This window comes from Rhodoferax sp. SPJ4, from assembly GCF_058216275.1.
The window spans coordinates 1,162,262-1,274,437 of sequence record NZ_JBYZMN010000001.1 but is presented as its reverse complement, the minus strand read 5'-3'; the positions used below and the strand labels follow the sequence as shown (position 1 = coordinate 1,274,437).

The 112,176-nt window shown below is 67.5% G+C and carries 105 protein-coding genes and 1 tRNA gene (2 of these 106 only partly in view); 59 read left to right on the top strand and 47 right to left on the bottom strand.

Annotation, left to right across the window (positions count from 1 at the left end; translation table 11 throughout):
- The 10 genes from AC4BAR_RS06265 to bioF all read left to right on the top strand — a co-directional run.
- Positions 1-487, top strand: the 3' portion of a protein-coding gene (locus tag AC4BAR_RS06265; RefSeq protein WP_490626945.1) for an FMN-binding negative transcriptional regulator. It extends 158 nt beyond the left edge of the window; 487 of the gene's 645 nt are visible here — the last part of the coding sequence; the start codon falls outside the window, past its left edge; its stop codon occupies positions 485-487.
- Positions 488-490: 3 nt separating this feature from the next.
- Positions 491-733, top strand: a complete 243-nt coding sequence (locus tag AC4BAR_RS06260) for a hypothetical protein (protein WP_490626944.1) — start codon at positions 491-493, stop codon at positions 731-733.
- Between the two features lie 13 nt (positions 734-746).
- Positions 747-2,141, top strand: a complete 1,395-nt coding sequence (gene tadA / locus AC4BAR_RS06255) for a tRNA adenosine(34) deaminase TadA (RefSeq protein ID WP_490626943.1) — start codon at positions 747-749, stop codon at positions 2,139-2,141.
- 47 nt (positions 2,142-2,188) lie between these two features.
- On the top strand, positions 2,189-3,121 hold the full coding sequence (locus AC4BAR_RS06250; RefSeq protein WP_490626942.1) for an LD-carboxypeptidase: 933 nt from the start codon (positions 2,189-2,191) through the stop codon (positions 3,119-3,121).
- Positions 3,122-3,178: 57 nt separating this feature from the next.
- Positions 3,179-4,615: an aldehyde dehydrogenase family protein gene (locus tag AC4BAR_RS06245; RefSeq protein ID WP_490626941.1), complete on the top strand. Its 1,437-nt coding sequence runs from the start codon at positions 3,179-3,181 to the stop codon at positions 4,613-4,615.
- A 120-nt stretch (positions 4,616-4,735) separates the two neighbouring features.
- Entirely contained in the window at positions 4,736-5,641 is a 906-nt protein-coding gene (locus tag AC4BAR_RS06240) for an adenylate/guanylate cyclase domain-containing protein (RefSeq protein WP_490626940.1), read from the top strand.
- Positions 5,642-5,808: 167 nt separating this feature from the next.
- Positions 5,809-6,348 (top strand): chorismate--pyruvate lyase family protein, encoded by a 540-nt coding sequence (locus AC4BAR_RS06235; RefSeq protein ID WP_490626939.1) that lies wholly within the window; start codon positions 5,809-5,811, stop codon positions 6,346-6,348.
- On the top strand, positions 6,345-7,694 hold the full coding sequence (gene bioA / locus AC4BAR_RS06230) for an adenosylmethionine--8-amino-7-oxononanoate transaminase (protein ID WP_490626938.1): 1,350 nt from the start codon (positions 6,345-6,347) through the stop codon (positions 7,692-7,694). Before AC4BAR_RS06235 ends, bioA begins: the two co-directional genes overlap by 4 nt.
- Positions 7,695-7,697: 3 nt before the next feature.
- Positions 7,698-8,360: a dethiobiotin synthase gene (gene bioD / locus AC4BAR_RS06225; protein ID WP_490626937.1), complete on the top strand. Its 663-nt coding sequence runs from the start codon at positions 7,698-7,700 to the stop codon at positions 8,358-8,360.
- A 13-nt stretch (positions 8,361-8,373) separates the two neighbouring features.
- On the top strand, positions 8,374-9,552 hold the full coding sequence (gene bioF / locus AC4BAR_RS06220; RefSeq protein WP_490626936.1) for an 8-amino-7-oxononanoate synthase: 1,179 nt from the start codon (positions 8,374-8,376) through the stop codon (positions 9,550-9,552).
- Between the two features lie 4 nt (positions 9,553-9,556).
- On the opposite strand, the gene AC4BAR_RS06215 is transcribed toward bioF, so the two are convergent.
- Positions 9,557-10,000: a universal stress protein gene (locus tag AC4BAR_RS06215; RefSeq protein WP_490626935.1), complete on the bottom strand. Its 444-nt coding sequence runs from the start codon at positions 9,998-10,000 to the stop codon at positions 9,557-9,559.
- A 114-nt stretch (positions 10,001-10,114) separates the two neighbouring features.
- Between AC4BAR_RS06215 and AC4BAR_RS06210 the strand changes: the two genes are divergently transcribed.
- From AC4BAR_RS06210 to AC4BAR_RS06140, 15 genes are all read left to right on the top strand, one after another.
- On the top strand, positions 10,115-12,385 hold the full coding sequence (locus AC4BAR_RS06210; protein ID WP_490626934.1) for a heavy metal translocating P-type ATPase: 2,271 nt from the start codon (positions 10,115-10,117) through the stop codon (positions 12,383-12,385).
- Positions 12,386-12,394: 9 nt separating this feature from the next.
- Positions 12,395-12,532 (top strand): cbb3-type cytochrome oxidase assembly protein CcoS, encoded by a 138-nt coding sequence (gene ccoS, locus AC4BAR_RS06205; protein ID WP_490626933.1) that lies wholly within the window; start codon positions 12,395-12,397, stop codon positions 12,530-12,532.
- A 66-nt stretch (positions 12,533-12,598) separates the two neighbouring features.
- Positions 12,599-14,038, top strand: a complete 1,440-nt coding sequence (ccoN, locus tag AC4BAR_RS06200; protein WP_490626932.1) for a cytochrome-c oxidase, cbb3-type subunit I — start codon at positions 12,599-12,601, stop codon at positions 14,036-14,038.
- 13 nt (positions 14,039-14,051) lie between these two features.
- Positions 14,052-14,687: a cytochrome-c oxidase, cbb3-type subunit II gene (ccoO, locus tag AC4BAR_RS06195; protein WP_490626931.1), complete on the top strand. Its 636-nt coding sequence runs from the start codon at positions 14,052-14,054 to the stop codon at positions 14,685-14,687.
- Positions 14,688-14,702: 15 nt separating this feature from the next.
- On the top strand, positions 14,703-14,840 hold the full coding sequence (locus AC4BAR_RS06190; RefSeq protein ID WP_490626930.1) for a cbb3-type cytochrome oxidase subunit 3: 138 nt from the start codon (positions 14,703-14,705) through the stop codon (positions 14,838-14,840).
- A 15-nt stretch (positions 14,841-14,855) separates the two neighbouring features.
- Positions 14,856-15,773: a cytochrome-c oxidase, cbb3-type subunit III gene (ccoP, locus tag AC4BAR_RS06185; RefSeq protein WP_490626929.1), complete on the top strand. Its 918-nt coding sequence runs from the start codon at positions 14,856-14,858 to the stop codon at positions 15,771-15,773.
- Entirely contained in the window at positions 15,730-17,214 is a 1,485-nt protein-coding gene (gene ccoG / locus AC4BAR_RS06180; protein WP_490626928.1) for a cytochrome c oxidase accessory protein CcoG, read from the top strand. Before ccoP ends, ccoG begins: the two co-directional genes overlap by 44 nt.
- A gap of 9 nt (positions 17,215-17,223) precedes the next feature.
- A complete protein-coding gene (locus AC4BAR_RS06175) occupies positions 17,224-17,493 on the top strand; it encodes a nitrogen fixation protein FixH (RefSeq protein ID WP_490626927.1) in 270 nt (89 codons plus the stop codon).
- 27 nt (positions 17,494-17,520) lie between these two features.
- Positions 17,521-17,796 carry a hypothetical protein gene (locus AC4BAR_RS06170; protein ID WP_490626926.1) on the top strand — a complete coding sequence of 92 codons (276 nt, stop codon included), beginning with the start codon at positions 17,521-17,523 and terminating at the stop codon, positions 17,794-17,796.
- Between the two features lie 93 nt (positions 17,797-17,889).
- On the top strand, positions 17,890-18,975 hold the full coding sequence (locus tag AC4BAR_RS06165; RefSeq protein WP_490626925.1) for a PAS domain-containing sensor histidine kinase: 1,086 nt from the start codon (positions 17,890-17,892) through the stop codon (positions 18,973-18,975).
- Positions 18,972-19,619, top strand: a complete 648-nt coding sequence (locus AC4BAR_RS06160) for a response regulator (RefSeq protein WP_490626924.1) — start codon at positions 18,972-18,974, stop codon at positions 19,617-19,619. The genes AC4BAR_RS06165 and AC4BAR_RS06160 overlap by 4 nt, the downstream gene beginning before the upstream one ends.
- Positions 19,620-19,771: 152 nt before the next feature.
- Positions 19,772-20,179: a response regulator gene (locus AC4BAR_RS06155; protein WP_490626923.1), complete on the top strand. Its 408-nt coding sequence runs from the start codon at positions 19,772-19,774 to the stop codon at positions 20,177-20,179.
- 41 nt (positions 20,180-20,220) lie between these two features.
- On the top strand, positions 20,221-21,009 hold the full coding sequence (locus AC4BAR_RS06150; RefSeq protein WP_490626922.1) for a helix-turn-helix domain-containing protein: 789 nt from the start codon (positions 20,221-20,223) through the stop codon (positions 21,007-21,009).
- 89 nt (positions 21,010-21,098) lie between these two features.
- On the top strand, positions 21,099-22,484 hold the full coding sequence (gene hemN / locus AC4BAR_RS06145; protein WP_490626921.1) for an oxygen-independent coproporphyrinogen III oxidase: 1,386 nt from the start codon (positions 21,099-21,101) through the stop codon (positions 22,482-22,484).
- Positions 22,485-22,490: 6 nt separating this feature from the next.
- The gene (locus AC4BAR_RS06140; RefSeq protein WP_490626920.1) at positions 22,491-23,171 is read left to right on the top strand and encodes a sulfite exporter TauE/SafE family protein; all 681 of its coding nucleotides are present in this window, start codon (positions 22,491-22,493) and stop codon (positions 23,169-23,171) included.
- A 6-nt stretch (positions 23,172-23,177) separates the two neighbouring features.
- Here the strand turns inward: AC4BAR_RS06140 and AC4BAR_RS06135 are convergent, their stop codons facing one another.
- Positions 23,178-23,525, bottom strand: a complete 348-nt coding sequence (locus tag AC4BAR_RS06135) for a hypothetical protein (protein ID WP_490626919.1) — start codon at positions 23,523-23,525, stop codon at positions 23,178-23,180.
- Between the two features lie 231 nt (positions 23,526-23,756).
- Here AC4BAR_RS06135 and AC4BAR_RS06130 point away from each other — a divergent pair, with 231 nt between their 5' ends.
- The gene (locus AC4BAR_RS06130) at positions 23,757-24,203 is read left to right on the top strand and encodes a hypothetical protein (RefSeq protein WP_490626918.1); all 447 of its coding nucleotides are present in this window, start codon (positions 23,757-23,759) and stop codon (positions 24,201-24,203) included.
- Positions 24,204-24,227: 24 nt separating this feature from the next.
- On the opposite strand, the gene AC4BAR_RS06125 is transcribed toward AC4BAR_RS06130, so the two are convergent.
- The 6 genes from AC4BAR_RS06125 to mltG are packed head-to-tail and all read right to left on the bottom strand — an operon-like array spanning position 24,228 to position 28,787.
- On the bottom strand, positions 24,228-24,887 hold the full coding sequence (locus AC4BAR_RS06125; RefSeq protein WP_490627204.1) for an ankyrin repeat domain-containing protein: 660 nt from the start codon (positions 24,885-24,887) through the stop codon (positions 24,228-24,230).
- A gap of 10 nt (positions 24,888-24,897) precedes the next feature.
- On the bottom strand, positions 24,898-25,701 hold the full coding sequence (locus tag AC4BAR_RS06120) for a TatD family hydrolase (RefSeq protein ID WP_490626917.1): 804 nt from the start codon (positions 25,699-25,701) through the stop codon (positions 24,898-24,900).
- Positions 25,702-25,746: 45 nt separating this feature from the next.
- Positions 25,747-26,100: a PilZ domain-containing protein gene (locus AC4BAR_RS06115; protein ID WP_490626916.1), complete on the bottom strand. Its 354-nt coding sequence runs from the start codon at positions 26,098-26,100 to the stop codon at positions 25,747-25,749.
- Positions 26,101-26,137: 37 nt separating this feature from the next.
- Entirely contained in the window at positions 26,138-27,151 is a 1,014-nt protein-coding gene (locus AC4BAR_RS06110) for a DNA polymerase III delta subunit-related protein (RefSeq protein ID WP_490626915.1), read from the bottom strand.
- A complete protein-coding gene (gene tmk / locus AC4BAR_RS06105; RefSeq protein WP_490626914.1) occupies positions 27,148-27,789 on the bottom strand; it encodes a dTMP kinase in 642 nt (213 codons plus the stop codon). Before tmk ends, AC4BAR_RS06110 begins: the two co-directional genes overlap by 4 nt.
- A 14-nt stretch (positions 27,790-27,803) precedes the next feature.
- On the bottom strand, positions 27,804-28,787 hold the full coding sequence (mltG, locus tag AC4BAR_RS06100) for an endolytic transglycosylase MltG (RefSeq protein WP_490627203.1): 984 nt from the start codon (positions 28,785-28,787) through the stop codon (positions 27,804-27,806).
- A 58-nt stretch (positions 28,788-28,845) separates the two neighbouring features.
- On the opposite strand from mltG, the gene ygfZ reads away from it, so the two are divergent.
- On the top strand, positions 28,846-29,787 hold the full coding sequence (gene ygfZ / locus AC4BAR_RS06095; RefSeq protein WP_490626913.1) for a CAF17-like 4Fe-4S cluster assembly/insertion protein YgfZ: 942 nt from the start codon (positions 28,846-28,848) through the stop codon (positions 29,785-29,787).
- A 16-nt stretch (positions 29,788-29,803) separates the two neighbouring features.
- Positions 29,804-30,586, top strand: coding sequence for an NRDE family protein (locus AC4BAR_RS06090; protein WP_490626912.1), 783 nt, complete (start codon positions 29,804-29,806; stop codon positions 30,584-30,586).
- A gap of 10 nt (positions 30,587-30,596) precedes the next feature.
- Here AC4BAR_RS06090 and AC4BAR_RS06085 read toward each other — a convergent pair whose 3' ends face one another.
- From AC4BAR_RS06085 to AC4BAR_RS06055, 7 genes are all read right to left on the bottom strand, one after another.
- Positions 30,597-31,463, bottom strand: a complete 867-nt coding sequence (locus AC4BAR_RS06085; protein WP_490626911.1) for a YbgC/FadM family acyl-CoA thioesterase — start codon at positions 31,461-31,463, stop codon at positions 30,597-30,599.
- Between the two features lie 37 nt (positions 31,464-31,500).
- The gene (locus tag AC4BAR_RS06080) at positions 31,501-32,472 is read right to left on the bottom strand and encodes an alpha/beta hydrolase (RefSeq protein WP_490626910.1); all 972 of its coding nucleotides are present in this window, start codon (positions 32,470-32,472) and stop codon (positions 31,501-31,503) included.
- 44 nt (positions 32,473-32,516) lie between these two features.
- The gene (locus tag AC4BAR_RS06075; RefSeq protein WP_490626909.1) at positions 32,517-33,161 is read right to left on the bottom strand and encodes a TetR/AcrR family transcriptional regulator; all 645 of its coding nucleotides are present in this window, start codon (positions 33,159-33,161) and stop codon (positions 32,517-32,519) included.
- Between the two features lie 58 nt (positions 33,162-33,219).
- Positions 33,220-35,406 (bottom strand): TRAP transporter large permease subunit, encoded by a 2,187-nt coding sequence (locus AC4BAR_RS06070; RefSeq protein WP_490626908.1) that lies wholly within the window; start codon positions 35,404-35,406, stop codon positions 33,220-33,222.
- A complete protein-coding gene (locus AC4BAR_RS06065; RefSeq protein WP_490626907.1) occupies positions 35,407-36,456 on the bottom strand; it encodes a putative solute-binding protein in 1,050 nt (349 codons plus the stop codon).
- An 84-nt stretch (positions 36,457-36,540) separates the two neighbouring features.
- On the bottom strand, positions 36,541-37,626 hold the full coding sequence (locus AC4BAR_RS06060; RefSeq protein WP_490626906.1) for a hypothetical protein: 1,086 nt from the start codon (positions 37,624-37,626) through the stop codon (positions 36,541-36,543).
- A gap of 420 nt (positions 37,627-38,046) precedes the next feature.
- Positions 38,047-38,913 carry a 2-keto-4-pentenoate hydratase gene (locus AC4BAR_RS06055; RefSeq protein ID WP_490626905.1) on the bottom strand — a complete coding sequence of 289 codons (867 nt, stop codon included), beginning with the start codon at positions 38,911-38,913 and terminating at the stop codon, positions 38,047-38,049.
- 52 nt (positions 38,914-38,965) lie between these two features.
- Between AC4BAR_RS06055 and AC4BAR_RS06050 the strand changes: the two genes are divergently transcribed.
- The 4 genes from AC4BAR_RS06050 to AC4BAR_RS06035 all read left to right on the top strand — a co-directional run bounded on the left by AC4BAR_RS06050 (position 38,966) and on the right by AC4BAR_RS06035 (position 42,411).
- Positions 38,966-40,102 (top strand): iron-containing alcohol dehydrogenase, encoded by a 1,137-nt coding sequence (locus AC4BAR_RS06050; RefSeq protein ID WP_490626904.1) that lies wholly within the window; start codon positions 38,966-38,968, stop codon positions 40,100-40,102.
- Between the two features lie 90 nt (positions 40,103-40,192).
- Positions 40,193-41,263 carry a J domain-containing protein gene (locus AC4BAR_RS06045; protein WP_490626903.1) on the top strand — a complete coding sequence of 357 codons (1,071 nt, stop codon included), beginning with the start codon at positions 40,193-40,195 and terminating at the stop codon, positions 41,261-41,263.
- Positions 41,264-41,489: 226 nt separating this feature from the next.
- Complete coding sequence (locus tag AC4BAR_RS06040; RefSeq protein WP_490626902.1) at positions 41,490-41,837, top strand: HNH endonuclease; 348 nt, start codon at positions 41,490-41,492, stop codon at positions 41,835-41,837.
- Between the two features lie 13 nt (positions 41,838-41,850).
- Positions 41,851-42,411: a pyridoxamine 5'-phosphate oxidase family protein gene (locus tag AC4BAR_RS06035; protein WP_490626901.1), complete on the top strand. Its 561-nt coding sequence runs from the start codon at positions 41,851-41,853 to the stop codon at positions 42,409-42,411.
- A 10-nt stretch (positions 42,412-42,421) separates the two neighbouring features.
- Here AC4BAR_RS06035 and AC4BAR_RS06030 read toward each other — a convergent pair whose 3' ends face one another.
- From AC4BAR_RS06030 to AC4BAR_RS06015, 4 genes are all read right to left on the bottom strand, one after another.
- Entirely contained in the window at positions 42,422-43,498 is a 1,077-nt protein-coding gene (locus tag AC4BAR_RS06030; RefSeq protein ID WP_490626900.1) for a patatin-like phospholipase family protein, read from the bottom strand.
- 5 nt (positions 43,499-43,503) lie between these two features.
- Positions 43,504-45,867 (bottom strand): Tex family protein, encoded by a 2,364-nt coding sequence (locus AC4BAR_RS06025; RefSeq protein WP_490626899.1) that lies wholly within the window; start codon positions 45,865-45,867, stop codon positions 43,504-43,506.
- An 80-nt stretch (positions 45,868-45,947) separates the two neighbouring features.
- The gene (locus AC4BAR_RS06020) at positions 45,948-46,193 is read right to left on the bottom strand and encodes a hypothetical protein (RefSeq protein WP_490626898.1); all 246 of its coding nucleotides are present in this window, start codon (positions 46,191-46,193) and stop codon (positions 45,948-45,950) included.
- A gap of 4 nt (positions 46,194-46,197) precedes the next feature.
- Positions 46,198-48,036: an ExeA family protein gene (locus AC4BAR_RS06015; RefSeq protein WP_490626897.1), complete on the bottom strand. Its 1,839-nt coding sequence runs from the start codon at positions 48,034-48,036 to the stop codon at positions 46,198-46,200.
- A 223-nt stretch (positions 48,037-48,259) separates the two neighbouring features.
- Between AC4BAR_RS06015 and AC4BAR_RS06010 the strand changes: the two genes are divergently transcribed.
- Positions 48,260-49,018, top strand: a complete 759-nt coding sequence (locus AC4BAR_RS06010; protein ID WP_490626896.1) for a DUF1223 domain-containing protein — start codon at positions 48,260-48,262, stop codon at positions 49,016-49,018.
- Positions 49,019-49,025: 7 nt separating this feature from the next.
- Here AC4BAR_RS06010 and AC4BAR_RS06005 read toward each other — a convergent pair whose 3' ends face one another.
- A complete protein-coding gene (locus tag AC4BAR_RS06005) occupies positions 49,026-50,045 on the bottom strand; it encodes an AraC family transcriptional regulator (protein ID WP_490626895.1) in 1,020 nt (339 codons plus the stop codon).
- Positions 50,046-50,310: 265 nt separating this feature from the next.
- Between AC4BAR_RS06005 and AC4BAR_RS06000 the strand changes: the two genes are divergently transcribed.
- The 4 genes from AC4BAR_RS06000 (at position 50,311) to AC4BAR_RS05985 (ending at position 54,288) form a co-directional block, all read left to right on the top strand.
- Positions 50,311-52,035 carry an LVIVD repeat-containing protein gene (locus tag AC4BAR_RS06000; protein ID WP_490626894.1) on the top strand — a complete coding sequence of 575 codons (1,725 nt, stop codon included), beginning with the start codon at positions 50,311-50,313 and terminating at the stop codon, positions 52,033-52,035.
- A 7-nt stretch (positions 52,036-52,042) separates the two neighbouring features.
- Entirely contained in the window at positions 52,043-52,714 is a 672-nt protein-coding gene (locus tag AC4BAR_RS05995) for a DUF305 domain-containing protein (protein ID WP_490626893.1), read from the top strand.
- Positions 52,715-52,792: 78 nt separating this feature from the next.
- Positions 52,793-54,001 (top strand): MFS transporter, encoded by a 1,209-nt coding sequence (locus AC4BAR_RS05990; RefSeq protein WP_490626892.1) that lies wholly within the window; start codon positions 52,793-52,795, stop codon positions 53,999-54,001.
- 47 nt (positions 54,002-54,048) lie between these two features.
- Complete coding sequence (locus AC4BAR_RS05985) at positions 54,049-54,288, top strand: DUF2789 family protein (protein WP_490626891.1); 240 nt, start codon at positions 54,049-54,051, stop codon at positions 54,286-54,288.
- Positions 54,289-54,295: 7 nt separating this feature from the next.
- Here the strand turns inward: AC4BAR_RS05985 and AC4BAR_RS05980 are convergent, their stop codons facing one another.
- The 12 genes from AC4BAR_RS05980 to AC4BAR_RS05925 form a co-directional block, all read right to left on the bottom strand.
- The gene (locus AC4BAR_RS05980) at positions 54,296-54,922 is read right to left on the bottom strand and encodes a flavin reductase family protein (RefSeq protein ID WP_490626890.1); all 627 of its coding nucleotides are present in this window, start codon (positions 54,920-54,922) and stop codon (positions 54,296-54,298) included.
- A gap of 9 nt (positions 54,923-54,931) precedes the next feature.
- A complete protein-coding gene (locus AC4BAR_RS05975) occupies positions 54,932-55,837 on the bottom strand; it encodes an SDR family oxidoreductase (RefSeq protein ID WP_490626889.1) in 906 nt (301 codons plus the stop codon).
- Positions 55,834-56,772, bottom strand: a complete 939-nt coding sequence (locus AC4BAR_RS05970; RefSeq protein WP_490626888.1) for a glutathione S-transferase family protein — start codon at positions 56,770-56,772, stop codon at positions 55,834-55,836. Before AC4BAR_RS05970 ends, AC4BAR_RS05975 begins: the two co-directional genes overlap by 4 nt.
- Positions 56,765-57,847, bottom strand: a complete 1,083-nt coding sequence (locus tag AC4BAR_RS05965) for a fatty acid desaturase family protein (RefSeq protein ID WP_490626887.1) — start codon at positions 57,845-57,847, stop codon at positions 56,765-56,767. Before AC4BAR_RS05965 ends, AC4BAR_RS05970 begins: the two co-directional genes overlap by 8 nt.
- A 111-nt stretch (positions 57,848-57,958) precedes the next feature.
- A complete protein-coding gene (locus AC4BAR_RS05960) occupies positions 57,959-58,390 on the bottom strand; it encodes a PaaI family thioesterase (RefSeq protein WP_490626886.1) in 432 nt (143 codons plus the stop codon).
- 137 nt (positions 58,391-58,527) lie between these two features.
- Complete coding sequence (locus AC4BAR_RS05955) at positions 58,528-59,319, bottom strand: SDR family oxidoreductase (protein ID WP_490626885.1); 792 nt, start codon at positions 59,317-59,319, stop codon at positions 58,528-58,530.
- 96 nt (positions 59,320-59,415) lie between these two features.
- Positions 59,416-59,619, bottom strand: coding sequence for a hypothetical protein (locus AC4BAR_RS05950; RefSeq protein ID WP_490626884.1), 204 nt, complete (start codon positions 59,617-59,619; stop codon positions 59,416-59,418).
- Entirely contained in the window at positions 59,619-61,454 is a 1,836-nt protein-coding gene (locus AC4BAR_RS05945; RefSeq protein WP_490626883.1) for an acyl-CoA dehydrogenase, read from the bottom strand. Before AC4BAR_RS05945 ends, AC4BAR_RS05950 begins: the two co-directional genes overlap by 1 nt.
- Before the next feature lie 39 nt (positions 61,455-61,493).
- Positions 61,494-61,934 (bottom strand): PaaI family thioesterase, encoded by a 441-nt coding sequence (locus AC4BAR_RS05940; protein WP_490626882.1) that lies wholly within the window; start codon positions 61,932-61,934, stop codon positions 61,494-61,496.
- Between the two features lie 10 nt (positions 61,935-61,944).
- Entirely contained in the window at positions 61,945-63,120 is a 1,176-nt protein-coding gene (locus tag AC4BAR_RS05935; protein WP_490626881.1) for an acetyl-CoA C-acyltransferase, read from the bottom strand.
- A 9-nt stretch (positions 63,121-63,129) separates the two neighbouring features.
- On the bottom strand, positions 63,130-65,223 hold the full coding sequence (locus AC4BAR_RS05930; protein WP_490626880.1) for a 3-hydroxyacyl-CoA dehydrogenase NAD-binding domain-containing protein: 2,094 nt from the start codon (positions 65,221-65,223) through the stop codon (positions 63,130-63,132).
- Positions 65,224-65,398: 175 nt separating this feature from the next.
- Positions 65,399-67,042 carry a 3-(methylthio)propionyl-CoA ligase gene (locus tag AC4BAR_RS05925; RefSeq protein WP_490626879.1) on the bottom strand — a complete coding sequence of 548 codons (1,644 nt, stop codon included), beginning with the start codon at positions 67,040-67,042 and terminating at the stop codon, positions 65,399-65,401.
- 174 nt (positions 67,043-67,216) lie between these two features.
- Here AC4BAR_RS05925 and AC4BAR_RS05920 point away from each other — a divergent pair, with 174 nt between their 5' ends.
- From AC4BAR_RS05920 to AC4BAR_RS05900, 5 genes are all read left to right on the top strand, one after another.
- Entirely contained in the window at positions 67,217-68,716 is a 1,500-nt protein-coding gene (locus tag AC4BAR_RS05920) for a protein adenylyltransferase SelO (RefSeq protein WP_490626878.1), read from the top strand.
- Between the two features lie 15 nt (positions 68,717-68,731).
- Positions 68,732-69,139 (top strand): peptide-methionine (R)-S-oxide reductase MsrB, encoded by a 408-nt coding sequence (gene msrB, locus AC4BAR_RS05915; RefSeq protein WP_490626877.1) that lies wholly within the window; start codon positions 68,732-68,734, stop codon positions 69,137-69,139.
- A 36-nt stretch (positions 69,140-69,175) separates the two neighbouring features.
- Positions 69,176-69,721 (top strand): septation protein A, encoded by a 546-nt coding sequence (locus tag AC4BAR_RS05910; RefSeq protein ID WP_490626876.1) that lies wholly within the window; start codon positions 69,176-69,178, stop codon positions 69,719-69,721.
- 6 nt (positions 69,722-69,727) lie between these two features.
- Positions 69,728-69,988: a BolA family protein gene (locus AC4BAR_RS05905; RefSeq protein WP_490626875.1), complete on the top strand. Its 261-nt coding sequence runs from the start codon at positions 69,728-69,730 to the stop codon at positions 69,986-69,988.
- Positions 69,989-70,057: 69 nt separating this feature from the next.
- Entirely contained in the window at positions 70,058-70,843 is a 786-nt protein-coding gene (locus AC4BAR_RS05900; RefSeq protein WP_490626874.1) for a peptidylprolyl isomerase, read from the top strand.
- A gap of 59 nt (positions 70,844-70,902) precedes the next feature.
- On the opposite strand, the gene AC4BAR_RS05895 is transcribed toward AC4BAR_RS05900, so the two are convergent.
- Positions 70,903-71,634: a heparan-alpha-glucosaminide N-acetyltransferase gene (locus AC4BAR_RS05895; RefSeq protein ID WP_490626873.1), complete on the bottom strand. Its 732-nt coding sequence runs from the start codon at positions 71,632-71,634 to the stop codon at positions 70,903-70,905.
- A gap of 17 nt (positions 71,635-71,651) precedes the next feature.
- Positions 71,652-72,698, bottom strand: a complete 1,047-nt coding sequence (locus AC4BAR_RS05890; RefSeq protein WP_490626872.1) for an AraC family transcriptional regulator — start codon at positions 72,696-72,698, stop codon at positions 71,652-71,654.
- Between the two features lie 128 nt (positions 72,699-72,826).
- Between AC4BAR_RS05890 and AC4BAR_RS05885 the strand changes: the two genes are divergently transcribed.
- Both AC4BAR_RS05885 and AC4BAR_RS05880 read left to right on the top strand, forming a co-directional pair.
- Positions 72,827-73,996, top strand: a complete 1,170-nt coding sequence (locus AC4BAR_RS05885) for an alkane 1-monooxygenase (protein WP_490626871.1) — start codon at positions 72,827-72,829, stop codon at positions 73,994-73,996.
- Positions 73,997-74,072: 76 nt separating this feature from the next.
- Positions 74,073-74,891, top strand: a complete 819-nt coding sequence (locus tag AC4BAR_RS05880) for a class I SAM-dependent methyltransferase (RefSeq protein ID WP_490626870.1) — start codon at positions 74,073-74,075, stop codon at positions 74,889-74,891.
- A gap of 28 nt (positions 74,892-74,919) precedes the next feature.
- Here AC4BAR_RS05880 and lpdA read toward each other — a convergent pair whose 3' ends face one another.
- Genes lpdA through aceE form a run of 4 tightly spaced genes read right to left on the bottom strand, consistent with a single transcriptional unit; the run spans position 74,920 to position 81,690 of the window.
- The gene (gene lpdA / locus AC4BAR_RS05875) at positions 74,920-76,737 is read right to left on the bottom strand and encodes a dihydrolipoyl dehydrogenase (protein ID WP_490626869.1); all 1,818 of its coding nucleotides are present in this window, start codon (positions 76,735-76,737) and stop codon (positions 74,920-74,922) included.
- Positions 76,734-77,324: an MFS transporter gene (locus AC4BAR_RS05870; RefSeq protein ID WP_490626868.1), complete on the bottom strand. Its 591-nt coding sequence runs from the start codon at positions 77,322-77,324 to the stop codon at positions 76,734-76,736. Before AC4BAR_RS05870 ends, lpdA begins: the two co-directional genes overlap by 4 nt.
- Positions 77,321-78,964 (bottom strand): dihydrolipoyllysine-residue acetyltransferase, encoded by a 1,644-nt coding sequence (aceF, locus tag AC4BAR_RS05865; protein WP_490626867.1) that lies wholly within the window; start codon positions 78,962-78,964, stop codon positions 77,321-77,323. The genes AC4BAR_RS05870 and aceF overlap by 4 nt, the downstream gene beginning before the upstream one ends.
- 14 nt (positions 78,965-78,978) lie before the next feature.
- A complete protein-coding gene (aceE, locus tag AC4BAR_RS05860; protein WP_490626866.1) occupies positions 78,979-81,690 on the bottom strand; it encodes a pyruvate dehydrogenase (acetyl-transferring), homodimeric type in 2,712 nt (903 codons plus the stop codon).
- 177 nt (positions 81,691-81,867) lie between these two features.
- Here aceE and AC4BAR_RS05855 point away from each other — a divergent pair, with 177 nt between their 5' ends.
- The 7 genes from AC4BAR_RS05855 to AC4BAR_RS05825 all read left to right on the top strand — a co-directional run bounded on the left by AC4BAR_RS05855 (position 81,868) and on the right by AC4BAR_RS05825 (position 91,860).
- Complete coding sequence (locus AC4BAR_RS05855; RefSeq protein ID WP_490626865.1) at positions 81,868-84,423, top strand: PAS domain S-box protein; 2,556 nt, start codon at positions 81,868-81,870, stop codon at positions 84,421-84,423.
- Positions 84,420-85,046 (top strand): response regulator transcription factor, encoded by a 627-nt coding sequence (locus AC4BAR_RS05850; protein ID WP_490626864.1) that lies wholly within the window; start codon positions 84,420-84,422, stop codon positions 85,044-85,046. Before AC4BAR_RS05855 ends, AC4BAR_RS05850 begins: the two co-directional genes overlap by 4 nt.
- A 73-nt stretch (positions 85,047-85,119) precedes the next feature.
- Complete coding sequence (gene folD, locus AC4BAR_RS05845) at positions 85,120-85,974, top strand: bifunctional methylenetetrahydrofolate dehydrogenase/methenyltetrahydrofolate cyclohydrolase FolD (protein WP_490626863.1); 855 nt, start codon at positions 85,120-85,122, stop codon at positions 85,972-85,974.
- Positions 85,975-86,055: 81 nt separating this feature from the next.
- On the top strand, positions 86,056-88,077 hold the full coding sequence (locus AC4BAR_RS05840; protein ID WP_490626862.1) for a M3 family metallopeptidase: 2,022 nt from the start codon (positions 86,056-86,058) through the stop codon (positions 88,075-88,077).
- 31 nt (positions 88,078-88,108) lie between these two features.
- Positions 88,109-88,723: a glutaredoxin family protein gene (locus tag AC4BAR_RS05835; RefSeq protein ID WP_490626861.1), complete on the top strand. Its 615-nt coding sequence runs from the start codon at positions 88,109-88,111 to the stop codon at positions 88,721-88,723.
- Between the two features lie 96 nt (positions 88,724-88,819).
- Positions 88,820-90,499: a phosphoethanolamine transferase gene (locus AC4BAR_RS05830; protein WP_490626860.1), complete on the top strand. Its 1,680-nt coding sequence runs from the start codon at positions 88,820-88,822 to the stop codon at positions 90,497-90,499.
- A 239-nt stretch (positions 90,500-90,738) separates the two neighbouring features.
- Positions 90,739-91,860 (top strand): choice-of-anchor P family protein, encoded by a 1,122-nt coding sequence (locus AC4BAR_RS05825; RefSeq protein WP_490626859.1) that lies wholly within the window; start codon positions 90,739-90,741, stop codon positions 91,858-91,860.
- A gap of 68 nt (positions 91,861-91,928) precedes the next feature.
- Here AC4BAR_RS05825 and AC4BAR_RS05820 read toward each other — a convergent pair whose 3' ends face one another.
- The 8 genes from AC4BAR_RS05820 to AC4BAR_RS05785 form a co-directional block, all read right to left on the bottom strand.
- Positions 91,929-93,011 (bottom strand): PA0069 family radical SAM protein, encoded by a 1,083-nt coding sequence (locus AC4BAR_RS05820; protein WP_490626858.1) that lies wholly within the window; start codon positions 93,009-93,011, stop codon positions 91,929-91,931.
- Positions 93,012-93,122: 111 nt separating this feature from the next.
- A complete protein-coding gene (locus AC4BAR_RS05815; protein ID WP_490626857.1) occupies positions 93,123-94,088 on the bottom strand; it encodes an NAD(P)H-dependent flavin oxidoreductase in 966 nt (321 codons plus the stop codon).
- 136 nt (positions 94,089-94,224) lie between these two features.
- Positions 94,225-96,015, bottom strand: coding sequence for an acyl-CoA dehydrogenase (locus AC4BAR_RS05810; protein WP_490626856.1), 1,791 nt, complete (start codon positions 96,013-96,015; stop codon positions 94,225-94,227).
- 60 nt (positions 96,016-96,075) lie between these two features.
- A complete protein-coding gene (locus AC4BAR_RS05805) occupies positions 96,076-97,008 on the bottom strand; it encodes an electron transfer flavoprotein subunit alpha/FixB family protein (RefSeq protein WP_490626855.1) in 933 nt (310 codons plus the stop codon).
- Positions 97,009-97,020: 12 nt separating this feature from the next.
- Positions 97,021-97,770, bottom strand: a complete 750-nt coding sequence (locus tag AC4BAR_RS05800; RefSeq protein WP_490626854.1) for an electron transfer flavoprotein subunit beta/FixA family protein — start codon at positions 97,768-97,770, stop codon at positions 97,021-97,023.
- 188 nt (positions 97,771-97,958) lie between these two features.
- The gene (locus AC4BAR_RS05795) at positions 97,959-99,257 is read right to left on the bottom strand and encodes a mechanosensitive ion channel family protein (RefSeq protein WP_490626853.1); all 1,299 of its coding nucleotides are present in this window, start codon (positions 99,255-99,257) and stop codon (positions 97,959-97,961) included.
- Positions 99,250-100,062 (bottom strand): enoyl-CoA hydratase, encoded by an 813-nt coding sequence (locus AC4BAR_RS05790; RefSeq protein WP_490626852.1) that lies wholly within the window; start codon positions 100,060-100,062, stop codon positions 99,250-99,252. The genes AC4BAR_RS05795 and AC4BAR_RS05790 overlap by 8 nt, the downstream gene beginning before the upstream one ends.
- An 18-nt stretch (positions 100,063-100,080) precedes the next feature.
- Positions 100,081-101,034: a histone deacetylase family protein gene (locus tag AC4BAR_RS05785; RefSeq protein ID WP_490626851.1), complete on the bottom strand. Its 954-nt coding sequence runs from the start codon at positions 101,032-101,034 to the stop codon at positions 100,081-100,083.
- A gap of 30 nt (positions 101,035-101,064) precedes the next feature.
- Here AC4BAR_RS05785 and AC4BAR_RS05780 point away from each other — a divergent pair, with 30 nt between their 5' ends.
- The 5 genes from AC4BAR_RS05780 to AC4BAR_RS05760 all read left to right on the top strand — a co-directional run bounded on the left by AC4BAR_RS05780 (position 101,065) and on the right by AC4BAR_RS05760 (position 107,111).
- Positions 101,065-102,009, top strand: a complete 945-nt coding sequence (locus AC4BAR_RS05780) for an AAA family ATPase (protein ID WP_490626850.1) — start codon at positions 101,065-101,067, stop codon at positions 102,007-102,009.
- A 3-nt stretch (positions 102,010-102,012) separates the two neighbouring features.
- Positions 102,013-103,056, top strand: a complete 1,044-nt coding sequence (locus AC4BAR_RS05775) for a DUF58 domain-containing protein (RefSeq protein WP_490626849.1) — start codon at positions 102,013-102,015, stop codon at positions 103,054-103,056.
- Between the two features lie 3 nt (positions 103,057-103,059).
- Positions 103,060-105,093 (top strand): transglutaminase TgpA family protein, encoded by a 2,034-nt coding sequence (locus AC4BAR_RS05770; protein WP_490626848.1) that lies wholly within the window; start codon positions 103,060-103,062, stop codon positions 105,091-105,093.
- Positions 105,093-106,337, top strand: a complete 1,245-nt coding sequence (mltB, locus tag AC4BAR_RS05765) for a lytic murein transglycosylase B (protein ID WP_490626847.1) — start codon at positions 105,093-105,095, stop codon at positions 106,335-106,337. Before AC4BAR_RS05770 ends, mltB begins: the two co-directional genes overlap by 1 nt.
- Before the next feature lie 99 nt (positions 106,338-106,436).
- Positions 106,437-107,111, top strand: coding sequence for a C40 family peptidase (locus tag AC4BAR_RS05760; RefSeq protein ID WP_490626846.1), 675 nt, complete (start codon positions 106,437-106,439; stop codon positions 107,109-107,111).
- A gap of 15 nt (positions 107,112-107,126) precedes the next feature.
- Here AC4BAR_RS05760 and alaS read toward each other — a convergent pair whose 3' ends face one another.
- Entirely contained in the window at positions 107,127-109,751 is a 2,625-nt protein-coding gene (gene alaS / locus AC4BAR_RS05755; protein ID WP_490626845.1) for an alanine--tRNA ligase, read from the bottom strand.
- A gap of 215 nt (positions 109,752-109,966) precedes the next feature.
- On the opposite strand from alaS, the gene AC4BAR_RS05750 reads away from it, so the two are divergent.
- The 3 genes from AC4BAR_RS05750 to AC4BAR_RS05740 form a co-directional block, all read left to right on the top strand.
- The gene (locus AC4BAR_RS05750) at positions 109,967-111,445 is read left to right on the top strand and encodes an NAD-dependent succinate-semialdehyde dehydrogenase (protein WP_490626844.1); all 1,479 of its coding nucleotides are present in this window, start codon (positions 109,967-109,969) and stop codon (positions 111,443-111,445) included.
- Between the two features lie 35 nt (positions 111,446-111,480).
- Positions 111,481-111,554: transfer RNA gene (locus tag AC4BAR_RS05745), tRNA-Gly, on the top strand.
- Positions 111,555-112,026: 472 nt separating this feature from the next.
- Positions 112,027-112,176, top strand: the 5' end (the start) of a protein-coding gene (locus tag AC4BAR_RS05740) for a type IV pilus assembly protein FimV (RefSeq protein WP_490626843.1). 1,641 nt of this gene lie beyond the right edge of the window; the window shows 150 of its 1,791 coding nt (coding positions 1-150); its start codon is at positions 112,027-112,029; the stop codon falls past the right edge of the window.

The window sequence follows — 112,176 nt, the reverse complement described above, 5'->3', positions numbered from 1 at the left end:
CGCGCCGCGGGTGTTGCTGGGCCATGTGGCCCGGCCCAATCCACACTGGCGCATGCTGCAGGCCCGGCCCCGCGCGCTGGTGACTTTCCTCGGCCCCCACGCCTACATGTCGCCCTCGGTCTACCCCGACCTGGCCCGGGTGCCGACCTGGAACTATGTGGCCGTGCATTGCGAGGTGGAGGCGCGGCTGGTCGACGCGCCCCTGGACAAGGACGCCCTGCTCAAGCATTTGATAGCCGACCACGAACCCGCCTACGCCGCCCAGTGGCGGGCCCTGGGTGAAGACTATGCGCACAAGATGCTGGCCGGCATCGTGGCCTTCGAGCTGCAGGTGCTGAAGCTGCAGTGCAAGGTCAAGCTCAACCAGCACCGGCCCGAGGCCCATGCGGCCATGCACGCCGCTTATGCCGCCGGCACGCCCGACGAGCAGGCGCTGGCCGGCTGGATGGCGCGGCTGGGTCTGCCAGCCCACAAAGTGGAGAACTGAACCATGCGGCTGATTTTGGGGGTGCTGAGTTTGTTGCTGGTGGTGGCCGTGATCGGCCTGCTGGCCAAGAAGCAGCTGGCCAGCCTGGGCCAGACCACCGAGGCCGCCGGTACCGCGGCCGGTGTGGTGTTGCCCGGCAGCCCGGCCAGCGCCACCCCACGCCAACGCAGCGAGCAGCTGCAACAACAGATGAAACAGGCGGTGGAGCAGGCGCAGCAGCCCCGCCCGCTGCCCGACGACCGCTGAGCCCCACCCCGGCATGAACGACGCCCATTTCATGCAGCTCGCGCTGGACCAGGCGCGCCAGGCCGAGGCCCATGGCGAGGTGCCGGTGGGCGCGGTCATCGTTCACAACGGCGAGGTGATCGCCACTGGCGGCAACGCGCCCATCGGCGCCATCGACCCCACCGCCCATGCCGAGATGACGGCCATGCACGCCGCGGCCTGGCGGCTGGGCAACTACCGGCTCAGCGACTGCGAGCTGTATGTGACGCTGGAGCCCTGCCCGATGTGCGCCGGCGCCATGCTGCACGCCCGGCTCAAGCGGGTGGTGTTTGGGGCACGCGATCCCAAGACCGGCGCGGCCGGCTCGGTGGTCAACCTGTTCCAGCAGCCGCTGCTCAACCACCACACCGAACTGGCCGGCGGGGTGATGGCTGAGGAATGTGGCAGCCTGTTGCAGAACTTCTTCCGCGCCCGCCGGGCGGCACAGCGCCAGGCCCGGCTGGCCAACCACCCGCTGCGCGACGACGCGCTGCGCACACCCGAGGCCCGCTTCCAGGATCTGCCCGACTACCCCTGGGCGCCGCATTACATCAGCGACCTGCCATCGCTGAACGGCCTGCGCATGCACTACCTGGACGAAGGCCCGCTGGACGCACCGCTGACCTGGCTGTGCCTGCATGGCAACCCCTCGTGGAGCTATGTCTACCGCAAGATGATCCCGGCCTTTCTGGCCGCCGGTGACCGGGTCATTGCGCCCGACATGCCGGGCTTTGGCAAAAGCGACAAACCCAAGAAGGACGCGGTCCACAGCTTTGGCTGGCACCGCCAGGTGCTGCTGGAGCTTGTGGAGCGGCTGAACCTGGGCCGGGTGGTGCTGGTGGTGCAGGACTGGGGCGGCATTCTGGGCCTGACCCTGCCCATGGCCGCGCCTGGCCGCTACCACGGCCTGCTGGCCATGAACACCTTGCTGGCCACCGGCGACGCGCCGCTGAGCGCGGGCTTCCACGCCTGGCGCCAGATGAACGCCGACAACCCCGAGTACGACGTGGCCCGGCTGTTCGCCCGCGGCAACCCGCAGATGACGCCGGCCGAATGCGCGGCCTACAACGCGCCTTTTCCCGACAAGGGGCACCGCGCCGCGCTGCGGGCCTTTCCCCGGCTGGTGCCCGATGGCCCGGACGCCGATGGCGCCGCCACCTCACGCGAGGCCCGCGATTTCTGGAAGCACCGCTGGAACGGCCTGAGCATGCTGGCGGTGGGCCAGCAGGATCCGGTGCTGGGCACCGAGGTCATGCGCGAGCTGCAGCGCACGCTGGAATTCAGCGGCGCGGCCGGTCGGCCCCCGCTGGTGGTGGTGGCCGAGGGCGGGCATTTCGTGCAGGAGCGCGGCGGGCCGGTGGCCGAGCGGGCGGTGGCTTTTTTCCGCTGAAGCCCTGGCCGCACCGGCCGCGGGTGGCGATGGGATACTTGCCGCCCATGAGCCACATCTACATTTACTCGCCCTCGGGCGCGGTGCGCGACAAGGCCGCCTTCAAACGCGGCGTCGCCCGCCTGACCGCCCTGGGCCATGCGGTGGAAATCGACCCCGACGCCTTGGCCAGCCACCAGCGTTTTGCCGGCGACGACGCGACCCGGCTGGCGGCCATTGGCCGGGCCGCGGCCAGCGGCGCCGACGTGGCCTTGATCACCCGCGGCGGCTACGGCCTGACCCGGTTGCTGCCGGCCTTGCCCTACAAGGCCCTGGCCAAGGCGGTGGACAAGGGCACCCACTTCGTCGGCCTGAGCGACTTCACCGCCTTCCAGCTGGCGCTGCTGGCCCAAACCGGCGCCATCAGCTGGGCTGGCCCGGCGCTGGGCGAGGACTTTGGCCGCGCCGAAGGCGCTGACGACATCATGGAAGCCTGCTTTGACGATTTGGTGGGCGGGCATGGCGAGGGCGCCGGCTGGCAGCTGCCCAAGGCCGACGCCACGCTGCTGGCCGCCAGCTCAGGGGGCAAGGTGGTCAGCGCCAAGAACGCCCTGTTGTGGGGCGGCAACCTGTCCATCGTGGCCAGCCTGGTCGGCACGCCCTATTTGCCACAGGCCAAGGGCGGTGTGCTGTTTCTCGAAGACGTCAACGAACACCCCTACCGGGTCGAGCGCATGCTGACCCAGCTGCTGCTGGCCGGCGTGCTGGCCAAGCAAAAGGCCATCGTGCTGGGCCAGTTCACCGGTGCCAAGGCCGTGCCACACGACCGTGGCTTCAAGCTGGCCACGGTGGTCGACTGGCTGCGCAGCCAGCTCAAGGTGCCGGTGCTGACCGGTTTGCCCTTCGGCCATGTGGCGACCAAGGTGCTGTTGCCGGTGGGCAAGAAGGTGACGCTGGCGGTCGACGGCCGGGACGCCTTTTTGCTCTGGGGCCACGATTGAAAGTCATTGCAAATCAATGCACTTTCTTGTTTTTCTAAAGCTGTTTGCGAGACACAAATGACCCACTACGACTCCCACTACATCAACGGCCAATGGGTCAAGGCCAGCTCTGGGCAAACCCTGCCGGTGCACGACGCCAGCACCGAGGAGGTCATGGCCACGGTGCCGGAAGGCACGGCCGCCGAGGCCGAGGCCGCGGTGCGGGCCGCCCGCGCCGCCCAGCAGGCCTGGGCCGATCTGCCGGTGGAAACCCGGGCCGCCTACATCGACAAGATTGTGGAGGGCCTGAAAGCCCGCACCGACGAGCTGGCCACGGCGATCGCCCGCGAGGTGGGCATGCCTTTCAAGATGGCCAAGATGGTGCAGGTGGGTGCACCGGTTTGGAACTGGGGCAATTTCGCCAAGGTGGCGCGTGGCTTTGTCTGGGAAGAAAAAGTGGGCAACTCGCTGGTGCTGCGCGAGCCCATCGGTGTGGTGGGCTGCATCACGCCCTGGAATTTCCCGCTGAACCAGATCACGCTGAAGGTCGCGCCGGCGCTGGCTGCCGGCTGCACCGTGGTGCTCAAGCCCAGCGAGATCGCACCGGTCAACGCGATGATTCTGGCCGAGATCATCCACGCCGCTGGGCTGCCGCCCGGCGTGTTCAACCTGGTCAACGGCCTGGGCCCGGTGGTGGGTGAGGTGCTGGCCACCCACCCCGAGGTGGACATGGTGAGCTTCACCGGCTCCACTCGGGCCGGCAAACGCGTCGGTGAGCTGGCCAGTCAGACCGTCAAGCGGGTGGCGCTGGAACTCGGTGGCAAGTCGGCCAGCGTGATCCTGCCCGACGCCGACTTCGAGGCGGCCGTGAAGGGCACGCTCAGCGCCTGTCTGCTCAACAGCGGCCAGGCCTGCATTGCCCACACCCGCATGTTGGTGCCGGCCGAGCGGCTGGACGAGGTCAAGGCGCTGGTGAAAACCGCCATCGCCCGCTTCGCCATCGGCCCGGCGCTGGACGAGGGCAGCAAGCTGGGCCCGCTGGTCAGCGCCGCCCAACGCGACCGGGTGCTGGCCTTCATTGCCCAGGGCATCGCCGAAGGCGGCGAACTGCTGGCCGGCGGGCCGGACAAGCCGGCTTTTGACAAGGGCTATTTCGTCCATCCCACCGCGCTGGTGGTCCAACCCAGCCACACCCTGGCCCATGAGGAGATCTTCGGCCCGGTGCTGGTGATCCTGCCCTATGCCGATGAGGACGAGGCGGTGCGGCTGGCCAACGACAGCATCTACGGTCTGGGCGGCGGGGTCTGGGGCCGTGACGAGGCCCATGCGATTGCGGTGGCGCGCCGCATCAAGACCGGCCAGGTCGACATCAATGGCGGGCCCTTCAACGCCCGCGCGCCGTTTGGCGGTTACAAGCAGTCGGGCAATGGGCGCGAGAACGGCAAATACGGGTTTGAGGAATTCCTCGAATTCAAGTCGCTGCAGCTCAAGCCGGCCGTGGCCCCCGCAGCCTGACCGCGGCGCCGGAGGTCGCTCGGCCGCGTGGGCCATTTTTGTGGCGTATTTCCGGGGTTCAAGGCATTTACAGCACGTTACAGTTTCGGCCATCGCACAACTTTTTCACACTGGGCAGGCATGGGGGTCGATCGCACCGTTGTCTTCATTGACCTGACTGGCAGCACCGGCGTGTTCGAGACGCTGGGCAACGCCAAGGCCACCGAAGCCGTGACCACGCTGACCCACTGGATCGGCCAGATTTGCACGGCCCACCAAGGCCGGGTGGTCAAGACCCTGGGCGACGGTGTGCTGGCCACCTTTGCCAGCGCCCAGCAGGCGGTGCTGGCCATGGTCCACATCCAGCGCAGCCACCAGACCCGCATCCTCACCTGGCCCACCAAGCTGCGCATGCGCATCAAGGTGGGCATGGCGCGCGGCGACGTTGAAGAAGTGGGCACCGATTTGTTTGGCGACGCGGTCAATGTCGCCTCCCGCCTCAGCGACCTGTCGGGTCCCGACCAGATCTGGGCCACCGACGCGGTGCTGCGCCAGCTGCACGAGCCGCCCGGCACCCAGTTCCGCAGCCTGGGCGCCATCACCATGCGTGGCAAGGCCGAGGCCAGCCGGGTCTACCAGGTCGAGTGGCAGGATGACGGCGTGAACTCCATGACCGTGCCCGGGGCGCTGCCCTCGTCGCTGGGCACGCTGAAGGAGGCCGGCCACCGCATCGAGCTGCGCTGGCTGGACGTGGCGGCCCAGTTCGGCACCGACCAGATGCCGGTGCGCCTGGGCCGGCTGGCCGAGCTGGAGTTTGTGGTCAACGACCCCCGGGTCTCGCGCCTGCACGCCCGCATCGAGGCCAGGCACAACAGCCTGGTGCTGGTGGACGCCAGCAGCTTCGGCACCTGGGTGCGTTTTGCCGGCAGCGACACCGACCAGGCCTTGCGCCGCAGCGAATGCGTGCTCACCGGCAAAGGCGAGATCGCGCTGGGCGCCCCCTTCAGCGACTTCAGCGTGCCCACCATCGCCTTCAGCCTGCTGTGAGGCCGGGCAGGGCGCAGGCCCATGCCAAATCGAATCCTTTCCATTGCCCCATATGGATTCATTGCTCCTGAATTAAGAGCGTTTCGCGGGTCTACAATGGGGGCCTGAACTTTGTGCCGCGGCCGTCTGGGCCGCCGATGGCGTGCCCCGCGCCCACCCCCGCCACGATGACCACCACCCCATCCCTTTCCCTGCAACGCGCACTGTTTCCCGGCGATGCCCGCCATGCCGCCTTGCTGCGTTTGCTGCTGGCACAGGACGGCTCGGCCACCCGGCTGTGCGAGGCGCTGACCGGCCAGGCCGTGGGCGTGTGCCTGCAGTTCCAGCGTCGCAGCACCGACGTGCCGGCAGTGGTTCATGCCGAGTTGGGTGGCCAGGCCTGGCTGGAACGCGGCACCACGCTGCACGTGGGCGGCGAGGTGCTGATGGACAACCTCTCCTACACCCGGCTGGACGCCGTGCCGGCCGATTTTCTGGCCGCGCTGGACGCCGGCCAGGCGCCCATCGGCCACCTGCTCGACCCGCTGTGCATCCGCCGCAACGACCTGCCGTTCTCCGCCGAACTCGCCGCCCGGCTGTGGGACGTGGTGGGCTTGCCCGACCCGCACGCCGCCAAGCTCTACCGCATCGCCCAGCCCAGCGGGCCGCTGATGCTGGTGTTCGAGACCTTCCGCGCCGCCTGGGCGCGCTGGAGCGAGGCCACATGAGCGCACCCTTCAGCCCACGCTGGGACGCCTCGTCGGCCGCGCTGCTGCAGCGCAGCCGCGACGCGGTCTGGCACCCCTGCAGCCAGATGAAGCTGCACGAGTCGCAGCCCTTGCTGGCCATCGCCCGCGGCGAAGGCCCCTGGCTGTTCGACCCCGAGGGTCGGCGCTACCTGGACGCGGTCAGCTCCTGGTGGGTCAACCTGTTTGGCCATGGCCACCCGCAGATCAAGGCCGCCTTGGTAGACCAGTTGGACCGCATCGAGCACGTGATGCTGGCCGGCTGCACCCATGCGCCGGTGGTTGAGCTGTCGGAGCGGCTGGCCCAGCTCACCGGCCTGGGCCATGCCTTCTACGGCGCAGACGGCGCCTCGGCCACCGAAATCGCGCTGAAGATGAGCGCGCATTACTGGCGCAACCACGGCCACCCGGAAAAAAACGGCTTCATCGGCCTGGCCCATGGCTACCACGGCGAAACCGCCGGCGCCTTGTCGGTCACCGACATCCCGCTGTTCCGCGAGGCCTACAGCCCGCTGGTGCGGGTCAGCGCGGTCGTGCCCAGCCCCGACAGCCGGCTGGCCCCGCCCGGTGTGTCGGCGCGCGACCATGCGATTGCCTGTGCTGATGCGCTGGAGGCCTTTCTGGCTCAGCACCATGGCCAGGTGGCGGCCTTCATTCTGGAACCGCTGGTGCAATGCGCGGCCGGCCTGGGCATGCACGACCCCGAGTACCTGCGTCGGGCCCGGACCCTTTGTTCCCAATACAACGTGCACCTGGTGGTGGACGAGATCGCCGTGGGTTTTGGCCGCACCGGCACGCTGTTTGCGCACCACCAGGCCGGCATTCGGCCCGATTTCATCTGTCTGTCCAAGGGCCTGACCGGCGGCTACCTGGCGCTGTCGGCGGTGCTCACCACCGACGAGGTGTTTGCCGCCTTCTACGACGACAGCGCCGCCCGCGGCTTTCTGCACTCGCATTCCTACACCGGCAACCCGCTGGCCTGCCGGGCCGCGCTGGCCACGCTGGACCTGTTCGACCAGACCGACTGGATGGCGCACAACCGCACCACCGCCGACAAGCTCACCGCGCTGTGCGCGCCGCTGGCCGCCCACCCGGCGGTGCAGCGGGTGCGCCAGCGGGGCATGTTGTGGGCCTTTGACGTCGCCACCGACAACCCGCTGTTCTCCCGCCACTACCACGCGGCTGCGCTGCGCCAGGGCCTGCTGCTGCGGCCCATATCCAACGAGCTGGGCCACACGCTGTACTTCATGCCGCCTTATGTGGTGGATGACGAGGCCTGCCAGGCCCTGGCCAGCGGCGCGCTGGCCGCCTTGAACGAGGTGCTCTGAGCCATGGCTGTGTCTTATTTCGTCACCGGCACCGACACCGAGGTCGGCAAGACCCTGGTCAGCTGCGCGCTGCTGCGCGCGCTGGCCGGCCGTCACACCCGGGTGGTGGGCATGAAGCCGGTGGCCGCCGGCACCGAGGCCACGCCGCAAGGCCCGCAGAACGAGGACGTGCTGGCGCTGCGCGCCGCCGGCACGCTGGCCGTGGCGCCCGAACTCGACAACCCCTATTGTTTCGACGACCCGGTGTCGCCCCACATCGCCGCCCGCAAGGCTGGCCAGACCATCTCGGTCGAGCTGCTGGCCGAGCGCTACCGGCGCCTGGCCGCCCAGGCCGACGCGGTGGTGGTGGAGGGCGCCGGCGGCTTTCTGGTGCCGCTGAACGACCAGCAGACCAGCGCCGACCTGGCGCTGGCCCTGGGCTTGCCGGTGGTGCTGGTGGTGGGCCTGCGGCTGGGCTGTTTGAACCACGCGCTGCTCACGCAGGAAGCCATCCTGGCCCGCGGCCTGACGCTGGCCGGCTGGGTGGCCAACCGCATCGACCCGGCCATGCGTTCGGCCGACGACAACCTGGCCACATTGCGTGCCCGCCTGAAGGCGCCGCTGCTGGCCGACATTCCCTGGCTGGCCCAGCCGCACGGCGCGGCCGTGACGTTGGCCTTGCCCTGAAGAGACCAATCCCATGTGGAACGACCCCCTGGCCGATTTCGAGGCCCAACTCGCCGAACTCGATGCGGCCGGCCTGCGCCGGGTGCGCCGGGTGGTGCAGGCCGTCGACGGCCCGCGGCTCCAAATCGACGGCCGCTGGCTGCTGTCCTTTTGCAGCAACGACTACCTGGGCCTGTCCCAGCACCCTGACCTGATCGCCGCCGCCCAGCAGGCGGCCAACCGCTGGGGCGTGGGGTCGGGGGCATCGCCGCTGGTCAGCGGCCACACCGGCGCCCATGAGGCGCTGGAAGAGGCGCTGGCGGCCTTTGTGGGCCGCGAGCGGGCGCTGTACTTTTACGCCGGCTACCCGGCCAACGTGGGCATCGTGCCGGCGCTGGTGGGGCGGGGCGACGCGGTGTTTTCCGACGCGCTCAACCACGCCTGCTTGATCGACGGCGCGCGGTTGTCGCGGGCCGAGATCGTGCCCTACCCGCATGGCGACCTGGCCACGCTGGACCGGCAGCTGGCCGACAGCCAGGCCCAGCGCAAACTGGTCATCACCGACGCGGTGTTCAGCATGGACGGCGACCTCGCGCCGGTGCCCGAGCTGCTGGCCTTGTGCGAGCGGCACGACGCGCTGCTGATGATCGACGACGCCCATGGCTTTGGCGTGCTGGGCCCGGACGGCCGCGGCACGGCCGCGCATTTCGGCCTGCAGTCGCCCCGCCTGGTCTACATGGCCACGCTGGGCAAGGCGGCCGGTGTGGCCGGCGCCTTTGTGGCCGGCGACGCCACTGTGATCGAATGGATTTTGCAGCGCGCCCGCACCTACATCTTTGCCACCGCCGCGCCGGCGCTGATCGCCGAGGCGCTGCAGGCCAGCGTGCGGGTGATTCAACAAGAGGGCTGGCGGCGCAGCCACCTGGCGGCCTTGATCGCCCAGCTGCGCGCCGGGCTGGCCACGCTGCCCTGGACCACGCTGCCGTCCGACACCGCCATCCAGCCGCTGATCATCGGCAGCAACCACGACGCGCTGGCGGTGATGCAAGACCTGCGTGAGCATGGCCTGTGGGTGCCGGCCATCCGCCCGCCCACCGTGCCGGCCGGCACGGCCCGGCTGCGCATCACCTTGTCGGCGGCCCACACCGAGGCCGACGTGGCCCAGCTGGTGGCGGCGCTGCAGGCCGCCAGCCAGCGCCTGGCGCCGGCCTGAGCGCTCAGCGCAGCACCAGCACCGGCACGCTGCTGTGGGTCAGCACATGCTGGGTTTCGCTGCCCAGCAGCACCCGCTTCAGGCCCCGGCGGCCGTGCGAGGCCATCACCACCAGGTCGCAGCGGTGCTTTTTCGCGGCGGCCACCACCGAGTCGGACACCCGGTCGGACTTCATCAGCACGCCCTTGGCCTTGACGCCGGCGGCCAGCGCGTTCTTGTTCACCCCGTCGACCAGCGCCTGACCCTTGTCGGCCCATTGCTTTTCGATGCGGGCGATGTCCTGGGTGGCGATGGAAATGCCGCCCTCGAAAGCGGCCATTGGGTAGCGCGGCACCACGTGCAGCACCACCAGGTCGGCCCCCACCGCCGCCGCCAGCGCCACCGCGTGGCGCTCGGCCTTTTTCGACAGGGTGGACCCGTCGGTCGACACAAGAATGCGTTGGTACATGGTCAAAGCTCCTGCAGTGGCTGGGTGGCTCCAGCTTAACGCCCGGGATTCGGTGCCCGCTTGAGCTGGGTCAAGCGGTGCCGACAGGGGCCGTTTTACCCTGTGGGCATGTCCATGGTTTGGCCCGCAATGAGTGACGACGGCGAGCGCGCGCTGCGCGAGGCGCGCTGGCGGGTGCTGGACGACGCCAGCGTCTGGCAGGACTTCAGCCGGCCCGACACCAGCACGCCCGGCGTTTGGGTGACTTTTCTGTCCATCGGCGGCATGCACTGCGCCGGCTGCGCGGAGATGGTGGCGCAGGCGCTGAAGGCGCTGCCCGGCGTGCTGTCGGTGCAAGTCAACGGGGCCAGCGCCATCGCCCAGCTGCGCTGGCAACCGGCCCAGAGCCAGCCCTCGCAGTGGCTGGCGGCGCTGGACCGCGCTGGCTACACCGCCGTGCCGGCCGGTGACCAATGGGGCGCCGAGCAGCGCCGCAAGGCCCGGCGCCTGATGCTGTGGCGCTGGCTGGTGGCCGGCTTTTGCATGATGCAGGTGATGATGTACGCCACCCCGGCCTACCTGGCCGAGGCCGGTGAGATCACCCCCGACATCGAGGGCCTGCTGCGCTGGGCCTCGTGGATGATGACGCTGCCGGTGCTGGTGTTTTCATGCCGGCCTTTTTTTGCCGCCGCCTGGCGCGACCTGCGGCAGCAACGGGTGGGCATGGACGTCACGGTGGCGCTGGGCATTGGCGTGGCCTTTGTCGCCAGCACCGCCGCCACCTTCGACCCCACCGGCCCCTGGGGCAGCGAGGTCTGGTACGACTCGGTCACCATGTTTGTGTTTTTCCTGCTGTCGGGTCGGCTGCTGGAGCACTGGCTGCGCGACCGCACCGCCGGCGCGCTGGAGGCACTGGTGCGCCGCCTGCCCGACAGCGTGGAGCGCCAGACCGCCGACGGCGCCTGGGCGCGGGTCGCCACCCATCGGCTGGCGGTGGGCGATGTGGTGCGGGTGCTGCCCGGCGAGGTGGTGCCGGCCGACGGCCAGGTGCTGGCTGGCGAGAGCCAGGTCGACGAGGCCTTGCTCACCGGCGAGTCCACCCCGCTGCGCCGCCAACCCGGCCAGGCGGTGGTGGCCGGCAGCCACAACCTGAGCGGCGCCCTGCAGCTGCGGGTGCAGCAGGTCGGGCCCGACACCCGCTATGCCGGCATCGTGGCGCTGATGGAGCAGGCCGCGGTCGACAGGCCCCGGCTGGCCCAGCTGGCCGACCAAGTGGCTGGACCTTTTCTGGCCGTGGTGCTGCTGGCGGCACTGGGCGCCGGCTGGTGGTGGTGGTCCGAAGGGCCCAGTCGGGCGATTGGCGTGGCGGTGGCGGTGCTCATCGTCACCTGCCCCTGTGCGCTGTCGCTGGCCACACCGGCCGCCACCCTGGCCGCCGCCGGTGCGCTGGCCCGGCGGGGTGTGCTGGTGCGCCGGCTGCAGGCGCTGGAGCAGGGCGCGGCACTCGACCAGGTGGTGTTTGACAAAACCGGCACGCTGACGCTGGACCGCCTGCGGGTCGTGGCTGTCACCGTGCGGCCAGGCCAAGACGGGGTGGCACTGCACCAGCAGGCCGCGGCGCTGGCCGCCGGCTCGCTGCACCCGGTGTCCCGGGCCCTGGCCCAGCACTGCGATGCCGGCGCCTGGGTGGCCGAGGCGGTGGAGGAGATCTCTGGCATGGGGGTGCAAGGCCGGGTGGGCCGGCCAGGGCAGGGCGATGCCGGCCTGCTGCGGCTGGGCTCGGCCCGGTTTTGTGACGCGCCCAACGCGGCCCAGATGGGCCCGGCGGTTCACCTGGCCGACAGCCAGGGCTGGCTGGCCAGTTTCTCGCTGGCGGAAGACCTGCGGGCCGATGCCCCCGACACGGTGACCGCGCTGCAGGCCATGGGCCTGGCGGTGGCGGTGCTGTCCGGCGACCAGCCGGCGGCGGTGCAGCGGGTGGCCCAGCAGGCCGGTGTGGCCGATTGGCAGGGCGGCTGCACCCCGGAAGACAAGCTGGCCGAGGTGCGCCAGCGCCAGCAGCAGGGGCATCGGGTGGCGATGGTGGGCGACGGCCTGAACGACGGCCCGGTGCTGGCGCGGGCCGACCTGTCGGTGGCGCTGGGCGAGGCGGTGCCGCTGGCCCAGGCCCGCGCCGACGTGGTGATTCCTGGCGGCCAGCTGGCCTCGGTGGCGCTGCTGCTGCGCCATGCGCGGCGCACCCAGGCCGTGGTGCGGCAAAACCTGGCCTGGGCGGTGGCCTACAACGCGCTGGCCGTGCCGCTGGCGGTGGGGGGCTGGATGCCGCCCTGGCTGGCCGGCCTGGGCATGGCGGCGAGTTCGCTGCTGGTGGTGCTGAATGCCGCCCGCCTGGCGCGGCTGGACTGAGGGCGGGCGATGGACATCCTGTTTGTGCTGATCCCGCTGTCGGTGCTGCTGGGCCTGCTGATCCTGGCCGGTCTGGCCTGGGCGGTATGGCGGGGCCAGTTCGACGCGCTGGAAGGCGAGGGTGCGCGGATTCTTCGCGACGATTGACTTGCGTCAACACCCGCCGGGCAGGGGCACGGGACACTGGATGGACAACCACAGCAGCATCTGCCCATGACATCCACAACACCCTCTCCACCGACCCATTTCCACGACGGGGTGGTGCGCCAGTTTTCCATCATGGCCGTGGTCTGGGGCGTGGTGGGCATGCTGGTCGGCCTGTTCATCGCCGCCCAGCTGGCCTGGCCGGAGCTGAACTTCGGCATCCCCTGGCTCAGTTATGGCCGGCTGCGGCCCTTGCACACCAACGCGGTGATTTTTGCCTTTGGCGGTTGTGCGCTGATGGGCACCAGCTACTACGTGGTGCAGCGCACCTGCCAGGTGCCGTTGTTCGCACCCAAGTTGGCCGCCTTCCATTTCTGGAGCTGGCAGGCGGTGATCGTGGCCGCTGCCATCAGCCTGCCGCTGGGCTACACCCAGGGCAAGGAATACGCCGAACTGGAATGGCCCATCGACATCGTGATCGCCGTGTCCTGGGTGGCCTACGCCATCGTGTTCTTTGGCACCATCGGCCTGCGCAAGGTGCGTCACATCTACGTGGCCAACTGGTTCTACGGCGCCTTCATCCTGGCGGTGGCGGTGCTGCACATCGTCAACAGCGCCGCCGTGCCCGGCGGCTGGATGAAGAGCTACTCGGCCTACGCCGGTGTGCAGGACGCGATGATCCAGTGGTGGTACGGCCACAACGCGGTGGGCTTCTTCCTGACCGCCGGCTTTCTCGGGATGATGTACTACTTCATCCCCAAGCAGGCCGAGCGGCCGGTGTACAGCTACCGCTTGTCCATCGTCCACTTCTGGGCGCTGATCTTCACCTACATGTGGGCCGGCCCGCACCACCTGCACTACACCGCGCTGCCCGACTGGACCCAGTCCATCGGCATGGTGTTCTCGCTGATCCTGCTGGCGCCCAGCTGGGGCGGCATGATCAACGGCGTGATGACGCTCTCCGGTGCTTGGCACAAGCTGCGTGACGACCCCATCCTGCGCTTTCTGATCGTCTCGCTGTCGTTCTACGGCATGAGCACCTTCGAGGGTCCGATGATGTCCATCAAGACCGTCAACGCCCTGAGCCACTACACCGACTGGACCATTGGCCATGTGCACTCTGGCGCGCTGGGCTGGGTGGGCCTGATCTCCATGGGCGCGCTGTACTACCTGGTGCCCCGGCTCTATGGCCAGAAGAAGATGTACTCCATCCCCGCCATCGAGCTGCATTTCTGGATCGCCACCATCGGCATCGTGCTCTACATCGCCGCGATGTGGATCGCCGGGGTGATGCAGGGCCTGATGTGGGGCGGTGTCAATGCCGACGGCACGCTGACCTACACCTTTGTCGAAAGCGTCAAGGCCACCTTCCCCTTCTACGTGGTGCGGGTGCTGGGCGGCCTGCTGTACTTCACCGGCATGGTGGTCATGGCCTGGAACGTCTGGATGACGGTGGTCTCGGGCCGCTCGGTCAAGGTCGCTGTGCCCACCACCCTGGCCCGTGCCTGAACAGGAATTCACCATGTCTGACCACAACACCTCTGGCGCCGCCACCGGCTTTTCGCACGAGAAGATCGAAACCAACAACCTGCTGATGATCGTGCTCATCCTGCTGGTGGTCGCCGTTGGCGGCCTGGTGGAAATCGTGCCGCTGTTTTTCCAGAAATCCACCACCGAGGCCGTCAAGGGCGTGCTGCCTTTGACGCCGCTGCAGCTGGCCGGCCGCGACATCTACATCCGCGAGGGCTGCTACAACTGCCATTCGCAGATGATCCGGCCCTTCCGCGCCGAAACCCTGCGCTACGGCCATTACTCGGTGGCCGGCGAGTTCGTCTACGACCACCCCTTCCAATGGGGCAGCAAACGCACCGGGCCTGACCTGCACCGGGTGGGTGGCAAGTACAGCGACGAGTGGCACCGCCTGCACCTGGACAACCCGCGCGACCTGGTGCCCGAATCCAACATGCCGTCCTACCCCTGGCTGGCCAAGGCCCAGGTCAATCCCGACGAGATTGGCCCCCACATGAAGGCCTTGCGCACCGTGGGTGTGCCCTACACCGACGCCCAGATCGCCGCCGGTGCCGCCGAGGTGAAGGGCAAGACCGAAGCCGACGCCCTGGTGGCCTACCTGCAGTCGCTGGGCCGGGCCCTGAAATAAGCAGAAAGCACCGCCATGGACATCAACACCCTTCGCATCGTCACCACGCTGGTTTGCTTCGCCGTCTTCATCGGCATCGTTGTCTGGGCTTGCTCGGGCCGGAACCGGGCGAACTTCGAGCAGGCGGCCCGCATCCCCTTTGAACAAGACTGAGCCCCGGAGCCCCCCATGAGCGATTTCAACGCCAACCTCTGGTCGGTCTATGTGGCCACCGCCACCTTGCTGGGCATCGTCGCCTGCCTGGTGCTGCTGGCCGTCACCGCCCGCAAAAAGATCGTGTCCCAGGCCGACAACAGCACCGGCCATGTCTGGGACGAAGACCTGCGCGAGATGAACAACCCCATGCCGCGCTGGTGGATGTGGCTGTTCGTGCTGACCAGCGTCTACGGCCTGGGCTACCTGGTGGCCTACCCCGGGCTGGGCGCCTATGCCGGTAAGCTGGGCTGGAGCACCGGTGGCGAGTACGCGGCCGAGGTCAAGGCGGCCAACGATCGCCTGGCCCCGCTGTACGCCCAGTTCACCGCCCAGCCGCCGGAGGCCCTGGCCGCCGACGCCAACGCCATGGCGGTGGGCGAGCGGCTGTTCATGAACAACTGTTCCCAATGCCATGGTTCGGACGGCCGCGGCAGCAAGGGCTTCCCCAACCTGACCGACAGCGACTGGCTGCATGGCGGCAGCCCGGACAAGATCCGCGAAACCCTGACCAAGGGTCGGGTCGGCCAGATGCCGCCGATGGCGGCCGCGGTGGGCAGCGCCGACGACGTGAAAAACGTCGCCCACTATGTGCTGAGCCTGTCCAACAGCCCGCACGATTCGCTGCGTGCCCAGCTGGGCAAGGCCAAGTTCGGCGCCTGCATGGGCTGCCATGGCGCCGACGGCAAGGGCAACCCGGCACTCGGTGCGCCCAACCTGACCGACGACACCTGGCTGCACGGCTGGGGCGAACAGGCCATCGTCAACATGGTCACCCAGGGCAAGGTCAACGAGATGCCGGCCCAGGCCGACAAGCTCACCGAGGCCCAGATCCATGTGCTGACGGCCTATGTGTGGGGCCTGTCCAACCGCGCCGCACCTACCAAGCACTGAGCCTTTTCCATCGCTGCCTGTGGCTGTTTCACCCAAGGTCATCCCCATCGTGCCGGCCCCCGCCGACGACGGTGGCTCGCTGTACGCGTCGGAAGACAAGATCTACCCGCGCACCGTGCAGGGCCTGTTCGCCCGCTGGCGCTGGGGCTGTGTCTGGCTGACCCAGTTGGTGTTTTATGGCCTGCCCTGGCTGGACTGGGGTCAGCGCCAGGCCTTGCTGTTTGACCTGGAGGCCCGGCGTTTTTACCTCTTCGGCCTGGTGCTGTACCCGCAGGACTTCATCTACCTGACCGCCTTGCTGGTGGTCAGTGCCTTGTCGCTGTTTCTGTTCACCGCCATGGCCGGTCGGCTGTGGTGTGGCTTTGCCTGCCCGCAGACGGTGTACACCGAGATGTTTCTGTGGATAGAGCGCCGGGTGGAAGGCGACCGCTCGGCCCGGATGCGGCTGGACGCGGCCGGCTGGACGGCCCCCAAGCTGGCCAAGAAGGCGCTCAAGCACGGCCTGTGGCTGGCGCTGGCGCTGTGGACTGGCTTCACCTTTGTCGGCTATTTCACGCCCATCCACAAGCTGTGGGCCGAGTCCTTCACGCTGGCCTTCGGGCCCTGGGAGTGGTTCTGGGTGCTGTTCTACGGTTTTGCCACCTATGGCAACGCCGGCTTCATGCGCGAGCAGGTGTGCAAATACATGTGCCCGTACGCCCGCTTCCAGAGCGCGATGTTCGACGCCGACACGCTGATCGTCAGCTACGACCGTGGCCGCGGCGAGCCCCGCGGCAAACGTTCGCGTCAGGCCGACCTGTCGACCCTGGCGCTGGGTTCCTGCATCGATTGCACGCTGTGTGTGCAGGTCTGCCCCACCGGCATCGACATCCGCGAGGGCCTGCAGTACGAATGCATCGGCTGCGCCGCCTGTGTGGACGTGTGTGACACGGTGATGGACAAGATGGCCTACCCGCGCGGGCTGATCCGCTTCAGCACCGCCAACGCCATGGCCCAGGGTTGGACCCGCCGCCAGACCTGGCGCCGGGTGCTGCGGCCCCGAGTGCTGGTGTACGGCGCGGTGCTGCTGGTGCTGTGCACGGGGCTGTCCTTCAGCCTGTGGCAACGCTCACCGCTGAAGGTGGACGTGGTGCGTGACCGTGCGGCCTTGTCCCGGCTGGTGGCCGGCGGCAAGCTGGAAAACGTCTACCGGCTGCAGGTGATGAACGCCACCGAACAGACCCAGACCTACCGGCTGGCGGTCGATGGCCTGGACGCGCTGGCGCTGGCCTCGGACACCACCGTCACCGTGGGCCCGGCCGAGTCGCGCTGGGTCGCCGCCCGGGTGCAAATCCCGGACGGCAGCGCCAGCGCCGGTTCCCACCCCATCCATTTCACCGTCACCGCGGAGTCCGATCGCACCCAGGTGCGTGAAAAATCCGCTTTTCTCGTGACCCGTTAGGAGCTTCCAATGGCCATCCCGTCCGTCGTCTTGGTTCCGGTGTCCCGTCCCTGGTGGCGCTATGCCCATGTCTGGCTGGTGGTGGCTGGCCCGGTGGCGGTGGTGGTGGCCGGCCTGGTGACGGCCTGGATCGCGGTGCGCCACACCGACCCGGTGCTGCCCCTGGACAGCCCAGCCAGCCGCACGGTGAACCTGCGCGACGGGGCGGTGGACAAAGCCCAACTGCCGGCCATGCAGGGCCGCAACCACGCCGCCACGCCCCTCGATGGCCGCCGTTGAAGCCGGCAGAGTGAAAGGAGTCGAACGATGAACCAGGTCATGCGGGTGCTGTGGCCGGCCTTTCTGATGGCCTGCGCGATGGAACTGGTGGTGTTTGCGCTGGTTGATCCGCAAGACATGCACTGGCTGGGTCAGCCGCTGGCCCTGCCACGCCAGGCGGTCTACACCAGCGCCTTTTTCGTGTTCTGGCTGGCCGGCGCCGGCGCCTGCGCGCTCACCGCCTTGCTGGGCCAGCCGGCGGCGGCGGTGAACGCCTGCCCGGCCGCCCACGGCGAACGCCCGGACGGCTGTCCCCAGCGCTGACCGGCTGGCGCCTGTTCCTCAGGCGCTGCAGGGCGGCCCGCCGAAAAGCGGTCGTTCCTGTTGTAAATTCGGGCATGGATTTTCAGACACCCCATGCCGCTGTCCTACCTTGAGACCGTTCACCCCCAGGTGCTGGGCAGCAAGCAGACCAATGCGGCGGCGCTGCTGGCCGGTGTGCTCGATTCGGCCATGGACGCCATCATCACCGTGGACGAGCAGCAGCGCATCGTGTTGTACAACCGCGCGGCCGAGAAGATTTTTGGCTGGGCCCGCGCCGACGTGCTGGGCCACCCGCTGGCCCAACTGATTCCCGAGCGTTTCCGCGCGGCCCACCCGGACCACATGGACCGCTTTGGCCACACCGGTGTCAGTTCCCGGCGCATGGCGTCCCGCAGCGTGATCCACGGCCTGCGCGCCAATGGCGAGGAGTTTCCGCTCGACGCGGCCATCTCTCACCTCGACACGCCCGACGGCAAGCTCTACACGGTGATCCTGCGCGACGTGACCGAGCGGGTCCGGGCGCAGGCCGAGCGCACCGCCTTTGCCGCTGCCGCCCATGCCATCCGCGAGGAAGAGAAAACCCGGGTGGCCCGCGAACTGCACGACGAACTGGCCCAGTCGCTCACGGCGTTGAAGATGGACACCCTCTGGGTTCGCGACCACCCCGCCGAGCCCCAGGCCGCCCACGCCAAGCTGACCGAGATGCTGGGCCTGCTGGACCAGACCGTGGCCGCCACCCGGCGCATCGCCGCCGACCTGCGGCCGCTGCTGCTGGACGACCTGGGCCTGGTGCCGGCCATCGAGTGGCTGGTGAGCAATTTCACCCAGCGCTGCGGCGTGGCCTGCAGCCTCTCGGCCGACGAGTCGCTGGAACTGCAGGAGCCGCACGCCAGCGCGGTGTTCCGCATCGTCCAGGAGTCGCTGGCCAATGTGGCCAAACACGCCGGCGCCAGCCAGGTGGCCGTGACGCTGCTGCGCGAGGGCGAGCGGCTGCGGCTGGTGGTGTTGGACAACGGCCGTGGCTTCAGCCCCGACCAGCCACGCCGGCCGCAGTCGCTGGGCCTGCTGGGTCTGCACGAGCGCGCCCACCTGCTGCATGGCGAGGTGACCATCACCAGCGGTGCAGGGCAGGGCACCCGGGTCGAAGTGAGCATCCCGGTGCCGGAGGGCCAGCCATGACCCGCATCGTGATTGCCGACGACCACGCCATCGTGCGGGAGGGCCTGAAGCGCATCGTCGCCGAGGCCGACGATCTGGTGGTGGTCAACGAGGCCGCCGACGGCACCGAGGTGATGGCCAGGGTGCGTGAGCAAGACTTCGATGTGCTGGTGCTGGATTTGTCCATGCCCGGGCGCAGCGGCATGGAGCTGATCAAACTGGTCAAGACCGAAAAACCCAAGCTGCGCATTCTGGTGCTGAGCATGCATCAGGAGTTGCAGTACGCGGTGCGGGCCATCAAGTCGGGCGCCAGCGGCTACCTCACCAAGGAAAGCGCGCCCGGCCAGCTGGTGCAGGCACTGCGCAAGATCGCCGCCGGCGGCGCCTACGTCAGCGCCGAGGTGGCCGAGCAGCTGGCGCTGGGGGCCATGCCTGGCGCCACCAACGCCTTGCCCCACGAGGCCTTGTCCGACCGCGAGTTCGAGGTCTTTCAGTGGATCGCCGCCGGGCTGTCGGTGACCGACATCGCCCACCGGCTGCACCTGTCGGTGAAAACCGTCAGCACCCACAAAGCCCATGTGATGCAGAAGATGGGCTGGCAGAACCAGAACGATCTGATCCGCTACGCCATCCGCCACGGCGTGGCCGACTCGCTGGAACCCTGAGCCGGGGCCTTCGCGCCCCCAATCCCCCAGACGCATCAGACAATTCTGAGGCCGGCTCAGCGCCCGCCGCGGAGCCGCTTCGGACTTGTCCGACCCGCCATATCAGCCGCCGACCGATGGCGCCCGCCGGCCGTCACGGCGACAGTAGAGGCATGCACAGCGGTCGCCATTCCATCTCTTCGGCACACCCGGTGAAGGTCTTCCTCGCCGACGACTCCTCGGCCATCCGCACCCGGGTGGCCGGCCTGCTGGCCGGTGACGCGGTGACGGTGGTGGGCGAAGCCGCCACCCCGCAAAGCTCCATCGCCGCCATCCTGGCCAGCCACCCCGATGTGGTGGTGCTGGACGTCCAGCTCGACGGCGGCACCGGTCTGCAGGTGTTGCAGGCGGTGCGCCGGGCGGCCCCCGAGATCGCCTTTGTGGTCTTCAGCAACAACGCCGGGCCGGCCTACCGCAAGCGCTACCTGGGCGCCGGCGCGCTGGAGTTTCTCGACAAAAGCAGCGAATTCGACCGCCTGGCCGGCGCGGTGCAAGCCGCCTTCCACGCCGTCGCCCATTGACATCCCCATTGATTTCAGACCCTCGCAGCCAAGGAGCCTCTATGTTCGACACCCTGTCCCCCAGCACCGTGGCACCGATCCACTTCCAGCCCTCGGCCACCACGCTGCGCATGGCCGCCCCGCCGACGCTGGCCACCAAATGCTCGACCTGCCATTTGCGCGAACTGTGTTTGCCCGATGGCATGAGCGACCCCGATGTGAGCCGTCTCGATGCGCTGCGGTTCGCGCGGCGCAAGGTCAAGGCCGGCCAGACGCTGTACCGCGAGGGCGACCGCTTCCAGTTCATCTACGCGGTGCGCAGCGGGATGTTCAAGGTCAGCCTGTTGGCCGGTGACGGCCGCGAACAGGTCAGCAGCTTCTACATGGCCGGCGAGCTGATGGGTCTGGACGGCCTGGCCCATGGTGTGCACGCCAGCGTGGCCACCGCGCTGGAAGACACCGAGGTCTGCGCCATTCCCTATGCCCACCTGATGGAGTTGTCGGCCGGCAACAGCGGCCTGCAAAACCTGGTGTGCCGGATGATGAGCCGTGAAATCGTCCGCGAGCAAAGCCTGATGCTGCTGCTGGGCAGCATGAACGCCGACGAGCGGCTGGCGGCCTTTTTGCTGAACCTGGCGCAGCGTTACAAGGCGCGCGGCTACTCGGCCACCGACTTCCATCTGCGCATGTCGCGGGCCGAGATCGGCAGCTACCTGGGCATGACGCTGGAAACCGTGAGCCGCACCTTCTCGTCTTTCCAGCAGCAGGGTTTGCTGGAGGTCAACAAGCGCCACATCCGGGTGGTGAACCCCGAGCGCCTGACCCATGTGCTTGAAACCCGTTTGCACTGATGGGCCCTGCATCCGCCGCGCGGCTTGACCCAGCGCAAGCCCGGCGAGGCCGGCAGGGCGCACCATGTAGGCAGCCACCCACCGCGCCCATGAGCACGCCCATTTCCACTGAACTGATCCGCCGCTTCGATGTGGCCGGGCCCCGTTACACCTCTTACCCCACGGCCGACCGATTTGTCGAGGCCTTCACCGAACACGACACCCAGCAGGCCCTGGCCCAGCGCCGCGCCCACCCGCTGGGCCAGGCCCAGCCGCTGTCGCTGTATGTGCACATCCCGTTCTGTGAATCGCTGTGCTACTACTGCGCCTGCAACAAGATCATCACCAAGCAGCACAGCAGGGGCGCGGCCTACCTGGGCTACCTGGAAAAGGAAATCCGGCTGCTCACCGCCGCCATCGGCAGTGGCCAGCCGGTGTCGCAGCTGCACCTGGGTGGCGGCTCACCGACCTTTTTGTCCGACGCCGAGCTGGCCGAGCTGATGGCCATGCTGGGCCGGCACTTCAAACTGCTGGCCCAGGGCGAGTACGCCATCGAGGTCGACCCGCGCACCGTGGACGACCAGCGGCTGGCCCACCTGGCCGCGCTGGGCTTCAACCGGCTGAGCTTCGGCGTGCAGGATTTCGACGCCCAGGTGCAGAAGGCGGTGCACCGCGTCCAGCCCTTTGCCCTGGTCAAGGGTCTGGTGGATGAGGCCCGGAGGCTGGGTTTCCAGTCGGTCAATGTGGACCTGATCTACGGCCTGCCGCGCCAAACCCCCGAGTCTTTTTCACGCACGCTGGCCCTGGTGACCGACTTGCGGCCGGACCGGATTGCGCTGTACGGCTATGCCCACCTGCCCGAACGCTTCAAGCCGCAGCGCCGCATCCTGCAGACCGAACTGCCCGCGGCGGCACAGAAAATCAGCATGCTGGCGCAGTCGCTGGCGGTGCTGCAAGAGGCCGGTTATGTGTCGGTGGGCATGGACCATTTCGCCTTGCCGGGTGATGCGCTGGCCGTGGCCAAGCGCCAGGGCCGGCTGCACCGCAATTTCCAGGGTTACACCACCCAGCCCGACGGCGATGTGCTGGGCCTGGGTGTGTCGGCCATCGGCCGGATCGGCGCGGCCTACAGCCAGAACGTCAAAACCCTGGAGGCCTACTGCGACCTGCTGGACCAGGGCCGGCTGCCGGTGGAACGTGGCCTGTCGCTGTCGCGTGACGACCTGGTGCGGCGGGCAGTGATTTCGGCGCTGATGTGCCAGGGCAGGGTGGTGTTTGAGTCGATGGAGCTGGCCTGGCTGGTCGATTTCAGGCGTTACTTCGAGGCCGAGATGGCCCAGTTGCAGCGCCTGCAGGACGACGGCCTGGTGGAACTCAGCGAGGAGGCCATCCAGGTCACGCCTCTGGGCTGGTCTTTTGTGCGCGCGGTGGCCATGGTGTTTGACCGCTACCTGCAGGCCGACCGCCAGCGGGCGCAGTTTTCCCGCATCCTCTGAGGCCCCATGTTCACCACGCTGGCGCTCACCGCCTTGCTGATGGGCCTGGCCGGCGGGCCGCATTGCGCGGTGATGTGTGGCGCGGCCTGTGCCGGTGTGGGCCGGATGGGCCGCGGCTCGCCAGCGCGCAACGCCTGGGTTTTCCAGGCGGGCAGGGTGGTGGGCTATGCCACTGCCGGCGCGGTGGCGGCCGCCGCGGTTGAGGGCGTTGCCTGGCTGGGCAGCCACAGTGCGGCACTCAAACCGGTCTGGACCCTGGCCCATCTGGCCGTGCTGGTCTGGGGCCTGACACTGCTGGCGCTGGCCCGCCAACCGGCCTGGGTGGACCACACCGGCCGTTCGCTGTGGCAGCGGGTGCGGCCGTTGGCCCAAGCCAGGGGCGGGGTGTTTTTCACCGGCACGCTGTGGGCCCTGGTGCCTTGCGGCCTGCTGTATTCGGCGCTGCTGGTGGCCTCCATGGCCGGCAGTGTGGCTGCTGGCGCGGCCTGCATGGCCTTGTTTGCGCTGGGCAGCGGCCTGTCGCTGGCGCTGGCGCCGGCCCTGGTGCTGCGCTTGCAGGGCCTGGGCAACCGCTGGCGTCAGGACTGGGGCACCCGGCTGGCTGGTCTGCTGCTGGTGCTGGCCTCGACCTGGGCGCTGTGGATGGACATGGCGCAGCGTGTCAGCGCCTGGTGCGCGACCTGGTGAGTCGCTTCAGCGGGACGGGCCGGTCTGGCAACTGGCACACAGCACCCGCTCCGATGGGCCGGCAAATGGCCCCAGATTCACCGGCTTGCCGCAGGTCTGGCAGACGCCCAACAGGCTGTCAGCTGGCCGACGCTGGGCCGCCAGTGTTTGGGCCAGCTCGGCCGCGGCACGGTCTTTGGCGGCACCCGCATCCGGGGTGCCCAGCTCGGCGGCGATCTGCTTGAAGTCCTGCGCCCCTGGATCGCTGGCCACACTTTCCAGAGCCGTTTTCTGGGCTTTGGCCTGCAACTCCGCCACCCGCTTGGCGAGCTGGGCCGCGGTAGATGGAATGGACGGTGAATCAAAGGGCGTCATGGCAGGCTCAGCGTGCTTTCCAACATTGTGAACCCAGGATGGCAGGCCAGTGCTTGAGCCAACACAAGCGCCACGACCGACGTCGGTTTCGTTTCCCCTTGTCTTTTTATTAACATAATATACATCGTATAAAGTATAAATGGCCCATGAACAGGCTGCGGAATCGCCACGCTCTGTGCTACCGTGCCACCTCATCGCGCCCCGCGCTTTCGCCCGATGGAGATCCTGCCCATGGACAACAGCTTCTGGAAAACCGTGCTGGCCACCACCCTGGGGGTGCTGATCGCCGCCGCCATTGTCTACGGGGTCTGTTTGTTGGTCGCGCCGGCGGGCATGCACCCGCGTGAGCTGATGGGCCAAATGAACCGCAGCATTCCGGCGAAACCGGTGGCCGTCACACCACCCAAGCCACAGGAAAACAAACCACTCGCGGCAGCGGCACCGAGCCAGCCTGTGGTGGTGGTGCTGGCCGCACCAGCCTCTGCCGCGACCGCCACGGCCTCGGGCACCGGTGACGCCGCCTTCACCGATGCGCGCAAGGAAGCGGCCTGGCAGAAATACTACAAGCGGCCGCCGCTGTGCGACAAGCCCGATGGCAGCGGCTTTGTTGAATGCGCCAACCAGCACATCCGGGCGCGGCGCAATTTTGAGGCGCTGTACGCGGCCGGCAAGCTCTGAGCGGCGGCGCAGGCCGCGGCCAGGCTACCAGCTGCCTTTGGGCAAACGGGCGCGCTGGGCGTTCTGCAGCAGCGTGACCAGTTCGGGCCGATTGGCCTGGCCGGCAAAGTCCGCGGCGCTGAGCTTCAACTGGTTGCGCAGCGTGGGGTCGGCACCTTCGGTCAGCAGCAGCCGCACCGCGTCTTCCGTGCCGTACTGGGCGGCCATCATCAGCGGCGTGGTGCCGTTGGGGGATTCGGCGTCGATGTAGGCGCTTTGCTCCAGCAGCAGCCGGATGGTGGCCAGGTTGCCACTGGTGGCGGCGTAATGCAGCGGTGCCCAGCCGGGCTTGTTGACATCGGCACCACGGGCAATCAGGCGCTGGGCCAGCTCGGTCTGGCCTTTCAGCGCCGCCATCATCAGCGGGCTTTCGTCTTTCAGGTTGCGGAACTCCACATTGGTTCGCGGCGACGCCAGCATCACATCGACGATGCGGGTTGCCCCTTCCTGGATGGCCATCACCAGCGGGGCCTGGCCCTTGGCGTCCCGGGTGTTGGGATCAAAGCCCCGCTTCAGCAATTGCGCCATGGCGCTGCTGTCGTTTTGCCGGATGGCATCGAAAAAACCTTCGAATGACCCCGCATCAGCGGAAAAAACAGAAGTTGCAACAACCAGATGGACAAGAAACTTCAGGTAATTTCTCATCATGCTTCCGTCATTGGGCAGGGGCCATCACACCCTTGAACAGCCGCTCGAAATTGCGGCTGGTGGCCTCGGCCACGGCCTCGACCGACAGGCCACGCAGCGCCGCCAGCTGTTTGGCCACCCAGGGCACATAGGCCGGGCTGTTGGTTTTGCCGCGGTAAGGCACGGGAGCCAGATAGGGGCTGTCGGTCTCGATCAGCAGCCGGTCCAGCGGCACCAAGGCCGCGACCTCACGCAGGTCGCTGGCGGTCTTGAAGGTCAGGATGCCGGAAAACGAGATGTAGAAGCCGAGGTCCAGCGCCGCCCTGGCCACAGCCTGGGTTTCGGTGAAGCAATGGAACACCCCGCCGGCCGCACCGGCCCGCCCGTCTTCGCCCAGTTCGCGCAGGATGGCCAGGGTGTCGTCGGAGGCGCTGCGGGTGTGGATGACCAGCGGCTTGGCCACCGCCTGGGCGGCGTGGATGTGGGTGCGGAACCGCTCGCGCTGCCAGGCCATGTCGGCCACGCTGCGCTCACCCAGCCGGTAGTAGTCCAGGCCTGTTTCGCCAATGCCCACCACCCGCGGCCGCCCTGCCCGCTCCACCAGATCGGCCACCGTGGGTTCGGTCACGCCCTCGTTGTCGGGGTGCACGCCGGCTGTGGCCCAGAAGTTGTCATGGGCCAGGGCCAGGCCATGGACCGCGTCGAATTCCTCCAGCGTGGTGCAAATGCACAGCGCCCGGTCGACCTGGGCCTCGGCCATGGCGGCGCGGATGGCCGGCAGGTCGGAAACCAGCTCGGGAAAGTTCAGGTGGCAGTGGGAATCAACAAACATGGGGAAACGTCGCGGGTCTCAAAGCCGCTGCCGCCGGCAACGACCTCAGATGGTCTGGGTGGGGCGGTTGGACGCCATGTGGGCACCGAGGATTTCCTCGATCTTGAACTTCAGCATCCGCGATTTTTCGTCGCTGGGGAAGCGGATGCCCACCCCTTGTGTGCGGCTGTTGGCCGCATGGGGTGGGGTCACCCAGGCCACTTTGCCGGCGATCGGGTAGCGCTGGGCGTCATCGGGCAGCGACAGCAGCACATAGACATCGTCTCCCAGCCGGTAGTCTCGCTGGGTGGGGATGAAGATGCCGCCCTGGGCAAACAACGGGATGTAGGCCGCGTACAGCGCCGCCTTCTCCTTGATGGCGAGCTGGATGACGCTGGGGCGCGGCGTGGACAAACTCATGGCTGCCAGTGTACGGGAAGGCTTGCCACCGTGGGGCTCAGGTGGCAACGGCTGCCAGCACCCGGCGCGCCTCGCTGACCAGGGCTTCCAGCATCAGGCCGGGGTTGAACGGGTGTTCGGCGGTGCGGGCGGCGGCCATCAAGTCCTTGGCCCAGCGGGCCAGCGGCCGCATCGCCGGGGCCGGTGGCAACTGGCTGGCTTCAAAAAAGCGGGGGGCCGCGCCCTGCTGCACCGCCATCAGGTCGTGACAGAGCTTTTGCAATGCGTCCACCACCTGGGCCGGGGCCCAGTCGGCCATGGGGCTGGCGTCACCGCGCGCCACCGCCTTGGGCAGGCTTTGCCACAACGCCAGCGGCAGGCCGGCCTGGGCCATCTGCAGCGCGGCCTCCGGCCGGCCGCCGGAGGCGCGCAGCCAGGCCTGGGCGGTGGGGACGTCCAGGCCCTGCCCGGCCAGCCAGTCGGCAGCGGCCTGGGCCTCGGGCCAGACCATGGCATGGCCCAGGCAGCGGCTGCGGATGGTGGGCAGCAGCTGATGGGCGCTTTCGCTGGCCAGCACAAAACGCATGTCGCCGGGTGGTTCTTCCAGGGTCTTGAGCAAGGCGTTGGCGGTGATGACGTTCATGCGCTCGGCCGGGTAGACCAGCATGGCCTTGCCGCGGCCGCGGGCGCTGGTGCGCTGCGAGAACTCCACCGCCTCCAGCATGGCCTCGACCCGGATCTGCTTGCTGGGCTTGCGCTTTTTGTCGTCGATCTCGCGCTGGGCCTTTTCGCTCAGCGCCCAGCCGCGTGCCAGCATGTCGGTCTCTGGCATCAGCAAAACCAGGTCGGGGTGGGTGTGGGCGCCCATCAGGTGGCAGCTGGCGCACTGGCCGCAGGCGGCCTGGCCGCCGTCGGCGGTGGTTTGCGGCTGGTCACACAGCCAGGTGCTGACCATGGCCAGGCCCAGTTCGTACTGGCCCAGGCCGGATGGCCCTTGCAGCAGCCAGGCGTGGCCGCGCTGTCGGCTCAAGTTGCCCAGCTGGCTCACCAGCCAGGGCGTGGCGGCGCTCATGCCAGCCAGCCCCGCTGGCGCACCGCGGCCAGCACATGGTTGCCCACGCTGTCGCGGGCCTGGTCGGCATGGATGCGGGAAAAACGCTGGGGTGCACCCGCCAGACGCTGGCGGTAGCCCTCGGCCACCCGCTCGAAGAAGGCCTGGGGCTGGCCCTCGAAGCGGTCGGGCAGGCGGGCGTCGGCCAGCCGCACCGCGGCCACGGCCGGGGGCAGGTCAAACCACAGCGTCAGGTCGGGTTGCAGCAGGCCGGCGGCAGCGTCGTCGCCCTGCTGCTGCACCCATTGCTCCAGCGTGGCCAACACGGCCAGGTCAAAGCCACGGCCGCCGCCCTGGTAGGCGAAGCTGGCGTCGGTGAAGCGGTCACACAACACCACCTCGCCGCGGGCCAGCGCCGGCCGGATGACCTGCTCGATGTGGTCGCGGCGGGCGGCAAAAATCAGCAAGGCCTCGGTCAGCGGGTCCATGGCCTCGTGCAGCACCAGGGCGCGCAGCTTTTCGGCCAGCGGCGTGCCACCGGGCTCGCGGGTCAGCGTGATCGCCCTGCCCTGGGCGCGAAACGCCTGGGCCAGGGTGTCGATGTGGCTGGATTTGCCGGCACCGTCGATGCCCTCGAAGCTGATGAAAAGTCCCGCCATTGGCCGATTGTCGGTCACTGGCCGCGCTGGAATTTGTTGACCGCGCGGTTGTGCTCCTGCAGCGTGGCGCTGAACTCGCTGGAGCCGTCGCCGCGGGCCACGAAGTACAGCGCCCGGGTGGCGGCCGGCTGCACCGCGGCGCGCAGCGCGGCTTTTCCGGGCATGGCGATCGGTGTCGGTGGCAGGCCGGCGCGGGTGTAGGTGTTGTAGGGGGTGTCGGTCTGCAGGTCGGCCTTGCGCAGGTTACCGTCAAACTGCGCGCCCAGGCCGTAAATCACCGTCGGGTCGGTCTGCAGCAGCATGCCGTTGCGCAACCGGTTGGTGAACACGCCGGCGATCAGCGGCCGGTCGGCCGGCTGACCAGTTTCCTTTTCCACGATGCTGGCCAGGGTCAGCAGCTCGTCGGGCGAGCGCAGCGGCGTGTCGGCAGCGCGCAGGGCCCAGGCTTCGGCCAGGTGCTTGTCCATGGCCCGCAGCGCGCGTTGCAGCACCGCGATGTCGCTGCTGCCCTTGGCATAGGCGTAGGTGTCGGGGAAAAACCGGCCCTCGGGCATCTGCTCGGGCCGGCCCAGCCGAGCCATCAGTTCGGTGTCGCCCAGCGTGGCGCTGTCGGGTTTCAGGGCTTCGGCCTTGGCGAGCGCGGCGCGCAGCTGGCGGATGTTCCAGCCTTCGACCAGCGTCACCGAACGCATCGAGGCGTCGCCCCGAACCAGCTTTTGCAGCAGGCTGTAGGGCGTGGTGCCGGGGTCCAGCTCGTAGCTGCCGGCCTTGATCTGCCGGTCCTGGCCGGACAGGCGGAACCAGGCGTACAGCAGCAAGGGGTTGGTTTGCACCCCGCTGTCCACCGCCAGCTTGGCCACCGCCCGGGGCGTGGTGCCGGCCTCGATGGCCAGATCGAGCGGCTGGCTGCCAGCCACCACCGGCGTTTGCAGCCACCAGGCCGCACCACCGCCGGCCAGCAAGGCCAGGGCCAGGCCCCAACCCAGCATCCGCACCATCCACCGGGTCACCGGGCCGTCTCCTGCATGTCCATCATCGGGGCATGATAATTCACCGATGAGTGCTTCTCTGAACCCTGCCCTGGCCAGCCACCTGAATGGTGTGGCCCGTTTGACCCACCTGGGCGTGATCGAGGTCAGCGGCGAGGACGCCGCCAAATTCCTGCACGGCCAGCTGACCCAGGACGTGGCCTTGATGGGCCAGGCCGAGGCCAGGCTGGCCGCCTTCTGTTCGGCCAAGGGCCGGATGCTGGCCAGCTTTGTCATGACCCGCCAGGGCCCGCAGGGCGTGCGCCTGGTTTGCCAGCGCGACCTGCTGGCCCCCACGCTGAAGCGGCTGAGCATGTTTGTGCTGCGTGCCAAGGCCCAGCTGCGCGACGCCAGCGACGATCTGGCCGTCTATGGCCTGGCCGGCGACGCGCTGCTGGCGCTGGCCGCCGACTGGCCGGCTGGAACCACCAAGCTCGACCTGGGCGCGGCCACCTTGGCCCGGCTGCCTGCGGCCGGCGATGTGGCCCGGGCGCTGTGGGTGGGCCCGGCCAGCGAGCCGGCGCCCGCTGGCGCCGCGCTGTCGACCGACCTGTGGCAATGGGGCGAGGTGCTGAGCGGCGTGGCGCCGGTGAGCGCGGCCACGGTGGAGGCCTTTGTGCCGCAGATGCTGAACTACGAGTCGGTGGGCGGCGTGAATTTCAAAAAGGGCTGCTACCCCGGGCAGGAGGTGGTGGCCCGCAGCCAGTTCCGTGGCACGCTGAAGCGCCGCGGCTTCATCCTGCATGGCGAGGTGGCCATGGTGGCCGGCCAGGCGGTGTTTGCCGCGGCCGACCCGACCCAGCCGGCCGGAACCATTGCGCTGGCCGCACCCTCCCCGCTGGGCGGCTTTGACGCCATCGCCTCGCTGCAGGTGGCCGCCACCGAGGGCCCGCCGCTGCACCTGGCCGCTGCCGACGGGCCGGCGCTGGCGCTGCGCGCCCTGCCCTACGCCCTGCTCGACGACATCTGAGCACCCAGGCGGCCCCATGTGCCTGAGTGCGCTGGCCATTGGCGTCCACCCCCGCTGGCCGCTGGTGCTGGCCTCCAACCGCGACGAGTACCGCAGCCGGCCGGCCGCAGCGCTGGCCGAATGGGCACTGCCCAACGGCCGGGTGGTGGTGGCCGGTCGCGACCTGCAGGACGGCGGCACCTGGCTGGGCACCACGCCCAGTGGCCGCCTGGCCCTGCTGACCAATGTGCGCCAGGGCCAGCCTGAGCGCGGTGCCCGCAGCCGGGGCGAACTGGTCACCCGCTGGCTGGCCGGTGACGGTGATTCGGCGGCCTTCGCCGCCGCGCTGGAGCACCGTGACTACGCCGGCTTCAACCTGGTGGTGGGCGATGTGCACCGCGGCGACTGGCGCTATGTGTCGAATGGCCTGGCGCCGGCCAGCCGGGCGCTGGCGCCGGGCTTGTACGGCCTGTCGAATGCCGCGCTCGACACCCCCTGGCCCAAAACCCTGAGGCTGAAACAGCGGCTGGCCGAGGCCCTGGCCGAAAGCACCAGCGACAGCGCACTGGCCGATGCGCTGATGGCCGCGTTGCAAGACCCGGCCCGTGCCTCCACCGACGCCCTGCCCCAGACCGGCGTGCCGCTGGCCATGGAGTGGGGCCTGTCCAGCGTCTGGGTTGACCTGCCCGAGGCCGGCTACGGCACCCGCTGCAGCACGGTGCTGGTGGCCACGGCCGAAGGCACCACCACCCGGGTGGCGTTGCGCGAACGCAGCTATGCCTCGGCCTCCACCGAGGCGCACTGCAGCCTGGTCTGGTAGCGGGGCGCGCTCAGGCCAGCGCCAGCCGCATGCCGATGTGGGGAATACCGGCCTCGTCGAAAGGTTCGCCATGGGCGACAAAACCGGCCTGGCGGTAAAAGCCTTCGGCGCTGCGTTGGGCATGGATGGCCACGGCCTGGTCGCCGCGCGCGCGGGCCTGGGCCAACAAGGCTTGCAGCACCTGCTGGCCCAGACCGCTGCCGCGCAGGTCGTGGCGCACCGCCATCCGGCCCAGTCTGGCCACGCCATCCAGCGCCGGCAGCAGCCGGCCGGTGGCCACCGCCATTCCGAGCCGGTTGCGGGCCACCAGGTGCCAGGCGCGGGCGTCGTCCTCGTCCCATTCCATGGCCTCGGGCACGCCCTGCTCGGCCACAAAAACGTCGCGGCGCAGCGGCGCGCCCAAAGCCTGCAGCGCCGTCCAGTCGCCGCCGTCCAGCGTGACCATGGCCTCGCCGGCCTCGAAACCTTGCATGGCCCCTCGCAGCGCATCGGGCACAGCCTGCGAGGTCTGGGTGGCCGGGTCGGCGTACACGTAGACCAGCTCGCCCGACACCAGCTCGGTGGCGCCGCGGAACACGGCGGCCGAAAACACCAGCGACGAGCGGCCGATGCGCGCACAGCGCATGCCGATGTCCAGCTGGTCGTCGTAGCGGGCCGAGGCGTGGTACTCCAGCGTGGCTTTCTTCACGTAGAGGTCACCGCCCAGCTGAACTATCGCGGCCTCGTAAGGCAGGGCCATGGCGCGCCAGTAGTCGCCAACGGCGGTGTCCAAGTACATCAGGTAATGGCCGTTGAAGACGATTTTTTGCATGTCCACCTCGGCCCAGCGCACACGCAGGCGGTGGAAGAAACGGAAGTCGTCGCGGGTCAATGGCATGGCGTTGGCAAGGGTCAGGTTGACAGAATGGTGCCGCTCAGGCGGCGCGGGCAAAAGCCTCGCGCAGCGCCCGCGCGGCGTCGGCATGGGCAGTCAAGGCCTCGGGAATGGCCCGGCCCATCTTGATGAATTCGTGCACCACGCCGCGGTAGATTTCCAGATCGACCGCCACGCCGGCGGCGCGCAGTGCGTCCCCGTACAACACACCTTCGTCGACCAGCGGGTCGCATTCGGCCAGGCCCAGCCAGGCCGGCGCCACACCGGCGTGGTCGGCCGCGTTCAACGGGGCAAAACGCCAGTCGCTGCGCTGTTCGCGCGGGATGTACTGGTCGAAGAAATAGTCCACATGGGCTTTCTCCAGCACAAAGCCGTGGCCGAAGCGGGTGTGGGACGGCGTGTCCTGGTGGGCGCAGGTGCCGGGGTAGAACAGCAGCTGCAGCGCCAGCGGCAGGCCGGCGTCGCGGGCCAGCAGCGCACACACGGCGGCCAGCGTGCCACCGGCGCTGTCGCCGCCCACCGCCAGGCGCTGGCCGTCCAGACCCCAGGCATCGGCCTGCGCAGCCACGCCTTGCAAGGCGGCCCAGGCGTCGTCCACCGCCACCGGAAAACGGTGCTCGGGCGCCAGCCGGTAGTCCACCGACACCACCGCGCAGTGGGCCTGGGTGGCCAGCACCCGGCACAGGGTGTCGTGCGAGGCGATGCTGCCCACGGTGAAGCCGCCGCCGTGGAAATACACCAGCACCGGCAGGCGCTCGGTGCTGGGGGCCAGCAACCGGGCTGGGATGGCGTGCCCGTCCGGTGCGGTCAGCGTCAGGGGCTCGACCCGGGCCATGGCGGGCGCGTTCAGTTCCAGCACGCCGGCGCCGGCCTCGTAGGCGGCGCGGGCCAGGGCCGGTGACAGGCTGTGCAGCGGGGGACGGTTGGCGCGCGCCATGCGGTCCAGCACGCCACGCATGGCGGCAGTCAACAGGCTGGGGCTCGGGCTCGGGCCAGGTGCGGTGGGGGACATGGCGGTATTCGACCACAAGGCCGGGGCCTGGGCGGCCCTGGGCCTCACTCCAGCGCGGGCAAGACGGGCAAATCGGCGGTGCTGATGGTCTGGGCCTGGTCGGCGGCCACACCCACGGCACGCAGCACCAGCTCGGCGGCGTCACTGCCGGCGTCGCGCCAGGTCTTGTGGCCTTCGTGCACCATGCGCATGGCCGACAGCACCGTGCCGCCGATCATGGCCAGCACCGACGGCATCTGCTCGGGTCGCACCTGGAACCGGCCCACCGCCAGACCTTGCTCCACATCGTGCTGCGGCAGGCCGATCAGCAAGGCCTCGAAAGACGGTGTGAACAGGGCGTAGCGCATCATGAAATGGCCCCAGTAGCGCTCCTCATGGGAGCGCCGGATGAAGAGCCGGATGGACAGCGCCAGCCGGCGCTCGGGCGCGGCCACACTGGCCAGCGCCAGGCCCAGCCGCTCGCTCATCTCGGCCACCACATGACTGGACACGTCGGTGAACAAGGTGTCGAGGTCGCCGATGTTGTTGTAGATGGTGCCGCGGGCCACCCCGGCAATCTGCGCCAGCTCGCTGACATTGACCTCGGGGTCGCCGCGCTCGGAAAACAGCTGCATGGCCGCCTTGTAGATGCGGGCCATGCGCGGGTTCAGGGCCGGTGCTTCTTCGGTGCTGGTGGCTGCTTTGTTCATTCAGGGTGCGCAGTGTAGTCGCCGCGGCCAGACCGTTGCCGGTCTGACCGCCAGCGCGTCAATTGCCTGGCAGGAAAATCTGCTTGACCGGCGACAGCCATTCGAACTGTTCCACCGCCAGCGGCAGGAAGGCGACGATGACCAGGCCCACCGTCATCACCACCGAGGGCAGAATCCACCGCTCGTAGCGCTGGTAAAAGCCCAGCGATTTGACCTCGGCATCGGCGGCGTCGATTTCCGCCTCGCCAATGACCTGTCGGGTCAGCAGCTGGTTCAGCGCCACCGGTGGCAGCAAATAGCCCAGCTCAAAGGCCACCAGCACCATCATCCAGAAATGCACCGGGTCGATGCCGTTGTTGTAGGCGATGGGTGCCAGCGTGCTGGACACCAGAATCACCGCGCCAAACGGGTCCATGATCATGCCCAGCAACACCTTGGTCACCAGCAGGAAGGCCATGGCGATCCACACGTTGGCGAAGGTCTGGGGCGCATGGCTCATGATTTCCGAGCGCTCCACCACCCCGCCCACGGCCATCGACAGCGCCATCAGCGTGATCAGCGAGCCGATGTGGCCAATGGTCTCATTGGTGGCAAAACGGATCGCCGGCTCCAGCTTTTCGGCCGGCACATGGGCCTCGTGGGTCGCCGTCTTGGGCGCCACCACCGGCGCCGGGGCCGTCTTGCGCCGGCTGTTGAGCCACTTGTCCAGAATCAGCAACAGCAGCATCAGCACCGGCATGATGGTGGGTGCGCTGATCTCGTTCAGCGAGGTGTCCAGCGCCAGCGCGTAGAACAGGATGATGGCAAAGGTCACCGCCACATAGGGCAGCACATGCACGCTCTCGCGCAGCATGGCGCGGATGGCGACCATGGGCACCTCGACCTGCTCGCGCTGGGTGCGGCGCAGCTGCGACGCCAGGAAGAACAGCGTGGAGGTCAGCAAAAAGACGAACAGGCCCCAGTGGAACAGCTTGGCCGTGGTGACCTGCTTGTTCAGCATCGCAATCAGCACCACCAGCAGGCAGGGCCGCAGCACCACGCCCAGCGAGCCCGACATCGCGGTGGCGGCCAGCGCGAACTGGCGCGTGCCCCCGGCATGCAAGACCTCGCGGTAAATGATGCCGCCGGCGGCGATCACGAAGATGCCCGAGGCGCCGGTGTAGGCGGTGGGTACCGCCGCGGCCAGCAGGATGATGTAGGTCAGCAGCTCGGGCGACAGGCGCCAGGGCCGTAGCAAATTCATGAAGCGGTCGACGATGTCGGTCTGCTTGAGCAGCATGCCGGCCAGGATGAACAGGCCCAGGTTCAGGAAAATCGTCGGCAGCTCCATCAACTGGTTGATGTAGATCGCCAGGCCTGACGGGTGGCCGTGGGTGATGAAGTACAGGCCACACAGAATGCCCATGGAGGCAAACAGCGGCACAGACAACAGGGCCAGGCCCCAGCTGCCGGTGCCCGCCGTGGCCGCCGGCGGTTTGACCAGGCGAACCACCGAAATGCCCAGCATGACGACGAACATCAAACACCACAACAGGTGCAGCAGCGGATGCTCGATCACCAGGCCGGTGTCACGGGTGATCTGGTAGTAACGGATGCTGGAGAACAGCAGCAGCGCGGAGGCGATGGCAATCGACAGGTTCTGCAGCAGGTAGTCGCGGGTGTAGCGCGGCGGCCGGATGCTGATGTGGTGGTGGCCCAGGGTGGTGGTCACCGCAGCCAGCGCCAGAATCAGCAGCAGAATCAGCGGCCGGTTGTCGGTGCCCACCTGAAACAAGGCGAAGAAGCCGGTTTCCAGCGTGCGGAAAACCTTGACCGCCGGCGTGATGTGGTTGACCACCCGTTCGTACAGCCCCTGCTTCAGCCGGCATTCGTCGCGCGCGCCTTCGAGCGCGGCACGCTGGTCGGTGCCAGCGCCGCTGGGGGCGTCGCCAAACAGCGCGTCCACCGCGTCGGCCGGCGCCTTGGCCTTGGGCGCCGTCCCGCCCTGCCCCGAGGCCAGCAAGGCCTCCAGGTCGGGGTTGGGGTCGCAGCTTGGCTTCTGCGGGTCGCCGCGCAGCATGAAGTACTGCACCTGCGCCGCGGGGTCGCCAAACATGGTTTCGCCCAGCTGCAGCATGCGGCCATGCAGCATCTCGCCGGTGCTGATCACCAGCGTCAGCACCAACAGCAGGAAAACTGGCAGGCTGGCCAGCCACTCCAGGCCGCTGCGGTTCAGGAATCGACCGCCTCCGTCAACCGTGCTCATTTAGTTCCACTCTTCCTCGGACTTGGAGGCGCACTCGGAGTCGGCCGCGTTCAGGCTGCAGCGCACGCGCTTGAGCACCTTCAGGCCGGTCTTGTTGTACAGGCCTTGCTTGGCGATGTCGATGCGCGACTCGCGCAGCATCAGCGTGTATTTGCCACCGTCGGCCGAGCCCAGGTCCATCCAGGTCTCGGCGGGAATGCTCAGTTCGGCGGCGTCGATGGACTTCTTCGCACGGTCAAACTGGCTCAGCCAGTACTCGCGCGACTTCTGCCCGTAGCCGGCCGGGAACTTGCTCTGGTTGATGATCATCTGGGCGGTCAGGATCAGGATGGGGAAACGCACCACGGCGCCCTTTTTGCCCACGCCCTTGTGCAGTTCCAGCGGCTTGTAGGCCAGCGCGGGCGCGGCCACAAAGTCCACCGAGCCGTTGTTGAACTTGGTCGAGAAGTTGCTGATGTCGGCCGACACCGGCTGGGCGCCGATCTTCTGGATCATCACCGCCTGGGCCTTGTCGTAGTCGAAGGCGGCCATCTTCTTGCCGGCCAGCGCTTCCACCGAGTTGATCTTGCGGTCGTTGACGATGGGATAGGCCGCGCCCATGGGCAGGATGCCGGCCACCTCGTAGTTGCCTTCCACCATCAGCTTGGCGGCTTCCGGACGGGCAAAGGTCTGGATGGTGCGGCGCACCACCTCGTAGCTGGCCGGCAAATCGATCTTGCCGCCGCGCAGGATGGTCGTGGAGCCCAGGGTGTCGATGGACGCGGCCACCGCATTGAACTGGCGGGTGCGGAAACCCATGGCGATCACACCGTCGCACTGGCCGGTGCGGAAGTCTTCGGTGGCCACACGCTCGTCGGTGTAGGCCTTGAGCTCCAGCTGCACGCCCAGCTTCTGCATTTCCAGGGCGTAGTCCTTGGCCAGGTCAAAGACGTCGCCGCTGTTGCCCAGCAGGTCGTAAACACAGACTTTCTGGCCAGCACTGGCGCTGGCGCCAATGGCCAGGCCCAGGCCAATCAGCGCGGCCGTGCGGAGGGATTTGAATGCGGTCATGAACACTCTCCTTCAAAGGGTTGGGCGCCACCGCTCGGCGGCGCAGAAAACAGGGAAAAGAAAAAACAGGGGGAAATCACCAAATCACTTCAGGAACTCGCTGGCATCGATGTTGTCTTTGCTGGCCGTGGCCTGCTCGTCCCAGAAACTGCCCATGGCGCCGACCGGGGTGCGGGCGCCGGTGCCCAGCGTCCAGTCGCGGTCGGACATGTGGCGCAGCGAGGTGGCGGCGGCTTCATCGATGTAGCGGTATTCGGGGCTGGGCTTGAAGTCGCTGACGGTGGCCGAGCGGCGCAGGATCTCGCGCACCCGGCGCTTGTCGTCGGAGAAGCCGCTGCCGATGGCTGCCAGCACATGGGGCAGTCGCATGCCCTGGCGCTCGCCCAGGGTCATGGCCTGGTTGTAAGTGCCGGGAATGTCCTTGCCGGCCGAGGCGCCAGGCACCACGCTCCACACCGTGGCCTGGATGGCCTGGGGCACCCCCCACCACTTGGTGTTGTCCAGGCAGCCCATCGCGAATTCGGCCTTGGGCGGAATGTCGGTGGGCACGCCCACGGCCTTCTGCGCCGCCACGTCGTTGACCACCGCCTGCAGGCCGGAGATGGTGCCCAGCAGGTAAATCAGCTGGTCAAACTCGGCGTCCTTGCGCTTGAACTTGCCGATCGGGCAGGTCTGGCCGTACTGGAAGCGGTATTTCTTTTCCAGCGCCGCGCGCATCAAATCGAAGGCGGCCAGCTGGCGGCGGGCGGTGCGGTCCAGCAGGCGCTTGTGGTTGGTGCGGGCGTCTAGGGCGTCGCTGGTGCGGCGGTCTTTCTGCGCCCGCAGGTAACGCAGCTCCTCGACATTGGCCTCGTTCTCGGCACACAGGCTGGACGAGGTGGACAAAATGGACTCCAGGCCCGACGGGTCGCCATGGAAGGAGCGGAACGAGGCCACCAGCGGCACCATGGCGGTGGCGTGGGTGCAGCCGGTGTCGAGGTCGGGCACCTGCAGCACCGGCGGCACGGTGTTGCGCTCCATCACCCCCAGGGTCATGTTGGTGGCGCCGCGCTGGATCGATTGGCAACCGGTGAGCAGCGCCAGGCCCATGACCGAGGTGGCCATCAGCAAGCGACGGGACCGCAGCGACAGGCCGCGGGCAGACGGAGAAACTGGAGAGAGACGGGCCATGGTGCAGATTCACAGTAGGTCAAGGAACACCCCATGCGCCGATGGCCTCCTTTGGAGCCCGCCCGGCGCAGGGACACTGGTTCACAACTGTGTCCCTGGCTGCGGCCCCACCGCGCTGAGGCAATGGGTTTTGGCTGTCAGAGTGACATTAGAAACTGATAAATATCAGTGATCTAATTTGAACAGTTATGTTCAATATGATAGCCTTTGACCTAAAGGTGAACCATTCTCGAATACCCTTACACGGCTGTAAGTTTCGAGGTTTTCTGTCAAATATGTGACAGTGTTTGATGGCATTGATGACCTGGGCGAGTAAAAAGCCACAGGTAGGGCCCACCATGGCCCGGAGAAGCCGGCTGACCACGGCGCTGGCCGGGCCGTTCGCCCGTTCATCCCGCCGGTGGCCGAAGCCGATGACGCTCAGCGGAACTGCACCGACACCGGCTGTGCACCGGTCAGGCCGTCGTAGCGCACCACCACCTTCTGCCCCGGTTTGGGCGGCAGCAAGGGGGAGAAAGAGCCCAGACTGATCAACTCGCCGGGCTTCATCGCCAGACCTTCCTTGGCCAGCGCCTGGGCCAGAAACACCACCGCGTTCAGCGGATGGCCCAGCACGTCGCTGCCCTTGCCCTGGCCCAGCGTGGCGCCACTGCCGTCAGACAGTGTCACCACCATGTCGCGCAAGGCGTCGTGCATGGCGTGGCGCTCGCCACGCGTGACCGGCACGGCCACCGGTGTGCCGGTCACGCCCATGCGGGCACCGACGTTGATCGCGCTGATGGACAAGCCGTTCAGTGGCGTGCCTGGCGTGACCACCAGGTCGGGCAGCTCGATGAAGGGGATCACCTGGTCAATCGCCGCCAGCACCTCCATGGGTGTGCTGGCTTGGTTGATGGCCTCGCTTTTCACCCGCACCAGCAGGTCGGATTCGAACAGCGGGCGCGAGCCAAAGCCGGCGTCCACCGTGGCACCATCGGCCAGCAGCATGCCCTGGTAGAGCTTGCCCCAGACCGGCTCACTGGCGTTGAAGCGTTTCTGCACCGCCGGGTTGGTCAGGCCGGCCTTGTAGCCGATTACCGGACCCAGCTTCTGGGCCAGTTGGGCGTTGAACTTGGCACGGGTGCAACTGGCCTCGGCGGCGTTGTCGGGCCCGGCCACGGCGGCCGGCGTGCGGGCCTGCCATTGGGCCACCAGCGCCGTGACCTCGGCGTCGCTGAGGCAGGCGGCGGAACTTGCGGTGCTGGCTATCGCCAACGTGACGCCAATCCACGGGAACAAGGGGCGCATCGCGGTCTCCTGACGTTAAAGTGGTGGTGGCATCCTACAACCGCGAGCGTCCATGGCCTACATCTACTACCTGACCCACATCCAGTTCGACTTTGGCGCGGTCCAGCTGCTGAAACAGGAGTGCGAACGGGTCGGCATCAACCGGCCGCTGGTGGTCACCGACGCCGGGGTGCGGGCCGCCGGCATCCTGCAAAAAGCCCTCGACGCCCTGCCCGGCATGGCGGTGGCGGTGTTCGACCAGACCCCCAGTAACCCCACCGAGGCGGCGGTGCGTGCCGCGGTGGCGCAGTACAAGGCGGCGGGCTGTGATGGCCTGATTGCCGTGGGCGGTGGCTCGGCCATCGACTGTGCCAAGGGCGTGGCGATTGCCGCTACCCACGACGGCCCGCTGACCCATTACGCCACCATCGAAGGCGGCTCGCCCCGCATCACCGACCGCGCCGCGCCGCTGATCGCCGTGCCCACCACCAGCGGCACCGGCAGCGAGGTGGCGCGCGGCGCCATCCTCATCGTCGACGACCACCGCAAGCTGGGTTTCCACTCGTGGAACCTGCTGCCCAAGGCCGCCATCTGCGACCCCGAGCTGACGCTGGGCCTGCCCCCCAAGCTCACCGCCGCCACCGGCATGGACGCCATCGCCCATTGCATGGAAACCTTCATGGCGCCGGCCTTCAACCCGCCGGCCGACGGCATCGGGCTGGACGGCTTGCAGCGGGCCTGGGCCCACATCGAGCGCGCCACCCACCAGGGCGCCGACCGCGAGGCCAGGCTGAACCTGATGAGCGCGTCCATGCAGGGTGCGATGGCCTTCCAGAAAGGTCTGGGGGCGGTGCATTCGCTGAGCCACAGCCTGGGCGGCATTGACCCGCGGCTGCACCACGGCACGCTGAACGCGATGTTTTTGCCGGCGGTGATCCGTTTCAACGCCGAGGCCCCGTCCATCCGCAACGAACGCCGGCTGGAACGCATGGCCCAGGCCATGGGCCTGGCCTCCGCCAGCGACCTGCCCGAGGCCATCCGCGACATGAACGCTCGGCTGGGCCTGCCCACCGGCCTGGCCGCGTTGGGCGTCACGCCCGAGGTGTTTGACCGGGTGATCACCGGCGCGCTGGCTGACCACTGCCACAAGACCAACCCGCGCCTGGCCAGCGCCGACGACTACCGGGCCATGCTGCACGCCTCGCTTTGAACGGCCCCGCCGCGCCCGCGCGGCGGCCTGGCGCCGGTTTGTGAAACAATTTCAACCGCGCCGAGCCCGCTGAGGGCCTGGGCGCGCTCCATGACCCGCCCGCACACCCACTACGACACCCTGCAGGTCGCCCGCACCGCGAGCGACGCGGTGATCCGCGTGGCCTACCGGGCGCTGGCGCAACAAAACCACCCCGACAAGCATCCCGGCAACGAATCGCAGGCGGTGCGGCAGATGGTGCGCATCAACGAGGCCTACAAGGTCTTGTCCGACCCCGCGCTGCGGGCCGGTTACGACAATGGCCTGGTTCACGCCGAACTGGACCCCCACCCCGAGGTCAAGTTCGAGCGGGTGATGCGCGACGCCAGCACCGTCTGGGGCCCCGAGCATTTCTCGCAAACCGTGCAGTGGCCGCCCCAGCCCCACCCGGACGGCAAGGCCCCGCCGGTCCAGCCCTCGGAGGACCCCTGGGCGTTGACCCGCACGCCGTCCCGCCGCCCTGCAGCCCGGCCGGCCCACACCGCCGACTGGCATGGCCCGGAAGATGCCGGCCCACGCGCCTTGCCTTTCCACTGGCCCGCCTGGCCGGCCTGGGCACGTCAGCCCTGGCCGTGGTTGGGTCTGGGCGCGGTGCTGGTGGTGACCAGCCTGGCCTGGGCCTGGACGCGGCTGGGCCAGCCGCCGGCCAACGGCCCGTCTCACAAGGCGCCGGTGGCCGTGGCCGCTGCCGTACCCCAGGTGGCTGCCCCGGTGGCACCGGCCCGCCCCGCCACGCCCGAGTCCGACAAGGCCCGCCAGCTGTACGCCGAAGCGGTGCGCGAGGTGGAGCTGAAACACCCGGCGCTGGATCCGCGGTCGCCGCTGTTCCGCAAGGCGCTGGTGGACGAGGTCAAGACCCGGGCCTACGCCCGCTTGCAACAGGGCATTCCGGCCCACTTGGCGCTGCGCCAGGCGGTCGAAGAGATGGAACAGGCCCAGGCCGCCAGTGGCCTGGGCGGGCTGGCGCTGGAGGGCGACACTTCGCCCCGCATCAGCAGCCAGGAGCCCACGGCGGCCGAGCAGCTGGCGGTCAGCGTGGCCTGCGGCCATTTGTCGCGGCAGACCCAGGAAGCGGCCTACCAGGCCTGCACCCGCAACACCCTGGCCAAGCGCCAGCCCTGAGGGCCCGCCAAGCCAGGCTCCAAAACAAAACCCACCGGGAGCACCGGTGGGTTTTGAGGTTCCTTAAACCAGCTTTTGAAGAAGCTGGGGCCAGTGTGGCCCTGTGCCGCGGCCTGGGGCTTGATCTGCATCAAGTGCGCTGAATGTTCCTGGCCCAACACAGAAACCGGCGAGCGCGGACAATCTCCTGGGTGAGCACCCCACCCTGCCCCCACACCGCCCCGCCATGGCCGGCCGCATCCGCCGCTTGCTGATGGCCGAGCGCCTGCCGGCGCAGCAGACACCCACGCCGGTGCTGTGCCCACTGTGCGACCGCCCGGTGCCGCCTTCGCAGCAGGACGCCCACCACTGGGTGCCCAAGTCCAAGGGCGGACGCGCCACCGCGCTGCTGCACCGCATCTGCCACCGGCAACTGCACGCGCTGTTCACCGAGACCGAGCTGGCCCGCCATTACCCCACGCCCGAGGCCTTGCGCGCCCAGCCCGAGGTGGCCCATTTCGTGGCCTGGGTGCAGACCAAGCCCGACGACTTTTTTGAAACCCCGCGCAAAAGCCAGCGTGTGCGGGGCCGCTGAACCCGGAGCCGCCATGACCCCCATGCCCCTGCCCGACGACCCAATGGACCTGTTGCCACGGTTGTGGGCCGAACTGGCCCAGGCCTGCACCGACCGCCAGCATGGCTGGCGCACCCCGGTGCTGGCCACCCTGGGCCGCGACGACGTTCCTCAGGCCCGCACCGTGGTGCTGCGCGGCGCCGACCCGGTGGCCGGCATGCTGACGGTGTTCACCGACGCCCGCAGCCCCAAGGTGACCGAGCTGGCCCGCGAGCCGCTGGCCAGCCTGGTGTTCTGGAGCCCGGCCCTGCAATGGCAGCTGCGGGTGCAGGCCCAGGTGACCGTGCACCGCCAGGGGCCCCTGGTCGACCAGGCCTGGGCCCAGGTGGCCAACACCACGGCGGCCCGCGACTATTTGTCGGCCAACGCGCCCGGCGCGGCCTGGTCACCGGAGGACACCGACGCACTGCGGCCCGACCACCGGCTGGCAGTGCTGCTGGCCCAGGTACAGACGCTGGACTGGCTGCTGCTGTCGCGCGACGGGCATCACCGGGCGCATTTCGCGGGCGGGACAGGGTCGTGGCGGGTGCCTTGACCCAGGGGCATTACAGTGCTTCCACCCGCCCCATGTCCGGCCTTTCCAGCCACTCGGCAAATTCCTCCGCCAGCCGCTGGCTGGCCGCCACCGCCGTGGTCCAGGCCGCCACCCGGGCGGCGAGGTTTTGGCCGTAGTGGGTGAAGTCCTTACGGTCGGGCAGTTTGGCGTTGGGCAGTGACTTGACCCAGTCCGGGTCGGGCGCCAGCACCAGCATGTTGTCGAGGAATGGCGTGGCGCGGTGGCGCCACTTCAGGCCCTTGTCCAGCCAGCCGGGCACCACCGCTTTCTGGAAATGCGGGTACAGCACAATGCCGCCGGCCGTCTGGGCCGGGTAGTTCAGGTGCAGGTGGTAGTCGGTGATGCCGCCGTCCCAGTAGGCGCCGGGCGGTGCGCCGGGAATGTGGTGCACGGCCTGCAGCACAAAGGGAATCGAGCAGCTGGCCTGCAGGGCCGGGTTGAAGTTGGCCTCGCTCAAGGCCACTTGCCGGGTGCGGTAGTCGGTGCTGGCAAAAGGCAGGGCCGCGCCCGGCGTTGAAAACACCACCCGCTCCAGCCAGGAGCCCATGGCTTTGCGGTGCAGGCCGTTGGTGACAAAAGCGCCCAGGTAGCCCAGCGGCGTGCGCAGGCCATGCTCGCGGCCCAACAGGTGCCGGCCACGCGAGGTGACGATGTGCAGCCGAAAGCGCGGGTGGTTCAGCACCTGGTCCACCCGGCCGCCGTAAAAGTCGACCAGGCTCTGGCCAAACTGGCGACTCACCTGGGCGGCGCTGGGCCGCTTTTGGCCGGGCGGCAATTCGTAGTGCTGGCGGATGTAGTCGTGCTCCAGCCGGGCCAGCGCCTGCACCGGGTCGTCCAGACAGGCGGTGGCCATGCGCCAGGCGCCAATGGACGCGCCCACCAGGTTCACGGGCTGGCTGCTTCGCGTGAGCCAGTCACCAAAAATGAAACGGTCCAGCGGGCCCAGCATCAGGCCTTTGGGGCCACCGGCCGCGGCGGGCACCACCCGCACGTCCTGCGGACGCAGGCCATGGCGGGCAATGTGGGCCCGGGCGGCGGGGCCGGCGTAGAGGCGAAGGGCGGGCATGGGCCTTATTTGCGCAGGCCCTGCAGCTTGGAAAAGGCCGAGGCCATGGCGGTGTTGCCAGGCTGGCTGGGCGCGGCGCGGTGTTGCTGGTGGCGGCCGGCGCCTTCAAAACGGTTGTCGCGTGGGCCGTCGCGGCGCGCCGGAGCGTCGCCCAGCTTCATGGTGAGTGCGATGCGTTTGCGGGCCACGTCGACCTCGGTCACACGCACCTTGACGATGTCGCCGGTTTTGACCACCTCACGGGCGTCGTTGACGAACTTGTGGCTGAGCTGGCTCACATGGACCAGGCCGTCCTGGTGCACACCCAGGTCCACAAAGGCGCCAAAGGCCGCCACGTTGCTGACCGTGCCCTCCAGCACCATGCCTTCGCGCAGATCCTTGATGTCGTCCACCCCCTCGTTGAAGCGGGCCACCTTGAAGTCGGGGCGCGGGTCGCGGCCGGGTTTTTCCAGCTCGCCCAGGATGTCCTTGACGGTGATGACACCAAACCTCTCGTTGGCGAACAGCTCGGGGCGCAGGGTTTTCAGCATCTCGGCGCGGCCCATCAGCTCGGCCACCGGAGTGCCGGTCTTGGCGATGATTTGCTCTACGACGGGATAGGTTTCGGGGTGCACGCCGGTCATGTCCAGGGGGTTGTCGCCGCCGCGGATGCGCAGAAAACCGGCGCTAAGCTCGAAGGTCTTGGCGCCCAGGCCGCTGACGTCCATCAGCTGCTTGCGGGTGCGGAAAGCGCCGTTGGCCTCGCGCCAGCGCACCACCGCCTTGGCCACGCTGGCGCTCAGGCCGGAGACGCGGCTGAGCAGCGGCACGCTGGCGGTGTTCAGGTCCACGCCCACCGCGTTCACGCAGTCCTCCACCACCGCCTCCAGCGTGCGGGCCAGCTCACTCTGGTTGACGTCGTGCTGGTACTGGCCCACGCCGATGGATTTGGGGTCGATCTTCACCAGCTCGGCCAGCGGGTCTTGCAGGCGGCGGGCGATGCTGGCCGCGCCACGCAGGCTGACGTCCACATCGGGCATTTCCTGGCTGGCGAACTCGCTGGCCGAGTACACCGACGCGCCGGCCTCGCTGACCACCACGCGCTGCATGCCACGGTCGGCAAACTCGGCGCGCTTCATCAAGTCGGCGGCCAGCTTGTCTGTCTCGCGGCTGGCCGTGCCGTTGCCAATGGCGATCAGGTTCACGCCGTGTTTTTCGCTCAGCTTGGCCAGCGTGTGCAGCGCACCGTCCCAGTCGCGCCGCGGCTCGTGGGGGAACACGGTGGCGGTGTCCACCAGCTTGCCGGTGGCGTCGACCACGGCCACCTTCACGCCGGTGCGGATGCCGGGGTCCAGGCCCATCACCACCTTGGGACCGGCCGGTGCGGCCAGCAGCAAATCCCGCAGGTTGTCGGCAAAGACCTTGATGGCCACCTTCTCGGCGTCTTCGCGCAGCCGGGCGAACAAATCACGCTCGGTGGACAGGCTCAGCTTGACGCGCCAGGTCCAGGCCACGCATTTGCGCAGCAGGTCGTCGGCGGCGCGACCCTGGTGGCGCCAGCCCAGGTGCTGGCCGATGCGGGCCTCGGCCAGGCTCACCGCCGGGGCCGGCTTGGCGCCGGGCACTGCGGCCACCGGTTCCGGCTCGGGCAGCACCAGCTTGGCGTCCAGGATCTCCAGCGTGCGGCCACGGAACACGGCCAGCGCGCGGTGCGATGGCACGCGGCCGATGGGCTCGTCGTAGTCGAAGTAGTCGCGGAACTTGGCGGTGTCGGGGTCGTTTTCGTTCTTGCCGCTGGCCAATGTGCTCTTGAACAGCCCTTCAGTCCACAGCCATTCGCGCAGCGCCTGCACCAGCGCCGCGTCTTCGGCCCAGCGTTCACTCAGCAGGTCACGCACACCGTCCAGCACCGCCAGCGGGCTGCTGAAATCGGCGCCCTCCACCGTGCCGGCCGGGCTGGTGAAGCCTTCAGCTTCGGCCTGCGGGTTCAGCGTGGGGTCGGTCCACAGCTTGTCGGCCAGGGGCTCAATGCCGGCTTCGCGGGCGATCATGCCCTTGGTGCGACGCTTGGGCTTGTAGGGCAGGTAGAGGTCTTCCAGCTCCTGCTTGGTGGGCGCGGCCTCGATGGCGGCACGCAGCTCAGGGCTCAGCTTGCCCTGCTCGTCGATGCTTTTGAGCACGGTGGCGCGGCGGTCTTCCAGCTCGCGCAGGTAGTCCAGCCGGTAGGCCAGTTCGCGCAGCTGGACATCGTCCAGCCCGCCGGTGACTTCCTTGCGGTAGCGGGCGATGAAAGGCACGGTGGCGCCGCCGTCGATCAGCTCGACGGTGGCGCGCACCTGGGCCACGGACACGCGCAGTTCCTGGGCAATCTGCGCTTCGATACGGGACATCACGGAAGACATGGGCAAGGCAATCAATGGAAAGGAGGCCCGCGCCCATGGGGCGCCGGGCATGGGGGCCAGCCGGTGGGCTAGCCTTGAAAAGGTGGGCAGTGTGCCAGAGTGCGGGCCACCACCGTCACGCTGGGGCCGAAGGCAAACCAGGCCCAGGCGGCGGCCAGGCCGCCCAGGGCGGACAGCAGCAGCCACAGCCACATCCGCCCGGCCCGGGGCGGCGGCACCGGTGGGGAGGCTGGCATGGTGTCAAAGTCCAGTTCAGCCTGGCGGCCATGCCGCTGGGCCTGGGCTTCGCGCAACGCATCCAGGATGTTGGACATGGCCTTACTTCTCGACGATGAGGCGGGGCTCGTTGACGCCAATGGCCCGGTTCAGCTGCATGAAGGTTTCGGCGCCGGCCACGCCGTCGGCTTTCAGGCCGCTGGTGAGTTGGAAGGCAGCGATCTGTGATTTGAGCAAGGCATCGGCCTTCTTGCCCTCGGCCGGCTGGGGGCCGCCCTGCAGCAAGGCCAGCCGCGAACCCAGCCAGTCGACCGGTGGGCCGGAGGCCCCCACCCGCACCTTGCCGCGGTACTCGGGCGGCGCCCGCCACAGCGTGGAGTATTCGCCGCGCCACATCTGCAGCAAGGCGTTCAACGACAGGGTTTGCGACACCCCGCCCACCACCAGCGTGGCCGACTTGGCCGACAGGCCGCTGAGCAGCGCGTACACCGGCTTCTTGCTGTTGTCGTACAGCGTCAGGATGCCGGGCCGGTCCAGCGCCTGCACCGTGGTGAGGGTGGCTTTCTGCTGGTCAAAACACTCGACCTGCTGGGCCGCTGCCAGCGTGCAGGGGTCCCCTGGGCCCAGCTGCAGCTTCCACAGGCCGGCCAGGTCGCGCCAGGCCTCGGCCTCGCTGCGGTGGAAGGCCTTCAGCGTCGGCGCGGCTTCGGCCGCGGTGGCTGGCGGTGATGCGGGGGTGGCGGCGGCGGTGGGTGCGCTGGCCTGGCCGAAGCTCGGCGCCAGCTTGCCACCGGCGGTGACCGGGGCCACCGGCGGGCTGCTCAGCGCCACCGGGGCCGGGCTGCTGCTGGCCGGTGCGCTGGCGCCCGGGCTGGCGGCGGCCAGGGCGTCGGGCGCCGGGGCCGTGCCACCGGAACGCAGGCCCAGGCTCAGCAGGCCAAACACCAGCAGGCCTAGCGCCAGGCCGGCACCCAGCAAGGCATAGGGGTGGGTCTGGGCCAGGCGGGCGGCCAATGAGGCGGGGGCGGCATCGGTGGCCGCCGGGACCAGCACCGAGGGCATGGCCGCCGAGGCCTGCGCAGCCGCCGCTGCTGGCTTGGCTGGCGCGGCCGACGGCTCGTCGTCAAACACCTCGCGGGCGGCCTTGTCGACGATGTCGCGGCCGATCTGGGCCTTGCCGGTGGCATAGGCACCCAGCAGCGTGCGGTCGCACAGCAGGTTGATGCGGCGTGGCACGCCGCGCGACAGCTTGTGGATGCGCTGCACCGCCTTGCGGTCGAACGGCACCTCGCCCACCCGGCCGGCCACCGCCAGTCGGTGGCTGATGTAGTGGGCGGTCTCGGTCTCGGACAGCGCCGGCAAATGGAAGCGCGCAATCACGCGCTGGGCCAGCTGCTCCATGTCGGGCCGGGCCAGCAGCGTGCGCAGCTCGGGCTGGCCGATCAGCACGATTTGCAGCAGCTTGCGCTCGCTGGTTTCCAGGTTGGTCAGCAGCCGCAGCTGCTCGATCACGTCGGCCGACAGGTTTTGCGCCTCGTCGATGATGAGCACGTTGTTCTTGCCGGCCGCATGGGCCTTGAGCAAAAAGGCGTTCAGCGGGTCCACATAGTCGGTGACCGTGGGCGGCGTGGTGCGCGAGGGCTTGGGGTAGCTGACGTGGAACTCGTCGCAGATCGAGCGCAGCAGCTCGATCACCGTGAGCTTGGGGTTGAAGATGTAGGCCACGTTGCAGTTGGCCGGAATCTGCTCCAGAAAGCAGCGGCAGACGGTGGTCTTGCCGGCGCCGATTTCGCCGGTGAGCAGCACAAAGCCGCCCCCGCCGCCCAGCCCGTAAAGCAAATGGGCCAGCGCTTCGCGGTGCCGCTCGCTCATGAAGAGGTAGCGCGGGTCGGGCGAAATCGAGAAGGGGCTTTCCTTGAGACCAAAGAATTCGGTGTACATGGGTCGGGAATGCGGGGTCGGCTGCCGGGTCGGAAAACACCATTGTCACCGCAAGCGGCAGCGGCCTCGACCGAACGCGGCTGGGGAAGACCCGAACCCCGGGTTTGGGGGTTGGGGCCGGGGCACGGGGCAGGACCCGGCTGTAAGAAGCGGGCCGGGCAAGCGACTCTTGGGCACTGGCTCGCCGTCCCGCTTTTTCTTTGTTCTGCCCGAAAGGTTCACCATGTCGCGTCCTTCCCTCCCCTCGCTCAGCCTGGCCACCGCCTGTTTGCTGCTGGCCGCTGGCTCGGCGGCGGCCCAGAGTGCCGCCGGCCAGTGCAGTGCCCAGTCGGCCGCCACCGTCACGCCGGTGCTGGAGCTTTACACCTCCGAAGGCTGCAGTTCCTGCCCGCCGGCCGACAAATGGCTGTCCACCTTCAAGGGCAAAGCCCCGGCCGGCGCGGTGATCGAGGCCTTCCATGTGGGCTATTGGGACTACATCGGCTGGGTCGACCGGTTTGCCGCACCCGCCCACACCAGCCGCCAGCGCCAGGTGGCGGGCTGGAACAGCCTGCGCAGCATCTACACCCCGCAGGCGGTGCTGAACGGGGCCGATTGGAAAAACTGGGGTGGCGCCCTGCCCGCTTCGGCCGCCGTGGCCCAGGCCAGCATCAGCCTGCGCCAGCTGGGTGCCGACCAGTTCGAGGCGGTGGTCACGCCGGCTGCGGGGGCGCCGGCCAACTGGTCGGCCTACTGGACCCTCACCGAACATGGCCACAGCTCCAAGGTCAAGGCGGGAGAGAACGCCGGCGAAAACCTGGCCCACGACTTTGTGGTGCGCCAGTACACCCCGGCCGGCGACTACCGCAGCACGCCCGGCCAGCCGCAGAAGCTGAGTTTTCGCAGCATCGCCGCCACACCGGGCCACCCGCGCCAGGTGAACCTGGTGGTGTTCGATCCCGCCACCGGCAAGACGGTGCAGGCGGTGACGGTGGGCTGCTGAGGCGGCGTCAGGGCTTGGTGCGGCGCCGGGTTTGCGATGGCAGTTCGCCAAAGCGCTGTCGGTACAGCTTGGCGAATTGGCTGGGGTGCTGAAAGCCCCAGCCAAAAGCGATGTCGGTCACCGAGTGTTCGCTGGGCGCGGTGCGCAGTTCCTCGCGCACGCCGCGCAAGCGCATCTCCCGCTGGAAGGCCATCGGCGACTGGCCACGCGCGTTCACAAAGGCCTGGGTCAGGGTGCGCACGCTGACACCGGCGGCCCGGGCCACCGCCTCCCGTGTGGGCACATCACGCAGGTGGGCCATCATGTAGTCCTCGGCCAGCCGCAGGTGGGCTGGTGCGGCGTTCTCCTGCAGCGTGCGTGCCGGCCCCTGCTGGCGCCAGGCCGACAGCAAATGCATGCCGATCAGCTCCTCCAGGTGCCGGCCCAGTAGGCCCTGCGCCACCTGCTCGGTTTTCTCCATCGCACAACGCGCTGCGTAGTCGAGCAGCGGCAACAGGCTGGCCGCGCCGGTGTCGAGCTTGAAGGCGGTTTGCCACATCCGCGGGTCGGCCGGCATGCCGTACCAGTGTTCGTGCAGCTCGGCCATGCGCTGGTGTGAAAACACCAGGTTCAGCGACTGCGTGTCCTGCGAAATCAGCGCGTCGAGGTTGGCGCAGCTGGTGTCCACCACAAAGCTGTCGCCGGCCACCAGCTCCACATCCTGCGTGGCGCGGGAGCTGTAGCGGTTGTGGCCCTGCAGAAGCGTCAGCGCCAGGCCGTTGCCGGCGGCCACCTGGTCCACGCAGGCCTCGATCTGCGCGCCAAACGACAAGCGGCTCAGCGTGAAGGTGCCAATCTGCGCGGCGTACACCGTGGTCGAGGGGATGGCCCGGGTGTCAACCTTGAGTTTGTACGGTGTGTAGAGCTGTTGGGTCAGCGCCAGGATTTCGTCCCAATCGCGCGACTGCGCCACCAGAAAGCGCTCTGTCTGCTGGCCGGCTGCGTCACGGACCAGTGCATTGGATAACAAGGATTCCGTGGCGTGCATCGGTGTCTGTGGTGCCCTGCAGGCTGTGTGGGGTAATGGGGGCGGGGTGTGTCGGTGGTGTCATTAGAAACACTCACCGCCCCTGAACACAAAGGGATTACCCCAGTGAACGAAATGCACAAAAACGCTGCTTGGTTTCCCGCAGGTGATAGCGCGGCCGTTGGCCTCTCCCTACACTGAAGTAGACCAATAGTTCTACACGCGCAAGCCGCACCGTCCCTGTCACCGGGGCGGGCTCAGCGTCCCACAAGGAATAGGGAAAACCATGCACAGCATCCAACACCGTGGCCTGACGGCCTTGCTCGCCACCACGCTGGTGGCCTGCGGTGGCGGCCAGGACGCCCCAAGGGCGGCGGGCGTGGCCGCCAACAAGCCTGCCGAGGCCAGCGCCACCGCCAGCACCCCGCCGCCCAGCTCGGTGGCGGTGGACGGGTCGGTGGTCACGCCCACCGTTTCGCCGGCGGCGCTGCGGGCCAGCCCCGACGCCTACGCCGGCTACCTGAGCACCTTCATGGGGGTGATGGGCGCGGTGACCGACACACTCACGCAGTCGGCCAGCAACTTCCTCTCCGGCCCCAAGGTGGCCAGTGCGCAGATTCAGCGCGCTGACTGCGGTGCCGGCTCCCGGCCTGAAACCGGCTTGCAAGGCCAGGTGCCGCTGGCCGACCGGCAAAGCGGGCGCAGCCAGCAGGGCTACGACTGCAACATGGGCCTGGTGGGCCAGTACCAGGGCGAAGGCGCGACCTGGGTCAACCCCTTCTACGGCCAATGCGCCTACATGGCCACCGCGTTCGCCGGCATCCCCCACAAGCGCTCGCAAGGCGTTCAGGTGGTGGACCTGTCCAACACGGCCCGCCCCAAGCTGTCCACCCACCTGACCAGCCCGGCCTACTTTGCCGGCACCTGGGAGTCGCTCAAGGTCAACGAAAAGCGCGGCCTGCTGGGCGGCGTGGCGGTGGGCGAGGCGCTGGCCGCAGCCTTCTTCGACGTCTACGACCTGAGCCAGGATTGCGCCCAACCCACGCTGACCAACGCCTTCTCCGGCAACCTGACGCTGCCGGCCAATGTGCTGGGCCACGAGGGCAACTGGGCCCCCGACGGCCTGACCTACTGGGCCTCGGGCCTGGCGGCCGGCTCGCTGACCGCGATCGACGTCACCAACCCCAAGAAGCCGCGCATCGTGTACACCGGCACCTCGGTGGTCACCAACCACGGCTTCGAGTTGAGCGAAGACGGCAACCGCATGTACCTCACCACCGCCTTCCCGGCCGGGCTGATCATCCTGGACGTCAGCGACGTGCAGGCCCGCAAGGCCGTGCCCATGGTGCGTCAGGTGGGCAGCGTGTTCTGGAACACCGGCGGCGTGGGCCAGCACACCATCCCGGTCACCCTCAAGGGCAAGCCCTATTTGGTGGCGGTGGACGAGTTCGCCTCCGAGGCGGTCAAGTTCGTCGACATCTCGGACGAAACCAAGCCCAAGGTGGTGGCCAGGCTGCAACTGGAAATCCAGCTCCCCCAGCATGCCGACACCCGGCTGAAAGACACCACCGGCAACGGCCTGTTCGGCTACGAGGCGCATTACTGCTCGGTGGACCGCCGCATCGAGCCCACCGCGCTGGCCTGCGGCTTTTTCCAGTCCGGTGTGCGGGTGTTCGACATCCGCGACCCTTCGGCGGTGAAGGAAATCGCTTACTTCAACCCGCCGGCCCAGGTCGGCCAGGCCGACCGCCTGCACGGCTCCGAGCATGTGTCGGGGGTGGTGGGCAATGTGGGCGCGCTGGCGTTGTCGGACGCCGTCAATGCCAACCAGGCCACGCTGCCCACGCTGTTGGCCCGCGCGCCGGGAAACCCGTCCACCACCGCCAACATGACCGCCGACTACTGCAGTTCGCCGCCCAAGTTCGTTGGCCGCGAGCAGCTGTGGGTGACCTGCCAGGACAACGGCGTGATGGTGCTGAAGTTCAAGAACGGCGCCTACCCTCTGCAGTGACAGGCCCATGAGCACGCCACAACGCCCGCCGCGGCCTGGGCTGCGTTGGCCGCTGCTGTTGGGCATCGCCACGCTGGCCTTTGCCGCCGGCGTCGGCGTCACGCGCTGGGTTGACCAGGCGGCCGCCGCTGCGGCCACGCTGCAGGCCGCCGGCCCCATTGACGTGGGCTTTGCGCAAAGCATGGCCACCCACCATGACCAGGCGGTGGCCATGGCCCAGCTGGTGCGCCGCACGGCCTCGCCCACCATCGCGCAACTGGCCGACAGCATCGCCAGCACCCAGACCCAGGAAATCGGGCAGATGAAGGGCTGGCTGGCGCTGTGGGGCCAGCCGCTGCTGCCCACCGACCGGACCATGACCTGGATGGTTCCCAAGCCGCAGTCCAGCTCCTACGACCCAGCCTATGTGGCCGAGTGCCGCACGGCCGTGGGCGGCATGCCCGGCCTGGCCACCCTCGACGAGTTGGAGGCCTTGCGCACCACCACCGGCCCGGCACTTGACCGGCTTTTTCTGACCCTGATGCTGCGCCACCACGCCGGTGGCGGCCCCATGCTGCGCTACGCCGCCGAACACGCCGAAACCGAGGTGGTGCGGCAGGCCGCGGGCCGCATGGCCTATGAGCAAGGGCGTGAAGCCGGGCAACTGACCCGCCTGCTGCAAAAACTGAATCGCCCATAGACGGTGGTCGACCGTGTTTGTTTGGCGCCGATCAACCCGGCGCCAGCAAGCCCGCCATGTGCATGGCACACTGCCCTTGTGACTGATTCCCCTGCCGCTCCGACCCTGCCTCGCGGCGCGGTGGCCGGCCTGTCGGTGGCGGCCTTTGCCAGCGGCATTTCGCTGCGCATCACCGACGCCATGCTGCCGCGGCTGGCCAGCGACTTTGGCTTGTCGCTGGGTGACGCGGCGCTGGTGATCACGGTGTTCTCGGTGGCCTACGGTTTCTCGCAGCTTCTGTTCGGCCCCATGGGGGACCGTTTTGGCAAGTACCGGGTGATTGCGCTGGCCTGCCTGGCCTGTGCCGTCACCACGGGCAGCTGCGCGCTGGCGCCGGGCTTCGGCGCGTTGTTGCTGGCCCGGGCCTGTGCCGGCGCCACGGCGGCCGCGGTGATTCCCTTGGCCATGGCCTGGATTGGCGACGTGATTCCCTACGACCGGCGCCAGCCGGTGCTGGCCCGCTTTCTGATTGGCCAGATCCTGGGCATCTCGGCCGGAGTGCTGTTTGGCGGCTATGCGGCCGACCACCTGCACTGGCGCACGCCTTTTGTGTCGATTGCGGTGCTGTTTGTCGTGGTCGGTCTGGCCCTGCTGTGGATGGACCGCCGGCTGCCGGCCGACGCCCGCCAGACCCGCCATGCCGAGGGCTCGGCGCTGGCCCGCATGGCCCATGAGTTTGCCGAGATCGGTCGGTTGCCCTGGGCCCGGGTGGTGCTGCTGACGGTGTTTGCCGAAGGCGCTTTTTTGTACGGCGCGTTTGCCTACATGGTGTCGCACCTGCACCAGCAGCATGGCCTGCCGGTGGCCACGGCCGGCGAGGTGGTGATGCTGTTCGGCATGGGGGGCCTGCTGTTCGCGCTGGCCGCCAAACAGCTGGTGCCGCGGCTGGGCGAATCCGGCCTGGCGCTGTGGGGCGGGCTGCTGGTGTGTGGGTCCTACCTGGTGATTGCGCTGGCCAGCCCCTGGGGCTGGGCCGTGCCCGCGGCCTTTGCCGCCGGCCTGGGTTTTTACATGCTGCACAACACCTTGCAGATCAACGCCACCCAGATGGCGCCCGAGCGGCGCGGGTCGGCGGTGTCGGCCTTTGCGGCCAGCTTCTTCATCGGCCAGTCGGTCGGGGTGGCATTGGACGGCCGGCTGATTCCCTGGCTGGGCACCACCGGCGCGCTGCTGCTGGGCGCTTTGGGCGTGCTGGGGGTGGCGCTGAACTTCAGTCGGCTGAAAATAAGGCGCCAGCGGGCGGCCTGACCTGACACACTGGGGGCATTGGCCGCCAGGCCCACCGGGAGATTTGCATGGAACACCAACACCACCGCTTTTGTGAACTGTTTGCCCAGCTGGGGTTGCCCAGTGGCGAGGCCGACATTGCCCACTTTCTGCAACGGCATGCGCCCCTGCCCCCCGAAATCCACCTGTCCGAAGCCGCGTTCTGGACACCCACCCAGGCCAGCCTGCTGCGTGAGAAAAAACAGGAAGACGCCGACTGGGCCGAGTTGGTGGACCAGCTGGACGCGGCCCTGCGCCACGCCGCCTGAGCCTGGCTCAGCGGGCCCAGCCCTCGGGCCGGGTGAGCTCGAAATTGCCCTCGGCCTTGGTGCGGCCGTACCAGTCAGCGCCCATGCGCGAGACGATGTCCAGCTTGGCCGGGTCCACCTGGCCGTTGGCACCGACGATGGCCTCGTCGATGTGGGCCGCCACCACCTCGCCCAGAATCAGGTAGCAAGACGGTTGGTCGGCCGGGTAAGGCGTGAGGCTGGCCAGCCGGCACTCGAAAGCGGCTGGCACGCCGGCCACCCGGCGCGGTTTGACCTGTTCGCTGGGCAGGCTGGCCACCTGGGCGGCGTCGAACTCGCTGGTACCCTGGTCGTAGCCAAACGAGGTCTGGTTCATGGTTTTCACCAGCGCGAACGGCACCAGATTGACCACGAACTCGCCAGTGGCGGCGATGTTGGCGGCGGTGTCCTTCATGCTGCCGTTGCTGTTGACCAGCGGGCAAATCATCAGCGTGGGCGGGGTGTGGGTCACCACCTGGAAAAAGCTGAACGGCGCCAGGTTGGCCACACCGTCGGCCGACAGGCTGGAGACCCAGGCCACCGGCCGCGGGGTGACGGTGGAGGCCAGCCAGTGGTAGGCCTGGCGGGCGCTCAGGTCTTTGAAATCAACGTACATCGGCGCCCTTCAATGCCCGCGCAGCGAGGCCCGCAGCGACTCGCCCAGCGCCGGCTTGTCGGCAAAGGGGTCGGTGGGGTTGCGGGCTTGCAGCACGTCCTCCATGCGGGTGCGCACCGAGGCCAGGGCCTGGGGGTGGCTGTAAATGTAGAACTGGCCGGTGGCCGCCGCGTCAAACACCAGCTGCGCCACTTCGGCCGCGGTGACCTTGCCGCTGGTGACCGCCTTGTCGATCATGGCCTGGCCAATTTTCTGGCTGCGGGTGGGCCGGTCGGCCGCGGCGCTGTCGGGCCGGTTGCGCTGGCTCTGGCTGATGCCGGTGGGCACGAAGAAGGGGCACAGCACCGAGGCGCTGACCTGGTCGCTCACCAGCGCCAGGTCCTGGTACAGGGTTTCGGACAGGCTCACCACCGCGTGTTTGCTGACGTTGTAAATGCCCATGTTGGGCGGCGCCAGCAGGCCGGCCATGCTGGCGGTGTTGACGATGTGGCCGCGGTAAGCCGGGTCTTTTTCAGCAGCGGCCAGCATCAGCGGCGTGAACAGGCGCACGCCGTGCACCACGCCCATCAGGTTGACGCCCAGCACCCATTCCCAGTCCTGGACGGTGTTCTCCCACACCAGGCCGCCGGTGCCCACGCCGGCGTTGTTGAACACCAGGTGGGGCGCGCCAAACCGCTGGGCCACCTCGGCGGCCAGGGCCTCCATCTGGTCGGCATTGCTCACATCGACCCGGCGCGCCATCACCGTGGCGCCGGCGGCGCTGAGTTCGGCCTCGGCGGCGTTGAGCGCGTCCTGCTGCACGTCCACCAGCACCAGGTTCATGCCTTTTTGCGCGGCGATGCGGGCGCATTCCAGACCGAAGCCCGAGCCGGCGCCGGTCAGCACCGCGGTTTTGCCCTTGAAGTCGGTGATCATGCCTCGGCCTTTTTCAGCACAAAGCCGATGCGGGGGAAATGCACATGCACGGTGCCGGCGCGCTCGTCGGTGCGGCGCAGCGTGTAGTGCATGCGGGTGGCGGCCACCAGCTCGCCCACGGTGGCCTCCAGGCCAAAACTCTCGGCAGTGACGCTGACCTGGCTGCCCAGCGCAATGCCATGCTCGTCCTGGAACACCTCGGGGCTCACCGGCGCGGGCTGGCTGGCGGCGGCGATGGCGATCGCTTCGGTGGATGTCAGTGGTGTGGCGCTGCCATGGCCGATGGCGGCCATGCGGTCCATCCATTCCAGCACATGGGGCGTGGCGTCAAAAATGGGCGCGACCGCCGGAATGCCACGGCTGAACCACAGCGGGTGGTAAACCGACAAATCCGCCACACAGGGCTGGTCGCCGAACAGAAAGGTCTGGCCATCCAGCATGTTGGCAATGCGGCGCAGGTAGCTTTTGTAGGCCGCGGCCGCGTCGCCAGGGTGCATGCGGGGGGTGCCGCCGCGCATCGCGGCACGGTCCGCACCAAAGGCCTTGGCCTGGTCCATGCTCATGCCACGCATCTGGAAAAACGATGCCGCGCCGGCCGGGTTGAAGTTGTGCGCCATCGAGGTGTTGAACAGCGTGCTGTCGGCCCATTGCGCCACGATGCGGGCCGCGCCCTTGTGGCTGTCGGGGTACAGCGCCGGCGTGGGCTGGCGGTGCTCCAGCACGTCACAGATCAAGGCGGTGTCGCAGTAGATGTCGGCTCCCACCTGCAGGAAAGGCGTGCGGCGGTAGCCACCGGTCAGCGCCAGCACGTCGGGCTTGGGCATGACGTTGGGCACATGGACCGAGCGCCAGGCCAGGCCTTTGAGGCCCAGCGCCAGCCGCGCCTTTTCAGCGAACGGCGACATCGGGTAGTGGTGCAGGATCAGTTCAGACACGGGGTTTCCTCTCGGCAAAGATCAGGCCCAGGGTGTCGCGCACATCGCGCACCTCGGCGCCTTGCAAGGCATTTTTCTCTTGCAGCAGGCGGTGCAGCCGCGGCAAATGGTAATGCGGCACCGCCGGGTACAAATGGTGTTCCAGGTGGTAGTTCACATGGTGGGGGAACAACACCGCCCGGGCCAGCCAGTTGCCCAGCGTGCCGCTGGTGTTGTTGCTGCGCGCGGCCGTGAGTGGCGAGCTCAGGTCGGTGGTGGCGCCATGCTCGCAGATGGCGCGCAGCCGCAAGATGGGCTGGATCACGGTCAGCATGGGCAGCAACCACAGCACAAGGTACATCAACAGGCCGGTCCAGCCGCCCAGGGCCAGCGCCAGCAAGGGCGCCGCCCCATGGAAGCCCACCACCATCCAGCGGTCTTGCCGGGCGGCGGCGCGCAGCTCGGGCGAGGTGTCGTTCAGCGGCCGGATTTCACCGGGGGCGTCGTCGTTGATGGCCGGCGAGCCAAAGAAATAGGCATAGGTTTTCCAGGCGTTGAGGCCACAGAGGTCTTCGGCCAGCTTTTTCCACAAATAGGCCTTGCCACGCGGGTAGCCGCCGTGGATGGCGGTGTCCGGGTCCAGCTTGCCGAACAGGTTGTTGTGGTGCAGCCGGTGGGTCACGCGGTAGGTGCACATGGACACCCCGCTGCTCATGCCAATCAGCCGGCCCACCCCGTCATTGACGCTGCGGTGGGCAAACAGCCGGTAATGCGCGGCCTCGTGGGCCAGGATGAACAGGCCATGCTGGGCAATGCCGATCACCAGCACACTCAGTGAGGCGATCCAGGGGTTGGGCCAGTTCAGCACCGCCAGGGCGATGGCCGCGCCAATGACGCCCAGCGTCTGGCCGATCGCCAGCAGCGAGCGGGCGGTGGAGAGCTGCGTCAGCGGCGCCAGCTCTTGCGCACTCAGGATGCGTCTGGCCTCGGCGTTGCGCGAACCCACGGCCGCGTGCAGGGGCCGCAGGTCGTTGCGGAATTCTTCGCCGGCACGGGCGGTGTCGGCAGCGGGCTGAACGACGGGGTTGGCTTCCATGGGGTGTCCCTCAGTGGCCCACCGGGTGGGGTGGCTGTGTGCATTTTCGGCCAGAACCGGCCACCCTGCCCGCCCCGCTGTCTTGCGCGGGACCGGGCGTCGGGGACGGGTTCAGTCGGTGGGAATGGTTTGCAGCGGCTGCACCGCGCGCGGCCCGACCGGCAGCCGCTTGATGTACTTGAAGGTGCCGGTGGCGTGGGCACAAGCCCGGCCCTCCGCGTCGAACACCGTGGCCTCGGCAAAGGCCATGGTGGCGGTGCGGTGCTTCAGAATCCCCTGGGCCTGCAAGGCGCCACGGGCCGGCTGCATGAAGCTGGTTTTCATCTCGATGGTGACCACGCCCATTTCCTTGGCCACACTGCGCGCCGCCACCGCCATCGCCACGTCCAGCAGCGTCATGCAAGCGCCGCCATGGGTCACGCCAAAGGAGTTCAGGTGCTCGGGCTTGGGCGTGTAGGCGATGGTGGAAAACCCGCCATCGAAACGCTCCAGCGTGAAGCCGAGGTGGTGGACAAAAGGAATCTCAACGCCGAAATTCATCATTCATGGCTTCCTTATGACTCCCCTGAGCGTCGCGAGCGGGCGTCAGGCAAGGCGGACGGAGCGCAGCCACCGGAACGTACTTTTGTACGTGAGGATGGCGAGCACCGCCCAACGCCGCATCACGCCCGCGCAGCAGCTCAGCCACCGGTGATGACGCTGACGCCGCCGTCCACCGCCAGCCATTGACCGGTGATGTGTCGGCCTGCGTCCGACGCGTACAAAACTGCCAAGCCCTTCAGGTCTTCGTCACCGCCCAGCCGCCGCAGTGGCGCACCGGCAGCCAGCTTCTCCTCGCCCAGCCGCTCCAGCGTGCCGGCCGTCATCTTGCTGGGGAAAAACCCCGGGCAGATGGCGTTGACGTTGATGTTGTAAGGCCCCCATTCACAGGCCAGCGCCCGGGTGAAATTGATCACCGCGCCCTTGGAGGTGTTGTAGGCGATGGTCTTCATCTCGCTGGGGTTGCCGCCCAGGCCGGCAATGGAGGCGATGTTGATGATGTGGCCCGCGCGGCGCGGGATCATGCTTTGTTTAGCCACCTGCTGGCTCAGGATGAAATAGCCGCGCACGTTGAGGTTCATCACCTTGTCCCAGGCCTCGACCGGGTGGTCTTCGGCCGGCGAGCCCCAGGCGGCGCCGGCATTGTTGACCAGGATGTCGATGGCGCCCATGCGCTGCAGGGTGTCGTCGGCCAGGCGGCGGATGTCTTCTTCCTTGGCGCAATCGGCGGCGATCCAGCGGGTGTCGATGCCGGCGGCCTGCAGTTCGGCCGTGGCTTCCTCCAGGTCGGACGCCTTGCGCGAACTGAGCATGATGCGGGCGCCGGCCTCGCCCAGCGCCTGGGCGATCTGCAGGCCCAGGCCACGCGAGCCGCCGGTCACCAGCGCGGTTTTGCCGGTCAAATCAAACAGTTGCTGGACGGTACGGGTCATGCGGTGCAATCCTTGGGTGCAGGGTTGGAATCAGTCGGCCATTGTGGCGCGCTGCCTGGGCACGCCATGTCACGGCGGCGATATGGGGCCGGGCCCTCAGTCCTTGTTGGGCAGCCGCGAGCGAACGTAGATCAACACCGCACCCACGGCGGCCAGCAGGCCACCCACCGCCACCAGCGTGGTGCCCAGCGCCTCGTCGCTGCGCTGGGTGTACAGGCCCAGGCCCAGGGTCAGCAGGCCCAGGTAAATCAGCGCCCAGATCAGGCTGTGCAAACGGGCATAGGGCTTGGGTGTGCTCATCAGAAGGCGTCCTCGTTCATGTCGGCACAGGTCATGTCGCGTTGCGACACCACCTGCAGCCAGGCGCCGATTTTCGGCAGTTCGTAATGGTAGAAGTAACGCAGGGCGCGGAGCTTGCCCTCGATCAACAAGGCGTCGACGGCTGCCCCACCCTCTGTGGCCGATTGTGCGGCCAATGCCACGTCCAGCCAGACCCAGGCCAGCACCGTGTGGCCAAAGGCCTGCAAATAGGGCACGGCGTTGGGCAAGGCCTCGGCCGGGTTGGCGGTGGCCCAGGCGGCCTTGGTGGCCGCACCCAGCTGCTGCAAAGCCTGGGCCAGTGCGTTGGCATGCGCCGCCAGCGCGGGCTGCTGGATGGCGCGCTCCACCGTGGCGTTGATGCGGCCGGCCAGCAGCTGCAGGCCACGACCATTTTCCATCAGCACCTTGCGGCCCAGCAGGTCCATGGCCTGGATGCCGTGGGTGCCCTCGTGGATCATGTTCAGGCGGTTGTCGCGCCAGTACTGCTCGACCGGAAAGTCGCGGGTGTAGCCATAGCCGCCATGGACCTGGATGGCCAGCGAGTTGGCCTCCAGACACCATTCGCTGGGCCAGCTCTTGGCAATGGGGGTCAGCACCTCCAGCAGCAGCCTGGCCTCGTCGGCCGCGGCCGGCTCACCGGTGTGTTGCTCATCCACCAGCCGGGCGCAGTACAGCTCGAGGGCCAGCGCGCCCTCGCAGTAGGACTTCTGCGCCAGCAGCATGCGCTTGACGTCGGCATGTTCGATGATGCGGATCTGCGGCGCGGCAGCGTCCTTGCCGGCCGGCCCCATGGCCCTGCCCTGCGGCCGGTTCTTCGCGTAATCGAGCGACGCCTGGTAGCCGGCCATGCCCAGCATGGTGGCGGCCATGCCGACGCCGATGCGGGCCTCGTTCATCATGTGGAACATGCAGCGCAGGCCCTCGCCGGGGCGGCCCACCAGGTAGCCCACGGCGCCCGGTTGTCCATCAACGGGGTACCTGCCCTCGCCGAAGTTCAGCAGCGTGTTGGTGGTGCCGCGCCAGCCCAGCTTGTGGTTGAGGCCGGCCAGCGCCACGTCGTTTCGCACGCCGGTCAGCTGGCCTTGCGTGTCGACCAGTTTCTTCGGCACGATGAACAGCGAAATGCCCTTGACCCCCGGCGGCAGCTTGCCGTCGGCCCCCGGAATCTTGGCCAGCACCAGGTGAACGATGTTCTCGGTCAGCTCGTGTTCGCCGGCCGAGATCCACATCTTGTTGCCCTTGAGCCGGAAACGTGGGCCCAGCGGGTCGGCCTCGAAGCCTTCGCCGTCGGGCACGGCCCGCGTGGCCACGTCGCTCAAGCTGGAGCCTGCCTGCGGCTCGCTCAAACACATGGTGCCCGACCAGCGGCCGGAGAACTCGTTGAGCGCAAACACCTGTTTTTGCAGCGCGCTGCCATGGGCCATCAACAAATTGGCGTTGCCGGTGGTCAACATGCCCGAGCCTATGCTGACCGAGGCCATGGAGAAGAAGGCGTTGGCCGCCGCCTCCACCGTGTAGGGCAGCTGCATGCCACCGATGTCCTGGTCTTGCGCGGCGCTGAGCATGCCGGACTCGGCATAGGCCTTGTGAGCGTCGTGGGTGGCCTGTGGCAGGTTGACCTTGTCGCCGTCGAATTGCGGCTCCTGGGTATCGACCAGCCGGTTGAAGGGCGCAAACTTCTCGCGGGCGATGCGCTCGCAGGTGTCGAGCACCGCGTCGAAGGTCTCGCGGGAGTGGTCGGCGAAGCGGGGGCGCCGGGTCAGCGCCGCCACGTCCAGCCAGTGGTGCAGCAGGAAATCCAGGGTGGTTCGCATGGCGAGGTCCGGAAAAGTGGGGCCAGAGCGGCCGGGAAATCAGGCGGCCAGCGGCTCGGCGGCAGCCTCGTTGCGGGCCACCTGGGCTTGTACCAGCGCACACAGGCGCTCCTGGCCGTCTTGCACCACCAGCAGCTCGCAGCGGCACAGGGCCTGGGCCACGCCCAGCTGCACCGTGTGGGCACGGGCTATCAATCGTTCCCCCACCGCGGGGCGGATGTGGTGGGTGGTGGTGCTGGGCAGCGTGACCGGGCTTTCCAGCGCCGTGCCGCCGGCGAAGGCCATGGCGTTGTCGGCCAGGTAGGCCAGCACGCCGCTGTGAACCGCGCCGTCGTGGCTCAGCAGCTGGGCGGTGATGGGCAGCTGCAGCTCGGCGTCGCCGGGGGACAAAGCCACCATCTCGGCGCCGAGCAGCACGCTGAAGGGCTGCGAAGCCAAAACCTCGCGACCGAACTTCAGCCAGATCGACGGTTTGCCCATGCAGCGGGTGTCAGAGGACTTCGAAAATGCCGGCCGCGCCCATGCCGCCGCCGATGCACATGGTGACCGCGACACGCTTGGCGCCGCGGCGCTTGCCTTCGATGAGGGCATGGCCGGTCAGGCGCTGGCCGCTGACGCCATAGGGATGGCCCACCGCAATGGCGCCGCCGTTCACGTTCAGGCGGTCGGCCGGGATGCCCAGCTTGTCGCGGCAGTACAGGACCTGCACCGCAAAGGCCTCGTTCAGCTCCCACAGGTCGATGTCGTTCACCGTCAGGCCCAGGCGCTTGAGCACCTTGGGCACGGCAAACACCGGGCCGATGCCCATCTCGTCGGGTTCACAGCCGGCCACCGCAAAACCGAGGAAACGACCCAGCGGCTTCAGCCCTTTTTGCTGGGCGTACTTTTCGTCCACCAGCACGCAGGCACCGGCACCGTCGGAAAACTGGCTGGCGTTGCCGGCCGCGACCACGCCACCGGGCACGGCGGGCTTGATGCCGGCGATGGCTTCTTTGGTGGTGCCTGCGCGAATGCCTTCGTCCTGGCTGACCGTGACCTGCTTGGTGCGCAGGCCCATCACCGGATCGGCGACGCCGGCGGTGACGGTGATGGGGGCGATTTCGGCTTCGAACAGACCGGCGGCCAGGGCGGCGCTGGCGCGCTGCTGGCTTTGTGCGCCGTACTCGTCCATCGCGTCGCGGCCAATGCCGTAGCGCTTGGCCACCTGCTCGGCGGTCTGCAGCATGTTCCAGTAGATCTCGGGCTTCTTCTTGGCCAGGTCGAGGTCGCGCAGCATGTGGGTGTTCATTTCCTGCTGAACGCAGGAGATGCTTTCCACACCACCGGCCACATAGACCTCGCCTTCACCGGCGATGATGCGCTGGGCGGCCAGCGCAATGGTCTGCAGGCCCGACGAGCAGAAGCGGTTCACGGTGAGGCCGGACACATTGACCGGGCAGCCGGCCATCAGCGCGATCTGGCGCGCAATGTTGGCGCCGGTGGCGCCCTCGGGGTTGGCGCAACCCATGATGACGTCTTCCACTGCGGCGGCGTCAATGCCGGCGCGCTGGATGGCGTGTTGCACCGCATGGCCGCCGAGGGTGGCGCCATGGGTCATGTTGAAAGCACCCTTCCAGCTCTTGGCGAGCGGCGTGCGGGCGGTGGAGACGATGACGGCGTTGGTCATGACAAGTCCTTAGTTGAATGTTTTGCCTTCGGCGGCCAACTTGGCCAGCAGCGGCGCGGGCTGCCAGAACTTGGCGTCGTCCAGCGGGTTCTGCGCAAAGCGCTTCATCGCCTGCACCACGTTGAACAGGCCCACCTGGTCGGCGTACAGCATGGGGCCGCCGCGCCACAGCGGGAAGCCGTAGCCGGTCAGGTAGACCATGTCGATGTCGCTGGCCTTGGAGGCAATGCCTTCTTCCAGGATGTGGGCGGCCTCGTTGACCAGCGAATAGACCAGCCGGCCGACGATTTCCTCGTCGGAAATCTTGCGCGGCGTGCCGCCAAGGCTCTTGCGGTGTTCGTCCAGCATCTTCAGCACCACGTCCGAGGGGATGGCGTCGCGTTTGCCGGGGATGTAGTCGTACCAGCCGGCGCCGGTTTTCTGGCCGTAGCGGCCCAGCTCGCACAGCTTGTCGGCCGAGGCGCTGTACTTCATGTCCGGCTTTTCCTGGTAACGGCGCTTGCGGATGGCCCAGCCGATGTCGTTGCCGGCCAGGTCGCCCATGCGGAACGGGCCCATCGCAAAACCGAACTTCTCCACCGCCTTGTCGACCTGCTGCGGCGTGCAGCCCTCGTCCAGCAGGAAACCGGCCTGGCGGCTGTACTGCTCGATCATGCGGTTGCCGATGAAGCCGTCGCACACGCCGGACACCACGGCCGTCTTCTTGATCTTCTTGCCCACCGCCATGATGGTCGCCAGCACGTCCTTGGCGGTGGCCTTGCCACGCACCACCTCGAGCAGCTTCATCACATTGGCGGGGCTGAAAAAGTGAGTCCCGACAACATCTTGCGGGCGCTTTGTGAAGTTGGCTATCACGTCCACATCGAGTGTGGAGGTGTTGCTGGCCAGGATGGCGCCGGGCTTGCAAACCCGGTCCAGTTCCTTGAACACCTTCTCCTTGACGCCCATTTCCTCGAACACGGCTTCGATCACCAGGTCCACGTCTTTCAGTTCGTCATAACTCAGCGTGGTGCTCAGCAAGGCCATGCGCTGCTCGTACTTGTCCTGCTTGAGCTTGCCCTTTTTGACCTGGGCTTCGTAGTTCTTCTTGATGGTGGCGACGCCGCGGTCCAGCGCGTCCTGCTTCATCTCCAGCATCTTGACCGGGATGCCAGCGTTGAGGAAGTTCATGGAGATGCCGCCGCCCATGGTGCCGGCGCCGATCACGCCCACGGCCTTGATCTCGCGCCTGGGCGTGTCTTCCGGCACGTCAGGGATTTTGCTGGCCGCGCGTTCGCCAAAGAAGGCATGGCGCAGCGCACGCGACTCCGGGCCCATCATCAGCGCGACAAAACGCTCGCGCTCAAAGGTCAGGCCATCTTCGAACTTGTTCTTGGTGGCGGCTTCCACACAGTCCAGGCACTGCACCGGCGCGGGGAAGTTCTTGGCCATGCCCTTGACCATGTTGCGGGCGAACTGGAAATAGGCGTCGCCATTGGGGTGTTTGCAAGGCAGGTCGCGCACCAGCGGCAGCGGGCGGGCGGCGGCGATGCTCTGGGTGTAATCCAGCACGCCGGCCATGAAGTCACCATCGATGAGCTTGGCAAACAGCTGCTGGCCGGGCAGTGAGGCCAGCAACTCGCTCTTCACCGGCTCGCCGCTGACGATCATGTTCAGTGCGGTTTCCACACCCAGCACGCGCGGCAGGCGCTGCGTACCGCCGGCACCGGGCAGCAGGCCCAGCTTGACTTCGGGCAGTGCCACCTGGGCGCCGGGGGCGGCCACGCGGTAGTGGCAGCCCAGCGCCAGTTCCAGGCCACCGCCCATCACCACCGTGTGGATGGCCGCCACCACCGGCTTGGGCGAGGCTTCCAGCATGCGGATCAGGCTGTGCAGCGAGGGCTCGGCGCTCATCTTGGGCGAATTGAACTCGCGGATGTCGGCGCCACCGGAGAAGGCCTTGCCGGCACCGGTGATGACGATGGCCGTCACGGCCGCATCGGCCCAGGCAGCTTCCAGACCCTGGGCCACACCTTGCCGGGTGGCAAAACCCAGGCCGTTGACGGGCGGGTTGTTGAGTGTGATCACCGCCACGTTGCCGTGGACTTTGTATTCAGCCGTCATGCGCGAACTCCTCGAAGGGGGATAAGCGGCCTGCCCTGTGGTGAGGGGTGGGACCATGAAAAAATCCGAAAAAGAACGGTCGTTCTTTTTCGGATTGTAGGGGGTGGTGGGGGCCGGGCAACCGGGCTTTGTCTCAGGTGGGACAAAGCCATGGGGTTGCCTGGCGCCGGGCCGTTCAGAGCGACGGCAGGGTGTAGTCTTTGAGCTGTTCGCGCAGCTTGGTCTTCAGCATCTTGCCGGTGGCGCCCAGCGGGATGGCGTCGACAAACACCACGTCGTCGGGGATCTGCCATTTGGCGGTCTTGCCGTCGTAGAACTTGATCAGCTCGTCGCGGCTGACCTCGGCGCCCGGCTTCTTGACCACCACCACGATGGGACGCTCGTCCCACTTGGGGTGCTTGACGCCAATGCAGGCGGCCATGGCAATCGCCGGGTGGGCCACGGCGATGTTCTCGATGTCGATGGAGCTGATCCATTCGCCGCCGGACTTGATGACGTCCTTGCTGCGGTCGGTGATCTGCATGTAGCCGTCGGCGTCGATCGTGGCCACGTCACCGGTGGGGAACCAGGCCACGCCATGGGCGTCTTTCACCAGCGGGTGGCCGCCTTCGGTCTTGAAGTAGTCGGCCACGATCCACGGGCCCTTGACCATCAGGTCGCCATAGGCCTTGCCGTCCCAGGGCAACTCGGCGCCGTCGTCACCGACGATCTTCATGTCGACACCGAAGATGGCCCGGCCCTGCTTCAGGCGGACCTTCATCTGCTCCTCGGCGCTCATGGTCAGGTGCTTGTTCTTCAGCGTGCACAGCGTGCCCAGCGGGCTCATCTCGGTCATGCCCCAGGCGTGCAGCACGTCCACACCGTAGTCGTCGCGGAAGGCGTTGATCATGGCCGGCGGGCAGGCCGAGCCGCCGATGACGGTGCGGGTGAGTGTGCTGAACTTCAGGTTGTTGGGCTTGAGGTGGCCCAGCAGCATCTGCCAGACGGTGGGCACACCGGCGGCAAAGGTGACCTTCTCGTTTTCCATCAGCTCGTAGACCGACTTGCCGTCCATGCCGGCGCCGGGGAAGACCAGCTTGCAGCCCACCATGGCCGCCGAGTAAGGCAGGCCCCAGGCGTTGACGTGGAACATCGGCACGACGGGCAGCACCGAGTCGCGCGCGCTCAAACACATCACGTCGGGCAAACAGGCGGCGTAGGCGTGCAGGATGGACGAGCGGTGGCTGTACAGCGCGGCCTTGGGGTTGCCGGTGGTGCCGCTGGTGTAGCACATGCTGGACGCGGTGTTCTCGTCAAAGCTGGGCCAGGCGTAGTTGGTGGACTGGCCACCCATCCAGGCCTCGTAGCTCACCAGGCCGGGAATGCCGGTGTCGGCCGGCAACTTGTCGGCGTCGCACAGCGCCACAAACTGCTTGATGGTGGGGCATTTGCTGTGGATGGCCTGCACCAGCGGCAAAAACGTCATGTCGAAACACAGCACCTGGTCTTCGGCGTGGTTGGCGATCCACACCACCTGCTCGGGGTGCAGGCGCGGGTTCAGCGTGTGCAACACCCGGCCCGAGCCGCTGACGCCGTAGTACAGCTCCAGATGGCGGTAGCCGTTCCAGGCCAGCGTGGCCACGCGGTCACTGAAGCCCAGCTTCATGCCGTCCAGCGCATTGGCCACCTGGCGAGCGCGGGAGGCCACGTCGCGCCAGGTGTAGCGGTGGATGTCGCCCTCGACCCGGCGCGACACGATCTCGACGTCGCCATGGTGGCGTTCGGCGAACTCGATCAGGCCAGAAATCAACAGCGGTTGGTCTTGCATCAAACCCAACATGGGGGAGGTCCTTTCTTGCGCCGGCGGCGCTGTTCTCTCGGGAAAGTGGCTTGTCTGCGCCACCGTGTAAGTAACCCGAAAGCTTACCAGCAAAATAACGGCCCGCCCCCCGGGGAAGCGCAAACCATGGCCCTCTGGCGACACCGCCGAGGCCACTGCGGGACAATGGCGTCCATGGACACCGCCGCCCCCCTTTCCCCCGCTGAAACCCCGGCCTGCGCCGCCGACGGCGGCCTGCGCTGGCAGCCGGGCTTTGCCGCGCTGGGGCCGGCCTTTGCCACGCCCTTGATGCCCCGCCCCCTGCCCCAGCCCTACTGGGTGGGCCGCAGCCAGGCCATGGCCCGCGAGCTGGGCCTGAGCGAGGCCTGGATGGCCTCCGACGAGGCCTTGCAGCGCCTGGCCGGCAACCAGGCCTTTGCCGGCACCACACCGCTGGCCACGGTCTACAGCGGCCACCAGTTCGGCCAGTGGGCCGGCCAGCTGGGTGACGGCCGGGCCATCTGGCTGGGCGAAACCAGCGGCGGGCTGGAGCTGCAGCTCAAAGGCGCCGGCCGCACGCCCTACTCCCGTGGCGGCGACGGCCGGGCGGTGCTGCGCTCCAGCATTCGCGAATTTTTGTGCAGTGAAGCGATGCATGGCCTGGGCATTCCCACCACCCGCGCGCTGGCGGTGGTGGGCTCGGACGCGCCGGTGCAGCGCGAAACCGTGGAAACCGCGGCGGTGGTGAGCCGGGTCGCGCCCAGCTTCATCCGCTTTGGCCATTTCGAGCATTTCGCCCACAGCGGCCAGCACGCCGAGCTGCGCCAGCTGGCTGACCATGTGATTGATCGGTATTACCCCGAATGCCGGGCTGGCGACGGCTTCCAGGGCAATGCCTACGCCGCGCTGCTGCACGCGGTGAGCCTGCGCACCGCCAGTCTGCTGGCGCAATGGCAGGCGGTGGGTTTCTGCCACGGGGTCATGAACACCGACAACATGAGCATGCTGGGCCTGACCATCGACTACGGCCCCTTCCAGTTTCTGGACGCCTTTGACCCCGGCCACATCTGCAACCACAGCGACAGCGGCGGCCGCTACGCCTTCCACAAACAACCCAACGTCGCCTACTGGAACCTGTTCTGTCTGGGCAACGCCTTGATGCCGCTGATCGACAGCGAAGCGCTGGCGCTCGCCGCGCTGGAGCCCTACAAAACCGCCTACCCCGAGGCCTTTGAGGCCGGCCAGCGCGCCAAGCTGGGCCTGCCGGACCGCCGCGACACCGACCGTGCACTGATCGAGTCCACGCTGGGCCTGCTGGCCCAGCACCGGGTCGACCACACGCTGTTCTGGCGGGGCTTGAGCCAGCATGTGGCCGGCCAGCCTGTGGACGCGGTGCGCGACCTGTTCCTCGACCGCCCTGCCTTCGACGCCTGGCTGCTCACTTATTCGGAGCGACTGCCAAAACAGGCGTGGGGAGCGGCGGCCGATGGGATGCTGAAAACCAACCCGAAATTTGTGCTGCGCAACCATTTGGGTGAATTGGCCATCCAAAAAGCGAAACTCAAGGACTTTTCCGAAGTCCAAACGCTGCTGACACTGCTGGCCAGCCCATTTGACGAGCACCCGGGCTTTGAGTCGCACGCCGCCTTGCCGCCCGATTGGGCGGCCGGCATCGAAATCAGTTGTTCATCCTGACCCGTGGAGAGCCCCATGCCCAAAATCCAGAAAACCGATGCCGAATGGCAGGCCCTGCTGAGCGCCAAGGGCGCCGAGCCCATGGCCCACAAGGTGACGCGCCACGAAGGCACGGAGCGCGCCTTCACCGGCAAACACGCCGACGAGCACCGGGACGGCCTCTACCATTGCATCTGTTGCGACAAGCCGCTGTTTGACGCCGCCGCCAAGTTCGACTCCGGCACCGGCTGGCCCAGCTATTTCCAGCCGCTGAGCGCCGACGCGGTGGAAACCAAAATCGACAAGAGCTTCTGGTCCACCCGCACCGAGGTGCATTGCCCCGACTGCGGTGCCCACCTGGGCCATGTGTTCGAAGACGGCCCACGCCCCACCGGCCTGCGGTACTGCATGAACTCGGCCTCGCTGGACTTCAAGCCCCGCTAAACTGCCCCGGCGCCCACCGCGCTGCCACTGGTTCCCATGAAACTCCTGCTCGATTTCCTGCCCATCCTGCTGTTCTTCGGCGCCTACAAGCTCTATGGCATCTACGTCGCTACCGGCGTGCTGATGGCCGTCACCGTGCTGCAGATGGGCTACATCTACCTGACCGAGCGTCGCTTGCAGACCCTGCAGAAAGCCACGCTGGTGCTGGTGCTGGTGTTCGGCACGCTGACCCTGGTGCTGCAGGACGAGCGCTTCATCAAATGGAAGCCCACCGTGCTGTACGCGGCCATGGCCATCGGCCTGGCGGTGGCGGTGTGGGGCCTGCGCAAGAACTTCCTCAAGGCCTTGCTGGGCAGCCAGCTGGAACTGCCCGACCCGGTATGGCACCGCCTGAACATCGCCTGGATCATTTACTGCAGCTTCATGGCGGCGGCCAACGGCTATGTGGCGGCTGTCTTCAGCACCGAGGCCTGGGTGGATTTCAAGCTCTGGGGCTATCTGTTCCCGCTGGTCTTCATCATCGGCCAGGGCCTCTACATCGCCCGCCACGTCACCACGCCGGTGGAAACCCCCAAACCCTGACACCCCATGCCCGACACCGCTCTGAAGATCGAACAGCGCCTGCGCGAACGCCTGTCTCCCCAGCACCTGGAGGTGTTGGACGAAAGTGCTGCCCATGCCGGCCATGCCGGTGCCGGCGACAGTGGTTTTGGCACCCATTTCCGGGTCCGCATCGCCTCGCCGCTGTTCGAGGGCCGGCCCCGCGTGGCGCGGCATCGCCTTGTGTATGATGCCCTGCAAGATTTTCTGGACCAGGGCGTTCACGCGCTGGCGATTGAAACGCTTTGATACTTTTTCCCCGGCCCCCACCCCGATGTGGAGGCCGTTTTGTTTGATCGATTGCAAGGACTTATCCGGATGAAAAAGCAATGGCTGATGACGCTGGCAGCGTCTTGTGCGCTGACCCTCGCGGCCCAGGGCGTGATGGCGCAAAACATCGCCGTGGTCAACGGCAAGCCGGTGCCCAAGGCGCGTGTGGACGCGCTGGTGGCCCAGCTCACCAAGGCCGGCCGCCAGATCACCCCCGAGATGCAGGGCCAGATCAAGGACGAGGTGATCACCCGCGAGGTGTTCATGCAGGAAGCCGAGAAGCGCGGCCTGTCCAGCTCGGATGATTTCAAGGTGCAGATGGAACTGGCCCGCCAGACCCTGATGATCCGCGAGCTGTTCGCCGACTACCAGAAAAAGAACCCGGTCACCGACGCCGAAATGAAGGCCGAGTACGACAAGTTCGTGGCCACCAGCGGCGGCAAGGAATACCGTGTTCGCCACATCCTGGTGGACAAAGAGTCCGAAGCCACCGCCATCCTGGCCAGCCTGAAGAAGGGTGGCAAGTTTGAAGACATCGCCAAGAAGCAGTCCAAGGACCCAGGCTCCGGCGCCAAGGGCGGCGACCTGGATTGGGCCAACCCCAGCAACTTCGTCAAGGAATTCTCCGAAGCCATGACCGCGCTGAAAAAGGGCCAGGTCACAGAAAAGCCGGTCAAGTCGCAGTACGGTTACCACATCATCCGTCTGGACGACGTGCGTGACGCCAAGCTGCCGCCCTTTGAGGAAGTGAAGCCGCAGATCGCCCAGCAAATGCAGCAGCAAAAGCTGACGCAGTTCCAGACCGACCTGCGCGCCAAGGCCAAGATCGAGTAAGGCCTGGCCTTCTTTGCAAAAACGCGGCTTCGGCCGCGTTTTTCATGGGCGTTTGCAGCTCAGCGCAACAGCAGCACCGCCATCAACAAACCCATCAGCACCGGCTGGTGCAGCAGGTAGTAGCTGAGGCTCCAGCGGCCCAGCACCGCCAGAGGCCAGGCCACGGGCGGCACGGCGCCAGAAAGCCACAGTGGCCGGTGCATCAGCGCCCAGCGCCCCGCCGCCAGGCCCCACCACACCACCCCCAGCCAGGGCAGCAGCGGCACATAGTCTTCGGTGACGGGCTTGCGGCTGATCAGCCCCAGCACGTTCAGGCCGGGCGCATTGAAGGCCTCGGTCAGCCCGGCGGCCTGCAGCAGTGGCGCCGCCAGCCAGGGCGAGGCGATGGCCAGCGCCCCCAGCGGCCACAACCAGCGCCCCCCGCCGGCGCTCAGCCGCACCAGCACCAGCATCACGGCGATGCCATGCAGCACACCGAAGTAGATGAAGCTGTTGGGAAACACCAGGTAGGAGCCGGCGCTGACCAGCAAGGCCGCCCCCGCCACCTGGGCCCAGCGCCGCCAGAAGCGCGGCCAGCCCTGGCCTTGCGCCGAGGCCAGGGCCTGACCCAGACCGGCACACAGCAGAAACAGGCTGACGATGGCGCTGCGCTGCCAGGTCCAGAACGGGTCAGTGAGAAAGTTCTGCGCGATGAAGCGGAAATGGTTCAGGTCAAAACAGAAATGAAAGGCCGTCATCCACAGCATGGCCAGGCCACGCAGCGCGTCCACACGGTCGAAACGTGGGGCCATGGTGGGGGGCAGCGGGTTCACGAGGCCGCCCCGGTGGTGGACACGCTGGCCCCCCGCCGCACATCGCTGGGCAGCTTGCCGAACCAGCGCTTGAAGGTGCGGCTGAAATTGGAGCTGTCCTCGAAGCCCAGCCGGGTGGCGATGTCCTCCACGGTGGCGGTGGAATGGGTCAGCAGCCAGACCGCGCGCTGCTGGCGCACACCGTCCAGCAGGGCCTGGAAGCGGCTGCCCTCCAGTTTCAGGTGGCGCATCAGCGTGCGTTCCGACAGTCCCAAATCCGAGGCCAGGTCCGACAGCGAGGGGTACACCCCTTCGGCCTCGTTCAAGGCGTCCAGCACCTGGCGCGTCAGCGGGCCCAACCCCATCTGCCGGGCCAGTTGCTCGCACTGCGCCACGGCAGTGACGTGGGCCTGCGGGTCGGCCGTGACGCAGGGCAGGTCCAGCGTGGCCTGGTCCAGTTGGACCGACAGGCCGGGCTGGTTGAACAGCAGCCGGCCACGGCACAGCCGTTCCAGCCGGTCACGCCAGGGCGGTTCAGGGAAAGGAAAAGCCACGGCCACCGGATGGTGGGGCCGACCCACCACGGCCTCCATCAACCGCATCAGCGTGGCGAACACCATGCAGAGCACAAACTCCCGGGACTCGCCAAGGTCCACCACCTCGACCAGCCGCATCACCCCGCCGCTGGGCTGGGCCTGGTACTCGTACTGCACCGCGCCGTAGCGCAGGCTTCCGTAGCGGGCCACGGTTTGCAGTGCCAGGGCCAGGTGGCGGCTGCTGCCCACTGCATAGCCCAGCGGGCCATGGGCCGACACCTGCACCGAGGCCCCGACCTCCAGCCCCAGCCAGGGGCAGCCGCTGGTGTCCACCGCCGCCTTCACCAGCCGGTTGACAAGCGGCTGGTCGATCACCACGTCGGCGATGGCCAGTTGGTCCCAGTCCGGCAGACCGGCCTGGCGCAACACCGCCTCCACGTCCACGCCCAGACCCAACAGGGTCAGGCACAGCATGCGGGCGTAGGTGGGGTGAACGGCGGGCAAGGCCGTGGTGGACGCAGCGTTCAAGTGGGAAGGCCTCGGTGTATACCCGCAGTGGCAGCAAATGACGACTGTTTGTCATTATGCGCGGTGTTCAGCGGGCCACCGTGCCACAACAATGCGCAGCATCTGTTCCACGGTTTCAGGAGAGCCCCATGAGCACCTTGTCCTCCCCCACCGCCGCCAACGAATGGCGCGACAAACGCTGGCTGTGGCTGTTCAGCCCCGCCATCCCGCTGGTGTTCACCGGCTCGCTGTTGGCCTACGCCCTCACCGGCCACTGGGCCTGGCTGATCGCCGCCCCGGCCTTCATCCACCTGGTGGTGCCGGTGCTGGACTGGGCCTTTGGCGAGGATTACAGCAACCCCACCGAAGACGCCGTGGAAGCACTGGAGAAAGACCTGTACTACCGTGTGCTGGTCTGGGCCTATGTGCCCTCTCAGCTGGCGGGCACGGTGCTGGGGGCCTGGCTGGCCGCCACCCACGACCTCTCCTGGTACGCCTACGCCGGGCTGGTGCTGTCGGTTGGCGCCTTCAACGGCGTGGGCATCGGCACGGCCCACGAGCTGGGCCACAAGCGGGAGAAGCTGGACCGCTGGCTGGCCAAGATCGCGCTGGCGCCCACGATGTATGGCCACTTCTTTGTGGAGCACAACCGCGGCCACCACCGGCGCGTGGCCACCCCGGAAGACCCGGCCAGCTCACGCATGGGCGAAAGCTTCTGGGCCTTCCTGCCGCGCACCGTGGGCGGCAGCCTGCGCTCGGCCTGGGAACTGGAAAAAGGCCGCCTCAACCTGCAGGGCAAAAGCGTCTGGCATCCCAGCAACGAAAACCTGCAGGCCTGGGCCATGAGTGTGGTGTTCTTTGGCGGTCTGGTGGCCTGGCTGGGCTGGCCGGTGCTGGTGTTTCTGCTGCTGCAGGGTGTGTACGGCGCCTCCATGCTGGAGGTGGTGAACTATGTGGAGCACTACGGTCTGCTGCGCCAGAAGGATGCCAGTGGCCGCTATGTGCGCTGCCAGCCGGAGCACTCCTGGAACAGCAACCACATCACCGGCAACATCATCCTCTACCACCTGCAGCGCCATTCGGACCACCATGCCCACCCGGCCCGGCGCTACCAGGCCTTGCGCCACTTCTCGGATGCACCCCAGCTGCCCAGCGGCTACGCGGCCATGATCACTGTCGCCTACTTTCCCCCGCTGTGGTACTGGCTGATGGACCGTCGGGTGGTGCGGCACTACCAGGGGGATGTGTCCCGCATCAACATGCAGCCCGGGGCCCGGGCCCGGCTGATGGCACGCTGGCAGGCCGGCAGCGACCGATGAGCACCGCATCGACGGCTTGACCGCGGCGGCGAAGCGGCGTCTGATGGGCGGAATCCCCCGCACAGGAGACCCAGCCATGAACGAGACCGCCCCGGACAAGGTCTTCGCCGGCGCCATCCCGGCGCTGTACGACACCCAGCTGGTGCCGCTGATCTTCGCGCCTTATGCGGTGGACCTGGTGGACCGCTTGCTGCTGCGGCCGTTGGCCGATGTGCTGGAGGTGGCCGCTGGCACCGGCGTCGTCACCCGCGAACTGGCCGCCCGGTTGCCGGCCACGGTGGCCATCGTCGCCACTGACCTGAACCCACCCATGTTGGCCCAGGCCCAAGCCGTCGGGACCTGCCGGCCAGTGACCTGGCGCCAGGCCGACGCCATGCAACTGCCTTTTGCCGACGGCAGCTTCGACGCGGTGGTGTGCCAGTTCGGCGCCATGTTTTTCCCTGACAAGGCGCAGGCCTTTGCCGAGGCGCGCCGGGTGTTGCGGCCCGGTGGTGTGTTTCTGTTCAATGTGTGGGACCGCATCGAAGACAACGAGTTCGCCGACCTGGTGACCCGTGCGCTGGCCGGCCTGTTTCCGGACGACCCACCGCGCTTTCTGGCCCGCACCCCGCACGGTCATGGCGACCCGGCCCCGCTGGCACAAGCCCTGCGCGACGCCGGCTTCACCGCCCCACCGCAATTCAATACCGTGACGGCACGCAGCCGGGCCGCATCAGCGGCCGTGGTGGCCTTTGCCTATTGCCAGGGCACGCCGCTGCGCAATGAAATCGAAGCGCGTGACACCTCGCGGCTGGCCGAGGCCACCGAACTGGCCACCGAGGCGCTGGCGCAGCGCTTCGGTCAGGGCGCGGTGGACGGCAAGATCCAGGCGCTGGTGGTGAGCGTAGCGCGGTGAGCCTGTCCCCGGGGTGATGCGTACCGGCTCACTTGCGCGCCGGCGGCAAATCCGTGCAGCTGCCGTGCGCCACCTCGGCCGCCATGCCGATGCTCTCGCCCAGCGTGGGGTGGGGGTGGATGGTTTTGCCAATGTCCACCGCGTCGGCGCCCATCTCGATGGCCAGGGCCACCTCGCCGATCATGTCGCCGGCATGGGTGCCGACGATGCCGCCACCCAGAATCTTGCCGTGGCCATGGGCCTCGGGTGAATCGTCGAACAGCAGCTTGGTGAAGCCTTCGTCACGGCCGTTGGCGATGGCGCGGCCCGAGGCCGTCCACGGGAACAGGCCTTTTTTCACCTTGATGCCCTGGGCCTTGGCCTGCTCTTCGGTCAGGCCGACCCAGGCGATTTCGGGGTCGGTGTAGGCCACGCTGGGAATCACCCGGGCGTTGAAGGCGGCGCTGGCCAGGGCCTTGTCGCCCTGTTGTTCCCCGGCAATCACTTCGGCCGCCACATGGGCCTCGTGCACCGCCTTGTGGGCCAGCATGGGCTGGCCGACGATGTCGCCGATGGCAAAGATGTGCGGCACGTTGGTGCGCATCTGGATGTCGACCAGGATGAAGCCGCGGTCGGTCACCGCCACGCCGGCCTGGTCGGCGCCAATCTTCCTGCCGTTGGGCGTGCGGCCCACCGCCTGCAGCACCAGGTCGTAGGTTTGGGGTGGTGGTGCGCCCTCGCCCTCGAACGTGACCTCGATGCCCTGCGGCGTGGCCTTGGCGCCCACGGTCTTGGTTTTGAGCAGGATGTTGTCGAAGCGCGGCGCGTTCATCTTCTGCCAGACCTTGACCAGGTCGCGGTCAGCGCCCTGCATCAGGCCGTCCATCATCTCCACCACATCCAGCCGCGCACCCAGCGTGCTGTAGACCGTGCCCATTTCCAGCCCGATGATGCCGCCGCCCAGGATCAGCATGCGCTTGGGGTTGTGGCCCATGGCCAGCGCGCCGGTGCTGTCAACCACGCGCGGGTCGTCGGGCATGAAGGGCAGGCGCACCGCCTGCGAGCCGGCGGCGATGATGGCGTGTTTGAACTGGATGGTTTGTGTCTTGCCGGTGGGCGCCTGGGCGTCGCCGGCGGTCTCGGCCACCTGCAGGTGGTGGGGGCCGACAAACTGGCCCAGGCCACGCACCACCGTGACCTTGCGCATCTTGGCCATGGCGCTGAGGCCACCGGTGAGCTTGCCCACCACCTTGTTCTTGTGGCCCAGCAGCTTGGCGCGGTCCACCGTGGGCTCGGCGAAGGTGATGCCCAGGTCGGCAAAGTGCTTCACCTCGTCCATCACCGCGGCGACATGCAGCAGCGCCTTGCTGGGGATGCAGCCCACGTTGAGGCAAACGCCGCCCAGCGTGGCGTAGCGCTCCACCAGCACCACCTTGAGGCCCAGGTCGGCGGCGCGGAAGGCGGCGCTGTAGCCGCCGGGGCCGGCGCCCAGCACGAGCACATCGCAGGCCTGGTCGGCCGTGCCGGCGTAGGCGGCAGCGGGAGGCGCTTCGGCTTTTGCGGCCGCAGGTGCAGTCGCCACGGGGGCGGGCGCTGCTTTGGGTTCTGGCTTGGGGGCAGCGGCCGCGTCAGTGGCCTCCAGCAACACCACCACCGAACCTTCAGCCACCTTGTCGCCCAGCTTGACCTTCAGTTCCTTGACCACACCGGCGTGGCTGGACGGGATTTCCATCGAGGCCTTGTCGCTTTCCACGGTGATCAGGCTTTGCTCGGCCTTGACGCTGTCACCCACCTTCACCAGCAACTCGATCACCGCCACTTCGGCGAAGTCGCCGATGTCGGGCACCTTGATTTCGAGGAGACTCATGGCACACCTTTCAGTTTGAGCGTGGCCACGTCCACCGGGCCCGCCGAATTCTTGTCAAACGCACAGCCGGCCTCCACGCCCAGCACCGCCAGCGCGCGGGCCGACTTGGCCGTGTCCCAGCGGGCGTGCATGGCGCCCAGCGCGAACGCCCGGCCGGTGCCTATGCCCCAAAACTGCTTGAACTCAAACACCTCGCGGTAGCTGTACAGGCCATAAATGCCGCTGGCGTTGGCGATCAGCACGCTGAACTGGCTGGACTCGTAGGGGTCGTTGTCGTCTTCCTTGGTCTGCAGGAAGAAGCTGTCTTTCAGCAACGGGTGCAGCCGCACAAAGGTGTCGAACACCCCGTCCTTGCTGCCCAGCGTCAGCTGCTCGGGCGGCAGCGCCTGCATGGCCTTGCGCAGCGCCGGAAAATGCGCCACCGTGCCAGCCATGCCCACCAGGCTGGGGCCCTGGGGTGTGGCCACACGGAAGATCTTGCTGTTGGCCTCGAAGCGGTGGCCTAGCTTGGTGTCGCCAAAGGTCACCAGCGTGTCGGCCGCCATCGCGACCTGCTGGCCTTTCTTGACGACGACCACCGTGGTCACAAAAGCACCCTTCTGAAATCGGCCAGGATCTGCCCCAGGTAGGCATTGAAACGGGCCGCCGAAGCGCCATCGATGACACGGTGGTCCCAGCTCAGGCTCAGCGGCAGCATCAGCCGGGGCTGGAAGACCTTGCCGTCCCACACCGGCTCCATCTGGCTCTTGCACACGCCCAGGATGGCGACCTCGGGCGCGTTGATGATGGGCGTGAAATAGCGCCCGCCAATGCCGCCCAGGCTGGAGATGGTGAAGCCGGCGCCGCTCATGTCGGCCGGGCCCAGCTTGCCGTCGCGCGCCTTGGCGGCGAGTTCGCCCATTTCCTTGCTGATGGCCAGCACGCCCTTCTGGTCGGCGTTCTTGATCACCGGCACCACCAGACCGTTGGGCGTGTCGGCGGCAAAGCCGATGTGGAAATACTGCTTCAGCACCAGCTGGTCGCCGTCCAGGCTGCTGTTGAACTCGGGGAACTTCTTCAGCGCCGCCACACAGGCCTTGATCAGAAAGGCCAGCATGGTGACCTTGGCGCCCGATTTCTCGTTTTCCTTGTTGGTGGCCACACGGAAGGCCTCCAGCTCGGTGATGTCGGCGTCGTCGTGGTTGGTGACATGCGGAATCAGCACCCAGTTGCGGTGCAGGTTGGCGCCGCTGATCTTCTTGATGCGGCCCATGTCCTTGCGCTCGATGGGGCCGAATTTGGCAAAGTCCACCTTGGGCCAGGGCAGCAGGCCCAGGGCCTCGCCACCGCCAGCTGCGGCCGGTTTGGCCGCCGCGGCGATGGCCTGGGTCTGGGTGGTGCCGGCCATCACCGCCTTGGTGAAGGCCTGCACATCGTCCTGGGTGATACGGCCCTTGGTGCCCGAGCCTTTGACCTCGGCCAGCGGCACCCCCAGCTCGCGGGCGAACTTGCGCACCGACGGCGAGGCATGGGGCAAGCCGGCGGCCGGGGCGCCGGGGTTGTGGGCCGGAGCAGCGGGTGCGGTGGATGCCGCGGCCACCGGTGCAGAGGCCACGGCAGCGGTGGCCACCGCTGCAGGAGCCGCAGGCACGGCGGCAGCGGGTGTGGCCACGCCCTCGCCTTGCAGCAGCGCGATCAGGTCGCCGATGTTGACGGTGTCGCCCACCTTGACCTTCAACTCGCGCAGCACACCGGCGGCGCTGGACGGGATTTCCATCGAGGCCTTGTCGCTCTCCACCGTGATCAGGCTTTGCTCCAGCTTGATGGTGTCGCCGGGCTTGACCATCACCTCGATCACCGCGACGTCCTTGAAGTCGCCGATGTCGGGCACGCGAACTTCCACCGGGCCACTGGCGGCGGCGGCCGGTGCTGCGGCAGGGGCGCTGACCGCGGCCGGCGCTGGTGGCGCAGGTACAGAGGCAGCCGCGGGCGCTGCTGCGGCGGCGGCACCTTCGGTTTCCAGCACCAGCACCACCGAACCTTCGGCCACGCTGTCGCCCAGCTTGACCTTGAGTTCCTTGACCACGCCGGCGTGGCTGGACGGGATTTCCATCGACGCCTTGTCGCTCTCCACCGTGATCAGGCTTTGTTCGGCTTTCACCGCATCGCCGGGTTTGACCATCACCTCGATGACGGTGACCGACTCGAAATCACCGATGTCCGGGACCTTGACTTCCATCGTTGCCATGTGGGTCTCCCAGGTCAGGCGTACAGCGGGTTGATCTTGTCGCTGCGAATGCCGTATCGGGCAATCGCCTCGGCGGCCTTGGCCAGCGGCAGCACCCCTTCATCGGCCAGCGCCTTCAGCGCCGCCACCACGATGTAGTGGCGGTTGACCTCGAAGTGCTCGCGCAGCTTGCTGCGGAAGTCGCTGCGGCCAAAGCCGTCGGTGCCCAGCACGGTGTAGCTCTGGCCCTTGGGGATGAAGGCGCGAATCTGTTCGGCATAGGCCTTCATGTAATCGGTGGATGCGACCACCGGGCCGCTGTGGCCGGACAGCTGCTGGCCCACAAAGGACACCCGCGGCGCCTCGGTCGGATGCAGCAAATTCCAGCGCGCAGCGTCCTGGCCGTCACGGGCCAGCTCGTTGAAGCTGGGGCAGCTCCAGACGTCGGCGGCCACCCCCCAGTCGGCGGCCAGCAGGGTTTGCGCGGCAAAACTCTCGCGCAGGATGGTGCCGCTGCCCAGCAACTGCACCCGGGGCATGGCGGCATTGGCCACGCCGGGTTTGCTGAGGTACATGCCCTTGATGATTTGCGCTTCGGTGCCAGGCATCAGGCCGGGCATGGCGTAGTTTTCGTTCAGCAGCGTCAGGTAGAAATAGACGTTGTCCTGTTTCTCCACCATGCGCTTGAGGCCGTGGTGCAGGATCACACCGACCTCGTGGGCAAAGGTCGGGTCGTAGCTGATGCAGTTGGGAATGGTGCCGGCCAGGATGTGGCTGTGGCCGTCTTCGTGCTGCAGGCCTTCGCCATTCAGTGTGGTGCGACCGCTGGTGCCGCCCAGCAAGAAGCCGCGGGCCTGCATGTCGCCGGCGGCCCAGGCCAGATCGCCGATGCGCTGGAAGCCGAACATCGAGTAGTACACATAGAACGGCACCATGATGCGGTTGCTGGTGCTGTAGGAGGTGGCGGCGGCGATCCAGCTGCTCATTCCACCGGCCTCGTTGATGCCTTCCTGCAGGATTTGCCCGGCCTTGTCTTCCTTGTAGTACATGACCTGGTCTTTGTCGACCGGGGTGTACTTCTGCCCTTCGGGGTTGTAGATACCGATCTGGCGGAACAGGCCTTCCATGCCGAAGGTGCGGGCCTCGTCCACCAGGATAGGCACCACGCGCGGGCCCAGCGCCTGGTCGCGCAGCAACTGCGTCAGAAAGCGCACATAGGCCTGGGTGGTGGAGATTTCGCGGCCCTCGGCCGTGGGCTCCAGCACCGCCTTGAAGGTCTCCAGCGAGGGCACGGTGAAATGCTCGTCGGCCTGGGTGCGGCGGTGTGGCAAATAGCCGCCCAGGGCCTCACGGCGCTCGTGCAGGTAGCGCATTTCCGGCGTGTCGTCGGCCGGCTTGTAGAACGGGATTTTGGCCAGTTCGCTGTCAGGAATCGGGATGTTGAAGCGGTCGCGGAAGATGCGGATGTCGTCGTCGGTGAGCTTCTTGGTCTGGTGGGCGGTGTTCTTGCCCTCGCCGCTCTTGCCCATGCCGAAGCCCTTGACGGTCTTGATCAGCAGCACCGTGGGCTGGCCGCTGTGGTTCACGGCCGAGTGGTAGGCCGCATAGACCTTTTGCGGGTCGTGGCCGCCGCGCCGCAGCGCCCAGATGTCGTCGTCGCTCATCTTGGCCACCATCTCCAGCGTGCGCGGGTCACGGCCGAAGAAATGCTTGCGCACATAGGCGCCGTCGTTGGCCTTGAAGGACTGGTAGTCGCCGTCCAGCGTGTCCATCATCAGTTTTTTCAGCGCGCCGTCCTTGTCACGGGCCAGCAGCGGGTCCCAGTCGCTGCCCCACAGCAGCTTGAGCACGTTCCAGCCGGCGCCGCGGAACTCGCCCTCAAGTTCCTGGACGATCTTGCCGTTGCCACGCACCGGGCCGTCCAGCCGCTGCAGGTTGCAGTTGACGACAAAGATCAGGTTATCCAGCTTTTCGCGGGCCGCCAGGCCGATGGCGCCCAGGCTTTCCACCTCGTCCATCTCGCCGTCGCCGCAGAACACCCAGACCTTGCGCTTGGCGGTGTCGGCGATGCCACGGGCGTGCAGGTATTTCAGGAAGCGGGCCTGGTAGATCGCCATCAGCGGCCCCAGGCCCATGGACACGGTGGGAAACTGCCAGAACTCCGGCATCAGCTTGGGGTGCGGGTAGCTGGACAGGCCCTGGCCACCGACCTCCTGGCGGAAGTTCAGCAACTGGTCTTCGGTGAGCCGGCCTTCGAGGAAGGCGCGGGCGTAGACGCCGGGCGACACATGGCCTTGCACGTAGAGGCAGTCACCGCCGTGGCCTTCGGTTTCGGCATGCCAGAAATGGTTGAAACCGGCGCCGAACAGCGTGGCCAGCGAGGCAAACGAGCTGATGTGGCCGCCCAGGTCGCCGCCGTCTTCCGGGTGGTGGCGATTCGCCTTGACCACCATGGCCATGGCGTTCCAGCGCATGTAGGCGCGCAGCCGCTCCTCCACCTCCAGGTTGCCGGGGCAACGCTCTTCCTGGTCGGGCTCGAGCGTGTTCACGTAACCGGTGTTGGCCGAAAACGGCATGTCCACGCTGTGCTGGCGGGCGTGCTCCAGCAACTGCTCCAGCAGAAAGTGGGCCCGGTCCGGACCATGGCGGTCAATCACCGCGGCCAGCGCGTCCATCCATTCACGGGTTTCCTGGGCGTCTGCGTCTTGGGGGGTGGCGCCGAAGGGTTGATCGGGAAGCGCGGCCATGGTGTGTCTCCTGCTGGCTGAGGGCAAATCGAAGGGTGGGGCCTTGTGGGCTGGCGCGAAGTGTCGCACAAGCCACAGATTATTTCAAATGCTGATTATTGATTTCATATCATGAATTAACAAGCGATTTTCAGGCCCCCCACAGAAGGGACCGAGCCATACCCTACACTCCAAAACATGTCTGCGCAGTCACCAAAACCCACCCCTGCGGCGACCAAATTCCGTCCCGTGTCGACCTGGTGGCGTGGCTGGTGGAGACGCCAGCCGCCCGGGCTGCAAGACCGCATCGCACTGCTGACGCCGCTGGCCGCGGTGCTGCTGTTCATGGCAGCCATCGTGTCGGCCTTTTCCTACCTGCGTTTGGAGGAAATTGACCGCGAGCAGGAGACCGTCAAACGCGACATGGAGTACGCCCAGCAGCGGCTGCGGCTGCGGCTGATCGAGCAGCAGGAACAGTTCATGCGCCTGGCCCGCGATGTCTCCACCCACGAGGTGGACAACGAGGCCTTTGTGGCCCAGGCCCAGGCCCTGGTGTCGCGCTACCCCGAACTGCTGGCGGTGAACTGGATCGATGTGGAGCGCCGCATCCGCGTCAACTACACCTCGGCCAATGTGCTGGACAGCCAGCTGCGCAGCGTGGACGACACGCTGAAACCGGGCGATACCGGCGGCGCTTTTGCGCTGACCCGCGACCTGCGCCAGCCGATTTACTCGCGCCCGCTGACCAACACCAACACCGCCCCCACGCTGCAGCTGCATGTGCCGCTGAGCGAACAAGGCAAGTTCAACGGCGTCATCATGGGCGAGTACAGCGTGGACGGCCTGCTGCGCTTCAGCATGCCCTCGGAAACCACCGCCAAGTACGCGGTGGCGCTGCTGGACGACAAGGGCGAGGTGCTGGCCGGCAGCAACACCCCCAGCCGGCCCTCGGCCAGCCGGCTGCTGCCCTGGTCCGACCAGGGCACCGAGTACGAGGTGCCGGTCACGCCGGTGGGCAACAGCCTGCTGTTGCGCGGCCAGGCCTACCGCACCTCGCTGGGCGTGGTGGGCAACGGCCTGTTCCTGCTGGTGATTGCGCTCAGCGCGCTCACCGCCTGGATGCTGATCGGCACCTGGCAGCACACCCGGCGCCGGGTGCAGGCGCAGAACGCGCTGCTGAAGGAAACCAACTTCCGCCGGGCGATGGAAAACTCCATGCTCACCGGCATGCGGGCGCTGGACCTCAACGGCCGCATCACCTATGTGAACCCGGCCTTCTGCCAGATGACGGGCTGGTCCGAGGCCGAACTGGTGGGCCGTGACCCCCCCTTCCCCTACTGGCCTGACGACGACCGCGAACTGCTGGCCTCGCGGCTGGACGACGAGATCCATGGCCGCACCCTGCCCGGTGGCTTCCAGGTGCGGGTCAAGCGCAAGGACGGGTCCATCTTCGACGCCCGGCTCTATGTGTCGCCGCTGGTCGACCCCGACGGCCAGCAGACCGGCTGGATGACCTCGATGACCGACATCACCGAACCCAACCGGGTGCGGGAACAGCTGTCGGCCTCCTACGAGCGCTTCACCACCGTGCTGGAGGGGCTGGACGCCGCGGTGTCGGTGGCGCCGCTGGGCAGCGAGGAACTGCTGTTCGCCAACCGCCTGTACCGGCTGTGGTTCGACAGCGCCAGCGCCGGCCACCTGGCCCTGATTGCCCAGGCCGGGGTGCGCCAGTCCCCCACCACCGAGGTGGCGCTGGACGATGTGGATTCGCTGGTGGGCCTGCCCACCGACCCGCTGACCGATGCCCAGACCGAGAACGCCGAAATCTTCATCCCCGAGCTGAACAAATGGCTGGAGGTGCGTTCGCGTTACCTCAACTGGGTCGACGGCCGCTTGGCCCAGATGGTGATTGCCACCGACATCACGCCGCGCCGCCACGCCGAGGAACAGGCCGCGATCCAGGCCGAGCGGGCCCACACCGCCAGCCGGCTGATCACCATGGGGGAGATGGCCTCCAGCGTGGCGCACGAACTGAACCAGCCGCTGACGGCCATCAACAACTACTGCAGCGGCATGCTGTCGCGCATCCGCGCCAACCAGATCAGCAACGACGACCTGCTGACCGCGCTGGAAAAAACCGCCAAGCAGGCCCAGCGCGCCGGCCAGATCATCCAGCGCATCCGCTCCTTTGTGAAACGCAGCGAACCCAACCGCAGCCTGTCCGACGTGTCGCAGATGGTCAGCGAGGCGGTGGAGTTGGCCGAAATCGAGTTGCGCCGCCACCATGTGCGGCTCAGCCACTATGTGGCGGCCCGGCTGCCGCAGCTGCGGGTCGACCCCATCCTGATCGAGCAGGTGCTGCTCAATTTGCTGAAAAACGCCGCCGAGTCCATCGACCACGCGCAGCGCCCCTCGTCGCGCCGCAATGTGGAGCTGCGGGTGGTGCCGCGCCAGCTGGACACCGGCCAGGTGATCGAATTCACCGTGTTGGACACCGGCGAAGGCCTGTCGCCCGAGGTCAAGGAAAGGCTGTTCGAGGCCTTCTACTCCACCAAGGCCGACGGCATGGGCATTGGCCTGAGCCTGTGCCGCTCCATCATCGAATCCCACCAGGGGCGAATGGAAGCGGACAACATTTACAATGGGGACGAGATCTCCGGGTGCCGGTTTTCCTTCTGGCTGCCGGTTCAGGCGCTCAGCAGCCCCCCCAGACCCGCACCTCTGTCGCAGCCATCGAGTAAAGGCGAAGGATGAGTTTGATTCCGAAAAAAGGCACTGTCTATGTCGTGGACGACGACGAGGCGGTGCGTGATTCCCTCCAATGGCTGCTGGAAGGCAAGGACTACCGCGTCCGTTGCTTCGACTCCGCCGAGTCCTTTCTCTCCCGTTACGACGCCCGCGAGGTGGCCTGTTTGATCGTTGACATCCGCATGGGTGGCATGACCGGGCTGGAGCTGCAAGACCGGCTGATGGAGCGCCGCTCGCCGCTGCCCATCGTCTTCATCACCGGCCACGGCGACGTGCCCATGGCGGTGACGACGATGAAAAAAGGCGCGATGGATTTCATCCAAAAGCCCTTTAACGAGGAAGAGCTGGTGAACCTGGTCGAGCGCATGCTGGAGCACGCCAAGGCCGCCTTCAACGACCACCAGAGTTCGGCCAGCCGCGACGCGCTGCTGGGCAAGCTGACCTCGCGCGAAGCCCAGGTGCTGGAGCGCATCGTCGCCGGCCGGCTGAACAAGCAGATCGCCGACGACCTGGGCATCAGCATCAAGACGGTGGAGGCGCACCGCGCCAACATCATGGAAAAGCTCAACGCCAACACCGTGGCCGATTTGCTGAAGATCGCCCTCGGTTCCGGCTCCGCCAAAGCCTGATTTTCTCAACCACCCCACCCTCACGCCCGCACGGTTGGCACTGGCGGGCGTTTGACTTTCTGGAGACCCTCCCATGACCGCCCGGCCGATTGACGGAAACGCCTTGTCCCAACAACTGCGGGGCGATGTGGCCCGGCGCGCCGCCGCGCTCAAGGCCCGCGGCCTGGTACCCGGTCTGGCGGTGATTCTGGTCGGTGACAACCCGGCCAGCCAGGTCTATGTGCGCAACAAGGTCAAGGCCTGCGAAGACTGCGGCCTGCACTCGGTGCTGGAAAAACACGAGGCCTCGCTCAGTGAGGCAGCGCTGCTGGCCCGCGTCGAGGCGCTGAACAACGACCCGGCCATCCACGGCATCCTGGTGCAACTGCCGCTGCCGGCGCACATCGACGCGCAAAAGGTCATCGAGGCCATCAGCCCGGCCAAGGACGTGGACGGCTTCCACATCGCCAGCGCCGGCGCGCTGATGACCGGCATGCCCGGCTTCTGGCCCTGCACACCCTATGGCTGCATGAAGATGCTGGAGAGCATCGGCTACGACCTCAGGGGCAAACACGCGGTGGTGATCGGCCGTAGCAACATCGTCGGCAAGCCCATGGCGCTGATGCTGCTGCAGAAAAACGCCACCGTCACGGTGTGCCACAGCGCCACCGCCAACCTGAAGGCCCACACCCTGCAGGCCGACGTGATCGTCGCCGCGGTGGGCAAACGCAATGTGCTCACCGCCGACATGGTCAAGCCTGGCGCGGTGGTGATCGATGTCGGCATGAACCGCAACGACGAAGGCAAACTCTGCGGCGACGTCGATTACGCCGGCGTCAGCCAGGTCGCCAGCCACATCACCCCGGTGCCCGGCGGTGTGGGCCCCATGACCATCACCATGCTGCTGGTCAACACCCTGGAAGCGGCAGAGCATGCCGCCAGCGCCTGAGCCTGGTTCCGATGGGGGAGATTGGCATTCCCAATCGCCCCAGCCCTTGAAGCGGCGCCAAAAAGCCACACAATGACAGCCATGAACAACCCCTTGCTTGACGCCGCCGGCCTGCCCTTGTTTGACCAGATCCGGCCAGACCATGTGGCGCCCGCCATCGACGTGCTGCTGGCCGACGCCAACCGCGCGCTGGAGACCGTGACCCAGCCTGAATTTCCCGCCAGCTGGACCGGCATCGCCCAGGTGCTGGACGTGGCCACCGAGCGGCTGGGCCGGGCCTGGGGCAGCGTCAGCCACCTCAACGCGGTGGCCGATACGCCGGAGCTGCGGGTGGCCTACACCACCGCCCTGCCCCGCGTCACCGAGTTCTGGACCCGGCTGGGCGCCGATGAGCGGCTGTACGCCAAGTACAAGGCGATTGACCCCGCCACGCTGAACGCCGAGCAAAAGCAGGCCCACACCCTGGCGGTGCGCAACTTCGTGCTCAGCGGCGCCGAACTGCAGGGCGCGGCCAAAATCCGGTTCGCCGACATCCAGGAACGCCAGGCCCACTTGAGCCAGCAGTTCAGCGAGCATGCGCTGGACGCCACCGACCATTACGCCTACTTCGCCACCGCCGACGAACTGGCCGGCGTGCCGGCCGATGTGGTGCAGGCGGCGGCCGAAGCGGCCAAGGCCGAAGACCGACCGGGTTTCAAGCTGACGCTGAAGATGCCCTGCTACCTGCCGGTGATGCAGTTCGCCCACAACGGCGCGCTGCGCGAAACCCTGTACCGGGCCTACGTGACCCGGGCCAGCGAGCTGGGCGACCCGGCGCTGGACAACACCCCGCTGATTCGCGAAATCCTGGCCCTGCGCCAGGAAGAGGCCCAGTTGCTGGGCTACCCCCACTTCGGCGCGCTGTCGGTGGTGCCCAAAATGGCCAACTCCACCGAGCAGGTCATCACCTTCCTGCGCGACCTGGCCCGCCGCGCCCGGCCCTATGCCGACAAGGACGTGGCCGACCTGCGGGCCTTTGCCGCCGAGCAACTGCAGATCACCGACCCGCAAGCCTGGGACTGGCCCTACATCGGCGAAAAGCTCAAGGAAGCGCGCTACACCTTTAGCGAGCAGGAGGTGCGCCAGTACCTGACCGCACCCAAGGTGCTGGCCGGGCTGTTCAAGATCATCGAGACGCTGTTCGAGGTGGCCATCCGCGAAGACAGCGCCCCGGTCTGGCACCCGTCGGTGCAGTTCTTCCGCATCGAGCGGGCCGGCCAGCTGGTGGGCCAGTTCTACCTCGACCCCACGGCCCGCAGCGGCAAGCGCGGCGGCGCCTGGATGGACGACGTGCGGGCCCGCTGGCTTCGGCCCGACACCGGTGCGTTGCAAACGCCGGTGGCGCAACTGGTCTGCAATTTCGCCGGCGGCGTGGACGGCAAGCCGCCGCTGCTGACGCACGACGACGTGACCACGCTGTTCCACGAGTTCGGCCACGGCCTGCACCACATGCTGACCCAGGTCAACGAGCGCGACGTCTCCGGCATCAGCGGTGTGGAATGGGACGCGGTGGAACTGCCCAGCCAGTTCATGGAGAACTTCTGCTGGGAATGGGATGTGCTCAAGCACATGACGTCCCATGTGGACAGCGGTGAGGCCATGCCGCGCGCGCTGTTCGACAAGATGCTGGCGGCCAAGAACTTCCAGAGCGGCTTGCAGACGCTGCGGCAGATCGAGTTCGCGCTGTTCGACATGCTGGTGCACACCGAACACAACCCGGCGGACGACTTCATGGCCCTGCTGCGCCAGGTGCGCCAGGAGGTGGCGGTGCTGCGGCCGCCGGCCTACAGCCGCACCGCCCACACCTTCAGCCACATCTTTGCCGGTGGCTATGCGGCTGGTTACTACAGTTACAAATGGGCCGAGGTGCTGAGCGCCGACGCCTATGCCGCGTTTGAAGAAACCGCCAGCGACGACGGCACACCCAACGTGGCCACCGGCCAGCGCTACCGCGAGGCGATTCTGGAAGCCGGAGGCAGCCGCCCGGCGATGGAATCGTTCAAGGCCTTCCGTGGCCGTGAGCCCCAACTGGACGCGTTGCTGCGCCACCAGGGCATGGCCTGATTCACCCACCGCCCAACCCTGCCCCCCCGCCATGAAAAACACCGTTCTCTGCGCTGCACTGCTTCTGGGTTGCGGTGCTTTGGGGGCCCAGACGATGTACCGCATCACCGGGCCAGATGGCAAGGTCACCTTCTCCGACGTGCCACCGGTGGAAGCCAAATCCGTGGTGCCGCTGGGCGCCGGTGGCGGCGAGGGCAACGTGCTGGCCACCCTGCCCTATGCCTTGCGCCAGGTGGCCACCAAATTTCCGGTGGTGCTCTACACCGGCCCCGACTGTGAGCCCTGTGGCACCGGCCGCTCGCTGCTGCTGTCGCGTGGCGTGCCGTTCAGCGAAAAAACCGTCTCCACCAGCGACGACGTGGAGGCACTGAAGCGCCTGGTCAGCGAGCCCGGTCTGCCGGTGCTGACCATCGGCAGCCAGCAGCTGAAAGGCTATTCCGACGCCAACTGGTCGCAATACCTGGACGTGGCCGGCTACCCGGCCCGCAGCCAGTTGCCCGTGGGTTACCGCAACCCGGCGCCCAGCCCGCTGGCGTCGCCCAGGGCGGCCGTGGTGGCCCCGGCGCCCGCGCCGGTCGTCAACGCCCCGTCACCCCAGGCCCCAGCCGCCACCAACCCGAACAACCCGGCCGGTTTGCGGTTCTGACACCGCGCCGCCTTCGCCGGTGCCATCCCGACCCAGGGCTGGCACTCGCGCGGCGGCCCAATCCGCCCTTTTGAACCGTTTTCACCAGGAAATCCTTTGCCCGCAACCCGCTCTACCTCCTCGTCGGCTCTGATGGCATCGGACGGCTTGTCGTCGCACTGGGCCACGCTGCTGGTCAGCCTGTGGCTGGCCACGGTGGGCAATGTCGCGCTGTGGCAGCAGCTGCTGGACCTGCCCGATCTGGCCAACCCGAGTGGCCTGCTGTTCGCGCTGGCCCTGGGGGTCATCATTGCCGGAGCCACCTGCGCCCTGCTGACGCTCCTGGCCTGGCGTTGGACCTTCAAGCCCGCGGCGGTGCTGTTCCTGATGTCGGCCGCCTCCGGCGCCCATTTCATGATGGCCTACCGGGTGGTGATCGACCCGACCATGATGGTCAACGTGATGCAGACCCAGGCCCGCGAAGTGAACGAGTTGCTGAGCGCGCGCTTTTTCATCACCCTCGCTCTGCTGGGTGTGCTGCCGTCGATCTGGGTCTGGCGGCGGCCGATGCAGTTCCAGTCGGCCGGTCGGCAGGTGCTGCGCAATGGCTTGCAGCTGTTGCTGTCGCTGGCGGTGGTGGTGCTGGCGCTGGTGCTGAGCTTTCAGAGCTTTGCCTCCAACATGCGCAACCACACCCAGTTGCGCTACCTGATCAACCCGCTGAACTCGTTTTATGCCTTGGGCCACATTGCCACCGCCCCGCTGCGGCTGAACACCCGCGAATTGCGACCGATTGGCCAGGATGCCAAGCTGGGCCCTCGCTTCGCCCCCCAGGCCAAGCCGCCGCTGCTGGTGCTGGTGCTGGGCGAAACCGGTCGCCGCGGCAACTTCTCCCTCAATGGTTATGGCCGTCCCACCACGCCGCTGCTGGAAAAACAGAACGTGGTGAGCCAGCGCAACGCGGTGTCCTGTGGCACCAACACCGCGGCCTCGGTGCCCTGTATGTTCTCGCACCTGGGCAAAGAAGGTTTCGAGTCACGCAAACAAAATTACGAGAACCTGCTCGACGTGTTGCAGCACGCAGGCCTGGCCGTGCTGTGGCTGGACAACCAGACCGGCTGCAAAGGCGTGTGCGACCGCACGCCCAACGCCAACACCGTGGCCTTGAATGTGCCAGGGCTGTGCGCCGGCGGCGAATGTTTTGACGAGGTGATGCTGCACGAACTGGACCAACGTCTGGCGGCCCTGGACCCGGCCCGGCGCGCCCGCGGCACCGTGCTGGTGCTGCACCAGATGGGCAGCCATGGACCGGCCTACTACCGGCGCTCGCCGGCGGCGCTGAAGCGCTTCCTGCCGGAATGCACCAGCAACAACCTGCAGGACTGCAGCCCGGAGGCCTTGCTCAACGCCTACGACAACACCATTGCCTACACCGACCATTTCCTCAATGCCACCCTGACCTGGCTGAAGGCCCAGGAGCGCTGGGCAGCACCGGCCATGCTGTACGTGGCCGACCATGGCGAGTCACTGGGCGAGAACAACCTCTACCTGCACGGCCTGCCCTATGCGATTGCCCCGGCGGTGCAGAAAGAGGTGCCCTGGATCACCTGGCTGTCGCCCAGCTTTGAGGCCCAGCGTGGCCTGCGCACCAGCTGCCTGCAGCAGCAGCGGGATGTGCCGCTGAGCCACGACAACTACTTCCACTCGGTGCTGGGTCTGCTCGACCTGTCCACCACCCTGTACCAGCCGCCGCTGGACCTCTACGCACGCTGCAGCCAGCCTGGCAGCGCCCGCTGAGCACCGCAGCGCCCCACCCCGGGGCCGGGCGCTGGGACCGCCAAACCACGGTCCTGCGCGCTCCACCAAACGAATGAAAAGCCATTACTCACGGGTTAACCCGTGAGAAAAATGGCATTTCGAGTACTAAATTGGTACTCGTAACAAGCTGAAACAGCTTGCGATGCGGCGAGCGCGGCGCCGATTCGGAAACACCGCAGCACAGTGATGTGAACGGACAACCCGAAGGAGAAAGCACGATGACTGCCAAGACCTGGAAACAATTTGCCGCGCTGGCGCTTGCTGTGGCGGCGCTGGGCACCTCACCGCTCAACTGGGCGGGCGGCCCCAAAGGCGGAGGCAGTTCCACCGGCGGCACCGCCACCCCCACCGACAACACCTATGCCGGACGCGCCACCGCCCTGACGGCCTCGGTGACCACCTCTTTGCTGGGGCTGACCGCCACAGTCAACGTCACCACCGGCGACACCGGCGAGCTGGATGCCACCACCGGGGGCATGCGGGACAGCAGCTTCATCAACTTGGTCAACGGCTCACTGGGGCTGGACCTGGCCGTGCTGAGCGGGGTGACGGTGGGCTCGGGCAACACCACCGATTCGTCGGCCTCCACTGCCGGCCTGACCCTCAACCTGGCCGGGCTGAGGGTGTCCGCTGGGGTGTTGCAAGCCGGTGCTGTGGCGCAGTGCAACAACGGCAACGCGGCCTACTCGGCCTCGGCCAACGTGGCCGACCTGGTGGTTCAGGGCAATGCGGTCGTCGTGACCGGTGCCCCCAACCAGACCATCACCGTGAACAACCTCGCTACCATCATCGTCAATGAGCAGTACCAGGCCAACGGCCGCCAGGTGGTCAACGCGCTGCACATCAAGGTGGAGGGCTCGCTGGCCGGAACCACCCGCGCCGACATCGTGGTCTCGCGTGCCGAGGCGGGCATTTCCTGCGGCACCACCACCGTGCCCAACTGCCCGGTGACCGATTTCATGACCGGCGGCGGTTACATCAACCTGCCCAGCGGGGCCAAAGGCACCTTTGGCTTCGTCGGTGGCAAGAAGGCCAACGGCCTGCAAGGCCACCTGCAGTATGTGGACCACAGCAGCACCGGCCCCGACATCGCTGGCAGTGCGGTGGTCAGCTACTCGGGCACCGGAACGGCCCGCAACATCGGCTACAACTGCACGGTGAACGGCAGCGCCAGTGCCTGCAGCATCAACGTGGCCGACAACGGTGAGCCCGGCAAGAACGTGGACACCTTCACCATCGGCGCCGGCAGCTACACCGCCACCGGCCCCACCATCGCCCAGGGCAACCTCCAACTGCACAAGCCCAGTTGCCCAACCACCAGCGGTGGCAAGAAGCGCTGACGGCTTTTCCTCCGCTCCCATAAAAAGCGCGCTCCAGGGCGCGCTTTTTTCTGGTACCCGCCAGGGGGCTAGAACAGGCTGGCCTGGCCGCGCAGAAGTGCCGGCTGGAACTGGCTGCTGTCCAGCGCCAGGCGCTCGCGGTTCAGGCCAAACCGGGCACAGGCCTTGGTGAAGCGCTGCTGCAGCAGATCGGCCCAGACCCCTTCGCCTTTCATGCGGCTGCCAAAACGTGGGTCGTTGTCTTTGCCCCCGCGCAGGTCGGCGATGCGGGCCATGACCCGCGCCGCGCGGTCGGGGTGGTGCTGTTGCAGCCACGCACGGAACACCGGCGCCACCTCCCAGGGCAGGCGGACCACGGTGTAGAAGGCCCGACAGGCGCCGGCCTCGGCGGCAGCGGCCAGCACCTGCTCCATGTCGGTGTTGATGAAGGGAATTTGTGGCGCCAGGCTCACACCCACCGGAATGCCGGCCTGGGCCAGCGTGCGGATGGTGCGCAAACGCCGGTGGGGCGCGGCGGCGCGTGGCTCCAGCGTGCGGGCCAGCGTGGCGTCCAGCGTGCCCAGGCTGACCACCACCGTGACCAGTTGGCGCTGCGCCATGTCCGCCAGGATGTCGATGTCACGCTCCACCCCGCTGCCCTTGGTGACGATGCCCAAGGGGTGGTGGCAGCGTTGCAGCACCTGCAGCACCGCACGGGTGATGCCCAGCGCGCGCTCGGCGGGCTGGTAAGCGTCGGTGGCCGTGCCAATGGCGATGGCGCTCGGCCGGTAGGAAGGGGCTTGCAGCTCCTCGGCCAGCAGGGCCGCCAGGTTGTGTTTGGCGATGATGCGGGTTTCGAAATCCAGCCCCGGCGACAGGTTCAGGTAGCTGTGGGTGGGCCGGGCGTAGCAATAGCTGCAGCCATGCTCGCAACCGCGGTAGGGGTTGAGGCCATGGGTGAAGTACAAGTCAGGTGAATCGTTGTGGCTGAGCGCGCTTTTGGCGTCTTCCAAGGTCACCGTGGTGGCCGGTGGCAGCGCGGTCGCGTCGCCGTCGTCTGCGGGCCAGCCGTCGTCAAAGGCCTCGCGCTGTGCCACCGCAAAGCGGTGGGCCAACCGGGTGGCGCTGCCACGGCCTTTGAGTGGAACGATCGGCCTCGGAATACTGTTCATTTAAACAGTATATGACGGGCTGCCGGCGTTGCCAAGCCAGGGCACCCGACCGCCCGCGCCCATGAAAAACGCGCCCGAAGGCGCGTTGGCAGAATGGGTCGTGCCGCGGCCTCAGGCCATGGCGGGCTGCAACAGCCTGGCCTTGGCGGCCTCGTACTCGCGCCGCAGCTGGGCCACGTACTCGCCAGCACCCTGCACCTGCGTGACCGCGCCAATGCCCTGGCCGCAGCCCCAGATCTCCTTCCAGGCCTTGGGCTTGTCGCCACCGAAGTTCATGGTGCTGGGGTCGCTGACCGGCAGGTTGTCCGGGTCCATGCCGGCGGCGCGGATGCTGGGCGCCAGGTAGTTGCCATGCACGCCGGTGAACAAATTGCTGTAAACGATGTCGTCGCTGTTGCCGTCCACAATCGCCTGCTTGTAGCCCTCGACCGCGCGGGCCTCTGTGGTGGCGATGAAGGCCGAGCCGATGTAGGCGAAGTCGGCGCCCATGGCCTGGGCCGCCAGCACCGCACCGCCGGTGGAGATTGCGCCGCTCAGCGCCACCGGGCCGTCAAACCACTGGCGGATTTCCTGAATCAGCGCAAACGGGCTTTTCACGCCGGCGTGGCCACCAGCTCCAGCAGCCACCGCAATCAGGCCGTCGGCGCCCTTCTCGATGGCCTTGCGGGCAAACTTGTTGTTGATGATGTCGTGCAACACCACCGCGCCGCTGGCATGGGCGGCGGCGTTGATGTCCTCGCGCGCCCCCAGCGAGGTGATGTAGATCGGCACCTTGTACTTGATGCAGACCTCCATGTCGTGCTCCAGCCGGTCGTTGGACTTGTGCACGATCTGGTTGATGGCAAAAGGCGCGGCCGGCCGGTCGGGGTTGGCCTTGTTGTAGGCCGCCAGCGTCTCGGTGATCTCGGCCAGCCAGTCTTCCAGCTGCGCGGCCGGGCGGGCGTTGAGCGCCGGCATGGAACCGACGATGCCGGCCTGGCACTGGGCAATCACCAGCTTGGGGTTGCTGATGATGAACAGCGGCGAGCCGATCACCGGCAGCGCGAGGTTCTGCAGCACAGGGGGGAGTTTGGACATCAAGGTCTCCAGTGGCCGGGCTGCTTCAGACCATGCTGGCCTGGGCCCGGCGTCTTTTCCACAACGCCTGCGCCGCTTGGGGCGCACGCAAAAATCAGCCTGAGAACGGGCCGCGGCGCACCGCGGCCCGGCCGGGTCAGAACGCTTCCAGCGCCAGTTCGGTCACGCTGTCCGCCCCTTCGACGATGCTGTCGCGCACACCCGGGGCCTTGCTCAGGATGTGGTCGGCGTAGAAGCGGGCGGTGGTGATCTTGGCCTTCATGAACTCGGCGTCGTTGCCAGCGGCCAGTTCGTCTTCGGCGACCAGCAGCGAGCGGGCCAGCTGCCAGCCGGCGATCAGGTTGCCGGCCAGCATCAAATACGGCACGCTGCCGGCAAACACCGCGTTGGGCGAGGCCTTGGTGTTGCCGGCCACGAAATCCACCACGTCGAGGAAGGCCTCACGGGCGGCTTTCAGGCGCTTGTGCACCGCCTGCGCGGCGGCGCTGCTGCGGCTGGCCAGGGCGGCTTCGGTCTTGGCGATCTGGGCGGCAATGGCCTTGGCGGTCTGGCCACCGTCGCGGGCGGTTTTGCGGCCCACCAGGTCGTTGGCCTGAATGGCGGTGGTGCCTTCGTAGATGGTCAGGATCTTGGCGTCGCGGTAGTACTGGGCCGCACCGGTTTCTTCGATGAAACCCATGCCGCCATGGACCTGTACGCCCAGCGAGGTGACTTCCAGGCTCATCTCGGTGCTGTAGCCCTTGATCAGCGGCACCAGGAATTCATAGAAGGCCTGGTTTTGCTTGCGCACGTCCGCATCGGGGTGGGCATGGGCGGCGTCATAGGCGGCGGCGCCCGTGATGGCCATCGCGCGGCAGCCTTCGGTGTAGGCGCGCATGGTCATCAGCATGCGGCGCACGTCCGGGTGGTGAATGATGGGGCCGGCGCCTGGCAGCGAGCCGTCCACCGGCCGGCTCTGAATGCGGTCACGGGCGTACTGCGTGGCCTTTTGGTAGGCCCGGTCGGCCACCGCAATGCCTTGCACGCCGACGCCGTAGCGGGCGGCGTTCATCATGATGAACATGTACTCCAGGCCGCGGTTTTCCTGGCCCACCAGGTAGCCGACAGCACCACCATGGTCGCCGTACTGCAGCACCGCGGTGGGCGAGGCCTTGATGCCCATCTTGTGCTCGATGCTGACGCAGTGCACGTCGTTGCGGGCCCCCAGCGAACCGTCGCCATTGACCAGGAACTTGGGCACCACAAACAGGCTGATGCCCTTGACGCCTTCGGGTGCGCCAGTCACCCGGGCCAGCACCAGATGAACGATGTTCTCGGCCATGTCGTGTTCACCGTAGGTGATGTAGATCTTGGTACCAAACACCTTGTAGGTGCCATCGGGCTGGGGCTCGGCACGGCTGCGCACGGCCGCCAGGTCGGAGCCAGCCTGCGGCTCGGTCAAATTCATCGTGCCGGTCCACTTGCCGGTGATCAGGTTTTCCAGATAGGTGGCCTTGAGCTCGTCGGAGCCGGCGGTGATCAGGGCCTCGATGGCACCGTCGGTCAGCAGCGGGCACAGCGCGAAGCTCAGGTTGGCCGCGTTGAGGATTTCACCGCAAGGGCCGCCAATGGTCTTGGGCAGGCCCTGGCCGCCAAAGTCCACCGGGTGCTGCAGGCCTTGCCAGCCGCCTTCGGCGAACTGGCGATAGGCCGAGGCGAAACCGGCGGTGGTGGTGACCACGCCGTCCTTGCAGCTGGACGGGTTCTTGTCGCCTTCCCAGTTGAGCGGGGCCACCACGCCTTCGTTGAACTTGGCGCATTCCTCCAGCACCGCCTGGGCGGTGTCGAAGCCGGCGTCTTCAAAGCCGGGAATCTGGGCCACCTGGTCGATGTCGGCCAGGTGCTTGATGGCGAACAGCATGTCCTTGACGGGGGCGGTGTAGCTCATGGGTGTCTCCAAAAACAGATACAAAAAGGGCGTCCACAAGGACGCCCGAATGGTCAGGGGTTACAGGGCGTTGATCAGCTCAGGCACGGCGGTGAACAGGTCGGCCTCGAGGCCGTAGTCGGCCACCGAGAAGATCGGGGCCTCGGGGTCCTTGTTGATGGCCACGATGACCTTGCTGTCCTTCATGCCGGCCAGATGCTGGATGGCACCGCTGATGCCGCAGGCCACGTACAGCTGCGGGGCGACGATCTTGCCGGTCTGGCCCACCTGCCAGTCGTTGGGGGCGTAGCCTGCGTCCACCGCGGCGCGGCTGGCACCGAGTGCCGCACCCAGCTTGTCGGCCAGCGGGGTCATGACTTCGTTGAACTTCTCGGCGCTGCCCAGGGCCCGGCCACCGGAGACGATGATCTTGGCGGCGGTGAGTTCGGGGCGGTCGCTCTTGGCGATCTCGCTGCCCACAAACACCGAGCGGCCGTTGTCGACGGTGGCAGCCACCACTTCCACCGCGGCTGCGCCACCGCTGGCTGCGGCAGGGTCAAAGCCGGTGGTGCGCACGGTGATGACCTTGGTGGCGTCGCTGCTTTGCACGGTGGCAATGGCGTTGCCGGCGTAGATGGGGCGCTCGAAGGTGTCGGGGCTGTCGACCTTGGTGATGTCGCTGATCTGGGCCACGTCCAACTTGGCAGCCACCCGGGGGGCGACGTTCTTGCCCGAGGCGGTGGCGGGGAACAGGATGTGGCTGTAGCTGGCGGCAATGGCCAGCACCTGGGCGGCGACGTTTTCTGACAGGCCATGTTCCAGGCCGGGGGCGTCGGCGTGCAGCACCTTGGCCACACCGGCGATCTGGGCGGCGGCCGCGGCAGCGGCGCCGGCATTGGCACCGGCCACCAGCACATGGACCTCACCGCCGCAGGCGATGGCGGCGGTCACGGTGTTGAGGGTGGCGCCCTTGATGCTGGCGTTGTCGTGTTCGGCAATAACGAGTGCGGTCATTTTGTCGGTTCCTCAGATGACTTTGGCTTCGGTCTTCAGCTTGGCCACCAGGGTGGCGACGTCGGGCACCTTGATGCCGGCGCTGCGCTTCGGGGGCTCGTTGACCTTGAGGGTCTTCAGCCGGGGCGAGACGTCCACACCCAGGTCTTCGGGCTTGAGGGTCTCGAGCGGCTTTTTCTTGGCCTTCATGATGTTGGGCAGCGTGACGTAACGCGGCTCGTTCAGGCGCAGGTCGGTGGTGATGACGGCGGGCAGCGTGATAAACAGGGTTTCCAGACCGCCGTCGACTTCGCGGGTGACGCTGGCTTTGCCGTCGGCCACTTCGACCTTGCTGGCGAAGGTGGCCTGGGGCAGCTCGGCCAGGGCGGCGAGCATCTGGCCGGTCTGGTTGCAGTCGTCGTCGATGGCTTGTTTGCCCAGGATGACCAGGCCGGGTTGCTCTTTGTCGACCAGGGCTTTGAGCAGCTTGGCCACGGCCAGGGGTTGCAGTTCTTCAGCGGTTTCAACCAGGATGCCGCGGTCGGCGCCGATGGCCATGGCGGTGCGCAGGGTTTCCTGGCACTGGGCCACGCCGCAGGAGACGGCGATGACTTCGGTCACCACACCCTTTTCTTTGAGGCGCACGGCTTCTTCCACAGCAATCTCGTCAAACGGGTTCATGCTCATCTTCACGTTGGCGATGTCCACCCCCGTGTTGTCCGATTTGACGCGGACTTTGACGTTGTAGTCCACCACACGCTTGACTGCGACCAAGACCTTCATTGCTGAGTCTCCATTGGGTAATTGAAACGATGCTTACTGCAGGCTGTCATTGTATTCGTCGTCAAAAGGCGTCTTGACGACAATTCAGAGGGTTTCCACGAGGGAAAGTGGAAAATAGAACGACCGTGCTTTTATTGATTATAAGCCGATAAATGCACCATGCGCCAGACACGCCATTCCAAGCGGTTTCATGGCCCTGCGGCCGCAGTGGCGACGGTCTTGGCGATGCCGTCGTCCGGCAAGGGCATGCCGTCGGACCGCACATGCACCACCCGCTGCGGAAACGGGATGTCGATGCCGGCCGCACGCAGGCCGGCGAGGATGCGGATGTGCAGGTCGGAGCGAACACCCAACTGCCCGTTCTGCGGATCGGCAATCCAGAAGGCCAGCGTGAACTCCAGCCCATCGGCGCCAAAGGCGCTCAGCAGTGCGGCCGGCGCCGGGTCTTTCAGCACCCGGGGTGAAGCGGCGGCGGCGTCGCACAGAATGGCCTGCACCTGGGCCACCTCGGCGTCGTAGGCCACCGAGACGGTGGTGGTCAGCAACACCCGCGGGTCGGCCAGCGACAGGTTCTCCACCCGCTCGCTGATCAGCTTCTCGTTGGGCACGATGGCCTCGCGGCCACCGGCCGAGCGGATCAGCGTGTAGCGGGTGGTGATGTCGGTGACCACGCCCTCAAAGCCGTCGACCTTGACGGAGTCACCGATGCGCAGCGAACGCTCCAGCAGGATCACAAAACCGCTGACGTAGTTGGCCGCCAGCTTCTGCAGGCCAAAACCCAGGCCCACACCGATGGCACCGCCCAGCACCGACAGCGCGGTCAGGTCCACCCCCACCGCCGACAAGGCCACCAGGATGCCGATCAGCAACAGCACCGCCCGGGTGACGTTGCCGGCAATCTTGCGCAGCGACAAATCGGTCACATGGGCGTACAGCACCCGGCGTTCGATGGTGGCCGACACCCACAGCGTCAGCACCAGCACCAGGCCACTGGACAGCAGCCCCTCGACCAGGGTGCGCAAAGAAACCTTGGTCTTGCCAAAGGCCAGCGTGATGCCCTCCATCTCGGTCAGTACCGCAGGCATCAAACCCAGAATCCACAGAATCGCCGCGATCCAGGCCACCCAGGACACAAAGCGCTCCACCAACCGGATGCCCCCAGACAGGGGGAACACCGCACGCAGCACCAGGGCACAAAGGCGAATGGCCGCCAGAGACAAAAACACCGGCACGGCCAGCCGCAACACCGTGCCATGCTGGTGCTGGGCCACCGCCACCCGGGCCGCGTAAATCAGGCCCAGCGCCGCCACCGGAAAGAACACCCCGTTCAAGGTGTTGGTGCCGAACCAGACCGAGTCCTTCTGGAAATTGCGGCCCAAACCCCAGCTGACCAGCCAGGCCACCGCCAGGCAGCCGGCCAGCACCGCCAGTTCCAGCCAGACCTGGGGCGAGCCCAGGTCGCTCAACAACGCGCGCAACTCATCCATGGTCGGTGGGCATGCGCCAGTTGGGTACGCGCTTTTCGGTGAAGGCCAGCACACCTTCGCGGGCGGTCGGGTCCACCATGTTGACGGCCATGGTCTGTGCGGCCAACTGGTAGGCCGCTTCCATGCCCAGCTCACGCTGCTGGTAGAACAGCGCCTTGCCCATGGCCACCGCGACCCGGGGTTTGTCCAGGATGCTGGTCACCAGCGCCTCGACCGCCGCGTCCAGACCATCGGCCGGCACCACCCGGTTCACCAGGCCGTGCTGCAAGGCCTGCTCGGCGCTGATGAAATCGCCGGTCAGCAGCATTTCCATCGCCTGCTTGGTGCCCACATTGCGGCTCAGCGGCACGCTGGGCGTGGCACAGAACAGGCCGTAGTGAATGCCGCTGGTGGCAAAGCGCACGTCTTGCGCGGCCACCGCCAGATCGCACTGGGCCACCAGCTGACAACCGGCGGCGGTGGCCAGGCCCTGGACCCGGGCGATCACCGGCACCGGCAGCTTGTGCAGGCTCAGCATGAACTTGCCGCAGCGGGCGAACAGCGACTGGTAATAGGCCAGGGCCTGGTCTTCGGGCTGGGCGATCATTTCCTTCAGGTTGTGGCCCGGGCAAAAGGCCTTGCCTTCGGCGGCCAGCACCACCACCCGCAGCGTGGGGTCGGCGGCGGCGCCGTCCAACGCCGCCTGTAACGCGGCCAGCATGTCTTCGCCCAGGGCGTTGAAGTTCTGCGGCCTGGCCAGGGTGAGGGTCAGCACACCGCGGGCATCGCGCTCGGCGCGCACCGGTGAGTCGGGGGAGGTGTTCATGGGGCGCTCGTTCATGGTTCAGACCGCGGCCAGCACACGCAAATGGGCTTCCACGCTGCGGCCCAGGGCACTGAGGTTGTAGCCGCCTTCCAGGCTGCTGACGATGCGGCCCTGGGCATGGCGGTCGGCCACGTCTTTGACACGCTGGGTGATCCAGGCGTAGTCCTGCTCCACCAAGCCCAGCTGGCCCAGGTCGTCCTCTCGGTGGGCGTCGAAGCCGGCGCTGATGAAAATCATCTCGGGCTTGAAAGCCTCCAGCCGCGGCATCCAGCCAACATCGATGATCTCGCGAATGTCCATGCCCCGGGTGTAGGCCGGCACCGGCAGGTTGACCAGGTTGGGCGCGGTGGAGCGGTCGCCACAGTGCGGGTAGAAGGGGTGCTGGAAAAAGCTCACCATCAGGATGCGCTCGTCACCGGCCACGATGTCCTCGGTGCCGTTGCCATGGTGGACATCAAAGTCCACGATGGCCACCCGCTTCAGGCCATGGCGCTCCAGCGCGTACTTCGCGGCCACCGCCACGTTGTTGAAAAAGCAGAAGCCCATCGCGTGGTCATGGCAGGCATGGTGGCCGGGCGGACGCACCGCGCAAAAGGCGTTTTCCAGCTCACCGGCGATCACCGCGTCGGTGGCCGCGATGGTGGCCCCGGCGGCGCGCAAGGCCGCGCGCCAGGTGTGGGCATTCATCGCGGTGTCGGGGTCGATGTAAGAAAGCGCCGGCCCGCCGGACTGCTGGTCTTCACTCAGCTGGTCGCTCAGGCCGCGCAGCGCCGCGATGTGCATGCGGGTGTGGGCCAGTTCCAGGTCGGCCAGTGGCGCGTCCGGGGCTTCGCGCCGCTCCAGCGCGTCACCCACACCACAGACCAGCAAGCGGTCTTCGATGGCGTGCAGCCGGGCCGGGCATTCGGGGTGGCCCTCGCCCATGTCGTGTTTGAGGCAGTCGCTGTGCGTGAAGTAACCCGTCGGTCCCATGTTGAAAATGTTTTCAGTTATCGTCCTGCCATGAACACCCAGTCGACCCCGAACCTTGACGCCCAGCCGAGGCTCGCGGCCCTGTTGAATCAGCTTAACACGGTGATTGTGGGCAAGCCCACCCAGGTGCGCGACTGTGTGGCCTGCCTGCTGGCAGGGGGGCATCTGCTGATCGAGGACGTGCCCGGCGTGGGCAAAACCACCCTCGCCCACGCGCTGGCCCGCAGCTTCGGCCTGCAGTTCTCGCGGGTTCAGTTCACCGCCGACCTGATGCCCAGCGACCTGTCGGGTGTCTCCATCTACGAGCGGGGCAAAGAGGCCTTTGTGTTCCATCCCGGCCCGCTGTTCGCCCAGGTGCTGCTGGCCGACGAGATCAACCGCGCCAGCCCCAAGACCCAGAGCGCCCTGCTGGAGGCCATGGAGGAAAAACAGGTCACGGTGGAAGGCGCGACCCGGCCGCTGCCCCAGCCTTTCTTTGTCATCGCCACCCAGAACCCGCACGACCAGTTGGGCACCTTTGCGCTGCCCGAGTCCCAGCTCGACCGCTTTCTGATGCGCATCTCCATCGGCTACCCCGACCGGGCGTCCGAACGGCTGCTGCTGCAGCGGCAAGACCACCGCGAGATGGCCGACCAGCTGCCCGCGGTGCTGTCGCTGATTGAACTGCATGCCTTGCAGCAGCAGGTGCTGGCCATCCACGCCGCCGAGCCGCTGATCCACTACGTGCAAGACCTGATGGCCGCCACCCGCTCGGGCCGCTGGTTTGTGCAAGGCCTGAGCCCGCGTGCCGGCATTGCGGTGCTGCGCGCCGCCAAGGCCCAGGCGCTGCTGAGCGGCCGCGACTATGTGGCCCCCGACGACGTGCAGGCCATCCTGCCGCAGACCGTGGCGCACCGCCTCATTCCGGTGGGCGACGCCGGCCGGGGCGCGGTGGAGCAGGTGCGCGCGATGATCGACGCCGTTCCTTTGCCATAGCCCATGGCTGCGAAGTCGCTCGATTCTGCGAGCCCCGGTTTCGCCGCCGGGCCGGCCCAGGGCGAAACGCGCCCCGCCGGGGAGCGCGAAGGCTTCGTCCAGCGGCGCTTCACCCGCTGGTGGCAGTCCCGGCTGCCACTGTCAGACCGCCTCACGCTGACCCAGCGCAACGTCTACATCCTGCCCACCCGGCCCGGCTTCATGCTGGCCGCCACGCTGGGGGTGTTGCTGGTGGCGTCCATCAACTACCAGCTCAACCTGGGCTATCTGCTGACCTTCATGCTGGCCGGCAGCGCGGTGGTGGGCATGCATGTCTGCCATGGCACCTTGCGTGGCCTCAGCCTGTCGCTGTCGCCGCCCGAACCCACCTTTGCCGGCAGCGCCGCGCCGGTGACGGTGCAATTGCACAACCCCCAGCGCGCGGTGCGGCACGCCATCGGCTTCAGCGTGCTGGGCGCCGACCACTGGACCTGGACCGACGTGCCAGCCCAGGGCCAGGCCACGCTGCAGGTGGCCTGCGCCGCGCCGCGCCGCGGTCGGCACCGGCTGCCCACGCTGACCGCGGAAACCCGGTTTCCGTTGGGCACCTTCCGGGTCTGGACGGTCTGGCGGCCGGCCGCGCAGCTGCTGGTCTACCCGCAGGCCGAGCTGCGACCACCGCCCCTGCCCCCCGGCGAGCCGCGCGGCGGCACCGCGGGTGGGGCCCGCACCAGCGCCAGCGGCGAATTCGACGGTGTGCGGGCCTACCGGCGCGGTGACCCCATGAAGCTGGTGGTCTGGAAAAAAGCCGCCAAGACGCCCGAGGGTGGCAACAACGCCCTGGTCAGCCGCGACAGCCAGCAGGCCCAGCGCCACGAGCTGTGGCTGGACTGGCAGCAGACCGGCTTGCACAACCCCGAACAGCGGCTGTCCCGGCTATGCGCCTGGGTGCTGATGGCCGACCGCCTGGGTCTGGACTACGGCCTGCGGCTGCAGGCCACCGCCATCCCCCCGTCCAGCGGCGAGGCCCACAAGCGGCGCTGCCTGGAAACCCTCGCGCTGGCCTGAGCCATGGCCCTGACCCTCCCACCCTGGTTGCGCAACCTGCCCCGGGACAGCCGCGACACCCTGTTCCTGCTGGCCGTGGTGGCCTGGGTGGTGCTGCCCCAGGTGCGCAACCTGCCGCTGTGGTGCACGCTGCTGGCAGCCAGTGTGCTGCTGTGGCGCGGCTTTCTGGCACTGACCGCCCGGCCGCTGCCCAGCAAGTGGTGGCTGCTGGTGGTGCTGGGGGTGACCATCGCCGCCACGCTGGCCACCCACCAGACCCTGCTGGGCCGCGACGCCGGTGTCACCCTCACCGTGGTGCTGCTGGCCTTGAAAACCCTGGAACTGCGCGCCCGGCGCGACGCCTTTGTGGTGTTCTTCCTGGGCTTTTTCTGCATGCTCACCAATTTCTTCTTTTCGCAGTCGCTGCTCACCGCGGCCGCCATGCTGCTGGGCCTGCTGGGCCTGCTGACGGCGCTGGTCAATGCCCACATGGTGGTGGGCAAACCCTCGCTGTGGCAGGCGGCCCGCACCGCCGGCTGGATGGTGCTGCTGGGCGCACCCATCATGGCGGTGATGTTTGTGCTGTTTCCCCGCATGGCGCCGCTGTGGGGCATTCCCAGCGACGGCCTGAGCGGGCGCAGCGGGCTGTCGTCCAGCATGGTGGTGGGCAACATCGCCCAGCTGGTGCTCGACGACGGCATTGCGATGCGCATCAAGTTCGACGGCACCCCGCCCGCACAACCCGAGCTGTATTTCCGTGGTCCGGTGCTGTCGGGCTTCGACGGCCGCGAATGGCGGCCGCTGCCGTCCGACGCCCTGCTGGGCCGCCGCGCCGCACCCGCCACATTGCAGGTGAGCGGTGCACCGGTGGGCTACGAGGTGACGCTGGAGCCCAACAACCGGCCCTGGGTGTTTGTGCTGGAAGCCACGCCCCAGGCCCCGGTGGTGCCGGGGCACGAGTTGCGCATGACCGGCGACCTGCAATGGCTGACCGACCGGCCGGTGACCGACCTGGTGCGCTACCGTGCCCAGAGTTACCCCAGCTTCCGCCACGGCCCGCGCCAGATGAACCTGCGCCTGCAGGACGACATCGAGCTGCCGGCCGGTTTCAACCCGCGCACGCTGGCGCTGGCCGCCCAGATGCGGCGCGACCCGGCGCTGGCCAACGCCAGCCACGACCAGCTGGCCCAGGCGGTGCTGGACCGGCTGCGCAGCGGCGGCTATGTCTACACGCTGGAGCCCGGGGTGGCAGGCCAGCACAGTGCCGACGAGTTCTGGTTCGACACCAAGGCCGGCTTTTGCGAACACATCGCCTCGGCCTTTGTGGTGTTGATGCGGGCGCTGGACGTGCCGGCCCGCGTCGTCACCGGCTACCAGGGCGGCGAACGCAACGGGGTGGACGGTTTTTGGACGGTGCGCCAGAGCGACGCCCATGCCTGGACCGAAATCTGGGTGGCCGAGCGCGGCTGGGTGCGGGTCGACCCCACCGCTGCCGTGGCCCCCAGCCGGGTGGGGGCCCTGCAGCGGCTGCAGTTGCCACGCGGCGTGATCGCCTCGGCCTTTGGCACGGCGCTGGGCACGCTGAGCCCGGGCCTGTTGGGCCAGCTGCGGGCCGGCTGGGAGGCGCTGAACAACGGCTGGAACCAGTGGGTGCTCAACTACACCCAGGGCCGTCAGTTCGGCCTGCTGAAAAACCTGGGCTTCGACACCCCGAGCTGGCAAGACCTGAGCTACCTGCTGATTGGTGTGATCGTCGTGGTCAGCCTGGCCGGCGCGCTGTGGGCCTGGTGGGAGCGTGGCCAGCACGATCCCTGGCTGCGTCTGCTCGAACACACCCGGCAAAAGCTGCGTCGCCGGGGGCTGGACCTGCCCCCCGCCAGCCCGCCGCGCCAGATGGCCGAGGCCGCGCTGCGGCGGTTCGGGCCGGCAGCCCAGCCGCTGCACGACTGGCTGCTGGCCCTGGAATCACAACGCTATGCACCGCACCCCCTGGCCCGGCTGGGTACACTGCGGCGCGACTTCCACCAATTGCGCTGGCCCGCCGAGGGCCGCCCCTGATGACCTCTTTCTTCTCCCCTTCCCTGCTGCACACGCTGGCCCTGGCCACCGCGCTGACCCTGCCCTTGGCCGCTCAGGCCACGTCCAGCCCGCCCCCCACCGCCAAAAACAGCCAGAAAGCCAAGGCCAAAACTAAGGCCAAAGAAAAAGCCAAGGCCCCGTCCACCAGAAAAGACAAGGCACTGAAAAAGAAAACCGCTGACCGCGCCACCCCCAAGCCACCCGTGGCCGGCCCGGCCTACAGCACCCGCATGGACGCGATGCAGTTCGCCGACGACCTGGCCGAGCGCCGCAACCTCGACCGGACCTGGGTGCGCGAGGCGATTGGTCAGGCCAATTACCTGCCCATCGTGCCCAAGCTGATGACCCCGGCACCCAGCGGCACGCCCAAGAACTGGCAGGTCTACCGCAGCCGCTTCATCGACCGCTTTCGCACCGCCGCCGGGGTGGCCTTCTGGCAGGCCAACCAGGCCAGCCTGGAGCGCGCCGAGCGCGAGTACGGCGTGCCGGCCGAGGTCATTGTGGGCATCGTGGGCGTGGAAACCATTTACGGCCAGCAGACCGGCAATTTCCGCGTCATGGACACCCTGACCACACTGGCCTTTGACTTCCCGCCCGAGCACCCCCGGGCGGCCGAACGCGCGGCCTATTTCCGCGGCGAGCTGGAACAGTTTCTGAGCCTGTGCAACCGCAGCAACGTGGACCCGCTGGCGCCCAAGGGCAGCTACGCCGGCGCCATGGGCTGGCCGCAGTTCATGCCGTCGAGCTGGAACCGCCACGCGGTCGATTTCGACGGCGACGGCAAGGTCGATCTGTTCAACAGCCCGGCCGACGTGATCGGCTCGGTGGCCGGCTATTTCCGCGCCCATGGCTGGGAACCCGGCCTGCCCACCCATTTCAGTGTGGGCTTTGGCGACAAGCCCGACATGGACGCCCTGCTGGCGCCCGACATCCTGCCCAGCTTCAGCGTGGCCCGCTTCAGCGCCAAGGGCGCGGTGCTGTCGGGCCCGGCGCTGGACTTCAAGGGCCAGCTGGCCTTGGTCGAGCTGCAGAACGGCGGCGAGCCGCCCAGCTACGTGGCCGGCACCCAGAACTTCTACGCCATCACCCGCTACAACCAGAGCAGCTATTACGCGATGGCGGTGATCGAACTGGGCCAGGAGGTGAAGGCCGCGCTGGCCCGGGCCAATGAAGCCCAGGCCCCGCGTTCGCCAGATGCTGCGCCGGCGCCGCCCACCCGCTGAACCTGGCCGCTACCAAAGCTGTAGCGCAAAAGCACCATTTCTCGGCGCACCGGGGCTTAATTCATTGAAAAAGCCGCGCGGCGCGGTTAAGGTGCTGGCATGTCTGGTCTGCCCCCCTCATTGCGCACCGTGTGGATACCGGTGCTGCTGGCACTGGCCGCAGCCCCGGCGCTGGCCGCCGAGCCTGACGCCATGGAGCTGTGGTTGCGTGGCCTGGAGCGGCCGGCCGCTGCGCCACGCGCGCCTGCGATGGCCACTCACCAACCCGACGAGCTGGAACTGCTGCTGCAAAACCGCGGCCTGTTGCGCCCGCCCAGCGGCTTTGTGCTGCCCTCGGGCGCCGACAAGGCCACCGAGATGGTGGTGGCGGCCATGGGCTTTTTGGGCCGGCCTTACACCTGGGGCGGCAGCGACTGGCAGACCGGTTTCGATTGCAGCGGTTTTGTGCAGGCCATCCACCGCCAGTCGGCAGGGGTGCGGTTGCCGCGCAGCGCGGCCGAACAGGCGGCGGCCACCGTGGCCATCGAGCGCAACGAACTGATGCCCGGCGACCTGGTGTTCTTCAACACCGGCCACCGCGAGTTCAGCCATGTGGGCATTTACGTGGGCGATCACCGTTTCATCCACGCCCCCACCGCCGGCAGCGCCATTCGCATGGCCGATTTGCGGCTGGAATACTGGGACAGCCGTTTCAATGGCGCCCGGCGTGTGCCCGCATTGGAGCGGGCACCGGGCAGCCTGGCCCTCAGCGTCCCGGCCGCCGTGGCGCGCTGAAGGCCGCGCCCGGCCTCAGAGCTTGGCGCCCACCCAGCCGGCTACAGAGGCCAGCGCGCTGCCCAGCTGGCTGGCATCGGTGCCACCGGCCATTGCAAAGTCGGGCTTGCCGCCGCCCTTGCCGCCCACCTGTTGGGCCACAAAGTTGGCCAGCTCACCGGCCTTGACTTTGCCAATGCTGTCGGCGGTCACACCGGCGGCGATCTGCACCTTGCCGCCGTCCACAGCGGCCAGCACGATGGCGGCGGTTTTCAGCTTGTCCTTGAGCTTGTCCACCGTCTCGCGCAGCGATTTGGCGTCGGCGCTGTCGAGGCGGGCCGCCAGCACCTTCAGGCCACCGACATCGACCGCGCTGGCCACCAGCTCGTCGCCCTGGGCCGAAGCCAGCTTGCCCTTCAGCGCGGTGATTTCCTTTTCCAGCTGGCGCACCTGGTCCAGCACCTGGGCCAGGCGATCGCCCAGCTCGGTGGGCGGTGCCTTCAAGGCCTGGGCGGCCTGGCCCACGGTGGCCTCCAGCTGCTGCAAATAGGCCAGCGCGTTGGCACCGGTGATGGCCTCGATGCGGCGCACGCCCGCGGCCACGCCGCCTTCGCTGCTGACCTTGAACAGGCCGATGTCACCGGTGCGGCTCACGTGGGTGCCGCCGCACAGCTCGCGGCTGGAGCCGATGTCCAGCACCCGCACGGTTTCGCCGTACTTCTCACCGAACAGCATCGTGGCGCCGGTTTTCTGCGCCGACTCGATGTCCATCAGCCGGGCCTGGGTGGCGGCGTTGGCCAGGATTTCGTCGTTGACACGGCGCTCGATCTCGGCGATCTGCTGCGGCGTGACCGGTGCGTTGTGGGTGAAGTCGAAACGGGTCTTGTCGGCGTCGACCAGGCTGCCCTTTTGCTGCACATGGTCACCCAGCACTTCGCGCAAGGCCTTGTGCATCAAATGGGTCACCGAGTGGTTGCGCACCGTGGCCGCACGCAACGGCAGGCTCACCTGGGCCGTCACATGGTCGCCCACGGCCAGCGTGCCGGTGGCCAGCACGCCGTGGTGGCCAAACACATCGGCCTTGACCTTTTGCGTGTCGGCCACCTCGAAGCAGGCCGAGCCGCTGGTCAACTGGCCCTGGTCGCCCACCTGGCCGCCGCTCTCGGCGTAGAAGGGGGTGGTGTCCAGCACCACCACGCCGCTCTGCCCGGCCTTCAGCACCGCGCTGGGCGTGCCGTCCAGGTACAGCGCCACCACCTTGGCAGGGGCCTGCAGCACCTCGTAGCCGACGAATTGGTTGGCCGCGCCGGTGTAGTCCAGCGCCTTGTCCATCTTGAACTTGCCGGCGGCGCGGGCCTGGGCTTTTTGTTTGTCCATCGCCAGCTTGAAGCCGGCCTCGTCCACCGACAGGCCGCGCTCGCGGCAGACGTCGGCCGACAAATCCAGCGGGAAGCCGTAGGTGTCGTGCAGCTTGAAGGCCACATCACCAGGCAGCACGGCCTGGCCGCCGGCCAGCGCCGCGTCCAGGATGTCCATGCCGGTGGCCAGGGTCTCGAAGAAGCGATCTTCCTCGGTTTTCAACACGGCCATGATGCGTTCGCCATCGCTTTTCAGCTTGGGGTAGGCGTCGCCCATCAGCGCCACCAGGTCGGGCACCAGCTTGTGGAAGAACGGCGACTTCTTGCCCAGCTTGTAGCCGTGACGGATGGCGCGGCGCACGATGCGGCGCTGCACATAGCCGCGGCCTTCGTTGCTGGGGATCACGCCGTCGGCCACCAGGAAGGCGGTGGCGCGGATGTGGTCGGCGATCACCCGCAGGCTCTTGTTGCCCAGGTCTTTCTCGCCGGTCTCGCGCGATGCAGCCTTGATCAGCGCGTCGAAGATGTCGATCTCGTAGTTGCTGTGCACATGCTGCAGGATGGCGGCCAGGCGTTCCAGGCCCATGCCGGTGTCCACGCAGGGTGCGGGCAGCGGCGTGACGGCGCCGGTCTCGTCCATGTTGAACTGCATGAACACGTTGTTCCAGATCTCGATGAAGCGGTCGCCGTCTTCGTCGGGGCTGCCGGGCGGGCCGCCGGGGATGTGGGCACCGTGGTCGTAGAAGATCTCGCTGCAGGGGCCGCAGGGGCCGGTGTCGGCCATCATCCAGAAGTTGTCGGACTTGTAGCGGCCGCCCTTGTTGTCGCCGATGCGGATCACGCGCTCGGGCGGCAGGCCGATTTCCTTGGTCCAGATGTCGTAGGCCTCGTCGTCTTCGAGGTAGACCGTGGCCAGCAGGCGCTCGGGTGGCAGCTTGTAGACCTCGGTCAGCAGCTCCCAGGCCCACTTCAGGCTTTCGCGCTTGAAGTAGTCGCCAAAGCTCCAGTTGCCCAGCATCTCGAAGAAGGTGTGGTGGCGGGCGGTGTAGCCCACGTTCTCCAGGTCGTTGTGTTTGCCGCCGGCGCGCAGGCACGACTGCACCGAAGCCGCACGCACATAGGGCCGCTTGTCGGTGCCCAGGAACACGTCCTTGAACTGCACCATGCCGGAGTTGGTGAACATCAGCGTGGGGTCGTTGCCCGGCACCAGGCTGCTGGACGCCACCACGGTGTGGCCCCGGGCGGCAAAGAAATCGAGGAAGGTCTTGCGGATTTCGGCGACGGAAAAGGTGGGATTGCTCATGGTGGGCCAGCGGTTGTCCCGGTGCGGCGGCGTGCCGCGCAACACAGGCAAAGGGCCTGTGCGGGATAGCCCGAGATTATAGGTTTGGCAACCTGTCGCGCGGGTGCAGCGGCCAGCGCCCCAAACCGCTATCCTTGGCCGCTGTTTTCCGGGCCCTTGCGCCTGGACGCGGGGGCCGAGCGGCCGCCTGCCCCACCCCTCACGGAGACCCCACCATGGACATGAAAACCTCGCCGCTGGCGCTGCTGAAAGACCCGACGCTGCTGAAGACCGACGGCCTGATCAACGGCGCCTGGCTGGCTGGACCGAGCCGCTTTGGTGTGTTTGACCCCGCCACCGGCCAGCACCTGGCCGACGTGGCCAACCTCCGGCCGGCCGAGGCCGAACAAGCGATTGCCGCCGCCAACGCCGCCTGGCCGGCCTGGCGCAGCCAGACCGGCAAGCAACGCCATGCGGTGCTGATGCGCTGGTTTCAGTTGCTGGTGGAACACGCCGACGACCTGGCCCGCATCCTCACCGCCGAGCAGGGCAAGCCGCTGGCCGAGGCCCGTGGAGAAATCATTTATGGCGCCAGCTTCGTGGAATGGTTTGCCGAAGAGGCCAAGCGCGTCAACGGCGAAACCCTGCCGCCCTTTGACAACAACCGCCGCCTGCTGGTGCTGAAGCAGCCCATCGGCGTCTGCGCCGCCATCACACCGTGGAACTTCCCGCTGGCCATGATCACCCGCAAGGTGGCGCCAGCGCTGGCCGCCGGCTGCCCGGTGGTCATCAAGCCCGCCGAGCTGACGCCGCTGACCGCCCTCGCCGCCGCCGAATTGGCGGTGCGCGCCGGCATCCCGGCCGGGGTGCTGAACGTGATCACCGCCGACAGCGCCAACTCGATCGCCGCCGGCAAGGTGTTCTGCGCCAGCGATGTGGTGCGCCACATCAGCTTCACCGGCAGCACCGAGGTCGGCCGCATCCTGATGGCGCAGAGCGCGCCGTCGGTGAAAAAGCTGTCGCTGGAGTTGGGTGGCAACGCGCCCTTCATCGTCTTCGACGACGCCGACATCGACAGCGCGGTCGACGGCGCCATGGCCAGCAAGTACCGCAACGCCGGCCAGACCTGCGTCTGCGCCAACCGCCTCTATGTGCAGGACGGCGTGTACGACGCTTTTGTGGACAAGTTCGCCGCCAAAGTGCGGGGCCTGAAGGTCGGCAACGGCTTCGACGCCGGGGTGGCCCAGGGCCCATTGATCGAGGACGCGGCGGTCGACAAGGTGCAGCGCCATGTGGAAGACGCCGTGGCCCAGGGCGGCCGGCTGGTGGTGGGCGGGAAGCGCCTGCCCGGCCAGTTCTTTGAGCCCACCGTGATTGCCGACGCCAGCGCCGGCATGCTGTGTGCCCGCGAGGAAACCTTCGGCCCGCTGGCCCCGGTGTTCCGCTTCCACACCGAGCAAGAGGCGATTGACGCCGCCAACAACACCGAATTCGGCCTGGCCAGCTATTTTTACAGCCGCGACGTCGGCCGCATCTTCCGTGTGGCCGAGGCGCTGGAGTACGGCATGGTGGGCATCAACGCCGGCGTGATCGCCACCGAGCATGTGCCCTTTGGTGGTGTCAAGCAGTCGGGACTGGGCCGCGAAGGCTCACGCCACGGCATGGACGAGTACCTGGAAATGAAGTACCTGTGCCTGGGCGACGTTCAGCGCTGAGGCCGTCCCTATAATCTGCGCTGCCTCAGGGTCATGCGGGTGTAGTTCAATGGCAGAACGGCAGCTTCCCAAGCTTCATACGAGGGTTCGATTCCCTTCACCCGCTCCAAGCGCCTGAACCAGGCCATGGCCCGTCGCTGACCCTGGCAGGGTGGCTGCGGTCAAAAACCGACCCACGGGTTACCTAAGCGACTCTGTCGATTAAAGCGGTTTGTCCGCTCCGATTCAGTTTCAGCCGTTAAGGTCGGATGGATTGGTACTTGACGGTACTGACCCTGGTTGCAGGCCTGGCATCTTCCACAAAATCCTACCAAGGAACGAGGAATCCCCCCTCGGCATGGCGTGTGCTTGTGTTAGCTTCTGGTGAACCCGACAAAATTTGTAAAACTCTGAAACCCGTTGAAGCGTGGCGTGGTCCAATCTGGCAAACACCTGCTCTCATGGAATGCGCAGCTCCTTGTGAATTGACATGCACTCCGCTTTGCCCTTGACCGCCCACGGGAACCATGAATAAAAACAGCGTCGTTTTCCGCCTGTGTGTGCTGGTCGTTCTTGGAACGGTTGGTACGGCGGCGTCGGCCATGTCCCTGGGCAAGGTGCGCGGCGACCTGCTGATTGGCCAGCGGCTGGACCTCAGCGTTCCTGTGTCTCTGGAAAGCGCGGAGCCCTTGGCGGCCTCTTGTTTCAGCGTGGAGATCTACCACGCCGACACCCGCCTCTCGGAAGGCCAG

Coding starts and splice junctions, on each gene's coding strand:
- AC4BAR_RS06260 (WP_490626944.1), top strand. CDS start 491: ATGCGGCTGATTTTGGGGGTGCTGAGTTTGTTGCTGGTGGTGGCCGTG.
- tadA (WP_490626943.1), top strand. CDS start 747: ATGAACGACGCCCATTTCATGCAGCTCGCGCTGGACCAGGCGCGCCAG.
- AC4BAR_RS06250 (WP_490626942.1), top strand. CDS start 2,189: ATGAGCCACATCTACATTTACTCGCCCTCGGGCGCGGTGCGCGACAAG.
- AC4BAR_RS06245 (WP_490626941.1), top strand. CDS start 3,179: ATGACCCACTACGACTCCCACTACATCAACGGCCAATGGGTCAAGGCC.
- AC4BAR_RS06240 (WP_490626940.1), top strand. CDS start 4,736: ATGGGGGTCGATCGCACCGTTGTCTTCATTGACCTGACTGGCAGCACC.
- AC4BAR_RS06235 (WP_490626939.1), top strand. CDS start 5,809: ATGACCACCACCCCATCCCTTTCCCTGCAACGCGCACTGTTTCCCGGC.
- bioA (WP_490626938.1), top strand. CDS start 6,345: ATGAGCGCACCCTTCAGCCCACGCTGGGACGCCTCGTCGGCCGCGCTG.
- bioD (WP_490626937.1), top strand. CDS start 7,698: ATGGCTGTGTCTTATTTCGTCACCGGCACCGACACCGAGGTCGGCAAG.
- bioF (WP_490626936.1), top strand. CDS start 8,374: ATGTGGAACGACCCCCTGGCCGATTTCGAGGCCCAACTCGCCGAACTC.
- AC4BAR_RS06215 (WP_490626935.1), bottom strand. CDS start 10,000: ATGTACCAACGCATTCTTGTGTCGACCGACGGGTCCACCCTGTCGAAA.
- AC4BAR_RS06210 (WP_490626934.1), top strand. CDS start 10,115: ATGGTTTGGCCCGCAATGAGTGACGACGGCGAGCGCGCGCTGCGCGAG.
- ccoS (WP_490626933.1), top strand. CDS start 12,395: ATGGACATCCTGTTTGTGCTGATCCCGCTGTCGGTGCTGCTGGGCCTG.
- ccoN (WP_490626932.1), top strand. CDS start 12,599: ATGACATCCACAACACCCTCTCCACCGACCCATTTCCACGACGGGGTG.
- ccoO (WP_490626931.1), top strand. CDS start 14,052: ATGTCTGACCACAACACCTCTGGCGCCGCCACCGGCTTTTCGCACGAG.
- AC4BAR_RS06190 (WP_490626930.1), top strand. CDS start 14,703: ATGGACATCAACACCCTTCGCATCGTCACCACGCTGGTTTGCTTCGCC.
- ccoP (WP_490626929.1), top strand. CDS start 14,856: ATGAGCGATTTCAACGCCAACCTCTGGTCGGTCTATGTGGCCACCGCC.
- ccoG (WP_490626928.1), top strand. CDS start 15,730: ATGTGTGGGGCCTGTCCAACCGCGCCGCACCTACCAAGCACTGAGCCT.
- AC4BAR_RS06175 (WP_490626927.1), top strand. CDS start 17,224: ATGGCCATCCCGTCCGTCGTCTTGGTTCCGGTGTCCCGTCCCTGGTGG.
- AC4BAR_RS06170 (WP_490626926.1), top strand. CDS start 17,521: ATGAACCAGGTCATGCGGGTGCTGTGGCCGGCCTTTCTGATGGCCTGC.
- AC4BAR_RS06165 (WP_490626925.1), top strand. CDS start 17,890: ATGCCGCTGTCCTACCTTGAGACCGTTCACCCCCAGGTGCTGGGCAGC.
- AC4BAR_RS06160 (WP_490626924.1), top strand. CDS start 18,972: ATGACCCGCATCGTGATTGCCGACGACCACGCCATCGTGCGGGAGGGC.
- AC4BAR_RS06155 (WP_490626923.1), top strand. CDS start 19,772: ATGCACAGCGGTCGCCATTCCATCTCTTCGGCACACCCGGTGAAGGTC.
- AC4BAR_RS06150 (WP_490626922.1), top strand. CDS start 20,221: ATGTTCGACACCCTGTCCCCCAGCACCGTGGCACCGATCCACTTCCAG.
- hemN (WP_490626921.1), top strand. CDS start 21,099: ATGAGCACGCCCATTTCCACTGAACTGATCCGCCGCTTCGATGTGGCC.
- AC4BAR_RS06140 (WP_490626920.1), top strand. CDS start 22,491: ATGTTCACCACGCTGGCGCTCACCGCCTTGCTGATGGGCCTGGCCGGC.
- AC4BAR_RS06135 (WP_490626919.1), bottom strand. CDS start 23,525: ATGACGCCCTTTGATTCACCGTCCATTCCATCTACCGCGGCCCAGCTC.
- AC4BAR_RS06130 (WP_490626918.1), top strand. CDS start 23,757: ATGGACAACAGCTTCTGGAAAACCGTGCTGGCCACCACCCTGGGGGTG.
- AC4BAR_RS06125 (WP_490627204.1), bottom strand. CDS start 24,887: ATGAGAAATTACCTGAAGTTTCTTGTCCATCTGGTTGTTGCAACTTCT.
- AC4BAR_RS06120 (WP_490626917.1), bottom strand. CDS start 25,701: ATGTTTGTTGATTCCCACTGCCACCTGAACTTTCCCGAGCTGGTTTCC.
- AC4BAR_RS06115 (WP_490626916.1), bottom strand. CDS start 26,100: ATGAGTTTGTCCACGCCGCGCCCCAGCGTCATCCAGCTCGCCATCAAG.
- AC4BAR_RS06110 (WP_490626915.1), bottom strand. CDS start 27,151: ATGAGCGCCGCCACGCCCTGGCTGGTGAGCCAGCTGGGCAACTTGAGC.
- tmk (WP_490626914.1), bottom strand. CDS start 27,789: ATGGCGGGACTTTTCATCAGCTTCGAGGGCATCGACGGTGCCGGCAAA.
- mltG (WP_490627203.1), bottom strand. CDS start 28,787: ATGGTGCGGATGCTGGGTTGGGGCCTGGCCCTGGCCTTGCTGGCCGGC.
- ygfZ (WP_490626913.1), top strand. CDS start 28,846: ATGAGTGCTTCTCTGAACCCTGCCCTGGCCAGCCACCTGAATGGTGTG.
- AC4BAR_RS06090 (WP_490626912.1), top strand. CDS start 29,804: ATGTGCCTGAGTGCGCTGGCCATTGGCGTCCACCCCCGCTGGCCGCTG.
- AC4BAR_RS06085 (WP_490626911.1), bottom strand. CDS start 31,463: ATGCCATTGACCCGCGACGACTTCCGTTTCTTCCACCGCCTGCGTGTG.
- AC4BAR_RS06080 (WP_490626910.1), bottom strand. CDS start 32,472: ATGTCCCCCACCGCACCTGGCCCGAGCCCGAGCCCCAGCCTGTTGACT.
- AC4BAR_RS06075 (WP_490626909.1), bottom strand. CDS start 33,161: ATGAACAAAGCAGCCACCAGCACCGAAGAAGCACCGGCCCTGAACCCG.
- AC4BAR_RS06070 (WP_490626908.1), bottom strand. CDS start 35,406: ATGAGCACGGTTGACGGAGGCGGTCGATTCCTGAACCGCAGCGGCCTG.
- AC4BAR_RS06065 (WP_490626907.1), bottom strand. CDS start 36,456: ATGACCGCATTCAAATCCCTCCGCACGGCCGCGCTGATTGGCCTGGGC.
- AC4BAR_RS06060 (WP_490626906.1), bottom strand. CDS start 37,626: ATGGCCCGTCTCTCTCCAGTTTCTCCGTCTGCCCGCGGCCTGTCGCTG.
- AC4BAR_RS06055 (WP_490626905.1), bottom strand. CDS start 38,913: ATGCGCCCCTTGTTCCCGTGGATTGGCGTCACGTTGGCGATAGCCAGC.
- AC4BAR_RS06050 (WP_490626904.1), top strand. CDS start 38,966: ATGGCCTACATCTACTACCTGACCCACATCCAGTTCGACTTTGGCGCG.
- AC4BAR_RS06045 (WP_490626903.1), top strand. CDS start 40,193: ATGACCCGCCCGCACACCCACTACGACACCCTGCAGGTCGCCCGCACC.
- AC4BAR_RS06040 (WP_490626902.1), top strand. CDS start 41,490: ATGGCCGGCCGCATCCGCCGCTTGCTGATGGCCGAGCGCCTGCCGGCG.
- AC4BAR_RS06035 (WP_490626901.1), top strand. CDS start 41,851: ATGACCCCCATGCCCCTGCCCGACGACCCAATGGACCTGTTGCCACGG.
- AC4BAR_RS06030 (WP_490626900.1), bottom strand. CDS start 43,498: ATGCCCGCCCTTCGCCTCTACGCCGGCCCCGCCGCCCGGGCCCACATT.
- AC4BAR_RS06025 (WP_490626899.1), bottom strand. CDS start 45,867: ATGTCCCGTATCGAAGCGCAGATTGCCCAGGAACTGCGCGTGTCCGTG.
- AC4BAR_RS06020 (WP_490626898.1), bottom strand. CDS start 46,193: ATGTCCAACATCCTGGATGCGTTGCGCGAAGCCCAGGCCCAGCGGCAT.
- AC4BAR_RS06015 (WP_490626897.1), bottom strand. CDS start 48,036: ATGTACACCGAATTCTTTGGTCTCAAGGAAAGCCCCTTCTCGATTTCG.
- AC4BAR_RS06010 (WP_490626896.1), top strand. CDS start 48,260: ATGTCGCGTCCTTCCCTCCCCTCGCTCAGCCTGGCCACCGCCTGTTTG.
- AC4BAR_RS06005 (WP_490626895.1), bottom strand. CDS start 50,045: ATGCACGCCACGGAATCCTTGTTATCCAATGCACTGGTCCGTGACGCA.
- AC4BAR_RS06000 (WP_490626894.1), top strand. CDS start 50,311: ATGCACAGCATCCAACACCGTGGCCTGACGGCCTTGCTCGCCACCACG.
- AC4BAR_RS05995 (WP_490626893.1), top strand. CDS start 52,043: ATGAGCACGCCACAACGCCCGCCGCGGCCTGGGCTGCGTTGGCCGCTG.
- AC4BAR_RS05985 (WP_490626891.1), top strand. CDS start 54,049: ATGGAACACCAACACCACCGCTTTTGTGAACTGTTTGCCCAGCTGGGG.
- AC4BAR_RS05980 (WP_490626890.1), bottom strand. CDS start 54,922: ATGTACGTTGATTTCAAAGACCTGAGCGCCCGCCAGGCCTACCACTGG.
- AC4BAR_RS05975 (WP_490626889.1), bottom strand. CDS start 55,837: ATGATCACCGACTTCAAGGGCAAAACCGCGGTGCTGACCGGCGCCGGC.
- AC4BAR_RS05965 (WP_490626887.1), bottom strand. CDS start 57,847: ATGGAAGCCAACCCCGTCGTTCAGCCCGCTGCCGACACCGCCCGTGCC.
- AC4BAR_RS05960 (WP_490626886.1), bottom strand. CDS start 58,390: ATGATGAATTTCGGCGTTGAGATTCCTTTTGTCCACCACCTCGGCTTC.
- AC4BAR_RS05955 (WP_490626885.1), bottom strand. CDS start 59,319: ATGACCCGTACCGTCCAGCAACTGTTTGATTTGACCGGCAAAACCGCG.
- AC4BAR_RS05950 (WP_490626884.1), bottom strand. CDS start 59,619: ATGAGCACACCCAAGCCCTATGCCCGTTTGCACAGCCTGATCTGGGCG.
- AC4BAR_RS05945 (WP_490626883.1), bottom strand. CDS start 61,454: ATGCGAACCACCCTGGATTTCCTGCTGCACCACTGGCTGGACGTGGCG.
- AC4BAR_RS05940 (WP_490626882.1), bottom strand. CDS start 61,934: ATGGGCAAACCGTCGATCTGGCTGAAGTTCGGTCGCGAGGTTTTGGCT.
- AC4BAR_RS05935 (WP_490626881.1), bottom strand. CDS start 63,120: ATGACCAACGCCGTCATCGTCTCCACCGCCCGCACGCCGCTCGCCAAG.
- AC4BAR_RS05930 (WP_490626880.1), bottom strand. CDS start 65,223: ATGACGGCTGAATACAAAGTCCACGGCAACGTGGCGGTGATCACACTC.
- AC4BAR_RS05925 (WP_490626879.1), bottom strand. CDS start 67,042: ATGTTGGGTTTGATGCAAGACCAACCGCTGTTGATTTCTGGCCTGATC.
- AC4BAR_RS05920 (WP_490626878.1), top strand. CDS start 67,217: ATGGACACCGCCGCCCCCCTTTCCCCCGCTGAAACCCCGGCCTGCGCC.
- msrB (WP_490626877.1), top strand. CDS start 68,732: ATGCCCAAAATCCAGAAAACCGATGCCGAATGGCAGGCCCTGCTGAGC.
- AC4BAR_RS05910 (WP_490626876.1), top strand. CDS start 69,176: ATGAAACTCCTGCTCGATTTCCTGCCCATCCTGCTGTTCTTCGGCGCC.
- AC4BAR_RS05905 (WP_490626875.1), top strand. CDS start 69,728: ATGCCCGACACCGCTCTGAAGATCGAACAGCGCCTGCGCGAACGCCTG.
- AC4BAR_RS05900 (WP_490626874.1), top strand. CDS start 70,058: ATGAAAAAGCAATGGCTGATGACGCTGGCAGCGTCTTGTGCGCTGACC.
- AC4BAR_RS05895 (WP_490626873.1), bottom strand. CDS start 71,634: ATGGCCCCACGTTTCGACCGTGTGGACGCGCTGCGTGGCCTGGCCATG.
- AC4BAR_RS05885 (WP_490626871.1), top strand. CDS start 72,827: ATGAGCACCTTGTCCTCCCCCACCGCCGCCAACGAATGGCGCGACAAA.
- AC4BAR_RS05880 (WP_490626870.1), top strand. CDS start 74,073: ATGAACGAGACCGCCCCGGACAAGGTCTTCGCCGGCGCCATCCCGGCG.
- lpdA (WP_490626869.1), bottom strand. CDS start 76,737: ATGAGTCTCCTCGAAATCAAGGTGCCCGACATCGGCGACTTCGCCGAA.
- aceF (WP_490626867.1), bottom strand. CDS start 78,964: ATGGCAACGATGGAAGTCAAGGTCCCGGACATCGGTGATTTCGAGTCG.
- aceE (WP_490626866.1), bottom strand. CDS start 81,690: ATGGCCGCGCTTCCCGATCAACCCTTCGGCGCCACCCCCCAAGACGCA.
- AC4BAR_RS05855 (WP_490626865.1), top strand. CDS start 81,868: ATGTCTGCGCAGTCACCAAAACCCACCCCTGCGGCGACCAAATTCCGT.
- AC4BAR_RS05850 (WP_490626864.1), top strand. CDS start 84,420: ATGAGTTTGATTCCGAAAAAAGGCACTGTCTATGTCGTGGACGACGAC.
- folD (WP_490626863.1), top strand. CDS start 85,120: ATGACCGCCCGGCCGATTGACGGAAACGCCTTGTCCCAACAACTGCGG.
- AC4BAR_RS05840 (WP_490626862.1), top strand. CDS start 86,056: ATGAACAACCCCTTGCTTGACGCCGCCGGCCTGCCCTTGTTTGACCAG.
- AC4BAR_RS05835 (WP_490626861.1), top strand. CDS start 88,109: ATGAAAAACACCGTTCTCTGCGCTGCACTGCTTCTGGGTTGCGGTGCT.
- AC4BAR_RS05825 (WP_490626859.1), top strand. CDS start 90,739: ATGACTGCCAAGACCTGGAAACAATTTGCCGCGCTGGCGCTTGCTGTG.
- AC4BAR_RS05820 (WP_490626858.1), bottom strand. CDS start 93,011: ATGAACAGTATTCCGAGGCCGATCGTTCCACTCAAAGGCCGTGGCAGC.
- AC4BAR_RS05815 (WP_490626857.1), bottom strand. CDS start 94,088: ATGTCCAAACTCCCCCCTGTGCTGCAGAACCTCGCGCTGCCGGTGATC.
- AC4BAR_RS05810 (WP_490626856.1), bottom strand. CDS start 96,015: ATGAGCTACACCGCCCCCGTCAAGGACATGCTGTTCGCCATCAAGCAC.
- AC4BAR_RS05805 (WP_490626855.1), bottom strand. CDS start 97,008: ATGACCGCACTCGTTATTGCCGAACACGACAACGCCAGCATCAAGGGC.
- AC4BAR_RS05800 (WP_490626854.1), bottom strand. CDS start 97,770: ATGAAGGTCTTGGTCGCAGTCAAGCGTGTGGTGGACTACAACGTCAAA.
- AC4BAR_RS05795 (WP_490626853.1), bottom strand. CDS start 99,257: ATGGATGAGTTGCGCGCGTTGTTGAGCGACCTGGGCTCGCCCCAGGTC.
- AC4BAR_RS05790 (WP_490626852.1), bottom strand. CDS start 100,062: ATGAACACCTCCCCCGACTCACCGGTGCGCGCCGAGCGCGATGCCCGC.
- AC4BAR_RS05785 (WP_490626851.1), bottom strand. CDS start 101,034: ATGGGACCGACGGGTTACTTCACGCACAGCGACTGCCTCAAACACGAC.
- AC4BAR_RS05780 (WP_490626850.1), top strand. CDS start 101,065: ATGAACACCCAGTCGACCCCGAACCTTGACGCCCAGCCGAGGCTCGCG.
- AC4BAR_RS05775 (WP_490626849.1), top strand. CDS start 102,013: ATGGCTGCGAAGTCGCTCGATTCTGCGAGCCCCGGTTTCGCCGCCGGG.
- AC4BAR_RS05770 (WP_490626848.1), top strand. CDS start 103,060: ATGGCCCTGACCCTCCCACCCTGGTTGCGCAACCTGCCCCGGGACAGC.
- mltB (WP_490626847.1), top strand. CDS start 105,093: ATGACCTCTTTCTTCTCCCCTTCCCTGCTGCACACGCTGGCCCTGGCC.
- AC4BAR_RS05760 (WP_490626846.1), top strand. CDS start 106,437: ATGTCTGGTCTGCCCCCCTCATTGCGCACCGTGTGGATACCGGTGCTG.
- alaS (WP_490626845.1), bottom strand. CDS start 109,751: ATGAGCAATCCCACCTTTTCCGTCGCCGAAATCCGCAAGACCTTCCTC.
- AC4BAR_RS05750 (WP_490626844.1), top strand. CDS start 109,967: ATGGACATGAAAACCTCGCCGCTGGCGCTGCTGAAAGACCCGACGCTG.